At 42.0% G+C, this 115343-nt stretch carries 101 protein-coding genes and 1 pseudogene (1 of these 102 only partly in view); 70 read left to right on the top strand and 32 right to left on the bottom strand.

Annotation, left to right across the window (positions count from 1 at the left end; genetic code table 11):
• From M3226_RS14065 to M3226_RS14055, 3 genes are all read right to left on the bottom strand, one after another.
• On the bottom strand, window positions 1–459 hold the 5' end (the start) of the coding sequence (locus M3226_RS14065; RefSeq protein WP_251566359.1) for a SpoIIE family protein phosphatase. The gene continues 750 nt to the left of window position 1, outside the view; the window shows 459 of its 1209 coding nt (coding positions 1–459); it begins with the start codon at window positions 457–459; its stop codon lies beyond the left edge, outside the window.
• A complete protein-coding gene (locus tag M3226_RS14060) occupies window positions 459–1307 on the bottom strand; it encodes an alpha/beta fold hydrolase (RefSeq protein WP_251566358.1) in 849 nt (282 codons plus the stop codon). Before M3226_RS14060 ends, M3226_RS14065 begins: the two co-directional genes overlap by 1 nt.
• A gap of 248 nt (window positions 1308–1555) precedes the next feature.
• Complete coding sequence (locus tag M3226_RS14055) at window positions 1556–2545, bottom strand: glycoside hydrolase family 43 protein (protein WP_251566357.1); 990 nt, start codon at window positions 2543–2545, stop codon at window positions 1556–1558.
• A gap of 194 nt (window positions 2546–2739) precedes the next feature.
• On the opposite strand from M3226_RS14055, the gene M3226_RS14050 reads away from it, so the two are divergent.
• Together M3226_RS14050 and M3226_RS14045 are read left to right on the top strand one after the other, a co-directional pair.
• Window positions 2740–3588, top strand: coding sequence for an NAD-dependent epimerase/dehydratase family protein (locus M3226_RS14050; protein WP_251566356.1), 849 nt, complete (start codon window positions 2740–2742; stop codon window positions 3586–3588).
• 46 nt (window positions 3589–3634) lie between these two features.
• The gene (locus M3226_RS14045; RefSeq protein ID WP_251566355.1) at window positions 3635–4474 is read left to right on the top strand and encodes an aldo/keto reductase; all 840 of its coding nucleotides are present in this window, start codon (window positions 3635–3637) and stop codon (window positions 4472–4474) included.
• A 128-nt stretch (window positions 4475–4602) separates the two neighbouring features.
• On the opposite strand, the gene M3226_RS14040 is transcribed toward M3226_RS14045, so the two are convergent.
• Window positions 4603–5448 (bottom strand): hypothetical protein, encoded by an 846-nt coding sequence (locus M3226_RS14040; RefSeq protein ID WP_251566354.1) that lies wholly within the window; start codon window positions 5446–5448, stop codon window positions 4603–4605.
• A 386-nt stretch (window positions 5449–5834) separates the two neighbouring features.
• A complete protein-coding gene (locus M3226_RS14035) occupies window positions 5835–7217 on the bottom strand; it encodes a L,D-transpeptidase family protein (RefSeq protein WP_251566353.1) in 1383 nt (460 codons plus the stop codon).
• Between the two features lie 487 nt (window positions 7218–7704).
• Between M3226_RS14035 and M3226_RS14030 the strand changes: the two genes are divergently transcribed.
• Entirely contained in the window at window positions 7705–9270 is a 1566-nt protein-coding gene (locus M3226_RS14030) for a flavin monoamine oxidase family protein (RefSeq protein WP_251566352.1), read from the top strand.
• Between the two features lie 74 nt (window positions 9271–9344).
• On the opposite strand, the gene M3226_RS14025 is transcribed toward M3226_RS14030, so the two are convergent.
• On the bottom strand, window positions 9345–10550 hold the full coding sequence (locus M3226_RS14025) for an MFS transporter (protein WP_251566351.1): 1206 nt from the start codon (window positions 10548–10550) through the stop codon (window positions 9345–9347).
• Window positions 10551–10910: 360 nt separating this feature from the next.
• Here M3226_RS14025 and nirB point away from each other — a divergent pair, with 360 nt between their 5' ends.
• Both nirB and nasC read left to right on the top strand, forming a co-directional pair.
• Window positions 10911–13274 (top strand): nitrite reductase large subunit NirB, encoded by a 2364-nt coding sequence (gene nirB / locus M3226_RS14020; RefSeq protein WP_251566350.1) that lies wholly within the window; start codon window positions 10911–10913, stop codon window positions 13272–13274.
• A gap of 68 nt (window positions 13275–13342) precedes the next feature.
• Window positions 13343–15493, top strand: a complete 2151-nt coding sequence (nasC, locus tag M3226_RS14015; protein ID WP_251566349.1) for an assimilatory nitrate reductase catalytic subunit NasC — start codon at window positions 13343–13345, stop codon at window positions 15491–15493.
• A gap of 59 nt (window positions 15494–15552) precedes the next feature.
• On the opposite strand, the gene M3226_RS14010 is transcribed toward nasC, so the two are convergent.
• Complete coding sequence (locus M3226_RS14010; protein WP_251566348.1) at window positions 15553–17853, bottom strand: glycoside hydrolase family 2 protein; 2301 nt, start codon at window positions 17851–17853, stop codon at window positions 15553–15555.
• Window positions 17854–18007: 154 nt separating this feature from the next.
• On the opposite strand from M3226_RS14010, the gene M3226_RS14005 reads away from it, so the two are divergent.
• The gene (locus M3226_RS14005) at window positions 18008–19225 is read left to right on the top strand and encodes an AraC family transcriptional regulator (RefSeq protein ID WP_251566347.1); all 1218 of its coding nucleotides are present in this window, start codon (window positions 18008–18010) and stop codon (window positions 19223–19225) included.
• A gap of 37 nt (window positions 19226–19262) precedes the next feature.
• Here M3226_RS14005 and nspC read toward each other — a convergent pair whose 3' ends face one another.
• The 6 genes from nspC to M3226_RS13975 all read right to left on the bottom strand — a co-directional run bounded on the left by nspC (window position 19263) and on the right by M3226_RS13975 (window position 26336).
• Window positions 19263–20390: a carboxynorspermidine decarboxylase gene (nspC, locus tag M3226_RS14000; protein WP_251566346.1), complete on the bottom strand. Its 1128-nt coding sequence runs from the start codon at window positions 20388–20390 to the stop codon at window positions 19263–19265.
• A gap of 1 nt (window position 20391) precedes the next feature.
• Window positions 20392–21630 carry a saccharopine dehydrogenase family protein gene (locus M3226_RS13995; RefSeq protein WP_251566345.1) on the bottom strand — a complete coding sequence of 413 codons (1239 nt, stop codon included), beginning with the start codon at window positions 21628–21630 and terminating at the stop codon, window positions 20392–20394.
• Window positions 21631–22194: 564 nt separating this feature from the next.
• Window positions 22195–22923: a GntR family transcriptional regulator gene (locus M3226_RS13990; RefSeq protein WP_251566344.1), complete on the bottom strand. Its 729-nt coding sequence runs from the start codon at window positions 22921–22923 to the stop codon at window positions 22195–22197.
• A gap of 66 nt (window positions 22924–22989) precedes the next feature.
• A complete protein-coding gene (frlD, locus tag M3226_RS13985; RefSeq protein WP_251566343.1) occupies window positions 22990–23775 on the bottom strand; it encodes a fructoselysine 6-kinase in 786 nt (261 codons plus the stop codon).
• Between the two features lie 66 nt (window positions 23776–23841).
• A complete protein-coding gene (locus tag M3226_RS13980) occupies window positions 23842–24855 on the bottom strand; it encodes an SIS domain-containing protein (RefSeq protein WP_251566342.1) in 1014 nt (337 codons plus the stop codon).
• Window positions 24856–24992: 137 nt separating this feature from the next.
• Complete coding sequence (locus M3226_RS13975) at window positions 24993–26336, bottom strand: amino acid permease (RefSeq protein WP_251566341.1); 1344 nt, start codon at window positions 26334–26336, stop codon at window positions 24993–24995.
• Between the two features lie 524 nt (window positions 26337–26860).
• Between M3226_RS13975 and M3226_RS13970 the strand changes: the two genes are divergently transcribed.
• Entirely contained in the window at window positions 26861–27418 is a 558-nt protein-coding gene (locus M3226_RS13970; protein WP_251566340.1) for a hypothetical protein, read from the top strand.
• 47 nt (window positions 27419–27465) lie between these two features.
• Here the strand turns inward: M3226_RS13970 and rluF are convergent, their stop codons facing one another.
• Entirely contained in the window at window positions 27466–28173 is a 708-nt protein-coding gene (rluF, locus tag M3226_RS13965; RefSeq protein ID WP_251566339.1) for a 23S rRNA pseudouridine(2604) synthase RluF, read from the bottom strand.
• A gap of 1021 nt (window positions 28174–29194) precedes the next feature.
• On the opposite strand from rluF, the gene M3226_RS32240 reads away from it, so the two are divergent.
• From M3226_RS32240 to M3226_RS13955, 3 genes are all read left to right on the top strand, one after another.
• On the top strand, window positions 29195–29329 hold the full coding sequence (locus tag M3226_RS32240; protein ID WP_285857848.1) for a hypothetical protein: 135 nt from the start codon (window positions 29195–29197) through the stop codon (window positions 29327–29329).
• A gap of 682 nt (window positions 29330–30011) precedes the next feature.
• The gene (locus tag M3226_RS13960) at window positions 30012–31169 is read left to right on the top strand and encodes a ParM/StbA family protein (protein ID WP_251566338.1); all 1158 of its coding nucleotides are present in this window, start codon (window positions 30012–30014) and stop codon (window positions 31167–31169) included.
• Window positions 31170–31180: 11 nt separating this feature from the next.
• Window positions 31181–31789 (top strand): hypothetical protein, encoded by a 609-nt coding sequence (locus tag M3226_RS13955; protein WP_251566337.1) that lies wholly within the window; start codon window positions 31181–31183, stop codon window positions 31787–31789.
• Between the two features lie 48 nt (window positions 31790–31837).
• Here M3226_RS13955 and M3226_RS13950 read toward each other — a convergent pair whose 3' ends face one another.
• Window positions 31838–31963: a DUF4023 domain-containing protein gene (locus tag M3226_RS13950; RefSeq protein WP_251566336.1), complete on the bottom strand. Its 126-nt coding sequence runs from the start codon at window positions 31961–31963 to the stop codon at window positions 31838–31840.
• 170 nt (window positions 31964–32133) lie between these two features.
• Between M3226_RS13950 and M3226_RS13945 the strand changes: the two genes are divergently transcribed.
• Window positions 32134–33084, top strand: coding sequence for an aminoglycoside phosphotransferase family protein (locus tag M3226_RS13945; protein ID WP_251566335.1), 951 nt, complete (start codon window positions 32134–32136; stop codon window positions 33082–33084).
• Window positions 33085–33113: 29 nt separating this feature from the next.
• Here the strand turns inward: M3226_RS13945 and pepT are convergent, their stop codons facing one another.
• Both pepT and M3226_RS13935 read right to left on the bottom strand, forming a co-directional pair.
• Window positions 33114–34346 (bottom strand): peptidase T, encoded by a 1233-nt coding sequence (pepT, locus tag M3226_RS13940; RefSeq protein ID WP_251566334.1) that lies wholly within the window; start codon window positions 34344–34346, stop codon window positions 33114–33116.
• A gap of 341 nt (window positions 34347–34687) precedes the next feature.
• Window positions 34688–35689, bottom strand: coding sequence for a nuclease-related domain-containing protein (locus tag M3226_RS13935; RefSeq protein ID WP_251566333.1), 1002 nt, complete (start codon window positions 35687–35689; stop codon window positions 34688–34690).
• 157 nt (window positions 35690–35846) lie between these two features.
• Here M3226_RS13935 and M3226_RS13930 point away from each other — a divergent pair, with 157 nt between their 5' ends.
• Window positions 35847–36485, top strand: a complete 639-nt coding sequence (locus tag M3226_RS13930; RefSeq protein ID WP_251566332.1) for a TetR/AcrR family transcriptional regulator — start codon at window positions 35847–35849, stop codon at window positions 36483–36485.
• Window positions 36482–37279, top strand: coding sequence for an ABC transporter permease subunit (locus M3226_RS13925; protein ID WP_251566331.1), 798 nt, complete (start codon window positions 36482–36484; stop codon window positions 37277–37279). Before M3226_RS13930 ends, M3226_RS13925 begins: the two co-directional genes overlap by 4 nt.
• Before the next feature lie 28 nt (window positions 37280–37307).
• Here the strand turns inward: M3226_RS13925 and M3226_RS13920 are convergent, their stop codons facing one another.
• Entirely contained in the window at window positions 37308–38003 is a 696-nt protein-coding gene (locus tag M3226_RS13920) for a hypothetical protein (protein WP_251566329.1), read from the bottom strand.
• A 277-nt stretch (window positions 38004–38280) separates the two neighbouring features.
• Here M3226_RS13920 and M3226_RS13915 point away from each other — a divergent pair, with 277 nt between their 5' ends.
• The 11 genes from M3226_RS13915 (at window position 38281) to M3226_RS13865 (ending at window position 52182) form a co-directional block, all read left to right on the top strand.
• Window positions 38281–39027, top strand: a complete 747-nt coding sequence (locus tag M3226_RS13915) for a gluconate 2-dehydrogenase subunit 3 family protein (protein ID WP_251566327.1) — start codon at window positions 38281–38283, stop codon at window positions 39025–39027.
• Between the two features lie 84 nt (window positions 39028–39111).
• Window positions 39112–40827 carry a GMC family oxidoreductase gene (locus M3226_RS13910; RefSeq protein ID WP_251566325.1) on the top strand — a complete coding sequence of 572 codons (1716 nt, stop codon included), beginning with the start codon at window positions 39112–39114 and terminating at the stop codon, window positions 40825–40827.
• Window positions 40828–40899: 72 nt separating this feature from the next.
• Complete coding sequence (locus M3226_RS13905; RefSeq protein WP_251566323.1) at window positions 40900–41250, top strand: ASCH domain-containing protein; 351 nt, start codon at window positions 40900–40902, stop codon at window positions 41248–41250.
• A gap of 291 nt (window positions 41251–41541) precedes the next feature.
• On the top strand, window positions 41542–43275 hold the full coding sequence (locus M3226_RS13900) for an ABC transporter ATP-binding protein (RefSeq protein ID WP_251566322.1): 1734 nt from the start codon (window positions 41542–41544) through the stop codon (window positions 43273–43275).
• A complete protein-coding gene (locus M3226_RS13895; RefSeq protein WP_251566320.1) occupies window positions 43275–45122 on the top strand; it encodes an ABC transporter ATP-binding protein in 1848 nt (615 codons plus the stop codon). Before M3226_RS13900 ends, M3226_RS13895 begins: the two co-directional genes overlap by 1 nt.
• 681 nt (window positions 45123–45803) lie before the next feature.
• Complete coding sequence (locus M3226_RS13890; protein WP_251566318.1) at window positions 45804–47009, top strand: MFS transporter; 1206 nt, start codon at window positions 45804–45806, stop codon at window positions 47007–47009.
• Window positions 47010–47318: 309 nt separating this feature from the next.
• Window positions 47319–48491: an ABC transporter substrate-binding protein gene (locus M3226_RS13885; RefSeq protein ID WP_251566316.1), complete on the top strand. Its 1173-nt coding sequence runs from the start codon at window positions 47319–47321 to the stop codon at window positions 48489–48491.
• A 368-nt stretch (window positions 48492–48859) separates the two neighbouring features.
• On the top strand, window positions 48860–49738 hold the full coding sequence (locus M3226_RS13880; protein ID WP_251566314.1) for a branched-chain amino acid ABC transporter permease: 879 nt from the start codon (window positions 48860–48862) through the stop codon (window positions 49736–49738).
• 15 nt (window positions 49739–49753) lie between these two features.
• Window positions 49754–50707, top strand: a complete 954-nt coding sequence (locus M3226_RS13875) for a branched-chain amino acid ABC transporter permease (protein WP_098527689.1) — start codon at window positions 49754–49756, stop codon at window positions 50705–50707.
• A complete protein-coding gene (locus M3226_RS13870) occupies window positions 50704–51474 on the top strand; it encodes an ABC transporter ATP-binding protein (RefSeq protein WP_251566312.1) in 771 nt (256 codons plus the stop codon). The genes M3226_RS13875 and M3226_RS13870 overlap by 4 nt, the downstream gene beginning before the upstream one ends.
• Window positions 51475–52182, top strand: a complete 708-nt coding sequence (locus M3226_RS13865) for an ABC transporter ATP-binding protein (protein WP_251566310.1) — start codon at window positions 51475–51477, stop codon at window positions 52180–52182. It begins immediately after the preceding gene.
• 53 nt (window positions 52183–52235) lie between these two features.
• Here the strand turns inward: M3226_RS13865 and M3226_RS13860 are convergent, their stop codons facing one another.
• Complete coding sequence (locus tag M3226_RS13860) at window positions 52236–53588, bottom strand: TIGR04190 family B12-binding domain/radical SAM domain protein (protein WP_251566308.1); 1353 nt, start codon at window positions 53586–53588, stop codon at window positions 52236–52238.
• The gene (locus tag M3226_RS13855; RefSeq protein ID WP_251566306.1) at window positions 53585–54040 is read right to left on the bottom strand and encodes a cobalamin-dependent protein; all 456 of its coding nucleotides are present in this window, start codon (window positions 54038–54040) and stop codon (window positions 53585–53587) included. Before M3226_RS13855 ends, M3226_RS13860 begins: the two co-directional genes overlap by 4 nt.
• A gap of 291 nt (window positions 54041–54331) precedes the next feature.
• On the opposite strand from M3226_RS13855, the gene ybaK reads away from it, so the two are divergent.
• Entirely contained in the window at window positions 54332–54808 is a 477-nt protein-coding gene (ybaK, locus tag M3226_RS13850) for a Cys-tRNA(Pro) deacylase (protein ID WP_251566303.1), read from the top strand.
• Between the two features lie 206 nt (window positions 54809–55014).
• Window positions 55015–56118: a PRK06851 family protein gene (locus M3226_RS13845; protein WP_251566301.1), complete on the top strand. Its 1104-nt coding sequence runs from the start codon at window positions 55015–55017 to the stop codon at window positions 56116–56118.
• A 30-nt stretch (window positions 56119–56148) separates the two neighbouring features.
• Here M3226_RS13845 and M3226_RS13840 read toward each other — a convergent pair whose 3' ends face one another.
• Window positions 56149–56304 carry a hypothetical protein gene (locus tag M3226_RS13840; RefSeq protein WP_176541052.1) on the bottom strand — a complete coding sequence of 52 codons (156 nt, stop codon included), beginning with the start codon at window positions 56302–56304 and terminating at the stop codon, window positions 56149–56151.
• Between the two features lie 95 nt (window positions 56305–56399).
• Here M3226_RS13840 and M3226_RS13835 point away from each other — a divergent pair, with 95 nt between their 5' ends.
• Window positions 56400–57101: a DNA alkylation repair protein gene (locus M3226_RS13835; protein WP_251566299.1), complete on the top strand. Its 702-nt coding sequence runs from the start codon at window positions 56400–56402 to the stop codon at window positions 57099–57101.
• Window positions 57102–57180: 79 nt separating this feature from the next.
• Window positions 57181–58035, top strand: coding sequence for a Cof-type HAD-IIB family hydrolase (locus M3226_RS13830; RefSeq protein ID WP_251566297.1), 855 nt, complete (start codon window positions 57181–57183; stop codon window positions 58033–58035).
• 253 nt (window positions 58036–58288) lie between these two features.
• Here the strand turns inward: M3226_RS13830 and bshB2 are convergent, their stop codons facing one another.
• The 3 genes from bshB2 to pdxK form a co-directional block, all read right to left on the bottom strand.
• Entirely contained in the window at window positions 58289–58954 is a 666-nt protein-coding gene (gene bshB2, locus M3226_RS13825) for a bacillithiol biosynthesis deacetylase BshB2 (protein WP_251566295.1), read from the bottom strand.
• 35 nt (window positions 58955–58989) lie between these two features.
• Entirely contained in the window at window positions 58990–59343 is a 354-nt protein-coding gene (locus M3226_RS13820) for a YojF family protein (RefSeq protein ID WP_374110601.1), read from the bottom strand.
• A gap of 280 nt (window positions 59344–59623) precedes the next feature.
• Window positions 59624–60457 carry a pyridoxine/pyridoxal/pyridoxamine kinase gene (gene pdxK, locus M3226_RS13815; RefSeq protein WP_251566291.1) on the bottom strand — a complete coding sequence of 278 codons (834 nt, stop codon included), beginning with the start codon at window positions 60455–60457 and terminating at the stop codon, window positions 59624–59626.
• Between the two features lie 463 nt (window positions 60458–60920).
• On the opposite strand from pdxK, the gene fdhD reads away from it, so the two are divergent.
• From fdhD to M3226_RS13750, 13 genes are all read left to right on the top strand, one after another.
• A complete protein-coding gene (gene fdhD / locus M3226_RS13810; protein WP_251566289.1) occupies window positions 60921–61697 on the top strand; it encodes a formate dehydrogenase accessory sulfurtransferase FdhD in 777 nt (258 codons plus the stop codon).
• 130 nt (window positions 61698–61827) lie between these two features.
• Window positions 61828–64803 carry a formate dehydrogenase-N subunit alpha gene (gene fdnG / locus M3226_RS13805; RefSeq protein ID WP_251566413.1) on the top strand — a complete coding sequence of 992 codons (2976 nt, stop codon included), beginning with the start codon at window positions 61828–61830 and terminating at the stop codon, window positions 64801–64803.
• Window positions 64804–64806: 3 nt separating this feature from the next.
• Entirely contained in the window at window positions 64807–65631 is an 825-nt protein-coding gene (locus M3226_RS13800) for a 4Fe-4S dicluster domain-containing protein (protein WP_251566287.1), read from the top strand.
• Entirely contained in the window at window positions 65624–66337 is a 714-nt protein-coding gene (locus M3226_RS13795; RefSeq protein WP_251566285.1) for a formate dehydrogenase subunit gamma, read from the top strand. The genes M3226_RS13800 and M3226_RS13795 overlap by 8 nt, the downstream gene beginning before the upstream one ends.
• A gap of 388 nt (window positions 66338–66725) precedes the next feature.
• Window positions 66726–67535 (top strand): formate dehydrogenase accessory protein FdhE, encoded by an 810-nt coding sequence (locus M3226_RS13790; RefSeq protein WP_251566283.1) that lies wholly within the window; start codon window positions 66726–66728, stop codon window positions 67533–67535.
• An 11-nt stretch (window positions 67536–67546) separates the two neighbouring features.
• On the top strand, window positions 67547–68155 hold the full coding sequence (mobA, locus tag M3226_RS13785) for a molybdenum cofactor guanylyltransferase (RefSeq protein ID WP_251566281.1): 609 nt from the start codon (window positions 67547–67549) through the stop codon (window positions 68153–68155).
• 27 nt (window positions 68156–68182) lie between these two features.
• Window positions 68183–69415 carry a molybdopterin molybdotransferase MoeA gene (locus M3226_RS13780; protein ID WP_251566279.1) on the top strand — a complete coding sequence of 411 codons (1233 nt, stop codon included), beginning with the start codon at window positions 68183–68185 and terminating at the stop codon, window positions 69413–69415.
• Between the two features lie 13 nt (window positions 69416–69428).
• The gene (locus tag M3226_RS13775) at window positions 69429–71366 is read left to right on the top strand and encodes a molybdopterin biosynthesis protein (protein ID WP_251566277.1); all 1938 of its coding nucleotides are present in this window, start codon (window positions 69429–69431) and stop codon (window positions 71364–71366) included.
• Window positions 71363–71830 (top strand): molybdenum cofactor biosynthesis protein MoaE, encoded by a 468-nt coding sequence (locus M3226_RS13770; RefSeq protein WP_251566275.1) that lies wholly within the window; start codon window positions 71363–71365, stop codon window positions 71828–71830. The genes M3226_RS13775 and M3226_RS13770 overlap by 4 nt, the downstream gene beginning before the upstream one ends.
• A complete protein-coding gene (gene moaD, locus M3226_RS13765) occupies window positions 71823–72056 on the top strand; it encodes a molybdopterin converting factor subunit 1 (protein ID WP_251566273.1) in 234 nt (77 codons plus the stop codon). Before M3226_RS13770 ends, moaD begins: the two co-directional genes overlap by 8 nt.
• Before the next feature lie 232 nt (window positions 72057–72288).
• Window positions 72289–73308 (top strand): thiazole biosynthesis adenylyltransferase ThiF, encoded by a 1020-nt coding sequence (locus tag M3226_RS13760; RefSeq protein WP_251566272.1) that lies wholly within the window; start codon window positions 72289–72291, stop codon window positions 73306–73308.
• Between the two features lie 308 nt (window positions 73309–73616).
• Entirely contained in the window at window positions 73617–73925 is a 309-nt protein-coding gene (locus M3226_RS13755) for a YwdI family protein (RefSeq protein ID WP_251566270.1), read from the top strand.
• 17 nt (window positions 73926–73942) lie between these two features.
• Window positions 73943–74314: a DUF423 domain-containing protein gene (locus M3226_RS13750; protein WP_251566268.1), complete on the top strand. Its 372-nt coding sequence runs from the start codon at window positions 73943–73945 to the stop codon at window positions 74312–74314.
• Window positions 74315–74485: 171 nt separating this feature from the next.
• Here M3226_RS13750 and gerQ read toward each other — a convergent pair whose 3' ends face one another.
• Both gerQ and hemQ read right to left on the bottom strand, forming a co-directional pair.
• Entirely contained in the window at window positions 74486–74959 is a 474-nt protein-coding gene (gene gerQ, locus M3226_RS13745) for a spore coat protein GerQ (protein ID WP_251566266.1), read from the bottom strand.
• A 329-nt stretch (window positions 74960–75288) separates the two neighbouring features.
• The gene (gene hemQ, locus M3226_RS13740) at window positions 75289–76032 is read right to left on the bottom strand and encodes a hydrogen peroxide-dependent heme synthase (RefSeq protein WP_251566264.1); all 744 of its coding nucleotides are present in this window, start codon (window positions 76030–76032) and stop codon (window positions 75289–75291) included.
• A 259-nt stretch (window positions 76033–76291) separates the two neighbouring features.
• On the opposite strand from hemQ, the gene pta reads away from it, so the two are divergent.
• Together pta and M3226_RS13730 are read left to right on the top strand one after the other, a co-directional pair.
• A complete protein-coding gene (pta, locus tag M3226_RS13735; RefSeq protein ID WP_251566262.1) occupies window positions 76292–77263 on the top strand; it encodes a phosphate acetyltransferase in 972 nt (323 codons plus the stop codon).
• A 133-nt stretch (window positions 77264–77396) separates the two neighbouring features.
• Window positions 77397–78242: a lipoate--protein ligase family protein gene (locus M3226_RS13730; protein WP_251566260.1), complete on the top strand. Its 846-nt coding sequence runs from the start codon at window positions 77397–77399 to the stop codon at window positions 78240–78242.
• A gap of 123 nt (window positions 78243–78365) precedes the next feature.
• On the opposite strand, the gene M3226_RS13725 is transcribed toward M3226_RS13730, so the two are convergent.
• Complete coding sequence (locus tag M3226_RS13725) at window positions 78366–79154, bottom strand: RsfA family transcriptional regulator (protein WP_251566258.1); 789 nt, start codon at window positions 79152–79154, stop codon at window positions 78366–78368.
• A gap of 324 nt (window positions 79155–79478) precedes the next feature.
• Here M3226_RS13725 and M3226_RS13720 point away from each other — a divergent pair, with 324 nt between their 5' ends.
• The 3 genes from M3226_RS13720 to M3226_RS13710 all read left to right on the top strand — a co-directional run bounded on the left by M3226_RS13720 (window position 79479) and on the right by M3226_RS13710 (window position 81897).
• Window positions 79479–79700 (top strand): DUF1450 domain-containing protein, encoded by a 222-nt coding sequence (locus tag M3226_RS13720; RefSeq protein ID WP_007087472.1) that lies wholly within the window; start codon window positions 79479–79481, stop codon window positions 79698–79700.
• A 293-nt stretch (window positions 79701–79993) separates the two neighbouring features.
• Window positions 79994–81289, top strand: a complete 1296-nt coding sequence (locus M3226_RS13715; RefSeq protein ID WP_251566256.1) for an HD domain-containing protein — start codon at window positions 79994–79996, stop codon at window positions 81287–81289.
• A 104-nt stretch (window positions 81290–81393) separates the two neighbouring features.
• Window positions 81394–81897: a YwgA family protein gene (locus tag M3226_RS13710; RefSeq protein ID WP_251566412.1), complete on the top strand. Its 504-nt coding sequence runs from the start codon at window positions 81394–81396 to the stop codon at window positions 81895–81897.
• Window positions 81898–82041: 144 nt separating this feature from the next.
• Here the strand turns inward: M3226_RS13710 and M3226_RS13705 are convergent, their stop codons facing one another.
• Window positions 82042–82227: a 2-hydroxymuconate tautomerase gene (locus M3226_RS13705; RefSeq protein ID WP_251566254.1), complete on the bottom strand. Its 186-nt coding sequence runs from the start codon at window positions 82225–82227 to the stop codon at window positions 82042–82044.
• A 194-nt stretch (window positions 82228–82421) separates the two neighbouring features.
• Between M3226_RS13705 and M3226_RS13700 the strand changes: the two genes are divergently transcribed.
• Both M3226_RS13700 and M3226_RS13695 read left to right on the top strand, forming a co-directional pair.
• Entirely contained in the window at window positions 82422–83075 is a 654-nt protein-coding gene (locus M3226_RS13700) for a site-2 protease family protein (RefSeq protein WP_251566252.1), read from the top strand.
• 15 nt (window positions 83076–83090) lie between these two features.
• The gene (locus tag M3226_RS13695) at window positions 83091–83603 is read left to right on the top strand and encodes a YwhD family protein (RefSeq protein ID WP_251566249.1); all 513 of its coding nucleotides are present in this window, start codon (window positions 83091–83093) and stop codon (window positions 83601–83603) included.
• 205 nt (window positions 83604–83808) lie between these two features.
• On the opposite strand, the gene M3226_RS13690 is transcribed toward M3226_RS13695, so the two are convergent.
• Entirely contained in the window at window positions 83809–85875 is a 2067-nt protein-coding gene (locus tag M3226_RS13690) for a transglycosylase domain-containing protein (RefSeq protein WP_251566247.1), read from the bottom strand.
• Window positions 85876–86475: 600 nt separating this feature from the next.
• On the opposite strand from M3226_RS13690, the gene speE reads away from it, so the two are divergent.
• The 6 genes from speE (at window position 86476) to M3226_RS13660 (ending at window position 92305) form a co-directional block, all read left to right on the top strand.
• Entirely contained in the window at window positions 86476–87303 is an 828-nt protein-coding gene (gene speE, locus M3226_RS13685) for a spermidine synthase (RefSeq protein ID WP_251566245.1), read from the top strand.
• Between the two features lie 67 nt (window positions 87304–87370).
• Window positions 87371–88243, top strand: a complete 873-nt coding sequence (speB, locus tag M3226_RS13680) for an agmatinase (protein ID WP_251566242.1) — start codon at window positions 87371–87373, stop codon at window positions 88241–88243.
• A 237-nt stretch (window positions 88244–88480) separates the two neighbouring features.
• A complete protein-coding gene (locus M3226_RS13675; protein WP_308211944.1) occupies window positions 88481–88915 on the top strand; it encodes a DUF1934 domain-containing protein in 435 nt (144 codons plus the stop codon).
• The gene (gene argS / locus M3226_RS13670) at window positions 88912–90582 is read left to right on the top strand and encodes an arginine--tRNA ligase (RefSeq protein ID WP_251566239.1); all 1671 of its coding nucleotides are present in this window, start codon (window positions 88912–88914) and stop codon (window positions 90580–90582) included. The genes M3226_RS13675 and argS overlap by 4 nt, the downstream gene beginning before the upstream one ends.
• A 138-nt stretch (window positions 90583–90720) precedes the next feature.
• Complete coding sequence (locus M3226_RS13665) at window positions 90721–91908, top strand: hypothetical protein (protein WP_251566237.1); 1188 nt, start codon at window positions 90721–90723, stop codon at window positions 91906–91908.
• Window positions 91909–92125: 217 nt separating this feature from the next.
• Window positions 92126–92305, top strand: coding sequence for an H-type small acid-soluble spore protein (locus M3226_RS13660; RefSeq protein ID WP_251566235.1), 180 nt, complete (start codon window positions 92126–92128; stop codon window positions 92303–92305).
• 31 nt (window positions 92306–92336) lie between these two features.
• Here the strand turns inward: M3226_RS13660 and uvsE are convergent, their stop codons facing one another.
• Together uvsE and cls are read right to left on the bottom strand one after the other, a co-directional pair.
• Complete coding sequence (gene uvsE, locus M3226_RS13655) at window positions 92337–93296, bottom strand: UV DNA damage repair endonuclease UvsE (RefSeq protein WP_251566233.1); 960 nt, start codon at window positions 93294–93296, stop codon at window positions 92337–92339.
• A 12-nt stretch (window positions 93297–93308) separates the two neighbouring features.
• The gene (gene cls / locus M3226_RS13650; RefSeq protein WP_251566231.1) at window positions 93309–94511 is read right to left on the bottom strand and encodes a cardiolipin synthase; all 1203 of its coding nucleotides are present in this window, start codon (window positions 94509–94511) and stop codon (window positions 93309–93311) included.
• A 186-nt stretch (window positions 94512–94697) separates the two neighbouring features.
• Between cls and M3226_RS13645 the strand changes: the two genes are divergently transcribed.
• From M3226_RS13645 to M3226_RS13600, 10 genes are all read left to right on the top strand, one after another.
• Complete coding sequence (locus M3226_RS13645) at window positions 94698–96806, top strand: heterodisulfide reductase-related iron-sulfur binding cluster (RefSeq protein WP_251566229.1); 2109 nt, start codon at window positions 94698–94700, stop codon at window positions 96804–96806.
• A 257-nt stretch (window positions 96807–97063) separates the two neighbouring features.
• Window positions 97064–98251: an acetyl-CoA C-acetyltransferase gene (locus M3226_RS13640; protein WP_251566226.1), complete on the top strand. Its 1188-nt coding sequence runs from the start codon at window positions 97064–97066 to the stop codon at window positions 98249–98251.
• A gap of 237 nt (window positions 98252–98488) precedes the next feature.
• Window positions 98489–99340 (top strand): 3-hydroxybutyryl-CoA dehydrogenase, encoded by an 852-nt coding sequence (locus tag M3226_RS13635; RefSeq protein ID WP_251566225.1) that lies wholly within the window; start codon window positions 98489–98491, stop codon window positions 99338–99340.
• A gap of 146 nt (window positions 99341–99486) precedes the next feature.
• Complete coding sequence (locus tag M3226_RS13630) at window positions 99487–100617, top strand: acyl-CoA dehydrogenase (RefSeq protein WP_251566223.1); 1131 nt, start codon at window positions 99487–99489, stop codon at window positions 100615–100617.
• A 164-nt stretch (window positions 100618–100781) separates the two neighbouring features.
• Window positions 100782–101921 (top strand): acyl-CoA dehydrogenase, encoded by a 1140-nt coding sequence (locus M3226_RS13625; protein WP_251566221.1) that lies wholly within the window; start codon window positions 100782–100784, stop codon window positions 101919–101921.
• Window positions 101922–101936: 15 nt separating this feature from the next.
• Entirely contained in the window at window positions 101937–102593 is a 657-nt protein-coding gene (locus M3226_RS13620) for a TetR/AcrR family transcriptional regulator (protein WP_251566218.1), read from the top strand.
• A 49-nt stretch (window positions 102594–102642) separates the two neighbouring features.
• A complete protein-coding gene (icmF, locus tag M3226_RS13615) occupies window positions 102643–105891 on the top strand; it encodes a fused isobutyryl-CoA mutase/GTPase IcmF (RefSeq protein ID WP_251566216.1) in 3249 nt (1082 codons plus the stop codon).
• 229 nt (window positions 105892–106120) lie between these two features.
• Complete coding sequence (locus tag M3226_RS13610; RefSeq protein ID WP_251566214.1) at window positions 106121–106294, top strand: hypothetical protein; 174 nt, start codon at window positions 106121–106123, stop codon at window positions 106292–106294.
• A gap of 228 nt (window positions 106295–106522) precedes the next feature.
• Window positions 106523–107122, top strand: a complete 600-nt coding sequence (gene rpoE, locus M3226_RS13605) for a DNA-directed RNA polymerase subunit delta (protein WP_251566411.1) — start codon at window positions 106523–106525, stop codon at window positions 107120–107122.
• 329 nt (window positions 107123–107451) lie between these two features.
• Window positions 107452–109047 (top strand): CTP synthase, encoded by a 1596-nt coding sequence (locus M3226_RS13600; protein WP_251566212.1) that lies wholly within the window; start codon window positions 107452–107454, stop codon window positions 109045–109047.
• 206 nt (window positions 109048–109253) lie between these two features.
• Here M3226_RS13600 and M3226_RS13595 read toward each other — a convergent pair whose 3' ends face one another.
• Window positions 109254–109787 carry a DUF2529 domain-containing protein gene (locus M3226_RS13595; protein ID WP_251566210.1) on the bottom strand — a complete coding sequence of 178 codons (534 nt, stop codon included), beginning with the start codon at window positions 109785–109787 and terminating at the stop codon, window positions 109254–109256.
• A gap of 170 nt (window positions 109788–109957) precedes the next feature.
• On the opposite strand from M3226_RS13595, the gene M3226_RS13590 reads away from it, so the two are divergent.
• The 6 genes and pseudogenes from M3226_RS13590 (at window position 109958) to rpmE (ending at window position 115285) form a co-directional block, all read left to right on the top strand.
• Window positions 109958–110329: a response regulator gene (locus M3226_RS13590; RefSeq protein WP_098527748.1), complete on the top strand. Its 372-nt coding sequence runs from the start codon at window positions 109958–109960 to the stop codon at window positions 110327–110329.
• 225 nt (window positions 110330–110554) lie between these two features.
• A complete protein-coding gene (locus M3226_RS13585; RefSeq protein WP_251566208.1) occupies window positions 110555–111409 on the top strand; it encodes a class II fructose-bisphosphate aldolase in 855 nt (284 codons plus the stop codon).
• A 113-nt stretch (window positions 111410–111522) separates the two neighbouring features.
• Window positions 111523–111668, top strand: a pseudogene (locus M3226_RS13580) (fructose-6-phosphate aldolase); the annotation flags it as partial.
• A 327-nt stretch (window positions 111669–111995) separates the two neighbouring features.
• A complete protein-coding gene (locus M3226_RS13575; protein ID WP_251566206.1) occupies window positions 111996–113282 on the top strand; it encodes a UDP-N-acetylglucosamine 1-carboxyvinyltransferase in 1287 nt (428 codons plus the stop codon).
• Window positions 113283–113600: 318 nt separating this feature from the next.
• Entirely contained in the window at window positions 113601–114866 is a 1266-nt protein-coding gene (gene rho / locus M3226_RS13570; protein WP_251566203.1) for a transcription termination factor Rho, read from the top strand.
• 203 nt (window positions 114867–115069) lie between these two features.
• Window positions 115070–115285 (top strand): 50S ribosomal protein L31, encoded by a 216-nt coding sequence (rpmE, locus tag M3226_RS13565; protein WP_144566047.1) that lies wholly within the window; start codon window positions 115070–115072, stop codon window positions 115283–115285.
• Window positions 115286–115343 lie beyond the last annotated feature (58 nt).

Raw genomic sequence — 115343 nt, 5'->3', positions numbered from 1 at the left:
TTTTTCCTTTTGAATTTTGAGCTTTTTAAGGGTAGTCTCTAATTCCGCATTCACTTTATGCTTTGCTTTTAAGGCTTCTTCAGTTTCCTTTTTTGCAAAAAGCAATTCATTTTCATATTCGTTTCTTTTGCGCATCGGGATAAGAATACATTCAAATTTAGTGGTTTCATTTACTCTTCTAGAGAGAGCATTGACGAGTACGGGAATCTCTTCTCCCTTACTGGACTCTAGTGAAATATACATTTCCTCCACCCGATGTTCAAGTTTTAAAAGCGGAAAAAAATAGAATTGAAAGAACAGACGAGCAGGGACAGTAAGGACAGCATTGACATGCTGCCCTGTTAATGAATCTTGGGGGTAATCTAGTATCTTAAGCAATGTTTGATTAATGGATAATATCAGTCCATCTTCTGACAGTGTCAGAAATCCACATGGTGCATGATTCAATTGTTCATCCATTAAATATGATCTCCTCTGCCCGCTAAGCTGACATCTATTTTTGATGAGATACTTAGGTATTGGCGGATTAAGCGGACCGTCTCCTCGGGATGGCTCATATGCGGGCAATGTCCCGTTGCATCCATATATTTCAACATACTATTAGGAAGATGCTGGTGAATATACTCTCCCACCGCTAAAGGAGCAATAATATCATTTGAACATTGTAAAATAAGCGATGGTACCGTTACTTTTATTAAGTCACTGCGATTGTCTGCAAAAAAAGCAGCCTCGGCAAATTGACGTGCGATAATAGGGTCAGTGGAACAAAAACGTTCTTCCAATTGGTGTTTAACCTCTGGCCGCTCTGGATTATTTGTCACTGTTGAGGCAAAGACATTTGCCCAGCCTATGTAATTTTTGTCCATCATATCAATCAAACCTAAAAGCTCCTCTTTTTCAAAGCCTCCATAATAATGCGGAGGATCATTTAGGTAGCATGGAGAAGGACCGATCATAACAAGATGAGAGAAGTACTCAGGATGACTCAATGATGCTAGCATACCAATCATACTTCCAACAGAGTGTCCAACAAATACAATGTCTTTTAAATCTAAGGCTGAACAAACATCCAATACATCTTGTGCATAGCCAGTAAGACTGCTATATCTTTTCGAGTCATAAGCATGTATGTCTGAATTGCCCAAACCTACATAATCAAATAAAATGATTTGGTAATCTTTTTTCAATGCTTCGGCAACCGACTTCCAAACCGTTTGGTCACAACCAAAGCCGGGAGCAAAAATAATAGATTGTTTACCATGGCCTTTTACTTTTACATTATTCCGAAATAAAATATTCTGATCCATCCTGATGCTCCTCTCTAGCATTATCTTATATATATCATACCACTTACCTTCCTAAAAATGGGGTTTTCTCCTGTAGTACTAAGGGCCCCACTTTATTAGTTTGTTATTTGAACTATTGGTCCTATGTGGTATTTTTAGTTTAAACATTAAACAAAGTCACCGGTGTGCCAAATGCGAAAGGCCAACTCCAAGGAGTTGGCCTTTTTTTACTTACGCTTATGACAATGTTTAAAGGAATACCTGATCTATCATTTTGATCCCTTATAGGGGTCTATCGTTTGGATGGTACCATCCTCGTTATAATTTAATTGAGTATATTTAACGCAGCGCTTGTGGTCGACGCCATCGGATAAAGAGCAATCATGATAAAATAAATACCATTTATCCTTAAATTGAACAATCGAATGATGGGTGGTCCATCCTATTACAGGGGTAAGAATAGTTCCTTTGTAAACAAATGGTCCCTGAGGATTTTTACTCATGGCATATGCAATTGTATGCGTGGTACCAGTAGAATAAGAAAGATAGTAAATTCCCTTGTATTTATGGACCCATGGGCCTTCAAAGTATCTTCTTGACTCATCACCAGCTAGGATTGGATTTCCCTCTTCATCCACAATCAAAATTTCCTGAGGTTTGGATTTAAAGGTAAGCATATCTTCACTTAATTCCGCTGCCATTGGTCCTAAAGCAGGTTCTAAATCGGCCGGACCTTCCCCATCAGGAAGAAAAGCGCCTGTCCGCCATTTCTCTAATTGCCCTCCCCAAAGTCCGCCAAAATACATATAGGCCTTATCATCATCATCTACTAAAACGGCCGGGTCAATGCTAAAGCTACCGGGAATGTAATCTTTTTCTGGTGTGAAAGGACCGGCAGGTTTTGAACTTGTAGCGACCCCAATTCTGAAAATATCATTTGTATCCTTAGCAGGGAAAAATAAATAATATTTATTGTTTTTATATGCTGCATCTGGTGCCCACATCTGTTTCTTTGCCCATAGGACATCCTTAACATGAAGCGCCTCCCCGTGGTCCACACAAGGAGATTCAAAATCATCTATCGATAGGACATGGTAATCTTCCATTGAATAGTGTTCCCCTTCGTGAGTCGAAGGTTCATCATGATCAAGGTCATGAGAAGGATAAATATAAATTTTACCTTCAAATACATGGGCGGAAGGGTCGGCTGTATACATATGTTCCACTAATGGTGTATTGGGTTTTACGATTTTTTCCACTTGTTGATCTCCTTACTAGTTAAGATTTTAATATATTTTAGTAATGTATAAAAATAGGTAGCGTTTTATATAGAACAATAAAGTTAAGACATTTTACTTGAAAATCTCCTGTTATATACTATACTTAGTTTATGCGATAAACAAAGAATTGTCAATAACAGTATGCGAAGCCAATCATAACTGGAGGAGTAGACATGAAAAAAGTAGTCATAACAGGTGGAAGTGGACTTCTGGGAGCGGATGTCATAAAAGAATTCTTGAACCATGGGTATGATACTGTGAATGCAGATATAAAGTATCCCAAACAAGCACTTTGTCGGACAGTTATTACCGATTTGACCAATCTAGGTGAGGTATATGGGGTATTGGCTGGCGCTGATGCAGTTGTACATCTTGCAGCGATTCCTGTTGCTTACTCACACCCAAATGAAGTGACCTTTGAAAATAATGTCATGTCCACTTATAACATTTTAGAAGCGGCAGGGAATTTAGGAATCAAAAAGGCTGTCATTTCTTCAAGTGAATCGTCATATGGCATTTGTTTTTCTAAACAAAATTTACAGCCCCAATATGTACCAATCGATGAGGAGCATCCACAATTGCCGGAAGAAAGCTATGGGTTGTCCAAAATCGTTAATGAGAAGACCGCGGATATGATTCACCGAAGAACAGGTATGCAGGTAGTTTCGTTTCGATTAGGAAATGTTATTTCTCCAGAGATGTATAATAATTTCCCTGGTTTTATTCACGACCCGGAACAACGTAAAACCATTCTTTGGAGCTATATTGATACGAGAGACGCTGCGACCGCTTACCGGTTAGCTATCGAGACAGACGGACTTGGTTCTGTTGCTCTAAATATTGGCGCCGATGAAACAAGTATGGATATGGAAAGCACACAACTCATGGAAATTTGCTATCCGGATGTAAAGGATTTCCGCAAAGACTTATCAGGCTTCGCACCATTATTAAACAATGAAAAGGCAAAAAGGCTGTTGAATTGGCAGCCTGTCCATAAGTGGAGAGATTACGTAAAGCTTTAAATCTAAATTTCTTAAAAATTAATCGTTTATGAAGGAGAGGGAGTCTATGATTTCTAGTCTAAAAAGTACCACGACATTACATAATGGTGTGAAAATGCCATGGGTTGGCTTAGGTGTGTTTCTAGTAAAAGACGGAGAAGAAGTTGTAAATTCAGTTAAGACGGCTCTTGAAGCTGGCTATCGAAGCATCGATACTGCAGCTGTTTATAAAAATGAAGAAGGTGTAGGCAAGGCGATTGCTGAATCAAACATCCCCCGTGAAGAGCTATTTATCACCACGAAGCTTTGGAATGCCGATCAAGGATATGAAGAGACATTAAAAGCATTTGATGTAAGTATGGAAAAATTAGGTTTGGATTATTTAGACCTTTATCTCATTCACTGGCCTCTTCCATCTCATGGTAAATACGTAGAGACCTGGAGAGCACTTGAGAAACTCTATAAGGCTGGCCGTGTTCGAGCGATTGGAGTAAGTAATTTTAAGGTCCATCACCTTGAAGATATAATGGCAAACTGTGAAATCAAACCAATGGTCAATCAAGTAGAATATCATCCACGGTTTAATCAAAGGGAATTGCATGATTTTTGTAAAAAGAATCAAATCCAGCTTGAAGCCTGGTCTCCATTAATGCAAGGGGGTCTCCTAGATGAACCGGTATTAGTTGAGATTGCTAATAAGTACAATAAATCGACTGCTCAAGTGATTATCCGCTGGGATATTCAAACGGGGGTTGTGACGATCCCAAAGTCTGTTAAGCCTCACCGAATTGCTGAAAATGCGGATGTCTTTGATTTTGAGCTTTCACAAGAAGATATGGATAAAATTAATGCCCTTAATCAGGATAAGCGTATGTTCGCTGACCCAGATGAATTTAGTAGAGTGTAGAAATTTGTAGAAATCATCAAGAGGCTTGTCCATAGGGATAAGCCTCTTTTAGTTAGGCTATTTTCGTCTATGCCAGGGGATACTTGTTTTTCCTTGTCATCGATGGATTACAATGGTGGGATGTAAAATTACGGTACATAGGTAGGATAAAAGGTCCGGATGCTGCTGCCATCGGGGCTCATGTATAATTCAAGCTTATATTTTGTCCCATTAATGACAATGGCTTCAGGAACATCCACACCAGCTAGAGCCCGGACGGTACCTAATGCCAAAAGGCCCTCAGCACTGATCCCGACAAAAAATGCGGACCTTTTTTTAAGTATTTTAATAAATCGTTTTTTTCCATAATCGTAGGCCTTTAAATGATAACCTACAGTAATAACATGGGGTGTGGGAGACATTTCTGTTTGATTCATGCTGGTCAGATCAATTTGGTCCCGATGATGTTTGTTTAGTTTTGCATTGTCTTCAAGCCAGTATTTATACCAAAAATGATGGCCTGTAAGTCTCCTCCCTTTTTGCTCTCCAATAAAAACATGCTCGAAACCTGATAAATCGCGGCTACTTTCCCAATTAAATTGCCGGAACCATAAATTATATAAATAGGTATACCATTGGGACTCGTCATATTTTATGTTTAGCCTTTCCTCAATGAAGTTCTTAGCCATCTTGACAGGAAGAGAATTCATGGCCATTCCTAAAAATTCTTCGACCTCCTTTGACTCGTTCAGTGTGTTTTTTTCTTTATCTACTTGATTTAATGTATAGTTATCAAACAGATTTTCAATCAATTGATAACTGCTTCTTTTTCGGTCAGGTATATGTACTTCCTTAAAAATACGATGTCCAGGATTACAAATTTCCTTATCAACGGCAACGTACCCTTCTGACCGATCCCCATTTTCGGCCGTGAAAATGGGCTGAATTCCGCTGCCTTTCATATCTGCATCCCAAATCGCGTTATAAATATTCATATCAGCTCCTCCTAAGCGTGGAACATGATTTCCTTATATTTTAGTTTGTACAAAAGGCTCTTTTCGTAAAGTCTGTTTCGATCACTTTTTCATGCATTGATTTAGGCTGGGGAATGTCTGTCTAATAAAGTTTTCCCTAAATCCTAGTATTCTCTAGCAAACATTAACGTTTATAGTTTAAAGAAGAGGCAGGAAATCTTCATAACGATTTCCTGCCTCTTCTTTGTTTGGCACAAGGCTAAATTTACTTTTCGTACAAGTTTTTAAACCCGTAATCATGTTGTATCGGGGCATCTTTTCGTAAGTTCCTTTAAGTATATAGGGGGAAAATACTGATTCAGCAGCTTTTATTAGTATCAATAGCAACAATGCCTACGAAAAGTACCTTAATAAACGACAACTGGTTCATTTTTACTAAGATGGTTATATACCGTTTTCATCACACTTGATGGTGTGTTAACGCAACCGCCCGATCCTGCGGTGAGGTAGGCGGTACTTGTCCAGTTTGTCCGCCAGCTGGCATCATGGAACCCGCAGCCGCTAAGTGTAAATGGTGCCCAATATTGGACTTTAACTGAATAATTCCCATGACCTACACTAGTTCCCTCAAGTACAGAAGGAGTTTCTTTATACATGACATACCACACTCCCGGTGGTGTATCTTCGTTCGTGTTATGCCTGCCTGTAACTACATTGGTTGTAAAAACTAATTTCCCATTTTTATAAATCCAAATACGCTGGTCTTTAATGGACACCTCAGCATAGGTGCTCCCAATCCCATCGTTGGTTGTTGCATGATAGCCAGTACCATAAGTACTCCAGCCAGATCCGTAAATAGACCCTGCCTCAAGTGATTTTTCACCTTTTTCGAAGGCTTCCTTTACCCTATTTGATTCTTTAGTAACATTAATAGCCCAGCCGTAAGATTCACCTTTTACTGACACGACTGACCCTGAGTGGGTTTTAAATTTGAAATCTTTATTTAATGTGGATTGAGCTTCATTAATATCATTAATTTTGTTTTTAATTTCTTCTGAGTTAATTGTAACCTTCAGATCTTTGGTCACCGTTGCGTTTTGAATTAGATCACTGCCTTGTAAAGAATAAACCTTATCTTGAACTTTATAATCAACGGTACGTTGAACAAGTTCCTTCAGCTTATTCTCTTCTTTTTTTATAATGGGACTGTCCTCTTTGATCGGCTGTATGTATTCAGGCTTCAAAAAGATTTCACTTGTATATTCCTGTTTTTGATAATCCTTTAATAATTGAGTGATATCATATTGCTTTCCATCAACACTTTTAGAGACGGCAATTTTGCCCTGTTCTAAACGGACCTCTGCATCTTTAGGCGCCAATAAGCTTTTATTCATATAAAGGAGCTTTTCCTCTGCAAGTTTTTTCATCGTTTGACTTCGATACAGATCCACTTTTCCTGGCTGTAGGGAAAAGTTTTTTTCTTTTGAGGAAGGCCAAAAGGTCTGCTGGCTTTTTAACAATTTCTCCACACTAGCAAGGTCTTTACTTGTGAATTCCATCTTCGTATCCTTACCATTGAAAATAAGATCTTTTCCAATATAGACATCGTTTTTTAATACAGTTGATTTAAGTTTTTTTAATGCTTGTTCCGCAGTCAGGCCGCCCGCTTTTGTGTTATTGATCGTGATATGTGCATTGAAATGGTTTGACTGGTAATAGTAGACACCCGAAAATATTATCGCAATGATAATAATGAAACTGCTGACAATGATGAGTTTATTTTTACGCAAGACCTTCACCTCTAGAGGAGTTTAAGTATTTCCAATATTGAAACTATTTAAATTGAAAATCTAGTAAGCTATTAGAGCATTTATGACTATTTCGATTATACCAAGATAATACCAAAATTTCACTCTGTTGTTTCTCTTTATAGTTATAAAAGATAGATTAATAAAAGGAAAATGTATCGCAAATATGTATATCTGCTTGTTAAAAATATGAATTGGAGACTTCTGAATGGGTAAAAAGGACTTAGGGGGACCATGGTTATTATCATAGTGAAAATGCTTAGAAGGTAAAATTTATAATTTCTGTGGAATAAGGCAGCTGATCATTTGCTAACTAGGAGGAGTCAGTTTTCATCAGAAAAAGCAGAACCACCTACTGCCTATAGCAAAAAAAAATGCCATGCATATTTTATTAAAGATCGTTACTATTGTCCGATAGTAAATCGATTGAGGATGAGTATGGTCTATTTTTGTCTAAAGGGGTGGTTTCTTGACACGAACACTATTGGCAAGTACCTTGCAGAAATGTTTTGCAATAGCAAGTAATGAGCTGATAAATCAGAAAAGTTCTGGACAAGCATTACTGCAAGTAGTTAACCATGTAAAAGATTGTATGACTGCAGGAAAGGAAATCGGTCAAATAATTAACATCAACAGTTATAAGGAAAATCCTCACAGGATTGTTATTGTGGGAGCGGGCTTGGCGGGACTCACTTGTGCCTATCGTCTTAAGCAGGCAGGAATTGCATCTACAGTCTATGAAGCAGCGGGGCGGGTTGGTGGACGTTGTTGGACAAGGCGGGGTTTCTTCAAGGAGGAACAAATTGTCGAATGTGGTGGTGAGTTCATTGATACGAATCATAAGGAGATTCTCGAACTGGTAAAAGAACTAGGTTTGAAGCTTGATAATTTACCGATGGCAGAATCCGCAGGAACTGCCCCAGTTTATTTTTTCAATGGAAGTCCTTATTCCTTAGAAGATGTAACAAAGGATTTTATAAAGATTCTTCCTAAACTAAAAAGCGATTTAAAAGAAGCTGGTGAAATGACACTTTATAATAGTTACACAGAACGCGGATATGAATTGGATCATATGTCCGTTACTGATTATATTAATGAAATCGTTCCTGGGGGGATCGATTCTAAATTTGGCAAATTATTAGAAGTTGCCTATACGATTGAAAATGGAGCTGATGCCAATCAACAAAGTGCATTAAATCTACTTTATTTATTAGGATTTGCTCAGTCTGACCGCTTTCAAATTTACGGAGATTCAGATGAATGCTTTCATATAAGGGGAGGTAATGATCAACTCCCCAAACTATTAGCCCAAAATCTTAATGGACAAATTAGATTTAATTCTCAATTAATAAAGATAGAACAAAATGATCAAAATGAGATAAGACTGCATTTTCGGGAAGCTGATAAAGAATTTGAAGTTTTGGCAGATAAAGTAATTCTGACTGTACCCTTTAGGATTTTAAGGATGATAGATTGTGAGAATGCAAGATTTCGTCCATTAAAAAAAACAGCGATTGAGGAGCTGGGAATGGGAGTAAATACGAAACTTCATGTCCAATTTTCGAATCGATTCTGGAGGGGGCTTGGAAATAACGGAGAAACATTTTCCGATACAGGCTATCAGCAGACATTTGAGTCGTCTCGTGCACAGCCAGGTAGATCGGGAATCCTTGTCAACTTTACGGGTGCAGATACGGCGGAAGGTCAGATGGCCTTTACTGAGGAGGAATTAAAGGAAAGGACTAGGGATTTTTTGGACAAGTTAAAGTGTGTTTTGCCTGATAGCGAAATACACTGGAATGGCTTATCCACTGTTAATCACTGGTTGAGTAATCCATGGAGCAAAGGAGCGTATTCCTATTGGAAGGTTGGTCAATTTACAAAATTTGCTGGTATTCCGGGAGAACGGGAAGGTAATATCTTCTTTGCTGGTGAGCATACTTCGACTAAGTATCCAGGATATTTAAATGGAGCAGTTGAAACGGGAGAAAGGGCTGCAAATGAGGTAATTAGTGATTTGCTTAAATCATTCTAGTTTAGTAAAGGGACATTCTGTGTTTGAATGTCCCTTTACACTTTTAGATTAGTTGGTATAAAGAGAAAGAAAAGTTAGATTTGTCTAGAAGCTTCCTTCGATACCCAGCTTTTTTGCCAAGATAGCTTTGCGATGAGTACGACGATTAAACCAGCTAATCCAATTCCTGCATAAACCAAAAAGCCTAGTGCGTATGTTCCGGTCATTTGTTTAAGTGTACCGAGGATATTTGGTACAAAGAATCCGCCGATGCCGCCTGCTGCTCCAACAATCCCGGTGATCCTCCCTATTTCATCTTTAAATCTATGCGGGATTAACTGAAAGACGGCTCCATTTCCCATTCCTAAAAATAGCATCCCAAAGAACAATAAGGTGGTGACAAGCGCTAGGGACGGAAGCTGGCTGACACCGAACATGCATAGGGCGACCGCTATAAATAAAAAGGTCAAAAGACGAGTGCCGCCAATTTTATCGGCAATGGCACCGCCAACAGGACGGAAAAAGCTCCCAGCCGCCACACAAAGTGTTACAAAATCCCCCGCGCTAACCTTTGATAATTGATATTGGTCTACAAAAAAGATACTTAAAAAGCTTGATAACCCAACAAATCCTCCAAAGGTAACACTGTAAAGCAGGCAGAAATACAAGGTGTCCTTTTGTTTAAAAATAGTAAAATATTTCCCTGCCTTTTTTGCTGAAGGCTCTTCTGGTGCATCTTTAGCCATCAGGATATAAAGGATAAATACAATTGAGAGAGGAATAATTGCTAACCCAATTACATTATGCCAGCCAATATTTTCTGCAAGACGCGGGCCGAAAAGCGTGGCAAACAGGGTTCCACTGTTACCAGCACCTGCAATTCCCATCGCTAATCCTTGTAAATGAGGAGGATACCAGCGGCTTGCCATTGGAATGGCTGCTGCAAAGCTTGCCCCCGCTACCCCAAGAAGGATACCTATTAAATAAATTTCTGTTAATGTCTTGCCAAATAACCATCCCCAAACGAGTGGGACCAACGTGACAAGCATCCCAATAATGGCTGTTTTGCGCGGTCCAATTCGATCTGTTAAGACGCCAAGGATCAGACGGAAAAATGAACCACTAAGAATAGGAACCCCTACAATGAGTCCTTTTTGTGCGGGAGATAGACCAAAGTCCTTTGTAATAAAGACCCCAAGCGCACCTAATATCACCCAAATCATAAAACTAACATCAAAGTATAAAAATGACGCAACTAATGATGGTGCATGACCACTTTTTCTTAACTCTGCTAACTTCATACCAGTACTTTCACTCCTTTTGTGTACAGTAAATCGGTACCAACTGCTTTCGCTTTTAAATACGTATTACCAGCCGACATTTGGCTTTTTTGAAAAGATAACCTTCCCTAGTATCAGTAAGAATGAGAACAGATTCGCTTCATTTTTCATATTGGACCTCCACCTAAATTTTTTTTTTTTTTTGCATGTTGTAAGAATAGTCTGCCAAATTTTTTTTGTCATGAATGCTGTAAGGTCTTCTAACATGGAAATTTTTGTGTCAGGAAATATAACATGATTGATTTCTATTGCGTTAACTTATGAAATAATAAACGTTATTCATGGCTGTAGGATGTACTCTTACAATACTGGAGGTTTGTTATGAGGAAGCAAAAGCTAGTCTTAGTAGGCAACGGGATGGCAGGGGTACGTTGTATTGAGGAGATCGTAACTCTGAATCCTGAAGCTTTTGAAATTACTATTTTTGGCAGTGAGCCACATGTAAACTATAATCGGATTCTTTTGTCCACTGTACTGCAAGGCGATACATCGCTTGAGGATATTACCATAAATGATCGTAATTGGTATGAAGGAAAACAAATTAAACTATTTACCGGGGAAACAGTTGTAAAGATTGATACCGCAAAACAGGTTGTCATTACAGATAAAAAGCAAGAGATTTTTTATGATCGACTCATTATCGCGACTGGCTCCGTTCCCTTTCTCCCGCCGATTCCTGGTTCAGAAAAAAAAGGGGTGACGGCATTTCGAACAATTGAAGACTGCCGGGCAATCATGGAAACAGCGAGGCATTTTAAAAAAGCTGCTGTCATTGGCGGAGGGTTGTTAGGGCTCGAAGCGGCAAGGGGGCTCCTTAACCTTGGAATGGAAGTAAGTGTGGTCCATATTGGCCAATATTTATTAGATAGGCAACTAGATCAAACTGCAGCGAAAATGCTTCAAGCTGAGTTGGAGAACCAAGGAATGAAGTTTCTTTTTGAAAAACAAACACAAGAAGTGTTCGGAAGCAGCCGGGCAGAGGGGCTGATTTTTACCGACGGAACCAAGCTTGATGTAGATTTAGTGGTGATGGCAGCTGGGGTTAGGCCGAATGTTCAGTTAGCCAGGGAAAGTGGAATAGAAATAAATCGAGCCATCCTCGTGAATGATTTCTTACAAACGAACATCGAGAATATCTATGCCGTCGGTGAATGTGTTGAACATCGCGGAAGTGTTTATGGATTAGTTAAGCCGCTATATGAACAAGGACAGGTGTTAGCTAAGCATATCTGTGGCATTGAAGACCAGGGGTATAAGGGTTCCGTTCTGTCAACACAATTAAAAATTTCAGGTATAGAGCTGTTTTCTGCAGGACAGGTAGATGAGGACCCCTCGTCGAAGTCAATTAAACTATATGATGAGGTTAATCAAATCTACAAAAAGGTGATCTTTAAAGACCATAAGATCAACGGTGTGGTTCTTTTTGGAAATACCAGTGACCGAACGAAATTGCTAGATATGATGATCAAACAACAGGATGTACCGGACCTTGAAAAAGCAGCTTTACTGCAATCTTCACCCGAGGCAGGCAGATCAATGGCTTCAATGCCTCTTAGTGAAATAGTTTGTAACTGTAATGGGGTGTCAAAAGGTGCAATCTTGGAGGCTGTTCAAAAAGAAGGATTGACTACCGTCGACCAAGTAAAAAAATGCACGAAGGCATCAGGGTCCTGTGGCGGCTGTAAGCCGTTAGTCACGGAGCTGTTAGCCTATATAAAGAGCGATGCATGTAATGAGATCATTAAGAAGAAATCCATGTGCTCCTGTACCTCTCTGACAGAAGATGAAGTGGTACAAGAAATGCAGCTGCTCGGCTTAACTACCCCGCAAGAAGTAATAGAGCAGTTGAATTGGAATAGCAAGAATGGCTGCAGCACCTGTCGTCCGGCGCTTGAATATTACCTAGGAATGATCTATCCAGAGTACGAAAGCAAACTAGAGCCTCAATTCGAAGAAGAACGGTTGAATGTAATCGTCCAAGAGAATGGTTCGTACACGCTGATCCCCCAAATGTATGGCGGTGTAACCTCTGCAGAACAGTTACGTACCATTGCGAACGTTGCAGAGAAGTATGCCGTAAAAAACATTGCTATTACAAGTGAACAAAGAATTCATTTAATGGATGTAAAAAAGGATGTGCTAAGTGAGATATGTGCAGACTTAAACATGCCGTTAAGCAGCACATATGGAAATAGGGTGCAAAATGTCAAGACTTGCATTGGCGAACATGTTTGTCAGTGTAATAAACAACCATCTTTAAAGCTAGCTGTTACTCTTGAAAGGAAATTGGCATCCTTAAAAACCCCATATCGTGTAAAAATTGGTGTCTCTGCCTGTATGCATAATGGTGCAGGCTCCACAACTAAAGATATTGGAATCATTGGAACGGGATTAGGCTGGGAAATTTATGTAGGAGGCTCAAGCGGGAGAATGGTACGTGCAGGGCAATTACTGGCAGTTGTTCCCACGGAAGCTGAAGCTTGTGAAATCATTATGGGGCTGATTCAGTATTATCGTGAATCGGCAAATTACTTGGAACGAACTTGGCAATGGCTCGATCGATTAGGCTTAATTCATGTAAGAGAAGCATTGTTTGATCAAGAGCTTCGCCAGGAATTATTAGTGCGCTTGGACGAAGAACTGTCAGTAAGAAAAAGTATTTTAGTGAACAGCGATCACCAGTAAAAGTTAATGAATTACTTCGGTGAGGATAAAGGCGAATAATAAAAGTTACAGGACGAAGGTGAGGAATCTTGACGGAATTGATGCTAAAGTACTTCCGAAAAAAGCAAAAGGAAGTGCAAACGGAAAAGGTATATAATACCCAATGTCCTTATTGTAGTATGCAGTGTAAGATGCAATTAATCGAACAGGCTGTTGTTTCAAGAAAACAATATAAAACGGTTGGCAAGGATAATCCAACCACCCAGGGGCGTCTATGCGTCAAAGGCATGAATGCCTACCAGCATGCTTTTAACAAGGAACGATTAAAATATCCGATGTTAAAGGTAAATGGCGAATTTGTCCGGATCTCATGGGAACAGGCATTGGAGCGGATAAAAGCTCAATTTACTAGAATACAAGAGGAAGACGGACTTAATGCCTTAGCCGTGTATGGGAGTGCATCGATTACGAACGAAGAAGCGTATTTACTTGGTAAATTTGCGCGAGTTGCGTTAAAGACAAAGTATATCGATTATAATGGCCGGTTATGTATGTCGGCAGCTGCCTCAGCAGCGAGCCAAACCTTTGGAATGGATAGAGGATTCACAAACAGCCTGGCAGAAATTCCAAATACCCGGTGTATTATTTTAGCGGGAACCAATATCGCGGAATGTCAGCCGACGATCATGCCCTATTTTGAAAAAGCAAAGGAAAATGGTGCATTTATTATCGCCATTGATCCACGTGAAACAGCTACTACGAAACTTGCAGACTTACATTTAAAATTGAGGCCAGGGACAGATGCAGCATTAGCAAATGGGCTGTTAAAGGTCATTGTGGAAGAAAATTATAGTAATGAGGCATTTATACAGGAACGTGCTCATGGTTTTCATGAGGTTAAAGAATATTTAGCTTCAGTAGAGTTAAGGGAAATAGAAGCCATCACTGGGGTTTCCATAAACGAGATTCAAAAAGCGGCAATCAAGTTCGGTAAAGAAGAAACAGGCATGATTTTTACTGCGAGAGGAGTCGAGCAGCAAACAGATGGTTCAGCCGCTGTCCGTAACCTTCTTAACCTCCTTGTTGCTACTGGCAAGCTAGGAAAGCCGAATTGTGGCTTTGGGGCCATTACAGGGCAAGGAAACGGCCAAGGGGCAAGAGAGCATGGCCAAAAAGCTGACCAGCTTCCTGGGTATCGATCGATTGAAAACGAGGAGCATCGATCATATGTGGCAAAGGTATGGGGAGTCGAACCGGATGATTTGCCAGGAAAAGGGGTCTCCGCCTATGAAATAATGGAGAAGATTGATGAAGGAGAAATTACTGGACTATTTTTAATGTGCTCCAATCCAGTTGTCTCCAATCCAAATGCTGATTTTGTTAAGAAAGCCTTGAAAAAGTTAAAATTCCTTGTTGCGGTGGATTTATTTGTTTCGGAAACAGCTAAACTCGCAGATTTAATTTTACCAACCTCTTCTTATTTAGAGGATGAAGGAACCATGACGAATGTGGAGGGAAGGGTAACATTAAGAGAAGCGAGCTGCCCATGCCCGGGTGAGGTGAAGCATGATTGGCAAATCATAGTGGATATTGCTCGTGCTCTCGGAAAGGAGAAGTACTTTTCTTTTTCCTCTGCAGAAGAAATTTTTAATGAATTGCGATTGGCAAGCCGGGGTGGAATAGCCGATTATTATGGAATTACCTATGAGAGGCTGCGAAAGGAAGGCGGTATTCTATGGCCATGTCCTGACCTTGAACATAAAGGGACTATAAGGCTGTTCGAAACCTCTTTCGCTCACCCTGATGGCAAGGCCAAGATGGTTGTCGTTCCCAATAAACCTGTGGTTCCAAAGGAAGAAGTAGGCAGCGAGTTTCCCTTGTATCTGACGACTGGCAGAGTCATGTCACATTACTTAACGGGAGTACAGACCAGGAGAAGTCCTGCGTTGGCGGCTAGAAATATTGAATCCTATATGGAAATTCACCCTGCAACAGCGATGGATTATCAAATTGCAGACCATACCTTAGTTAAAATTGAATCACGAAGAGGAAGCATCACTGTCAGAAGCAAATACTCCGAGACGATCCGTCCAGATACCGTTTTTGTTCCATTTCATTGGGCAGATTCACAAAATGTGAATGTTCTTATCAGTGGAGAATTAGACCCTGTCTGCCGGATGCCTGGATTTAAATTAAGTGCCGTAAAGGTAAGCCCTGTAAATGATGTATTTACAAATTGATGGCAAAACAAGGGGACGGTTCCCATGCTTCTTTCGAAGCATGAGAACCGTCCCTGTGCTTATTTTTGAACTTTTGTTAACTCTTTGTTTAAGGTGTACATCATTTTTTCGGTAAATTGTTCTGGGGCCATGGAGGCGATGAAGTCGATTTGCATCCCTGCTGCCATTCCGTACATTGGATGTTCAGTAAAGTTGCCTAAGTATTTTTCTAGGATCGCCTTTGTTTCTTCATTCTCCATTAATGCCTTAAATGTATCACGTGTAGAATAGACGTCATCGGTGATTTCGATCTCTTCTACTTCGACATCTTCAATGTCTGGCATTTGGAACCAGTTTCCGACTACTCCGCCTTTATCCTCTTCCGGAGCTTCATAGCTTGGATTTGGCTCTGCTACTTTTATGAATCGAGCTGTATCCTCTAGAAGGATGCCATCTTGGTTGGAAGTGACCTTGATTTCAGTGATTCCTTCTTCTAACTCCACGTTTTCAAAAACAAACACACGATTGTCACTTGTTTTCGTTTCAATCCCTTTGCCATTTGCATAAAGAGTTAGTTCATCACAGTTAGAGTAAACTTTGATGGTGATTTGGTCATCCGCCCGTTCAATGTAGCGCTTGCTCGTGATGTGAACAAATTTCTCATCAGACCAGTTTGCTTTATACATGTAGAAGGCGTCTTTTTTAATTCTGCGGTCGTATGTGATCAACCCTTTGTTATTTCTGCCCTGTACGCCGCCTTCGTCGCGGATATTGGCTCCAAAATCAAACATATTCCAAACATACGTTGACCATAGGTATGGACGCTTTGAGAAAATTCCCCATACTTTTTCATGATAAAGAGCATGATATTCCTCTGAATAATCCTTTACCTGTGGATGATTGGTATGATATTGCAGGATTCCTTCTGCGCCATATTCGGAGATACCTAGAGACACTAACGGGTTGGTTTTATGGAAACCGTCCAGCCAATCAGCGAAATCTTCGGCTTTTCCTTGGTACCAGCCGTAATATTTATTATAGCCGACGACATCCGTCACATAATTGTATTCATCTTTATCAGGTACAAACATGACATTTGCCATGGTCGTTAACCGGGTTGGATCCTCTTTTTTCGTGAGCTCATTTAATTCATTTACAAGTCTTCTAAGCTCTGGACGTTCACCGCTGATTTGAATTTCATTTTGGATACCCCAGAACATAATTGATGGATGATTGAAATTTTGACGAATTAATTCTGTCATTTGCTGCTTGGCATTGATTCCTTCTAACTCATGTTTTGACATAACGGAGATAAATGGAATTTCGGCCCAAATGACCATTCCTTCCTGATCGCAAAGCTCATAGAAGAACTGGTCATGCTGATAGTGGGCTAAGCGGATCGATGTGGCGCCGACTTCTTTGATTAGCTCCATATCTTCTAGGTGTTCTTTTTTCGTAATTGCCCAGCCCATGTCTTTGCGGTCTTGGTGTCTAGATACACCATTCAATCGAAGCGGTTCTCCATTTAAAAAGAAACCATTTTCCGGGTCAACGTGGAAGTATCTCACTCCAAATGGGATAGTTATTTCATCGAGGGTATCGTTAAAGCTGACCAGTGAGATCTTCGTTTCATAAAGGTATGGGTTCTTTTTTCCGTTCCATAATGTAGGATTTTCAATCGTAACAGGAATCTCCACTTCTGTTGTCTCTCCTGCTGCTAGAAAAACATCCTTTGCCCCGTAAGCTACATTTTTACCATTAGCATCTAAGATATCTGCCCAGACTCTTACTTTCTTTTCTATATCCAGGTCATTTACTGCCTTAGATTTGACCGTTAAGACTGCACGCTCGTTTGAAACGTTTTCTTGAATAACATAGACACCTTTGGAACCATAATCCAGTAAATCAAAGTGAATCGAATTTGCAAAAACAAGATTTACATCACGATAAATTCCGCCGTAGAAAGTGAAATCGGCCATCTGTGGATACACATCATCGACAACGGTATTATCAACTTTGACTGAGAGTATATTCTTTTTACCAAAATCGACTACATCTGTAATGTCAAAACGGAAAATCGAGTAACCGCCACGGTGCTGTCCAAGATGGTGACCATTCACATACACATCCGTAATACTATTAGAGCCATTAAACTCAATATATACTCTATTTCCTTGTTCTAACGCATCTAATACAAATTCTCTTCGATACCAGCAGGCACCTTTATAATAATCAAATCCATTGGCACCATCAATTGCATTCCAGGTGTGAGGGACCTGAACCTCCTGCCAATTTTCTGTATTAAAGTTTACTGCTTGTGCATTCTCTTCATCTTGCCTAATAAATTTCCAATTAGAATTAATATTTAAGACTTTTCTCATTTGACTTCCTCCTAAATATCTTTTAAATCCAATTCATTATAGTATAGGTTTTGAATAGATAATCATACAAATTTGACTTTATTAGCATAAATATTGCATATTTTCTTCTGAACGGTTTTAATAGGGGAAATAGACTAGTGGAGATGAATTTAAGGTGGAAATCATTAAAAAAGGAAAGCTGCTGCATTCGATTACTTATTTGGATGTAAAGATTGTGGACCGCGAAGGGAATATCATATTTCAAAGATCACAAATTCAAACACCCCTGCTCCTTCAACCCTTCGCCAATGATGATCCAACAATGAATGAAAAATTAATGATGGCAGAGAACGATCAGTATTTTTATTACATAAATAGCATTGGGCTTGAATACTTAGCAGCAGGGATTTGGAGTAATAATCAATATAAGGGATTTGTTGTTTTGGGCCCATTTTTATCTAGTATTCCTTCCAATGAGATGATTAGTGACCTTATCTCAAAAAATAAGTTTCCAGTTAGTGAACGGAAACAGCTTCAAGATTATTATCAATCACTTTCGATTATTGGCAGTAACAAGTCTACCTATCTGGGGGATTTGCTGGTTAATATGTGTCATCATTCCTATATAGATGGTAAATTAGTGAGCACCGAAGTTCGTAAGTCAGCGGAAAAAGTTGAAAAAGTCCTTTACGAAGAAGATAAAAATTTGATTGAGGAGCGATATAAAGCGGAAAAGAAATTAATGAGGGCAATAGAAAAAGGTGATATGGAGGAAATTGGCAGGCTATCAAAGGAGGTTAAGGGGATTCTGGACTTTTTTGACCGTATTCCCGAGAGCCCCTTCCGTTCGGCAAAAAATCTACTTTTTGTCTTAAATACCTTATGCAGGATTTCGGCTGAAAAGGGCGGCCTTCAGCCCATCATTATCCACCATGTGTCGGAAAAATTTGCAATTCTTATTGAAAGAGCCCCAAATCTTCCCTACTTAAAAATATTAGCGTCCGATATGATAAATGAATATTGCGGTCTCGTTCAGAAACACTCAACCAGGGACTTCAGCATCATTGTTAGAAAGGCAGTCGATTATATCCATTCAAATCTTGAAAAAACATTAACCCTAAAAGAAATTGCAGCAAGCATTCATGTCCATCCTTCTCACTTATCTCGCAAGTTTAAACAGGATACGGGCAAAAGCATCATTGACTATGTAAATCAAAAAAGAGTCGAGGAAGCTATGCTCCATCTTCAAACCGGAACCGCTGCGGTCACAGATATCGCTTTAATCGTCGGATACAATGATTTGAATTATTTTACGAGGGTGTTTAAGAAATTCACTGGACAAACTCCTTCACAATATAAGAAAAAAGCAGAGGGACGGTTCTCTTGCTTCTAATGAAGCAAGGGAACCGTCCCTCTGCGTATACAATCTATTATGCTAATCTCATTTTAAAGTCTTGATAGCCAAATTCGCGTACAACTTCACAGTCGCCATCTGCTTTTTTAACAGCTATAGCTGGTAATGGCATGCCGTTAAATGTCGTGTTTTTAACCATTGTATAGATGGCCATATCACCAAAAACTAACCGGTCACCGCTCTTTAAAGGCTCGTTAAAGGAATAATCACCAATGATATCGCCTGTCAGGCATGTTTGTCCGCCAAGTCGATACGTATATGGCTTTTCACCTGCTTCTCCTGATCCAAAAAGAGGAGGGCGATATGGCATTTCTAAAACGTCCGGCATATGGCAGGAGGCAGATGTGTCAAGAATGGCAAGATCCATTTGGTTTTGATGTGTATCAAGCACAGTGGTAATTAGATAACCTGCGTTAAGAGCAACCGCTTCGCCCGGCTCCAGATAAACTTCTAAACCGTATTTCTCCTGCATTCTCTTAATACAAGCTTCTAATCTTGGAATGTCATAATCTTCTCTAGTAATATGATGTCCGCCGCCAAAATTAATCCATTCCATCTGCGGAAGCCATTCCCCGAACTTTTCTTCTACTGCATTTAAAGTAGTTTCTAAGTCGTCAGAGTTTTGCTGGCAAAGGGTGTGGAAATGCAGCCCTGAAACACCGTCGAGCAATTCAGGACGAAAATGCTCCGTAATTACACCAAATCTAGACCCTGGTGAACATGGATCATAGATTGCATGTCCGATTTGGGTAGAGCATTCAGGATTAATACGCAAGCCCACTTTTTTACCGGCTTCTAGCGCTTTATTTTTAAACTTTCCCAACTGTGAGAACGAATTAAAGATAATGTGATCACAAATCGAAATAATTTCATCTATTTCATCATCACGGTAGGCAGGGGCAAAGACATGATTTTCTTTGCCCATTTCTTCGTAGCCTAAACGTGCTTCAAATAAACCACTTGCTGTGGTGCCACTTAAATATTTTCCAATGAGGGGATACATTGTTGTCATAGAAAATGCCTTTTGTGCCAAAACAATCTTTGCTCCTGTACGCTGCATAACACCGTTTAGGATTTTTAGATTTCGTTCGACGAGACCTTCATCGATGACATAGCACGGTGTTGGTAATTCTTCAAACCGCATCTTATTTAACTAGCTCCGTTGCTTTTTCCACTGCAGGCTCATCATCAACTAAAACTGGATTAAAGTCCTCTACCCATGGAAGTCCCCACTTGTTTAACTCTTCCATGAATGGATCTGGATCAAATTGTTCAATATTATATACGCCGGCTTTGTTCCATTTACCAGTTAGGATCATTGCTGCACCGATCATCGCAGGAACACCTGTAGTATATGAAATGGCTTGAGAGCCCACTTCTTTATAGCACTCTTGGTGGTCACAAACATTGTAAACATAATACGTTTTGTCTTTTCCATCCTTTTTCCCTTTAAAGATACAGCCGATATTTGTTTTACCAACTGTACGAGGTCCAAGGGAAGCTGGATCTGGTAATACAGCCTTTAAGAACTGTAGAGGAATAATTTGTTTACCTTCAAATTCAATTGGCTCAATAGAAGTCATACCTACATTTTCAAGTGCTTTTAGATGTGTAAGGTAGCTTTGGCCAAATGTCATGAAGAAACGGATACGCTTAAGTCCTGGGATGTTTTCCGCAAGAGATTCAAGCTCTTCGTGGTAAAGCAAATACATATCTTTTTCGCCAACTTCAGCGAAGTCATAAACGCGCTTGATTTCCATTGGCTCAGTTTCAATCCACTCGCCATTTTCCCAGTAACGTCCGTTAGCAGAAACTTCACGAATATTGATTTCAGGGTTGAAGTTTGTTGCGAAAGGATAGCCATGATCGCCGCCGTTACAATCAAGAATGTCGATATATTCAATTTCATCAAAATAATGTTTTAATGCATAAGCGGAGAATACGCCTGTCACACCTGGGTCAAAGCCGCTGCCTAAAAGGGCGGTGATGCCGGCTTTTTCAAAACGCTCACGGTATTCCCATTGCCATTTGTATTCAAATTTTGCCGTATCTTCTGGCTCATAGTTTGCTGTATCCATATAGTGTGTCTTTGTAGCAAGACAAGCATCCATGATGGTTAAATCTTGGTATGGTAATGCTAAGTTCATGACGATATCTGGTTTGACTTCATTAATTAATGCAATTAACTCATCTACATTATCTGCATTAACCTGTGCAGTTGTAATTTTTGTTTTGCCGCCTTCAAGTTTCGCTTTTAATTCGTCACACTTTGATTTAGTACGGCTCGCGATACAAATTTCTTCAAATACATCACTGTTTTGAACACATTTATGGACTGCAACAGACGCTACGCCGCCAGCCCCGATAATTAGTGCTTTTCCCATTTTCATTTCTCCTAACCTAATAAATTTTTAAAGGCACAACTAAATTCCGTAACAACAAAAAAAGCAAGTGCAAAACGCAGGAATTAATTGCGCACAACACTTGCTTTGATATATTCAATATTAAAAGTCACAGTATATCCATGACATAAAGTCATATCTATACTCTACCAAGTCATCAGACACTCTGGCAGAAAGCTTTTTAATATTCAAAATATATCATTTTAGGATCAGAGTCTATATAGCAAATAATCACTTTTACCACTCTTATTGACCGTTTCACAAGTTGTGTGCATGTGCACTGGTTGTAAAGTAACCAACTTATAAAATTTGAGCTTTTAACTCAATCAATAAGGCAACCAAAGTTGCCAATCGGCAGTTGACCCGGCTGTCCGTATGGCCTAAACTTCCAAGGAAGTGGTCAAGGTTATCTGCTTGGAAAGATCCAGATATATTGAATATTTGCTTTCCAAAAATCATGCTACTTCATAATAGCAGTACTTAAATATTATGGCAAGAGGAAAATAAAAAAAATAAATAAAAAAGCTGGACACCAAATAAGTTATCTTATTTTGCCCGATGAACCGTAAGTTTAACCTTGTTTGTTTCACACATAAAGGTAGAGAGGTGTACAGGTTCATCAGCTGAATTAAATGAAATTTTTAAAATTTTAAAGAGATTAGCGCCAATATCGCACTCCAGCCATTTAGCGTAGTCTTTTGTGGCACCAATGACATCGATGATTTTGTCATTACTGACAATTTCGGTTTGGTAATCGTTCAAAAGAATTTTATACGTTGATTCATTTCCAACAATTTTCTTTTCAAGATCTGGGAATCGAATTAACGAGAAATGGGCAATATCATAAAAAAGAGGACGATCATTTACATACATTAGCCGCTCAAGTTCCAAAATGGGGCTTCCTTCCTCGACTTTAAGATATTCTGCTATTTCCTCGGTTGCAGGTATGACCTCACTTTTTAAAATTCGAGAATTAGGGGTCATGCCCAGTTGATGACTGAACTCTGAGAACCCGCTTACAGATATCAACTCGTTATGAAACTTTTTTGAGGTAACATAAGTTCCTCTCCGTGGAATACGTGTTAATGTACCGTCTTTTACCAACTCCTCAATTGCCTTTCGGATGGTAATCCGACTTACGTTATAAATTTCACAAAGTTCAGCTTCGGTTGGTATTTGTTCATCTGGTTTATACTTACCTTGCTGGATATCATTTTTCAACATTTGCCTTATTTGCATATAGAGAGGCTGGGGGGTAGAAGGATTTAAATTCATTACTTGCTTCATCCTTATCCATCAATAAATTATAATATCTATTATACATCGAGAGCCCAGTCCTAGTCACCATGCACCGAAATATCGAATCGTTTTTGCAGCTGTTTCCGTACCTAACTTTAAACATTCGTTAATGGTACAGCCTTTCAATATTCCATAAATAAAACCTGAAATAAAAGAGTCCCCTGCCCCCATTGTATCAACTACATTTTCTTGGGATCTTACACCAAATCGGTGAAATTGTTGGCCATCAAAGGCAAGTGAACCATGTTCGCCTAATGTTGCCACAGCAAATTTAGAGCCAAGGTTTTTAATTTCTTTTAAATACTGACGTATATAGGCATCATCTTCTGTATAGGAAAAAAAGGCATAATCGACAAACGGTGGTAAGGTTTTTACCAGTGAATCATTTAATTGGTTTGAAAAATCAAATGAGGTAAGCAGCCCCATTTCTTTAAATACAGGATAATATTGTTCCACATGTCCCCAAATTCCAGCATGTACGCATTTGTGTGTTCCGATAAAAATAATTTCCTCCGGCGTCAAGGTAAAGTCAGCCATTACACCTTCATCGTATTCTCCAAATTTGCGATCATTTCCGACTAATTCAACATAGGTAATAGCCGTTTTTCCTTCCTTTTGAGAAAGATGAGTAGTATCTACGCCCTTGTTTTGAATAGCATGAATCATATCCTTACCGTATGAATCAGCCCCAACCCAGCCAATATAGGACGATTCAGCACCTAAACCTTTTAAATAGACAGCGACATTGACGGGATTTCCTCCAGGATAGGCCTTCCCGTTTGCTTGATAAACATCCATGCAGTTATCTCCGACAGCAGCTATTTTCATTACTAAATCCCCACTTTTCCTTTTTTAAGAAGAAACGAGCACTACGAATAGTGCTCATTATCATTTTTAATATTCCATTTGGCGATAGTATCTTCTAAGTTCTAATGAATGGTTCCGTTCACGCTCAAGGTAGACACTGATTCTGCTTAAGACGGACCAATTAATGCTAACAGCAAAGTGTTTTCTAAATTCCTCGCTGATCCCTTCCATCTCAAAATCCTTTGTATCAATAATCGTTACATTCTTTGTTATATTCTCAACAAATCTTTCTACACGATCCATAAGAGGCCTTGTTTCATCTTCTCCCTTTAGTAAAATCACACTTGTATCTTCGACGACAAGTTCAAGCGTACCGTGGAAAAACTCAGCAGCATGAATGGATTTTGCATGGATCCATTGCATTTCTTCTAAAACACACATCGCATAACAATAAGTATTCCCCCACAAATTACCGGAACCCACCATCATATGATAATCTGTATCTTTATGTTTGATCGCAAATTCCTCTGCTTGTTGATCAAAAGATTTAACAGCATTCAGAATGGCACGTGGGAGTAAATTAACTTCCTTCGTAAATTGCTCATATTGAGGAAATTCATCATGGTTATACATAAATCGGAAGATAACCATGTAGAGAAGCAGATAAAAAGTATCAAAAGAATGTTTTTCTGATCCTGTAGTTATACAATAGTCGACCATTTTTGTTAATGGTGTATTCGGCTCTGCTACTAATGCAATGGTTGTGGCTCCTTTTTCTTTACAATACTCGGCAGCTGCAAGGGTTTCTTTCGTTGTTCCGGAAACAGAGGTAAAGATACAAACTGAATCTTTACTAAAATGCTTATGGTTCATAACCATAAACTCCGCTGCAATTTCTGCATGAACGTCAATCGTAGAGTTTGATTTTAGAATATACTCATAGGGATACATCATGGCAATGGTTCCGCCTGCACCGATAAGGAAAATGTTCTTGTAGCCTTTTTGGCAGATTTCATCGACAAAACCTTCAATTTCCCCTCTAAATGCAAGGCCCTCTTTTTCAACAAGCGTAAGGAATAATTCTTCATCAAATTTTAACATGGACTTGGTCCTCCTTTTATATGGTGGAAAAATCTATTTGTTATGTCTTGTATTATAATTAAATATAACAAATAATGCAATGTGTATTTAAAAAAATAGGAAGTTAGTATAGTGGATTTAACTTCCTATTAATCAAGTCATGCCACTACATCATTGCCCTCTCTACTTGCGGACCCATACCTTTTATTCCAGTAAAAGTAAACAGGAAGTCCGGTTGAAATAACAATAAATGCTGCAATCATACCTTGCCAAGGGGCCCAAGTGAAGGTTCCCCAAGCAAGCCATGAGGCACCAAGGATGGCTAAAATAGTTGTTAATTTCCACATTGGCATCCGATAGATTGGGTTATAATCATCCCGTTTACGGCATTTGTAAACCGCTGCAAAGTCCAGAATATTAATGACAAGCTGAATGAGCGTGAAGTACCCAAGTAAGGCTGTTAAATTACTCATAAATACGAGAATACAAGCATATGTGACCTGAATAATAATAGAAAAACTAGGAGTTTCATATTTAGGATGAACCTGAGCGAAACGTTGGAAAAATAGACCATCTTTCGCCATCGCATATTCCAAACGAGGCTGAAACATAATACAAGAGCTTAATGATCCGAGAATAACAATAATGGCAGTAATTGCGACAAAGGAAGAAGCCATATGAGAAAGACCTGGAATATAGCTCACTGCCTCTGAAACAGCAGCATTTGAATGGATTAATTTATCAAACGGCATTAAGCCGATGACACAAATGGCAAGCAATGTGTACAAAGCTAGTACAATGAATACCGAGCTAATGAGTGCACGCGGGAGAATTTTACCGGGATTTTTAAATTCGCCAGCCATAAAACAAATCGCCGCCATACCTGTGTAAGCCCAAGTAGTTGCGGATACGCCTCCGATTAAACTTGTTTTTATAGCTCCATGCGCAGGCACATATGAAAAATGACCAGCTTTCATATACATCAAACCTAAAACAATTACAATAATAAAAGGAATGATCTTAACAGCAGTGATAATAACTTGGAATAGTCCACCCTCTTTTACACTTCGATAATGGATGGAGGTAATGACTAAGATGATCGCAACCCCTAACAACTTACCAGCTATACCAGAAAAGAAAGGAAAAAAGGTAGCAAGGTAAGAGACAATTGCTAAAGCCATAATAGAAATAGAAGGGGGGTCTAACGCCCAGAACGTCGCCCATCCATATAGAAAGGCAAGAGGTCGCCAACCGGCTTTATTTAGATATACGTAACCGCTTCCATTTTCAGGATAAGCAGTTGATAATTCTGCTAATACCATTACCTGCGGGATTGCGATAAGGCCGCCGATAATCCAGGCTAAAATTGAAATAGAAGGAGTTCCTGCTGCTTTCACAACATCACCGGATGAGACAAAGATACCGGATCCAACAGTAGTTCCAACTGCAATCGCTAGAGCAGACCAAAAACCTAGTTTTCGTGTAAGAGTGCCATTACTCATAAAGAGTTCCTCCAAATCCAAATTATAAGAATCCTAATTCCTTAATTTTTTCAAATGATTTAATGAATGCATCTTGTGGATTTTGATAATATCGTTTCTATAATCTCTAGGGTGCAAACTCCTTGGTAATCATATTTTTGAAGACTTGCCAGATAATCTCTCCATTCTAATACACCATTTTTCTCGTGATCGACATATATGCAAGGGCTCACCAGCCCATAATTCCATATTGTTAATCCTAATCTGCTCGATGGTATTCGAAAATAATTAAATGGGAAATGTCTAAAAGTGATGTTATCCCCGCAAATCTCATTTTATCACCGCCTTTTTATTTGAAAACGTTTTAATTGTAATGTCTTGTATTATAATTAAACAATACATAATTTACAATAGTATATTTAGATATTTTTAAATTAATAGATGAACAGATTTAGTATTTTTTCTACATTAAACAACATGCTTGGAGACAACGGGTAAGTGTGCTTTAATTTTAGATAATCTGAACGAAAAGGGTGTAAGATCGGATGGAGATTAAATTAGAGTTTTTTGAAAATTTGAGAGAGCCAGATCACCTGGAGGCTGTGTGGGAAATTCTGTGTGAGAGTGATAATGAATTTTTCCCTCCGCTATCAGCAAGGGGAAGCACCTTTCAAAGTGTTCTTCAACACGAGGTGAATCATGAGGATTTGCCACATTCTTACTACGAGGAAATCATTAACCAGCCGCTCATCTTAGCTTTAAGTAAAGAGAGTGGCAAGACTGTAGGCTTTATGACCTTTAAACATAATTATAGCTGCTCAGAATTAAAGGGATTTTCTCCAAGCAATTATATTACAACGATTTGTGTAACAAAGAGTGCTAGAAACCAAAGAATTACGCGGCAATTTTATAAGATGATTCAATCAGAACAGATTCCATCCCAATTTAGAATGCCTTTTCTTTCAACGAGAACATGGTCCACAAACAGTTCGCATCTGCATATTTTGGAGACACTAGGTTTTGAAGTAAGTACGAGACTAATTGATCATCGAGGCCAAGGTATTGATACGATTTACTTTGCCAAGAAAGTCCATTACACATAAAAAGGGAGGCACTAAAACTCTAGTCTCAGTTCCTCCCTTTTGTTTATTTACCATTCTCTAGGCTGATATTGAAGATCATGGAACAATTGCTCTTTTTCCTTTTTGGTTAAATCCCGCCACTGACCAATCGGCAGGTTTCCTAAATGGATATTCATAATTCTAGTGCGCTGCAGTCTGGCGACCTCATAGCCTAAGGCAGCACACATCCTGCGGATTTGGCGGTTGAGTCCCTGGGTTAGGATAATTTGAAAGACATACTTCGAAAGCTGTGTTACTTTGCAAGGAAGTGTCTTCGTATTTAATATCTCCACTCCAGCAGCCATTTTCTTTACAAATTCAGCTGTAATGGGCTTATTCACAGTAACAATATATTCTTTTTCATGCTTATTTTCTGCTCGGAGAATCTCATTTACAATGTCCCCGTCATTTGTCAACAGTATTAGTCCTTCTGAGTCCTTATCCAAGCGGCCTATATGGAAAATCCGCATAGGGTGATTCACAAAATCAACTATATTTCCCTTGATATGCCTCTCGGTTGTACTCGTAATCCCAACAGGCTTATTTAAGGCAAGATAAACGTATTCCTTCTTTACCTTAACCGGGTTTCCATCTATTCGAACCTGGTCTCCAGGCTCAACCTGGCTGCCCATTTGAGCCACCTTGCCATTAATCGTGACCCTGCCTTCGCTAATTAACTTATCAGCCCCACGCCTAGAGCTCTTACCCGACTCACTAATAAACTTATTAATCCTCATACTAACCACAACCTTCAGTGGAATTGTCTGATTAAGAATAACCCAATTCACTTCCTCATTTCAAGCTGTTGTGGTGCCTGACACAATTACTCTTAATTCGACAGTTTATACCTGTGAAATGGAGGCATAACTTATTACACCAATTCAATCGGTATCATGGATACTGACTTGGCTATTGCTGTTGACAATCAGGACGATTCTACCGATTCAAGCGAGTTGAATATTATCATAAACAGGTATCTACCTTTCCATCTCTTAGAAAAGATACGAGGACAATTGGTATTATCTTTTTGTAAGTAAAGAAATGGCCGAAAATTCTATTCTGGATAAACACACTGGTGCATCTTACTTCCTATATCGATTTTCAGCCTGCACAAATGCCAGGGAACTAAGGAATTATGTCGAGCGCCTCGTAGGGACTGAGCAGCAAAATTTCAAGCAGGGCGATGAAGCAGGCTTTTTTTTTAAAAAAATATCTTGTTTACAATGTGGTTCACAAGTACACGTTTTGTTTACAGTGAGTCTACAAAATCGTTTACGTGTATACAAAGTTGTTTACATGTTGATTTAAAGAGATGTAAACAAGATTTGTAATTATGTTTACATAATTGTGTACATTGTTGATAAAGTTTACAAATTGTTTACTATTATAAAAAATTAAATCTATTTAAAAATTACTTATGAAGAATGTAACAATCTCATACACTTACTTTCAATCAGGTGGATGTTAGCAAAACTGTCATTATTTAAGATAAGGAAGCAGCATTGATGCGTTTGCAAAGGCCAATGGTAATCAAGTCAGTGTATGTGTGAACGAGAGTGTTAGTAATGTGAGAAAACGGATATACAAAATGGCGGGCAAGTTCTAGCAGGCAAAATATTTCTTTGATAACTCTGGTGTTATGATAACAATCTAGCTGTCTAGAGATGGGAAAAAGTACTTTTTGATTCCAATTTTGTAATGAAAACAAGGTGAGTAACTGTTAACGGTAATCGAAATTATTTTAATCCAGCAGGCGTGATGAAAATAGGATGGTGGGATTTTGGCGGAAGTAAGTATTTTTTAATTAAGGACGAAGTCATGCAATCAGGCTATTCAGAAGAAAATGGAAGAAGATGTTGTTTTGATCAGACTGGAGTAATGAAAAAGACTTGATTGAGGATAATAGTAATGGGTATTCTCTAGATCAAACAGTATCATGAATACTGACTTGGCTATTCACTAGATAATCGGGACGAATCTGCCAATTCGAGTATGTTAAATACTAACATAAATAGGTTTCTACCCTTCTATACACTAGAAAGAATAACTAGCTAGATAATAAACGACGACAATTGGTATTATCTTTTTGATAGTTAAGAAATGGCCGGAAATTCAATTCCGGATAATCACAGTGGCGCATCTTACCTTTTCCTATATACTATCGATTATAGCCTGCATGATCAAAGGATAAAGCAGGCTTTTTTGGGCTAAAAAATATTTTGTTTACAAAACTGTTTGCATGTATATGAATAAGTTTACAAATTCGCAAACTTGTAAACAAATAAGTATACAAAGAAGTTTACAAGTTTACTTTTCGTTTACATCATGTGCACAAAGTGGTTTACATGTATACAAAGTGGTTTGCATGTTGATTTGAAGCGATGTAGACGACAATTGTAAATTTGTTTACATTATTGTGTACATAGTTGGTAAAGTTTACAAATTGTTTACTTTTTTACACTTTTATTTCTTTTTAAAAATTTGCATTGAAGAATCTATCAATCTCATATAGCCTTAGTAAGTAGAGATACTTATTACATAAACTACTTGAAAAATGAAAGGAAATGATATATTTATGACAAAGTCCAGAGTTGCAGCAATTGATGTAGGAAATGACTCAATTAAGGCCATTTTCGGGGAACTAGAGTATGAATTAAATATTCCTAACATTGTTGCCCGAGATACAGAGGATCGCCCTGTAATCGGTATAGAAGAACTTGATAATAAAAATCCTTTAGATGGGATTCATGTCAAGGTCCACTCCCCTGCCCTAAAAGATAACAATGTGATATATCGTGTCGGCAATTTAGCGACTAAAACAAATAATGCCACTGAATTAGATCCAGGCAGCAGCAAATCAGAAGAAGACCAAACATTGATCATGCTTTTTACCACATTGGCCTTGGATGCAGTAAAACAAGACGCTTTTCCACGTACTAAGAATGTAATTGATGCTTCTTATACATTAGGAACAGGTCTTCCCCTTCGTGAAGTAAAAGAAGGTAAGGATGCCGGATATCGCTCAAGATTGGTTGGAAATGTTCACCAAGTTGAATTTTTGGTGACACCGAAATACCAAGGATTGAAGGTTAATATTAAATTTAACGAAGTAAAGGTTTATCCGGAAGGGTTTGCCGCTTATATTAATCTAGTAATGGACAACAATTTAAAAATTATTAACAAGGATTTAATTGATAAACGCATTTTAATTCAAGATATTGGCGGGTTATCAACTGATATTGCTGTCATTAAAAATCGAAATGTAGATGATGATAAAGCGCAGGGCTTTAACCTTGGGGTTTCGGAATCATTAGAATCCATTCGCGAGGAAATTCGAATCAAGCACGGTGTTGAGCTCGATAGCCGCCGTGACGTAGTTGAAATCATTACAAGGAAAAATGACCGCAATCATATTATGGTTAAAGGAAGCCGGACAAGTGTTCACGATATTACCGACCGTATTTTGCTTGATTTAGCCAAGAAACAATACCGTTTATTACGAAATGTTTGGCAGAAAAACTCGCAGACAGAAATCTGCTATTTTGTCGGCGGCGGATCCCATGTCTTAAAAGATTATATAAAAACTTTAAATAATAATTTAGACGGTTATAATATTGAATTCTTTGAAGATGATAAGGAAAGCATTTGGATGATGGCTAATGCTTACTATAAGCTTATCATGGATTTTGTTAGAAAAACGGAGAAGCCTAAAGAACCAGTCAAAGCTAACTAGGTGAGAAAAGTATGCAGAAAACTTCTGAAATTAAGCGAGGCCAGGCGATTTCTTTTCGTATCCCATCTGATACGCCTGACCATATCGTTAAGCATTTACAAAGGTTAAAGGAGACAGAACGAAGGAATTTCTCCAGCACCATTGCCGAGTTTGTCATACAAGGGGTAAGTCATTCTTTTTCACGTGAGAAAGAAACAGTTACCATTCCCCTTCCTAAGAAGTTAACAAAGGTTCAGCGCGATTGGTTAAAACATGAGCATTCTGAAGCAATGCTTGGCAGTATTCTCTATCAATTGATTTCTGACCCGATCCGGGCAACTTCTTTACTAGCATCATTAAATAGTAATTCCATAGATATTGACGAAGCCTTATACCTTCAGGAGGAATTACAGTCTGTTCCCTTTCCGGCTCCAGCTAGTAAGGTGGATATTCCTATTGAGGAGGAGTCTTTTGAAGAGCTCGCGGCTGGATTAGAGGACCTTGATATGGAAGATGATTTAAGTGAGTTTGACTGGGATAGTGCTAAGAAGCCCGAAATGCAGCCTGAGAAGGACAATAAGGAAGAAGAACTTGATCCTGATGACCTGCTTGGTGGTTTTTTGGCTAATATGAATAAATAATTCTTCAAGAAGAAGCCCCGGCTTATGGTAGAGACGGGGCTTTTTCGTTTAATGCTGTTTATTAGGTAATTTTTGGCTTTGGGTTCCATTGCTTTGACGTTCTTTATTGTCCTTATCTTTTTCCTGTTTTTCATGCAGTTTTTCTACAAATTCATGTGTTGAATTGTCTTCCATCTGAGCATACCTCCTTTTAAAAATGAACCATAGTTATTCTGTCCTACTCGAAGAGAAATATGTAATTAGGATAAAAGGATATAAACCCACGCACCAGTCATACATATTAGATAGGGTCTTTTTAAAAAGAGGATTGAAAAGCAGTTAATATATGAATAGGTGGTGGGCCGATGGAGCTGCCTAGTAATATTGTCCTTGATAGCGGTTCTCTTAATGATGCAGTAATTTTAAAAAGGGAAATTCTTTACAAAGGGATGAATGGACGATTTGTCGAAAGGTTTTTTCTTTCTTCCTCTAAAAGCTTTATTTTTAAACCATTAACCAACAATGATCAGTTAGGGAAAGAAGTATGGATACATCAGCATATTCTCCCGCATTTTCCTGAAATATACCCCAAGATTATTTCCTATAAAATAAGTGAACAGCCAGAACTGAATTGGATGATTGTAGAGGACCTTGGGCCACTGACCCACGATTTTAACGTTACGAGTGTTTTAGAAGTGATTAAATGGGTTGCCTGGTGGCATTCATTACCTATTGAATCTATAGGTCCTGTACCGGCCTCGGGATTGAAGCCGCAAATCGGTGAGATTATAGCGGATATTGTCAACCGCAAGGAAGAATTCTTACTTGAGTTACCCGTTTTGAAGTTGGAAAGAGAGGCAATTGAACATATCTACTCACTGCTTGAAGGGAGTAATTTTTCCCATCGACTCGTTGTGTCCCACGGAGATTTACATTTAGGCAATTTCTCGATGGTTGATGGTCAGTTGAAGATCCTGGACTGGGAGCACACCCATTTAAGTTCCCCTTATTGGGATTTGTACCATTTAATTGATATGTCACACCCGCTTTTTCCTAAACAGGTAACATCTAAGCTCCGAAAGCAATTTCTGGAGGAGTACCTGGCTCAGTTGCATTTAGAATTAGATAGTGGGTCCTTTATATGGGAGTATTATTTGTTTTCAGCTGTTTTCTCGATTTGGATGATTAGTCTGATAAAGAAAGACATTGAAGCAAAAGAGCAGAGATGGCCTGAAGAACAATTGCACAGGCAGTTGAAGGAAACCGTATTAAGCCTGCAGCAATGTTTAGTGGTGCTTAGTGGGATAAAAAGCTAACCTTTTTGGGAGGTTAGCTTTTTACTGTTTTAAGCCTTTTGTTCAGTTAATTTAATGATTTCAACAATGGTTTGGGTGGCTTTAACCATATTTTCAACGGAGATAAATTCAAATTTCCCGTGGAAGTTTTCCCCTCCAGTGAAAATATTCGGTGTCGGCAAACCCATATAGGAAAGCTGTGAGCCGTCTGTACCGCCGCGGATTGGTTTGGTGATTGGCTTAATGCCTAAGTTGACCATCGCTTCATGGGCAATGTCGACGATCTCCTTGACCGGTTCAATTTTCTCTTTCATGTTGTAGTATTGGTCATTTAATTCTAACAGGATACGGTCGGTGCCGTATTTGGCTTGCAGCTCGCCGATGATTGCCTGTACGGTCGCCTTGCGGTCATTGAATTTTTCCCGGTCATGGTCACGGATAATATAGTGAAGGTTCGTTTGCTCGACATCCCCGTTGAAGGCTAGCAAGTGGTAGAATCCTTCATATCCCTCGGTGTGCTCAGGTGCTTCTTGTGCTGGTAGTTTGCTATGTAATTCCATGCCGATTTTGATCGAGTTAATCATTTTGTCTTTTGCTGAACCCGGATGAATATTGCTCCCTTTGATCGTAATTTTTGCTGCGGCAGCGTTAAAGCTTTCGAATTCTAGCTCACCAAGCGGACCGCCATCCACGGTGTAGGCATATTTCGCATTGAAGGCCGCAACGTCGAACTTATGTGGACCTCTGCCGATTTCTTCATCCGGTGTGAACGCAACGCGGACCTTACCGTGTTTGATTTCTGGGTGCTTGATAAGGTATGCCATTGCGGTCATGATTTCAGTGACGCCCGCTTTGTTGTCCGCACCAAGCAGTGTGGTGCCGTCTGTTGTGATTAAGGTGTGCCCTCTGTATTCTGGCAGGCTTGGGAAATCTTTTGGTGACATGATGACGTTAAGGGCTTTGTTTAGGATGAGCTCGCCGCCATCATAGTTTTCGACGATTTGCGGGTTGACGTTTTTACCAGTGAAGTCGGTGGCAGTGTCCACGTGAGCTAGGAAGCCGATGGTTGGGACGTCTTTGTCGGTGTTGGCTGTCAAGGTTGCCATCACGTAGCCATTTTCATCGATGGTTACTTCTTGCATGCCGATTTGTTTTAGTTCTTCGACCAACATACGGAGCAATGTCCATTGTCCTTCTGTTGATGGGCATGTTTCGCTGTTTTCATTGGATTGTGTGTCAACTTTTACATAGGAAGTAAATCTTTCAATTAGTTCGTTTTTCAACTTTGGCTGCACTCCCTTTTTTTGAGTATGTAATCATGAATATCATATCACTTTGGGGGTGGGGTTACACATACTTTGAAGTAAGTGTGCATGTCTTTGAAAAAGTTTACTGGCGGATGGCCATAAATAAGTGGCGGAAGAATCTAAGTTAATGGCGGATAAGACAAAATAACTGGCGCCGGCTAAATTTAGTGGCGGATGAAAGCAAGTAACTGGCGGATAGCGATAAATAAGTGGCGCAAGAAGGTAAGTTAGTGGCGAATAAGAGAAAATAACTGGCGTGCAGCTAAATTTAGTGGCGGTTAACACCGAGTTACTGGAGCCACTAACCGCTCTTCAAGTCAAATCCCACTTAAAATTTTTTTATTAAGATCCATGATATAAGATCGATTTCTAAATGTCCCTTCGTACTCCCATTTCATACTTTTTAAAATGCGTTTAGCAGTATGAATATCCTCAACCCCCAAAAACTCCCTACCCTCCCTATTCGTAATATTCCTCTTATAAATCAAAAACCACTCCCGTAATGCCCGCTCATGTGCTAGATTATCCATAGCCTTACAGAAAGGACAAACCCATGTGCGTGGCAATTTAACCATTCCTAACCGGCCGCACACAACGCACCTCACCCCACTTTGAAAATCACTAAAAGGAAGTTTATAAGACTCACAAATTGGTTTGGGAATAAAAGGCTGGTGACTCTTCAACAATTCATCGGATAGCCATTGAAATGCAGGAGCATCCAACTTCCTTTCTTGCCGTGGGATACTATTAATAAACGAGGAAATCATGTTGGGGAACAATAGTTTTGTGTTAGCAGGGGGAACAGCGACAATTTGCTTTGGATAAGCCAAAACAATGGCGCCATAAATGGGCAGCTTAAGGCCATGATAATTTAGCCAATCAACAATTAAATTACAATTACGTTTTAGTTGAACGACCGGACTCTCAAACCCGTCCTTATGCCCATCCTCACGGGTCCTAATTAACTGTGGAGGATTATCTTTAAACTCCAGACACCCGCCAATATTTTTAACCTCCAACACTACCCCAAACCAAGGGTTCAACGTAAACGTATCCATTTGAAAGCTTTCATAAGAAGAAGGGGACAAATCGTGGAAAATATGATGGTCAAATGAAAAGGAGACTTTACGGAGAACATCAGCAACCCGGTCTTCCCCGCCAATTCCTGCTTCAACCGAAGCCTGTTTACCTGCCAAAACAGGCAGAATGGAATGGCCTGCAGGAAGCCGGCCTTGAGCGGATACCAACCCTTCTAACTTCAATGACGGATCACGACTTTTAATACAAATAACAAACACCTCCCTAAAATCTACCTGCATCGTAACACATCCTAAAAACCTAAACTATATCCCACGACATTAATTTCATATTTTTGTAAAAAATATAGGTTGTCACCCCATAGACCAGAGTAGTCAACTTGATTATAATGACTCCATTGACTGATGTGGTCAACAAACTAAAAGGAGGGCTGCACCAGTGTTCGCAAAATTTCTCAACTTAGATACGGACAAACAAGATCGAATCATAAATGCTGCCATAAAGGAATTCGCCCAGAAAGGATATGATAAGGCCTCGACCAATGAAATCGTAAAAGAAGCCGAGATCTCAAAGGGAAAACTTTTCCATTATTTTAAAAACAAAAGGCAAATGTTCTTATTCTTATTTGACCATTGCATCCAAATCATTACCGCTGACTTCTACAAAAAGGTCGACCTTACCGAGACTGATTTTTTCAAACGAATACGAAAGGCAGTCTTAATTAAAATGGATCTCCTTGCGAAATACCCCGACATCTTTAAATTCATTGAGGAAGCCTATATGGATGATGCCGTGGAAATCAAAGCGGAAATAGAGAAAAAGGTGAAAGAACTAAATGAAATTAACATCGGGAGGATATACGAGGGTATCGATTTAAGCAAATTCAGAGACGATATCGATATTCAAAAAATCTTAAAAATTATCACCTGGACATTTGAAAAATTAAGTGAAGAACAGCTTAACAAAGCTAAGCTAACGCCGAATCACGAAATCGACTATCCAGCCATCCAGCTTGAAGCGGAAAAATATTTTGAGACGTTAACAGAGGTTTTTTATAAAGGGGGGATTGGATTATGAATATATTTTTAAAAGAATTAAAGTCTCATCGTAAATCGCTCATCTTTTGGAGCATTGGTGTGTTCCTGATGGTGTTATCGGGGATGAATAAATATGCAAATTTATATTCATCTGAACAATCAATGAATGATGTAATGAAAGATATGCCCAAATCGCTGCAGGTGATTATGGGGGTCGGAAGTTTGGACTTGTCAAAGGCAAGCGGTTATTATGGCATGCTGTTTGTCTACTTGCTGTTGATGGCGACGATTCACGCGGCGATGCTTGGGGCCGGAATTATTGCGAAGGAGGAGCGCGACAAAACATCAGAGTTTTTATTTGTTAAGCCCGTTTCGAGAACAGCAGTGATTACGGCCAAATTAGGGGCTTCTTTGTTTAACATTGTAGTGTTCAATTTAGTCACACTCCTTTCGTCGTTGGCTCTAGTGGCAAAATACAGCAAGGGTGAAGACGTTAATTGGGATATAACTATTTTGATGGCGGGAATGTTGATCTTGCAGGTGCTATTTATGGTGATGGGCAGTGCGATTTCGGCTTTAAAAAGGAAATCGAAGAAGGCTGCTTCCTTGTCAGCTGGCGTGATGCTATTGACTTTTATCTTGTCAGTTGCGATTGATTTGAATGAGGGTATTAAAAACTTGAAGTATTTGAGCCCGTTTAAATATTTTGAAGCAAAAAATGTGATGTATGGCGGCGGGGTTGAGCCAGTTCTTGTAGTTCTTTCCTTCTTCTTAATTGTCACGTTTACAAGTGTAACCTATATTTTTTATAAAATAAGAGATTTAAATATATAAAGACCGGGGATATCCTCCGGTCTTTTGCTTATTTCTCGCGGGCCATTTTAATCAGTGTATTTATATCGCCTGCAAGCTTTGTATAGTTGGTCTGACCAGCTTTAATATTAGCTTTTATTCCATCAATTAACGGCATGGCTTTTGCATCGGTAATCGTTAAGATTTGAACCTGGCCGTCAAAGGCCTTTGTCATTAGTTCTTTGGCTTTATCTAAGTTATCATCGGTATTCAGTTTTGACATGTCTATCCCATCGAGATTCCCTTTTCCAGAGGAACCTGAAGTGTTGGTTAACACTTTTTGCTGCATTTCATCGTACTTTGTTGAAGTGGTTTCAGCCTGGGCTCTTGCTAGGATAACAGTGTCGTCAAGGACAAATACTTTAATCCCCGGAATCCCTGCCCCGGAGAGTCTTGATTCTAGATGGGAAGAAATTCCCCCATCATGCAGGCTTGAGCTGCCAATTAAGCTGTAAACATTAGTTCCTAATCCGTTTGAGGTTTGCCTGTTGACATTGGTGGTTCTTTTTTTATCCCGATCCACACTTGGAATGACATTGGGATTATCGGTTGACCTATGGACATGCCCATTTCCTTTCGTATTAAGTGAATTGTCATGCCGGTTTGCGGCATCTACCTGATGTTCCCCTTGTTGCGCGGAGCATCCAGTTAGTACGAGAAACGCAATAATAATAGGTCCACAACAAATATTCCAGATTCTTTTCATTTTTGTGCCCTCCTTTTTAAAGGTAACTATTGTATAAATAGTCTTTGACAATTGTCTAGCTGCAGCGCCTAGGGGCTCGAAGGTCTACAGACAATCCGTCAAAAAGGCTCGTCTTATGCCTGTCACCCCTGACCAAGCCGCTTGTCGCTTTTCTTATCATTTTCTCCTTTCCTTTTATAAGTATGAATGGTTTATTTTGGAACATAATAATGGCAAAGCAAGGATATTCCTGTAATTTATGGTTGGCTGTCAAAACAAAAATCTGGAGGTGTACACCATGGTTGAAGAAAATAAAGAAAATCCAGAATCAGTCTCTAGAAGGAATTTTATTCGAAATGCAGGTTTTACAGTTGGTGGATTAGCTGTTGGTGGAATCATCGGCAGTCTTATTCCTCGAAAACAAAAGGAAACGACGGATACGAAAAATACTCAGACAAAAACAGAAGACTTTAATCAAGCGCTCATGTATTTTACACCTGAACAATTCAAAGTAATTGAGGCAGCAACAGAACGGATTTTTCCGGAGGATGATAATGGTCCAGGTGCGAAGGCACTAGGTGTTGCCTATTTTATTGACCATCAATTGGCAGGATATTGGGGCTTTAATGGCCGGGAATATATGCAGGCACCATTTTATCCAGGTGAGAAAGTGCAGGGGTATCAAGGCCGGCTAAAGCGCAGGGAAATTTTTGATATTGCGATCCGGGAAATGCAAAACCACAGTATGGCCGTCTATAAAAAGGATTTCACTGAACTAAATGGTGATGAACAAGATGCGATCCTCAAAGACTTTGAGGAGGATAAAGTGAATGTGACAACGATATCACCAAGCGGTTTCTTCCAAATGCTGCGAAGTGTCACATTAGAGGGTGCTTATAGCGATCCATTATATGGAGGAAATTTAAATATGGATGGCTGGAAGATGAAGAATTACCCAGGCAGCCAGATGGCTTATTCAGATATTATCGATAAGGATTTTAAGAAGATAGCACCGCAAAGTCTGAAGAGCCATATGAATCACTAAAAAGCTAAAATTGCCTAGGGGCTGCAGCTAGCCACTTGAACTGCTAAGAATTGATAATATTTTTATAAAAAAGAAGGTGGAAGTATGGCGAGAAAGCTGCCAAAAGTCGATGTTGTAATTGTAGGTGTTGGTTGGGCAGGAGGAATTATTGCCAAAGAACTGACCAAAAAAGGATTAAAGGTTGTAGGATTGGAAAGAGGTAAAGAGCGAAAAACGGAAGATTACTTTATGGTCCATGATGAATTGCGCTATGCCCTCCGCTATGAGCTCATGCAGGACCTATCAAGAGAAACAATAACGTTCAGAGGCAATGAAAAAATTCGCGCCCTGCCGATGCGGCAATATGGTTCGTTTTTACTTGGTGACGGATTGGGCGGATCCGGAGTCCACTGGAATGGGCAAACGTTTCGCTTTTTGCCTTATGACTTTGAAATCTATAGTAAAACGGTTGAACGGTATGGGAAAAAGAAAATACCCGCCGACATGAATCTTCAAGATTGGGGGATTACATACGATCAATTGGAGCCTTATTACGACCGATTTGAAAAAACTGCAGGCATTTCGGGAGAAGAAAATCCACTCGCAGGAAAACGATCGGATAAATATCCGACCCCGCCAATGAAAAAGACACCTGCCATTCAGTTGTTTGAAAAGGCAGCGAAAAATATGAAGCTCCATCCATATATGATGCCATCTGCGAACCTATCAGAGTCCTATAAAAATCCGGACGGGATCCAAAGAGCGGCTTGTCAATATTGCGGTTTTTGTGAGCGATTTGGATGTGAATATGGTGCAAAGGCAGATCCAGTTGTGACGGTCATCCCAGTTGCCAACAAGACAGGGAACTTTGAAATAAGAACTCATTCCAATGTGAGACGGATCTTAAAAACAGGTGACAAAGTAACCGGTGTTTTATACACAGATGTGACGACTGGTGAAGAAATTGAGCAGCCAGCTGATATTGTGGTGATGACTAGCTATGTATTTAATAACATTCGCCTCCTATTAATGTCTGGAATCGGGAAACCATATGACCCGAATACAGGAACGGGTGTGATTGGAAAAAATTATGCCTACCAAGTTATTAAAGGGAATGCCATAGGCTTTTTTGATAATAAAGAATTTAGTACCTTTGCAGGTGCAGGGTCACTAGGAATGGTTTGTGACGATTACAATGGTGACAATTTTGACCATAGTAATGTGAATTTCATCCATGGGGGGATGATTTCATTAGCTCAAACCGGTTTAAGACCGATTCAAAACAATCCTGTTCCAGGAGGAAAGCCAACCTGGGGTAAGGAATTCAAGGCCAATTCCGTTAAGTATGCCAACCGCTTTTTATCGGTTACTTCTCAAGGTTCTTCTATGCCATTTAAGCGTCACTTTCTCGACCTTGATCCAACTTATAAAGATGCCTTTGGCGATCCGCTTATTCGGATTACTTTTGACTTTGAGGAGCAGGACCGGCAAATGGCTAAATTCCTTGCCGATAAATGTACCGGTATCTTAAAGGAAATGGGTGCAGATCATATTGATTCAATGAAGGATTTAGGTCCATATGATATTACCACCTATCAATCCACGCACAATACTGGCGGAGTCATCATGGGGGCAGATCCGGCGACTTCAGCAGTAAATAATTACTTACAAATGTGGGATGTTGATAACCTATTTGTCATTGGTGCCTCTGCCTTCCCGCATAATTCCGGCTATAATCCAACAGATACTGTCGGGGCCTTAGCCTACCGTGCGGCAGAAGGAATCTTGAAATACCGTGATAAAGGCGGACAGGTAGTTTAACAGTGCTCTCAGTGGATTAAACTATAAAGAAAGTGTTAATATGGTAAATAAAACAAAGGGAGAGATTCTCAAATGACAAACCAAAATGAAAACGCTGCATTACCGCCAAAAACTTGTTCGGTTGACCGCTTAGTAACAATGGAAGCTGATGTAAAAAAGGTATTGGCTGGAGAAAAAACAGCAACACGCCGGAATGGCCGCTATGCCGACCCAGGCGAAATCATGACGCTGGAAGGCCGTCAGTTCGTAGTAGAAAAGGTATATTCACAGAGCCTTGGCGAATTGACTGATGATGATGCCCGCCGCGAGGGCTTCAACAATGTGGAAGAATATAAACAATCTATTCTTTCCTACCATCCAGGAATGCCATGGCTGCCGCAAATGCGCGTATGGGTACACGAATTCAGCCCTGTACAAGATTAATAAGAAAAACGCAAGCGTCTTGGTCAGCCCCGGCAAGCACAAGACAGCCGGCCGAAACGTTGCCTTTTAACCTTTTGGACCGATTGACTTGTGACCTCGAGGGGCGAGGCGCTGGAGCTAGACAATTCTCAAAGTCAAAAACTTTTATACTCTCTTATCTAATAAGAAAAACTAAAATGGTCCATTTTCTATAAATGGGCCATTTTAGTTTTTCTATGCTTAAAAATTGTTTTATTCCGGTAATCGAAATTATAATAGCCTTATTAATGTTGCTAAGGGTTAGGTGAGGGCATGAAGTTTTTATCTAAATATGTTCAGAAATATTGGAAGTCTTTTAGTATCGCAGTACTGTTTCTCACCTTTGAGGCAATTAGTGATTTGATGCAGCCAACCATTATGGCAAAAATCATCGATGAAGGCGTTGTAAACAGGGATATTCATTATGTCCTAAAAATGGGCGGTGTCATGCTCTTAATTACGGCCGTCGGTGCTATCAGTGCCTCTTCACGCAGCATAATCGCCAGCATTGTATCACAAAACTTTGGGACAGAGCTTCGCTCCGATTTATTTAAAAAAATTCAAACACTTTCGTTTAAAAATCTCGATAAGTTTAACCGCGCTTCCTTGATTACTCGTTTAACGAACGATGTGACACAAGTACAGGTATTTGTGAATGGTCTGATGCGGGTCTTTGTTAAGTCGCCTTTGCTTGCCATAGGCGGCCTGGTGATGGCGACTAGGCTTAACTTGCACTTATCTGTTGTTCTGGCAGTCGTCGTTCCTATTGTGGCCTTATTAATTGTCCTTAATCTGCGCCTTGGATTTCCTCTTTTTTCTAAGGTCCAACAGGCCCTAGACCGAGTGAACTCAGTAATGAGGGAATACCTATCAGGGGTCCGTGTTGTCAAGGCGTTTAACCGATTTGACGTGGAGATGGGCAAGTTTTCCAATGCAAATGAACATTTTAAGGATCAGTCCGTCGCCGCAGGGCGTCTAATGGCCACCTTCAGTCCTTTGATTATGCTGACCGTGAATCTTGGCATTGTCGTTGTTCTATGGATGGGCGGCCTAGGGGTAGAATCAGGTGACATTCGGGTGGGCCATATCATTGCCTTCACCAACTACATGACGCAAATTCTATTCTCACTCATGATCATTTCGATGGTCTTTAATATGTTTGTCAGGGCCAAAGCATCTGCCGGCAGGATTAATGAAGTTTTTTTACAAGAGGATGGTTTTATAAAAGAAACAAAGCCCGTACTGCCGCCGCACGTTCAAGAAACCGGAAGAATTGATTTTGAAGATGTCACTTTTTCCTATGAAGGAACAAGTGGCGAGTCCATCTTAAAACATATTGATTTAACCATCCTTCCGGGAGAAACGGTGGGCATTATCGGCTCAACCGGTTCTGGGAAAAGTACCCTCGTCGGGTTAATCCCCCGATTTTATGATGTGACAAGCGGAACGATTAAGGTAGATGGTCAAGATATCTCCAGTATGGATCCCAAAATGCTTAGGGATAAAATTGCGATTGTCCCGCAAAAGAATATTTTATTTACAGGCACAGTGGCGGGGAATATCCGTTGGGGAAAAGAAGATGCCACGGATGAGGAGGTAAAGACCGCTGCGATGATAGCTGGTGCAGATGACTTTATTGCCGCCTCACCGGAGGGGTATGAAACGACAATTGGCCAAGGCGGTGTTAATTTTTCCGGCGGGCAGAAACAGCGGATTTCGATTGCAAGAGCACTCGTCAAGAAACCAAGTATTTTAATTCTAGATGATAGCACCAGTGCAGTAGACGTTGCCACTGAAGCGAAAATTAAGGCGGCCTTGAAAAAATACGCCAAGGGCCTAACCTGTCTGCTAATTGCCCAGCGGATTACCTCAATTATTGATGCGGATAAAATTGTCGTTTTGGATCATGGGAAACTGGTTGGGGTTGGTACCCACCGTGAACTACTAGTGGATTGTCAGGTCTATCAAGAAATCTATCAATCACAGATGGGCAAGGAGGTTTTGTAATGTCAAAAGGAAATGAACAAACTCAAGCTGCCCCTCCTCCCCTAAGACCGGGCGGCGCCCAGCGTCTCCGCGGCCCTGTGGTCAAACCGAAAAATTTTAAGGGAACATTAAAACGCTTATGGCAATATTTCGGCAATGAGCGAAAAATGCTGAGCATAATCTTTTTCTTTATTATCGTGGATGCCGTTTTGATGCTCCTTGCACCGTATTTAATTGGAAAAGCTGTCGATGCGATGAGCCTAAGATCTGGTAAGGTCGATTTCAGTTTACTAGAGATTATGATTATTGTATTGACCTGTGCATACGTCGCTGATGCGGCTCTCACCTTTTTACAGGGCTGGCTGATGGCGGGTGTGGCGCAACGGGTAGTCAAGCGTCTTCGCGAGGCGATCTTTCGGAAGCTGCAAAAGCTGCCTGTCTCGTTTTTTGATGCAAGGACCCATGGTGAACTGATGAGCCGCCTCTCCAACGATGTGGATAATATCAGTAATACCATCTCGCAGTCGACTACGCAATTAATGTCCGGCCTGATTGTCATTGCTGGTTCGTTAATTATGATGATTATTCTTAGCCCGATCTTAACGATAGCAAGTTTGATTACCGTGCCGCTTGTTTTTTTGTTAACTAAGACGATTGCTAAACGGACAAGTGTTTTATTTAAGAATCAACAGGTACAGCTGGGGAAACTAAATGGTCATATTGAGGAAACCATTTCTGGCATCGAAGTCGTAAAGGCGTTTAATCATGAAGACCAGGTGATAGAAGAGTTTGAAACGGTGAATACCAAGCTTCGTGATGTCGGCCTTAAGGCGCAAGTCTGGTCGGGTTTTTTAATGCCGATTATGAATGTCATTAATAATCTTGGTTTTGCAATTGTCGCTGTTATTGGTGGAATTTTGGCAGTGAAAAGCCTTGTGACAGTTGGTGCGATTGCGAGTTTTATCACCTATTCACGGCAATTTGTCAGACCGCTGAACGACCTTGCTAACATTTTTAATATCCTTCAGTCAGGTGTAGCGGGGGCTGAACGGGTTTTTGAGGTTATTGATGAACCAGAAGAAGTAGTCGATTGCCCTCAAGCGGTTGAATTGAAAAATCCAAGAGGGCATGTGGTCTTTGAAAATGTCAGCTTCGGCTACCGTCCGGATGTCCCAATTATAAAGAACATCAGTTTTGAAGCTCAAATTGGCAGCAGTACGGCCCTAGTAGGTCCCACAGGTGCTGGGAAAACAACCGTCGTCAATTTGCTGACGAGATTTTATGATGTCACGGAAGGCAGAATTCTCTTAGATGGGCGTGATATTCGCGATTATACTAGGGATAGTCTGCGAAGATGCTTTGGGTTTGTCCTACAGGATACGTATTTATTTTCCGGAACGATTAAGGAAAATATAAAATATGGCAAGCCTGATGCCACGGATGAAGAAGTAGAGCAGGCAGCAAAAATGGCCAATGCTGACGTATTTATTAAACGCTTGCCAAACCAATATGAAACGGTTCTGTCGGAAAATGGCGGCAATCTTAGCCAGGGCCAGCGGCAGCTGTTGGCAATTGCCCGGGTGATATTAGCAAGACCGTCACTGCTTATTTTAGATGAGGCAACCAGCAGCATTGATACTAGAACAGAGCTTCATATCCAGGAGGCCTTGCTTAAATTAATGGAGGAGCGAACTAGCTTTATCATTGCCCACCGTCTAAATACGATTCGTGATGCCGATATGATTATGGTGATCGACAATGGACAAATTATCGAAAAGGGAAGTCATGTGGAGTTAATGGATGCCAAAGGCCGGTACTATCAGATGTTTTTTAATCAATTTAAAAATGTTGATGAGGCAATTGGTTAGGGTAAAGGTTTATATTCTTCTGCAAAATGAGGGACATCGTCCGCGATATATTAGTGTCATCATATTTTAGCGAAAGTCGTCAATAAGGTCTCTTGATGACTGAGGGGCATCATATTTTAGACGGAGGGTCGTTAATAAGGTCTCTTGATGACCGAGAGGCTCCATATTTTAGACGGAGGGTCGTTAATAAGGTCTCTTGACGACTGAGAGGCTCCATATTTTAGACGGAGAGTCGTCAATAAGGTCTCTTGACGACCGAAAGGCTCCATATTTTAGACGGAGGGTCGTTAATAAGGTCTCTTGACGACTGAGAGGCTCCATATTTTAGACGGAGGGTCGTTAATAAGGTCTCTTGACGACTGAGAGGCTCCATATTTTAGACGGAGGGTCGTTAATAAGGTCTCTTGACGACCGAAAGGCTCCATATTTTAGACGGAAAGTCATCAATAAGGTCTCTTGACGACCGAGAGGCAAGATATCTTAGGTTGAAGTATCGTCAATAAGCTTGCCACATGATAACGTGAGAATGGGCTGGAGTGCATTCTCTTTTTTTATGATTATTTAATGACAGATGTCAAGACAACTGATAAAATACCTTATGTTTAATAGTATTAAGATCCATACCTAAAAAAAGGGCTTTGGGGAATAATGTAAATACATGTTGTACATAGGGGGATCATCATGAAAAATAAGAAGGAAATATCCACCCGAAGACTGCTCGGAATTGCTGGAATGGGCTGGATGTTTGACGCCATGGATGTCGGGATGCTCAGCTTTATTATTGCAGCCCTGAAGGTAGAATGGGATTTAACACCAGGTCAGATGGGCTGGATAGGAAGTGTCAATTCCATCGGGATGGCTGTTGGGGCACTTATCTTTGGATTAATGGCTGATCGAATTGGCCGGAAAAATGTTTTTATCATTACGTTACTACTATTTTCAGTAGGGAGCGGCGCATCTGCACTTACTACATCATTAGCAGCGTTTTTAGTGTTTAGGTTCTTTATTGGAGCAGGCTTGGGCGGTGAGCTTCCGGTTGCCTCTACCCTTGTTTCGGAGAGTGTTTCTGCCGAAAGCCGAGGCAGGATTGTCGTCTTGCTCGAAAGTTTTTGGGCTGGCGGCTGGTTAGTAGCAGCGGTTATATCTTACTTTATTATCCCAAGATTTGGCTGGCAGATTGCCCTGATTATTAGTGCGATTCCTGCCCTGTATGCGTTATACCTAAGAATGGGGCTTCCCGACTCACCTCGTTTTATGGCAGTAAAAGAAAAGCAGAAGACCTCTTTGCTTGAAAATTTGAAGAAATTATTCTCAAAGGAATACGGACGTCAAACGGCCATGCTTTGGATTGTTTGGTTTTGTGTCGTCTTTTCCTACTATGGAATGTTTTTATGGCTCCCAAGTGTCATGGTCATGAAAGGATTTAGCCTAATCAAGAGCTTCCAATATGTACTTATTATGACAATCGCCCAGCTGCCAGGTTATTTTACAGCGGCGTGGTTTATTGAAAAATTGGGCCGGAAATTTGTCTTAGTTGTTTATCTCATTGGGACTGCGGTAAGTGCTTATTTATTTGGGACAGCGGACACTACGGCCATGTTAATGACCGCTGGAATTCTGTTATCATTCTTTAACCTCGGTGCCTGGGGAGGATTATATGCTTACTCACCGGAACAGTATCCAACCATTATACGCGGGACCGGCACAGGCTTTGCGGCCGCAGTAGGGCGTATTGGCGGTGTCCTGGGGCCATTGTTAGTTGGGAACCTGGTTGCCCAGAAGGTTTCAATCTCAACCATCTTTATGATTTTCTGTATCTCAATTTTAATTGGGGCATTTGCTGTCTTTATTTTAGGTAAAGAAACGAAAAATAAAGAATTAGTATAATAATTACTTCTTAAGGATTCTAAAAAAGGAATCCTTTTTTTCGTTGTACCGAACATTGGAATATATTTAGAAAAAATAATAAAAATAGATTGCTTTTGTGAGGAAAAAATATTTCATAGTTACTTTATTACAATAAAGCGTTTTATAAATGAAAACGTTCTAATTTTCTTATTCTTTAAATTATTTTAAAATAACTGTATAATAGGACTAGACGAACCCCTAAATATTATGTACAATGTTTTCAGAATATTATAAAAGTGTTTGGTGAAGGCTTTGGGTCATTTTTTTGAAAAAATAGGGGGTAGTTGGATGAGGAAGAGGAAATTGGCTGGAATCTTTATGTCTTTTATGGTGGCAGCAGGTGTGATGGCAGGATGTAATTCAAGTGCAAGCAGTGATGGGGAAAAAGGCGGTACTATCAAGATTGGTGCCAACTTGGAACTATCAGGCGGAGTAGCCTCGTATGGTCAATCAGCCAAGGAAGGTATTGAATTAGCGATTGAGGAAATTAACAAAAAAGGTATTGACGGCAAAAAACTAGAATTAGTAACGGTCGACAATAAATCAGATGCAGCAGAAGCTACCAGTGGTGCGCTAAAACTGGCTACCCAAGATAAAGTTGTAGCCATGATTGGTGCAGCAACAAGTACAAACACCCTTGCCCAAGTACAGATTGCCCAAGATAATAAAATTCCACTAATTACACCAACTGCAACCAACGCTACGATTACGTTTAAAGATGGAAAATTGAATGACTTTGTTTTCCGCACCTGTTTCATTGACCCATTCCAGGGCACAGTTGCAGCCAATTTTGCAACCAATGATTTAAAGGCTAAAAGTGCAGCTGTTTTAATTGACAGTTCAAGCGATTACTCAAAAGGTCTTGCAGCTTCCTTTAAAAAAGCATTTAAAGCCAATGGCGGTAAAATTGTAGCCGAAGAGGCATATGTGGCAAAAGATACAGATTTCCATTCTACCCTGACACGGATCAAAGCCGCAAATCCAGATTACGTCTTCCTGCCTGGTTTCTATGAAGAAGTGGGTCTCATTGTCAAACAGGCCCGCGAGATTGGTCTAACTGTACCATTTATGGGCGGCGATGGCTGGGATTCTCCTAAACTAGTAGATATAGCTGGTGCTGCGTCATTAGAGAACACATATATTACTAATCACTATTCCTCAGGTGATAGTGACAAAAAGGTTCAAGACTTTGTTTCAGCATTTAAAGCAAAGTATGATGGTAAATCACCGGATGCCTTCGGTGCATTAGGGTATGATACGGTATACTTCCTTGCAGATGCGATTAAGCGCGCAGGAAGCAGCGATCCTAAGAAAATCCAAAAGGCACTTGCAGAAACAGATGGTCTTGAACTTGTATCAGGTAAGGTGAAGCTAGATAAGAATCATGACCCAATTAAAGCCGCCGTTATTCTGGAATACGTAAACGGCCAACAACAGTATAAGACAAAAGTAAACCCGTAAATTAGAAAAGCGGAAGCGCCTTGACCAGGGGCGCAAGGCTACAGACGAGCCGGCGAGAAGGTTGTTCTTTAACCTTCTTGACGGATTGGCTTAGACCGTAGAGCCCCTAGGCGCTGGAGCTAGACAATTAGAAAAGCGGAAGCGCCTTGACCAGGGCTTCGAACCTGGACAATTAGACAACTAGAAAAAACAAAAGCACCTTGAACATGTGATTATTTGACAAATTTTATAGTTTGCCAAAGGGATAGGGAGCGTTGACGTTCCCTATTCCAATTTGTATGAGATTTATAAGTTAACTAACGAACAAAACTTGTAAACTGCAATTTAGAAAAAGAAAAACAGGAGTTCATCAGAAGGAGTGTAAACAGATGGAGTTAATACAGCAGCTTGTGAATGGGATATCCTTAGGCAGTATTTATGCTTTGATTGCTTTAGGATACACTATGGTCTACGGTATTGTTAAATTAATTAATTTTGCCCATGGAGATGTCTTCATGGTAGGTGCATTTATTGGTTTTTATTGTATTACCATTCTTCATTTAGGATTTTTTCCGTCATTACTTATATCAATGGCAGTATGTGCCCTCTTTGGTGTCATCATTGAGCGGATTGCCTATAAGCCATTACGGAATGCCACTAGAATTGCGGCGCTAATTACAGCCATTGGCGTATCGCTGTTTATTGAATATGGGACGATTTACCTTCGCGGTGCACAGCCGGAAGCTTATCCAAGCAATTTAGTACCATTAAAGGACCTTGATGTTTTAGGCGTAAAAATCAGCGGTCAGTCGATCTTGATTTTAGGGACTTCCATTGTCTTAATGATTCTCTTACAATTTATTGTTCACAAAACAAAAATCGGGAAAGCGATGCGTGCCGTATCACATGATATGGATGCTGCTAGATTAATGGGAATTAACGTTAATAACACCATCTCTGCTACCTTTGCGATTGGTTCTGCCTTGGCAGGTGCAGCTGGGGTAATTTTTGGAATGTACTATACAAAAATTGAACCGTTAATGGGAATTATTCCAGGCTTAAAAGCCTTCGTTGCAGCCGTTTTAGGCGGAATCGGAATTATCCCGGGGGCAATGACCGGCGGATTATTATTAGGTGTGATTGAAGCACTCGTCAGCGCCGCAGGTTACTCATTATGGCGGGATGGCGTTGCATTTGTTGTTCTTATTTTAATTTTAATTTTCCGCCCAGCAGGATTATTTGGTAAAAATATCAGGGAAAAGGTTTAAGGGGAGGCTTCTACGATGAAAATTTTAGGGCAAGCAAAGTTTTTCTGGACATCAGTCGTTTTAGCCGTTGTTTTTGCAGTGGTCATGCAATTTCTAATTGCTGGTGGTTCCATCAACCAGTTTTATGTAAATACATTATTTTTTATCGGAATTAATATTATTCTCGCAGTTAGTCTTCATTTGATTATTGGGATTACCGGCCAGTTTTCGATTGGACATGCCGGTTTCCTTGCAGTTGGTGCCTATGCTTCAGCGATTATGACGATGAAATTAAGCATGCCGTTTCCGGTCGCTTTAATTGTCGGTGGTATAGCTGCAGCAGTAGCAGGCCTTATTATTGGGATTCCAACACTTCGTTTAAGAGGTGACTATCTTGCGATTGCAACACTTGGTTTTGGTGAAATTGTGAGAATCGTGTTTCTAAACATTGACTATGTTGGCGGAGCAAGCGGTATGACGGTCTCTCATTTAACAACATGGCCATGGTTAATCGGCTGTGTATTATTAACGATTATCGTGATTGTTAACTTCACAAATTCAACGCACGGCAGAGCTTGTATTTCAATCCGTGAAAATGAAATAGCAGCCGATGCAATGGGTATTAATACAACTTATTATAAAGTTGCTGCCTTTGCACTTGGTGCCTTTTTTGCCGGTATTGCCGGTGCTTTGTACGCTCATAACTTTTATATTATCCAGCCGACCAACTTCGGATTTTTGAAATCATTCGATATTTTAATTTTTGTTGTTCTTGGCGGCTTAGGAAGTATGTCAGGTGCGGTTATTGCGGCTATTCTTTTAACAATTATTTCAACTTACCTTCAAAGCTATCCGGAACTGCGGATGGTTATCTATAGTTTAGTATTGATCGTAATGATGCTTTACCGCCCTCAAGGTTTAATGGGCACAAAAGAAATCACCTCATTCTTTAAGGTTGGTAAATCGGCTAAAGGGAGGAATGCAGCATGACACAGTTACTTAAAGTAGAAAATGCCGGAATCCGATTTGGCGGCTTAAAGGCTGTTTCTGATGTGAATTTGGAATTAAAACAAGGAGAACTTGTCGGCTTAATTGGGCCAAATGGTGCTGGAAAAACAACGTTCTTTAATCTGTTAACAGGTGTGTATGTTCCGACAGAAGGAAGTATATCCTTAGACGGTGAAAAACTAAATGGCCTCGCGCCATTTAAAATAACAAAAAAGGGTATCAGCCGGACATTCCAAAACATTCGTTTGTTTAGTGAACTGTCTGTTCTCGATAATGTTAAAGTGGCTTATCATGCGCTTGCGAAGCATTCGATTTTAAGTTCGATCTTCCGCCTCCCTGCTCACTTTTCTGGTGAAAAGGAAATGGAAGAAAAGGCAATCGAATTTTTGAAGATCTTTAAGCTGGATAATGTATTACATGAGAAGGCAAAGAACTTACCATACGGCCAGCAGCGCCGTTTGGAAATTGCCCGGGCCTTAGCTGCGAATCCAAAGCTCCTATTGCTTGATGAACCAGCAGCGGGGATGAACCCACAGGAAACGGAAGAACTGATGAATTTAATTGCCTTAATCCGCGAAAAATTCAATCTTACCATCCTCTTAATTGAACATGATATGCTTCTAGTCATGGGAGTATGTGAACGGATTTATGTGCTCGACCATGGTCAATTGATTGCCGAAGGTACACCGGAACAAATTAGAAGTAATCCAAAAGTCATCGAAGCGTATCTAGGCGAGGAGGTTTCTTAAATGCTTAAAATCAATGATATAAATGTATATTATGGCAACATCCACGCCTTAAAGGGAGTTTCCCTGGAAATCAATCAAGGGGAAATCGTTACATTGATTGGCGCAAACGGTGCTGGTAAAAGTACACTTCTGCAAACCATTTCCGGATTATTGAAACCAAAAACTGGCGAAATCATCTTTGAAAATGAACATGTAGCAGGAAAAGTAGCTCAATCGATTGTAAAACGAGGAATCTCACATGTTCCGGAAGGCCGTCGTGTCTTTGCAAACATGTCAGTAGAGGAAAACCTTGAGCTGGGTGCTTACTTACGTAAAGATAAAAAAGGAATCAAGGAAGATTTTGAAAAGGTCTATCAGTTATTTCCACGTTTGGAGGAGCGCCGTAAGCAGTTATCGGGTACTTTATCCGGAGGGGAGCAGCAAATGCTTGCTATGGGCCGTGCCTTAATGGCAAGACCTCGGCTTTTGCTGTTGGACGAGCCTTCCATGGGTCTTGCGCCGATATTAGTAAAAACAATCTTCCAAATTATTGAGGAAATCAATAAAACGGGAACAACCATCCTTCTTGTTGAGCAAAACGCTAATATGGCTCTGTCTATTGCTGATCGTGCCTATGTTATTGAAACAGGAAAAATTGTTGCTTCCGGATCAGCGGAAGAACTGAGCCAGAGCGATCAAATTAGAGCTGCTTACTTGGGCGGCCATTAATGTTGAAGCTATACCAAAAATGGTATCGGAATAGAATCCGATACCATTTTTAATTATTTTATTTTCAGGTATTCTGTATCAAGTTTAAATTGATGGCGGCGTTTTGGGCTTAAAAAATGCCTGATTTTGTTAACATAATCCTCATATAGCTGTTCGATACCGACCATTGCAAGAGAAAAAAAGTTAGCGTAATTCTTTTGTACCTCCCATTTCAATTCATTTTTTTCGCAGATACTATATTTATTCAACTCCTCGATATCTTCCTGAATTCTGGCTAATTCAAACGCTTGCTCATCAGCAGGAAGAGAAAGTACATAGTCAATCTTCTTAATATATTCCTTTGATTTTTCAATTTTCTCCCTGAGACCATAGTAGTCCTCTTTATTAATCAAGTCGTACTCTAATTTAAAGTCATTAAGACGTTCAGCTGCTTCGTAAGTGGAGTTGACAATATCATCACGTGTCATATCTTTCGTTTCATAGCTTAACATGTGCTTCCAGGATGGCTGGGTAATCGCCTTGCGGTGGTCCTCAATGGTGTGGCAATACTTCTTATAGCCATGAACTTCTGGATGCTCGAAGGCAGGACTGGCAGGGTCAAGGAACGGCGCCAGTGGCGCTACAAAGTAAAAGATTCTCGGGTCCTTATTACAGGCCAGATGAATCGTTTCACAGAAATCGATATTTTCGACAGCACTTGTGTAGGTCTGCCCTGGGATTCCAACCATGAAGAATAGGTCAATCTTTTTACAATTATGTTTTAAAGCAAAATTAAGGGTATCAATCACCTTTTGATTAGTGCAGCTAAATTTACCATTATAGCGCCTGATTTTTTCATCGTGTGTTTCAAGGGTGATCTCAATACTATATTTTGGAACGCTGTCATTCATCATTTTAAAATATTCTTCATCAGCATATTGGAATAATTCAAACACAATTTCATTTTTTAAATGGAGTTCTTTTAGCCGGCTGAAAAACTCTTGGACATATTCCCGCCCGCCTTGACGAAGGTCATGCAGGATAAAAATAGGGGCGCGGCTGAAACGTGAAATGAATTGAATATCACTGGTAAGCTTCTTCGGAGAACGTAGTGCCAGTGAATTCCGATTACAGTTTTGGTCGTATGCCTCTCTCGACCCACCGTAAATTAAGCAGTTTTGGGTACAGCCTCTAGCCGTTAACAAGGCCGTGTTAGGATAATGAAGCCAGCCGTTGTATGGCAGCGGATCAAGGAAGTTGCGATATTTAAACACAGATCGAATGGTATAGCGATAGCCTGGAATATCAATATCATCCAAGTCTTTTGGAACATATGTGATAGGATTGTAACCATATTCTTTCCCTTTTTTCCAAGTAAAATTAGGAATATCAGCGTAATGGGTATTGTGGGCTTCGATTTTATTCATGAGTAAAGCATCAGCTTTTTGGTTGAGTCACCCCGCATAACAAAATCAATAAATGGATATTCGATTAGCTCCTTATGATAATAAGTGGCTGATAAGCCGCCAAAGATAATGGGCGTTTCAGGATGAAGGGTTTTTACAATCTTTGCGAGTTCAATACTTCCGTGTGCATGCGGCAGCCAATGAAGGTCGATTCCGAATGCCTTTGTTTTTATTTTTCGGAGCTTTGCTTCGACATCAAATTTGTCACTCATCAGCATGCGGTTCGCAATATTAATAATTTTCACCTTTAGACCATACTGTTCTAAATAATCGGCAATACTTGTCAGCCCAATCGGGTACATCTCAAATACGGGTGAGGATGGGACCACATCACTGATGGGACCGGCTAGTAACGAGTTCTTTCTAAAGTCATATACACTAGGGGGATGTAATAATACTAAATCATATTTCATCGTTTTCACCTCAGTCAATTTATGGGGGAATACTTTTTTTAAATAAATAATTTGCGCGAGTTAAAGTAAAAATGTGATTGTATTCACTGTGATATATGGCTTGGTAGCGGCACTCTGCCCTATCTCAATGCAGTTAAGGTATGATCTTAATTTTAGTTTACTATAATAGTTGCTTGATAGAGTGACAAACGGGTGACAGATTTTGGATGATTTTGTGTATGTCAAGGTTTTTCAATCCAAAATGGCAAATGATATAATGCCATTATATAAATGGTTTAAAGGATGATGGTAATGGCACAGGCAAAAACAAATGCGATGCGGATACTTGACGCGAAAAAGGTCGAGTATGAAATGCTTACATACGATCATAAAGATGGAAAAATTGATGGAATATCGGTAGCCCAAAAAATTGGAAAGGATCTTAAGGAGGTCTATAAAACCCTTGTGGCCCAGGGTGCTAGTAAAAATATTTTTGTATTTGTCATACCCGTAGCGGAGGAACTCGATCTGAAAAGGGCCGCCAAAGCGGCGGGAGAAAAAAGCATGGAGATGCTGCCCATGAAGGACATTCAAAAGTGGACAGGCTATATCCGCGGCGGCTGCTCACCGATCGGCATGAAAAAAGAGTATAGAACCTTCCTTGATGAGAGCAGCAGAGGGCTGGAATCAATGGTCGTCAGTGCGGGGAAAATTGGTGTTCAGATCGTGCTTGCACCTAATAAATTACAAGAAATCACAAAGGCTGAATTTACCCCGGTGACTAAATAAAAGTTGGACTGACAATCTTACTCAAGCATTCATGTAAGATAAATTTTTCATAGGCACTCACCTAAAAAACAAAAAAGCATAAGATAATCTGAAAAGTGAGTCACCTCCAAAAGGGTTGACTTTTAAACTTTAGGTAACCTTTGCTTGTTAGAAAACTAGTCTAATACCTCTTAAGGTAAAGGCTTGTTAAAAGGGAGTGTTGATGGGTGGCAGGAAAAATCAAAAATTATTTTGCCGGCGGTAATACTGCCAGAGGATTTTATAGTCTTTATGACTCCAACCTACAAGGATTAGAGAGATTGTTTATTTTAAAAGGCGGACCGGGAACCGGTAAATCCTCACTTATGAAGAAAATTGGCCAGGAGTGGGTTGAAAAGGGCTACAATATTGAGTTGCTTCATTGTTCTTCTGATAATAACTCGATTGATGGTGTAATCATTCCAGCTTTAAAGGTGGGTATTGTGGACGGTACAGCGCCGCATGTAATTGAGCCTAAGGCGCCCGGAGCTGTCGAGGAGTATATAAACCTTGGCGAGGCCTGGAATTCCCGGGAGCTTAACCTAAAGAAGAATGTGATTCAAAAGCTGACAAATCAAATCGCTCATTCATTTCAGAAGGCCTATGCAACGTTTAATGAAGCATTGGAGATTCATGATGAGTGGGAAAAAGTTTATATTAGCAGTATGGATTTTATAAAAGCGGACCAATTGACGAAAAAATTAATTGATTCCTTCTTCGGAAAAATAAAGTTAAATAAGACCCCGGAAGTCCGCCATCGCTTTTTAGGGGCTGCTACGCCGCAGGGAGCCGTCGATTTTGTTCCAAATCTAACCGAGGAAATACCAAAACGCTATTTTATCAAAGGGCGTCCAGGCTCTGGGAAATCTACGATGCTGAAAAAGCTCGCAGCTGCAGGTGAGGAGCGCGGCATCGATGTAGAAGTTTATCATTGCGGTTTTGACCCGCACAGCCTTGATATGGTCATTTTCAGGGAGCTGGGTGTAGCCATTTTTGACAGTACCGCGCCGCATGAATATTTCCCAAGCAGAGACGGTGATGAGATCATTGATATGTATGAGCTTTTGATTGAGCCAGGTACCGATGAGCTTTATGCTGATTTTATAAGTAACATTGCTGAAAAATATAAAAATAAGATGACAGAAGCGACCAGTTATCTGTCTAAAGCTAAATCCCTGCATGATGAGCTGGAAGAGATTTATGTAGCCGCAATGGATTTCTCAGTTGTTGAAAAAATTAAAGCGAGAATTGCTGAGGAAATAAAGGATTTGTCTGCGAGTAAGGTTCAATGAATGGATAATGCCGGGGAAATCCCCGGCATATTATTTATGCGGATTGGTCTTACTTTGCTGCCCTTTATTGCGTTTATTTCCCTTACTGTTATCACCGCTGACGAACTCTGTGCCAAATTCAGCTTCTGAGTGCCCTGCTTGCGGTGAATTTTGATTACGGCTGCCTTTATTAAATTTCTTTGTCATCTATGTATCCCCCCTATCTGCTAATAGTGTGTGAAAAGTGTGATGGGTTTATCAGTATAAAGTAAAGGGAAAATTGGGAAAAAGTAGAACTAATAATGGTGGTACGATTCGGTGAGAGGATGAATGCTGTGGTAGCAAGAATCGCGTTATTAATAAGGCTGTTTGAGGAAAATCGTAATGCAGCCAACGCTAAACCCATGCAAAATTATATGAAAGGCCATTTTCCTTTCCTGGGAATTAAATCCCCATTACGTAAGAAATTAGAAAAACAATTTTTTAAGGAAACAGGAATCTTAAAAGAGCCTTTTAATAAAGAGCTAATAGAGGAACTTTGGAATAAGCAAGAACGAGAATATCAGTATACTGCCTTAACTTATATGGAAAAATCCTTGAATAAGCTGCAAAAAAGTGACCTGCCGTTCATGGAATGGCTGATTACGACCAAATCCTGGTGGGATACCGTAGATGCTGTTGCTCCCAAACCAGTTGGAAAAATAGCAGGCGATTTTCCAGAAGTCATTGAAGAAGCAATTAACGGCTGGGCTCTTCATGAAAATATGTGGCTGCGGAGGGCGGCGATTCTTTTTCAACTGAAATATAAAGAAAAAACGAATGAAGACCTACTTTTTCGTTACATATTGGAAAATGCTGATAGTAAGGAATTTTTTATTCAAAAAGCAATTGGCTGGGCGTTGAGGGAGTTTTCAAAAACAAATCCTGCAACTGTAAAGGAATTTATTGAAGGCCATAAGTTAGCTCCCCTTAGTGTTCGCGAAGGCAGTAAGTATTTGGAGTGAGCTTTCCATGCTTTAAAGGCTGCTAATCTATGTTAGAATGGCAATACTATAGCCAGAAAAAATGGAAAAGGTGGACAACATGATTAAATGTATTGCTTCAGACATGGATGGAACATTATTAAATTCAGTTCAACAAATCAGTGAGGAAAATAAACAAGCGATCCTAAAAGCGCAGGCTGAAGGAATCGAATTTGTCGTGGCAACAGGCCGGTCTTATCAGGAGGCTTCCTATGTGTTATCACAGGCTGGCTTAACATGTCCTGTTATTTGTGTGAATGGGGCTGAGGTCCGCTCAAAGGAAGGGGAAGTTTTATCTTCTACACCGATTAGTAAACCGCTGGCGAGAGCGATTGCAGCTAAACTAAGTGACCATGATGTCTATTTTGAGGTTTATACTGATAAAGGTGCCTACACACTGGATCCGGAGAAAGCTGTTTCCATCTTGGTGGACATTGTTGTCAGCGCTAATCCTGAGATGGATCCTGAAGAAATTAGACATGCAGCGGGGGCAAGGATCCGTGATGGCTTAATTCACCAAACAGAAGACTACGAGCTTCTTTTTGCGGATGAAAATTATCAAATCTATAAGGTGCTGGCATTTTGCTTTGATCGCGGTAAACTTAAAGCAGCAGGTGAAGACCTTCATGATTTGTCGGACTTGGATATTACCTCTTCCGGCCACGAGAATCTTGAAATCACCAATAAACAGGCTCAAAAAGGTCTTGCTCTAGAGGCTTTTGCAAAAGCTAAAGGAATTGACATGGATGAGACAATGGCGATTGGAGATAACTTGAATGATGTCTCCATGTTCGAGAGGGCAGGAAGATCGGTTGCAATGGGGAATGCCAGCTATGAAATTAAAGCACTCTGTGATGTGATTACCGATACGAATGATGAACATGGTGTAGCACAGGCGATTCTTGAGGTTTTATAAGCGAATGAACGGACATTAAGGATTGAACCGTCAAAAGGTGAAGGAAACATTTAAGGAAAAGAATATATTTATAAGCTATACTTAAACAAAAAGGCCCTTCAGGTAGGGCACTGCAAAAGTCAAAAGTAAATGAAAAAAGGGTGAGTACCTACCACTGGTAGTGTCTCACCCTGTTACTATTTCTCTACATATCGTGCTTCAGTAATTAAATCTTGTGTTTTGCAGTAGCCTCAGGTTGAAGGGCTTTTTTTGATTAAAATTTATAGGTCCAGAACCGTTCGTTGTTAAGCCAAACCATAAGCTGCGGATCCTGATTTTTAAGTTTTTCCATCGTATCTTTAAACGAATGCTCTGTTTGCGAGCGGTGTGCCTGAATCGCGGCCAATTTCTTATCAGCTACTGGCGTAATATTATGAATGATGTCGGCTTCGCCAAGTTCATCGATGCAATTTTTGGAGAAGGCTACACAGTGTAAGGTTGGCCGTGCGGCTGCAGGCATTTTTTCAACCGCCCGTACGACCGCCGCACCGGTGGCATCATGGTCAGGATGAACCGAGTAACCAGGGTAGAAGGTGATAATTAATGAAGGATTTACTTCATCAATAATGTCTGCAATTCGGTTTGTTAGTTTCTCGTCATCTTCAAACTCAATCGTTTTATCACGATATCCAAGCATCCGTAAGTCTTGGATTCCTAATGCTTCCGCAGCAGCCTTTAATTCTTCTTTTCTAATTTTCGGAAGTTCTTCACGATTCGTAAACGGGGGATTTCCCATATTGCGTCCCATTTCCCCTAAGGTTAAGCAGGCATAGGTGACGGGAGTTCCGTTCTCGACATGGGTGGCAATGGTGCCGGATACCCCAAACGCCTCGTCATCCGGATGAGGGAAAACGACTAAAACATGGCGTTGTTTTTCCATAAAATCATTCTCCTTTCGGGTCTATCAGGACAAATTTATTCAAATGGTACGGCGCTAATTTCTAATGCAACGGCAAGCTTTCCGTCATAGTCATGACCGGCAAGTAATAGATGGTTTTCTTCATCAATCTCAAAATGAGTGATTCCTTCTGCATAAATCCAGCCGAGGTTTATTTTTAAACCAACCCGATAAGGTCCGCTGCCCGTAATCTTCCCTAGTTCATATCGGACAAGGGCATTGCGAATGTAAGCTCCGGCAGAAAAGAAAGATTGGTCGTTATGGGATGCATAGGCACCGTTGGTTGTTTCAAGGTGAATATAGACATCCTTATTGGCAAAACGGTTAATCGTTTCTTGAACCTGTTTAACATCAATGACTTCCAAAAATATGCTTCCTCCTTTCGCTCTTGAAAAAAATGAATAATAACTAATCAGTATTGTTGTTAATAATGTATTTATCATACTAAAATCATTTGAAAAATGCGAAAAGCGTGCTTATAAGAAAAGCGGAAGCGCCTTGAACAGGGCGACAGGCATAGACGAGCGTTCTTGACGGAGTGGCTTAGACCTAAGAGCCCCTAGGCGCTGTAGCTAGACAATTCTTAAAGACATTATTTATAATTTCCTATCATTAAAGAAAAGGCCGAACATTTCGTTCGACCTTATAATCCTAGCAGTCCTCACAATACTCTGTGACTGCTTTCTTATTGCGGTAGGCACCGTGCCAGGTTGGACCTACATATTCGTTTAAAGGGAAACCTTGCTGGATACCCGCAGAAACAAATCTCTTCGCCACATCGACGGCTTCATAGACGGAATGGCCTTTAGCGACCTCCGCTGCGACTGCCGCAGAGTTCGTACAGCCTGCACCATGGGTATAGTTTGTTTCAATCTTCTCGGATTCGTAAATCTGAAATTCTTTCCCATCAAATAGAAGGTCGATGGACTTTTCTTCTGTTTGAAGCTTGCTGCCGCCTTTAATCAACACGAACTTAGCCCCTTGATCGTGAATTTTTGCAGCTGCTTCTTTCATTTCTTCGATTGTTTTTGGTGTCTTCATTCCTGCCAGCTGACCAGCCTCAAACAGGTTTGGTGTGACCACATAGGCGCGTGGAAGAAGCAGTTCCCTCATTGCGTCAGTGGTTTCCGGATTTAACACCTCATCTTCCCCTTTACAAACCATAACAGGGTCAATGACAACATTCTTTAATTGATGTTCATCAATCTTTCGTGCTACTAGCTCGATGATTTCAACGGTACCAAGCATACCTGTTTTCATCCCGTCAATCCCAACGGAAAGAATTGTATCCAGCTGCTTTTCCAGGATATTGACATCAATCGGGAATACGTTATGATGCCAGCCCTTTGGATCCATTGTCACGATACAGGTAATCCCTGTCATTCCATAAACGCCAAGCTCCTGGAATGTTTTTAAATCCGCTTGAAGCCCGGCGCCGCCGCTTGAATCGGAACCAGCTATTGTTAGTACTTTTTTAATAGTCATTATGTAAACCTCCTTTTGAAGAATAGCTCCTTCCTTATTATAAATCAAAATAAAAAATATAACAGGAATCGACAATGCACAAACCTTTTACAGTTAATAGTTACAAAAAAATGACAAATAGACCAATAGTACTATTAGAAACCGTCCAAAGTGATAAATATTACTTTCAAAATATTGGTGTAGGTGTACGATAAGTTCGGAAAGCAAGGTAGGCTAAAATGTAACCGTTTTCTGAGATAATAGCCATATCTAACGACAGGGGTTAATTTGTTGGAAATCTGACACAAATAATCACAGTGTGGAAATGCCAGGGTTTTTTACGGGAGTCTAAATACTTTTCTTACTAATATCTACTTTCTAATAGGCAGTTACCGCTTAATGCTGTGACATAAATCGCTGAGTGACGTTGTTCCTATTTTTACAATAATAAATACGGAAATATCCTTTAGTAGGAGGGAATGGTATGAATCGTAAAGGCTGTCCCGATGAATATCCAATATCCTTACATCTAAACGGCTGCGAAATAGCTGTTTTTCAATTAACGAAATATGACCTGGAAGATTGGGCATATGGATATTTGTTTTCTGAAGGATTTATTCAGGATGCAAGCGATATTGAAGCTGTCAACATAGATGAAAACAAGGGAGCTATCTACGTTACCCTTCACTCTCATTTTGATGAAACCCAATTTTTTTCGAAAAAGAAACACTATACGGCCGGGTGTGGCAGAGGTGTCACATTCTTCTCAATGACAGATGTTAAAGGCTTTGCCAAAGTGTCCTCAGACCAAATATATGACTTAAGTTATCTATTAAAAAAGAGAAGTGAATTTGCTGGAAGATCATCTCTTTATCTAGAAACTGGGGGAATGCATGGCGCTTGTATTGTGGAGGAGGATGGCACGACCACAATCCGCGAAGATATCGGCCGCCATAATGCAGTGGATAAAATTATTGGCCATGCACTAAGAAAGGGTTTACCTCCTGAACGGTTAATTTTACTTACAACCGGAAGGGTTTCATATGAAATGCTCTCAAAGGGTGCAAAATTTGGCTTTCCTGTAATCGGCTCCCGTACGGCCGCCACTAAACAGGCTGTGCAGCTGGCGAAATTTTTAAATATAGAGGTAATCGGCTATTTAAGAGGAAAAATGGCTGTCATTTATACCTCTTCAGGAAGAGTCAAAAATGATATTACCCAAGAAATAGACTGTGAGAGAACGGTTGAAGGGGGGAATTAACAAACAGAGAAAAACTAAAGGGAGTATATAGAGAGATAAAGCGGTAAGCTGCCAGCCTAAAGGGAGAGGCGCTTTAAGCTTATAGAGGGATGCCTAATCATTTTTGGGAAGGAGAATAGTGATGGTTGAAATGAACTTAAACCGCCGGCAATTCTTAAAACTATCTGGTGCAACGGCTGCTACCCTTGCAGTAGTTGAACTAGGTTTTAATGATAAAAAAGCCTATGCAAAAACAAAAGATTTCAAGATTGCCAAAGCTACTGTAACACCAACCATTTGCTGCTTTTGTGGTGTAGGATGCGGGATACTCGTCCACACCAAAAATAATACCGTGGTGTATACGGAAGGGGATCCGGATAACCCAATTAACGAAGGTAAGCTATGCAGTAAAGGAACGACATTACGCCAAATATATACATCTGAAAAACGGCTGACAAAACCATTATATCGTGCTCCTGGGAGCAATAAGTGGGAAGAAAAAGATTGGGAATGGATGCTTGACACCATTGCCAAACGTACGAAGGAAACACGTGATGCATCATTTGTTGAGAAAGAAGCAGGCATCATCGTAAATAAAACAGAAAAGATTGCCAGCCTTGGCGGTGCGGCACTTGATAACGAAGAAACGTATTTAGTTTCAAAATTAATGAGAGGGCTTGGTGTCACCTATTTAGAGCACCAGGCACGAATATGACATAGTTCTACGGTTGCCGGTCTGGCACCTACATTTGGTCGTGGAGCAATGACAAATCACTGGAATGACCTTCAGTGGACAGATTGTGCCCTCATTATGGGAGCAAATCCAGCTGAAAATCATCCAATCAGTTTTAGATGGCTGACAAAGGCGAAGGAAAAAGGCGGAAAAATTATCAGCGTGGATCCGCGTTATACACGTACATCTGCGGTATCTGATCTCTATGCCCCGCTTCGTTCTGGAACGGATATTCCGTTTGTCGGCGGTATGATTAAATATGCTATTGAAAACAATCTCATTCATAAAGAGTATGTTGTGAAATATACGAATGCTTCCTTTATTGTGAAAGAGGGCTACGATTTTAAAGATGGTCTTTTCTCCGGTTATGATGAAGCAAAACGAGTTTACGATAAAACAAAGTGGGTGATTGAAACCACTCCTGATGGAAAACCGGTGAAGGATGAAACGTTACAGCATCCCCGTTCGGTCTTCCAATTAATGAAACAACACTATTCCCGCTACGATGTGGATACCGTAACAGCCGTAACAGGAACACCAAAAGAAGATTACATGAAGGTTTGTAAAGCCTTTTGTGAAACAGGAAAAGTGGGTAGATCAGGTACGATTCTCTACGCGATGGGGACTACTCAGCATACTGTTGGTTCTCAAAACGTCCGAATCTTTGCCATCCTGCAGCTTCTCTTAGGTAATATTGGGCTGCCAGGCGGAGGAATCAATGCAATGCGCGGCGAATCCAACGTTCAAGGTTCTACTGATTTCGGTTTACTTTGGGATAACTTAACGGGCTACCTTGCTGCGCCAAAAGCAACGGTTCCTGAACATGCTACACTTGCCGGATACTTAAAAAAAGAAACTCCGCCATCAGGCTATTGGAGCAACAAACCTAAATTTGTTGTCAGCCTATTGAAATCTTGGTATGGCACCAATGCAACGAAGGATAATGAGTTTGGGTACCACTTCCTGCCGAAGGGGAATAAGAACTACTCACATATTAACTTATTTAAGGCCATGTACAACAATGAACTTGAGGGCGCGTTCCTTTGGGGTACCAATCCTGTTGTCGGCGGACCGAACGCCGGCAAGGAAAAGGAAGCTCTTGGTAACCTCAAATGGCTGGTAGCGGTTGACCTATGGGAAACTGAAACATCAGCCTTCTGGCAAAAGGAAGCGGGCAATGACCCAGCCAAGATCAATACAGAAGTCTTCCTGCTTCCAGCCTGTTCTTCTTTTGAAAAAGAAGGAAGTATTTCAAACAGCTCCCGCTGGATGCAATACCGCTGGAAAGCGATTGAGCCAAAAGGAGAGTCGCGCCCGGACCTTGATATCGTCCATGAATTGGCTGCGAAGCTAAAAAAGCTATATGCAAACAGTCCAAAATCTGCCGACAAGCCATTCTTAGCACTTGATTGGAATTATGGCACGGGTGAAGCGCCAGATTTAGATCAAATTGCCAAAGAAATCAATGGCTACGATCTGAAAACTGGTAAATTATTAAAAACCTTTGGTGATTTAAAAGATGATGGCACAACTTCAAGCGGTAACTGGATTTATTCTGGCTTCTATCCTGAAGAGGGGAAAAATCTTTCCCAGCGCCGTGATAATAAGGATACAGGCGGCGGGAACTTCTTAAACTGGTCCTTTGCATGGCCGGCAAACCGCCGAATTCTTTACAACCGTGCCTCGGCAGATCCAAGCGGTAAGCCATGGAGTCAGGAAAAGGCAGTGATTTGGTGGGATGCTGTTCAAAAGAAATGGGTCGGAAATGATGTCCCTGACTTTAAAGCAGTGACAGCCCCAACTGATCCAGGCGGAACAGGTGCCTTCATGATGAACAAGGACGGTGTTGCCTTATTATTTGCAGCTACCCTGAATGACGGGCCATTCCCAGAACACTATGAGCCATATGAAAGCCCAGTACCAAATGCATTCTCATCAGTAGAATATAACCCTGCGATTGTTATTAATGATGGAGATTTTAACAAACGTGGCTTTAAGGTGGACTACCCGATTGTTGCAACCACCTATAGGGTCGAAGCACACTGGCAGTCAGGTTCGATGACACGTAACCAAGAATGGCTGGCAGAGATTGCACGATATATGTATGTGGAAATAAGTGAAGAATTGGCTAAAGAGAAAGGCATCGCAAATAAGGACAAAGTCATTGTTACCTCTGCGCGCGGCAAAATTGAAGCCTATGCATTGGTCACAAAGCGCTATAAGCCGTTTACGGTTAAAGGCAAAAAGGTTCATCAAATTGGAATGCCATGGAATTTTGGATACAAAGGGTATGCAACAGGAGCTACAGCGAACCGCCTGACTCCACATATTGGGGATGCCAACACGATGATTCCGGAATATAAAGCATTCCTATGTGACATAAGGAGGGCTTAGGCGATGGCTGAATACGTAAAATACGTTGACGTTACCAGATGTGACGGCTGTAAAGCCTGTATGGTTGCCTGTAAAAACTGGAATGACCTTCCGGCAGAAGTCGCCGCATTTCAAGGAAGTGCTCAATCACATCCAAAGACTAGTGCCGATACATGGAATGTTCTCCAATATGTAGAGCATGAAAACGGAAAAGGCGATTTAGAATACCTCTTCCGCCACTCATCCTGCTTCCATTGTGATACGGCTGCCTGTGAAAAGGTATGTCCTGAGAAGGCCATCAGCTACTCAAAATTTGGGTCTGTTGTAATTGACCATGATAAGTGCGTAGGCTGCGGCTATTGCGTACAAAACTGTCCATTTGAAGTCATCTCATTAAAAACTTACAAAGATAAGAACGGTAAAGAATATAAAAAATCTCAAAAGTGTACCATGTGTACCGATCGTCTTGAAGAAGGTTTGCAACCTGCCTGTGTAACAACCTGCCATACAGACGCGATGCAGTTTGGCAAAAAAGATGACATGCTTGCCATAGCACAAAAACGCTTAAGTGAAGTAAAAGACCGTTTTCCAAATGCAAATATCTATAATCCGCAGGGTGTCGGCGGCACGCATACGATCTATTTATTAGCTGAAAAACCAAGTGTATATGGCCTTCCGGAAAACCCTAAGGTTCCAGCCTCTGCGGTTGTTTGGAAAGACTATGCACAGCCAGTCGGCAAGATGATGCTAGGTGCAACAACCATGGCGATTGTCGGTGCATTTATTACGAATACCATTATCAGTAAAAAAACACAAGGTCATGAAGACGGAGGTGAGGGCCATGAGTAATAATCAGAAGCATCCAAAAGCAAATGAACAAATTCGCCGCTTTCCAAAGGCATTTGTTTGGGCACATGCCATTAATGGAATTGCCTTCTTTGCCCTATACGTCACGGCCCTGCCAATGTATACCGAATTCTTTGACTGGCTGTATCCCGTTTTTGGCGGTCCAGCCATGGCACGGCTATTGCACCGAATTTTCGCTGTAGCGTTCATAACGCCTACCTTCATCTTGTTAATTTTTAGTCCGAAGTTCCTTTTTCTTTGGATGAAAGAATTAGCCACATGGAAAAAGCGGGATCTTGAATTTTTCGGTAATTTCGTTAAAGAGTTATTTGGCTTTAAGTTTGGGCATGTAAGACAAACATTCTTCAATGCAGGTGAAAAAATTAACTCGATTCTGCAAATTTTCTGTGCTATTTTAGTCATTGTTTCAGGCTTCACGATGTGGTTTCCGGAATATTTCCCGAGAGCACTTGTTCAATGGGGTTACGTCCTTCATAACATTGGCTTTGGATTAGGAATTGCGGTTATTGTCGGACATATTTACCTGTCTGTTGTTCACAAACACTCTAGACCAGGTTATTCGGGTGTTGTAACAGGTAAGGTTCCGGCTTGGTGGGCAAAAGGACATTATGAGGATTGGTATGATGAAGAAGTGAAAAAGGGCAACTTCCCAAACTTGGATGATCCTAAGCATAAACGGGGTGCTTAATAGCCAAAAAGCGGAAGCGCCTGGACTAGAGGCTGTAGGCTTCGAGCCTCTAGGCGCTGCAGCTAGAAAGTAAAACTAAGTATAAAAGTAAAAAAAGAATGGCTGTCGGATAAAAGGCAGGCATTTCTTAATAAGAGGTGTTGTTTATGGAGCAGTACCAAGTTGAAGAAGCATTTCCTTATTGAGTATTTTTATGAGGACATAGGCAAGCCGAATAGGGATGAAACGTGTCCACATGAAGGGCTCATGAGGACAAAAGTAAGCCGAAAAAGGCGCAGCATGTCCACATGGAGCGTTCATGAGGACAAAAGTAAGCCCATAAAGATAAAGCATGTCCCCATGAAACATTGATGAAACCAGATAAATGAATATAAGAGGTGTGCAAACGATGATTAAGTCCGTTGTTTCAAATGAATACCAGGAACTGCAAAAGGAAATTATCATACTTCAGGAGCAGTGGAAGCTTCAAATAGCATCGAAATCCTTCAAAATCAACTTTGATCAAGCGGAAATAGAAGCAGGGGCTCCTATTGTTGAATTAGCGGAACTTGAGTTGGATATGCCACGATACAAACGGTGGATAAGCGAATTAATAGATTTAATGATTAGCTTTAAACCTGAAATAGAGTCAGAATTATTAAAAATCCCCAGTCTGTTAACGGAGGAAACGTTAATTGATTGGTTTGGAGAGGCCTTTTTTGTGAACTATACTTATTTTAAGCGCTTCGCCGAAGAACATGAAATCTTAGAATCAATCCCTCAATTCCTTGCTGAGGTTGCTCTTCGTCCCTTTTTACAAGTAATCTCAGAAAAGGCTCAGCCAGAAGTTGAACAAATGAATTTAAGTGAATATTGTCCTGTATGTTTTGAACCAGTGAGGCTGGCGACACTTGATGAGGAAGGAAAGAAGGTTATTCAATGCCCGCGCTGCCATGCCCACTGGCATGCGAAAAGCTTAGAGTGCTCGCATTGCGGTAATGAAGATCATACAACCATTCACTTTTTATCAATAGAGGGCGAATCTGCTATGCAAATCCAGGTTTGCGAACAATGTAAATGCTATATTAAAATTATAGATACAAAACAATTTATAACAAAGCCTTCAGTTGCCTTATTAGATCTTTTATCGATTCACCTTGACTTTGTTGCTCAAGATAATGGATATTCTCCGGTGAGGGAGAAAAAAGTGATTCATTGAGAGGAGAATGTATGAAAGCTGCAGCCATTATTCTAGCAGGCGGGAAATCCAGCCGGATGGGCACCAACAAAGCCCTGCTGAAAATAAATGAAAAAACGAATATTGAAAGAATAGCAGATAGGCTAAAACTTCTTTTTGATGATATAATTCTAGTAACGAATGATTCTGAACAATATGAATTTTTAGGTGTACGAATGATCACGGATCAATACCCTGGCATGGGGCCGCTCGCCGGAGTACACGCAGGCCTTATGGCGTCAGACTACGATGTTAATTTTATTGTGGCTTGTGATATGCCGTTTGTGTCTGGAGAGCTGGCCGAAGCCCTGGTTAACAATGCCTTGCACTATGATGCGGTCATACCTGTGGTTAATGGCAAACAGCATCCGTTATTTGCTGTTTTTAAAAAGCAAGCAGCCGCAGTTGTGGAGGAACGGATTAAAGCAGGTCAGCTGCGGATGAAGCATTTACTTGACCATTTGAACGTTCTGTACCTAACCGAAAAGGAATTAGAAACTTATAGTCATATCGAGTTAACTAAAGTCTTTTTTAATATGAACGATCCAGAGGAATATATAGAGGCGAAAAAGTGGGCTGAGTCTGATTTTACAAACATGTAGGACTACTTAAGGGGGAGTAAGGGAACCATGCAATTTTTCAAAGTCAAAACAGTTGAAGAGACATTTAACTTGATAGATGAAAAAATTCCGGCAATTGAGCAAACAGAGATTAGAGAGCTCTCTCGTGCCCTTCATTATATTTTAGCGAGTCCGGTGACTGCCAAGGAAAATGTGCCGAGTTTTGACCGCTCGACTGTCGATGGCTACGCCGTCCGTGCGAAAGATACGTATGGTTCCTCAGAATCCATGCCCGGCTTTTTAACCGTTATGGGTGAGGTGAAAATGGGCGAGGTCCCAACTGTTGAAGTAACCCAAGGAACTGCCGTTTATGTGCCGACCGGAGGCATGCTCCCAAAGGGTTGTGACAGCGTTATCATGATTGAACACTGTGAGGATGTCGATACGCTCCTCAACACGTACAAGCAGATTGCACCTGGTGAAAACGTAATTCGGGCGGGTGAAGATATTCGAGAAGGGGAGATCCTTCTGGGCCGCGGTACAAAGCTTAGGCCGCAGGAATTGGGCGCTCTTGCCTCTTTAGGTATCACCCACGTGACGGTCTTTAGGAAACTAAAGGTCGGGTATCTGTCTTCCGGTGATGAAATTGTCCCTTACCAAACAGAAACATTGCGAGAGGGGCAAATTCGCGATATTAACTATCTAACGATCGCAGGGCTAGTCCAGGAGTGGAATGTAGAGGTTGTATACGGCGGGATTGTCCGTGACGATTTTGACGAGTTTCGAGAGCGTGCCCAATCCCTTTATGAGGAGGTCGATTGTTTAATCCTTTCGGGGGGCAGTTCGGTCGGAGCGAAGGATTATACAACAGATGTCATTCAATCGTTGGGTGATCCGGGAGTTTTCGTCCACGGAATCAGCATTAAGCCGGGAAAACCTACAATTCTGGCATTGGCAAATGGAAAGCCTGTCATTGGCCTGCCTGGACATCCAGCCAGCGCGATGATTATTTTTAAATTGTTCGGTGAACAGGTCCTCCGCAAGCTAAAAGGAGAAAAGTGCGATCGTAAACCGGAGCGGATTTTTGCAAAAATAACCAAGAATATCCCATCCTCCATGGGCCGGGCCGATTATATCCGCGCCCGTCTGTTTGAAAATGAGGGCGAATGGTGGGCTGAGCCGATTATCGGAAAATCCGGCTTGATTACCACATTGGTAAAAAGCGATGGTCTCGTCGAGATTAGTTCAGAAAAAGAAGGAGTTTCACAGGGTGAATGGGTTCCTGTGATTCCATCAAGGTAAGGGGATTTAGTCAATGGAACAAAAACAATATCAACGCAAAATTTATTTAGAAGATAAACCCCGCGCGGAAGCAAGAGAAGAGATTCTTGCAGCTTTTCTAGAGACCCCTGAAATGGAAATGATTCTAGCGGTTGATGCTCTAGGTCGTGTGACCGCCGAACCAATTTTTGCACATGTATCCATGCCGCACTACCATGCCTCCGCAATGGATGGGATTGCTGTTATCGCAGAAAGCACCTACCAGGCACACGAACAAAATCCTCAATACCTTAAGATAGGTGAACAATTTTGTTTTGTCGATACGGGCAACGCCATTCCTTCACCGTTTAATGCGGTGATTATGATTGAGCATGTTCATATCGTTGACGAAGAAACAATTGAAATTATTGAACCGGCCACCCCTTGGCAGCATATCCGCCCGATTGGCGAGGATATTGTGCAGGAAGAGATGCTATTTCCGCAAGGCCATTTGTTAAGACCCGCTGATTTAGGCGTGTTATTGGCGGCACAGCAGCTGACGGTACCGGTTGTTAAGAAACCGGTTGTCACGATTATTCCAACGGGGAATGAATTGGTTGAGGCCCATACTGAACTAGCAACTGGGAAAATTATCGAGTTTAACGGCACTGTTTTTTCCGGATTTGTGAAGGATTGGGGCGGTGAACCGCGCCTCCATAGCATCGTTAAGGACGAGCCTGAAAATATTAAGGAAGTCCTTTTGAAAGCTTCGGAAACCTCGGATATCATTGTCATTAATGCCGGATCTTCGGCAGGACGAAAGGATTTTACCGTCCACATCATTGCTGAAATTGGCGAAGTATTTACCCACGGGGTCGCCGCACGGCCTGGCAAACCCGTTATTTTAGGAAAAATAAACGGCAAAGTCGTTGTCGGTGTTCCGGGCTATCCGGTGTCAGCTTATTTGGCGCTCGAATGGTTTGTCCAGCCTTTAATCTGTAAGTATTTAGGTATTCCTGTTCCTAAGCGGCAAACGGTAATGGTCAAGCTTGGCCGCCGTATCGTTTCATCGATGGGGGCAGAGGATTTTGTCCGAATGAATATCGGCTATGTGAATGGACAATTTGTAGCCAACCCGCTCACCCGAGCAGCAGGGGTCACCATGTCCTATGTCAGAGCAGACGCCCTGTTAATTGTTCCGCCTAATATCAGCGGTTATGAACAGGGAGATACCGCTGAGGCCGAATTATTACGACCGCTTGAAGAAATCAAGAAGGCAATAGTGTTCAGCGGCAGCCATGACCTAACCATCGATCTGTTATCATCTCAGCTGAAGCGCGAACGGACAGAGATGAAAATTGTCTCCTCCCATGTCGGCAGTATGGCTGGCATCATGGCGATTCGAAAAGGTGAGGCCCACGTAGCGGGGATTCATTTGCTAGACCCAAGTACAAAACAGTACAATATATCTTATGTAAATAAATTTTTGGCAGGTCAAGATGTTGTTTTATATCCTTTTTTAAAAAGGAAGCAGGGCTGGATTCTGCCAAAGGGAAATCCGCTGGGAATTGAATCCGTCACAGACTTAGTTCGGGCTGACGCCAACTTTGTAAACCGGCAAAAAGGAGCTGGCACCCGCATCTTGTTTGATTTACTTTTAGATGAGGCAGGCCTTACGGCTGAGGAGATTACTGGCTATGAGCGCGAGATGTTTTCGCATTTAGCCGTGGCGGCGGAAGTGAAGGGTGATGTGTCTGTTGCAGGACTAGGAATTTATCCAGCAGCAAAGGCGATGGGGTTAGATTTTATACCTGTTGCCGATGAAGAATATGATTTAGTGATGAAACTCGAGTTTTTTGAAAGTGACAGCGGCCGGCAGCTTATTAAGATTATCCAATCACCTGCTTTTAAAGAACAGGTCGAGAAGATTGGCGGCTACCAAGTGGTGGAGAACGCCGTACCCAAGCGTTTAACAGAAGAGGTGAAAGAATGAAGCTGTATGAAATCTCAAAGGAACCGATTGATATTCAAACGGTGATTGATAAAGTAATCCAACGTGAAGCGGGTGCGATTACTACTTTTATTGGGACCGTCCGGGAACTAACGAAGGGCAAGAAAACCTTGTTTTTGATCTATGAGGCATATGAAGCGATGGCTGTTAAGAAGCTGGAGCAGATTGGCCGGGAAATAGAGGAACGCTGGGAAGGATGTAAGGTAGCGATTACGCACCGTGTCGGCCGTTTAGATATTACCGATGTGGCGGTCGTGATTGCCGTTTCAACGCCGCACCGCGCTGATGCTTATGAAGCTAACCGCTATGCAATTGAACGGATTAAAGAAATCGTCCCAATCTGGAAGAAGGAACATTGGGAAGATGGCGAAGAGTGGATGGGTAATCAACTTGAAACGGTTGCATATCCGAGCGGTAAACCGGAGGCGGGTGATTTAGATGAATAAGGTCTTGTTTTTTGCGCATTTGCGTGATGTTGTTGGTGAAGAGTTTTTGACCCTAGAGGCAGCTGGCAAAACGGTTGCTGAATTGAAGGCAGAATTAGCTGCTAAATATGATTTGCCGCGGATGGACACCGTGATGACTGCTATTAATGAGGAGTTTGCCTCAAATGATGAGGTGATTCGTGAAGGCGATGAGGTTGCTTTTATTCCACCGGTAAGCGGCGGTTGATGTAAAGCCAGCTCAACTAAAATGAAACTCGCCAAGTAGGCGAGTTTTTCTTAAGAGATAAGAAAGTATAAATTTTGACTTCGAGAATTGTCCAGCTCCAGGCGCCATCGGCTCGAGGACACAAGCCAATCCGTCCAAAAGGTTAAAGAACAACCTTTCGGCCGGCTCGTCTTGTGCTTGTCGCCGATAGGCGGGCGCCTTGCGCTTTTCTTATCGATTGGGGGGGGATTTTATGAACGAGCGCTATTCACGGCAAGTCCTTTTTTCTGGAATCGGAAAAGAAGGGCAAACAAAGATTAGTCAAAAGCATGTCCTCATCATTGGGGCAGGGGCCTTAGGCTCCGGGAGCGCCGAGGTGTTGACACGGGCTGGAGTCGGAAAAATAACCATCGTTGACAGAGATTATGTGGAAGAGAGCAACCTTCAGCGCCAGCAACTATATACCGAAGAGGATGTAGCGGAAAAACTACCAAAAGCGGCTGCAGCGGAGAAACGGCTCCGGGCAATTAACTCAGATGTAGAGATACAGGCAATAATCGGCGATGCTACCCCAGAGCTGCTGGAAGAATTGGTTGCTGGTATTAATTTAATGATTGATGCGACTGATAACTTTGAAACCCGGATGGTTATGAATGATGTTTCCCAGAAATACAATATTCCGTGGATTTATGGTGCCTGCGTCGGCAGCTTTGGGATGAGTTTTTCGATTATCCCCGGGAAAACTCCATGTTTGAATTGTTTACTGCGGACTATCCCGCTTCAGGGAATGACTTGCGATACGGGAGGAATTATTTCCCCCGCTGTGCAAATGGTCATCGCCCACCAAACCGCTGAGGCTTTGAAGATACTGGTGGAGGACTGGGAAGCAGTCAGGGCCACCTTTGTCAGCTTTGATTTGTGGCGCAATCAATACACAAGCCTAAAAATGTCTAAGGCTAAATTTCCCGGCTGCTTGTCGTGCGGCGAGGAGCGGTCCTATCCTTATTTGGACCAAGAAAACATGACAAAGACCTCCGTCCTGTGCGGCCGCGATACCGTCCAGATCCGGCCGTCTAGTTATGGAGATGTTTCGCTCGAGAAGCTTGCGGGACAGCTAAGTCAGTTAGGCTACCAAGTTAAAGGCAATCCATACTTGATATCGGTTGAAATGGGCGCAGAACGGATGGTTATTTTTCAAGATGGCCGCGCGCTCATCCATGGAACAAAGGATTTGCTCCACGCCAAGTCAATCTATCAAAGAATATTAGGTTAAATGGGTGCCCGGACCAGGAATGGTCCGGGTTTTAAAGTGATTTGACGGGGAATCCTACAAAAATAAGGTTGGATTCTACAAAAGTAAGCGTAATTCTACGAAAGGCGCTAGTGATTCTACGAAACCCTCAACTTATTCTACAAAATATGGTATTTGGTTTCCAATTGCTCTCTATGGGGGGATATTCAATCTAAAATATCGACATGTTTCACGTGAAACATGTCGAGTAATTGATGAGGTCTATTTTTTCGTAAAATAGCCGATAATCATGTAGAATAAAAATGAGATTGAACTTAGAGGTGTCCCACATGAATATATCTGTTGAGAAATTACTGGCCAAAATAGAAGAGGAATTAAGTTTAGCCAAAACTAGCGCAAAGGAAGAAAACTTGCGGGAAAAGATTTACTCTATTAAAATATTATGCGAACTCATACTAGATGAAAAACAGGTGAGTACGAAGCCTGCTGCAGTAACGGCACAGCCGGTAATCACACGGCAGGTTTATCAACAGCCATTAATGAATCAACAAGTGTTTCAGCAAGGCTCATCCTTACAGCAGCCTAAAAAGATCGAAATGGATGATGAGGCAAATGGAGATTCACTATTTGATTTTTAAGATGGGGGAATTTTGATATGAAAGCATTTATTATTGTTGGGGCCATTAACGCCTTTTTGGCGGTGGCGCTCGGAGCGTTCGGTGCACATGGTCTAAAGGATAGACTCGATGCCCATTATTTAGAAATTTGGAAAACGGGTGTAACCTATCAAATGTTTCATGCCACGGGGATTCTTATTATTGGTCTGCTTCTTGGAAAAGTGGCAACGAGCTCCCTTTTTAATTGGTCCGGGTGGTTAATGCTCGTGGGGATTATTTTCTTCAGCGGCAGCTTGTATCTTTTAAGCTTAACAAAGGTTGGCGTTTTAGGTGCGATTACACCAATTGGCGGGGTTTGCTTTTTGGCGGCATGGGTATTAATGATCGTTGGAGCAGTTAAAAACTTTTAATAAGAAAAGGCATTGGGGAAGGTCCCAATGCCTTTTCTTTTCTGATTGTCTAGCTCCAGCGCCTAAGGGCTTGGGGTCATAAGCCAATCCATCAAGAAGGCCAAAGAGCAGCCTTCTCGCCGGCTCGTCTGTAGCTTTGCGCCCCAGTTCAAGGTGCTTCTGCTTTTCTTTTTACCTTGGAGGATAAGTGCCTAATGATGGGCCGCCGCCAAATGGATACTCATACTCGATTTCTTCGGAGAAGGTAATATAATCTACCGCAACCATCGGTATGAGATAGCGCGTGCCGACTTGCGGATCGCTTAAGATTACGTGGTCACGACCGGCTGCTTCAATGATTCCTTTAAACTCTTTGGCATTCCATTGGTTGTTTCCTTCAAAAGTTGCAAATACACTAACTAATTTTCCTTTGTTCAAGCGGAGAATGTTTTCGATGTATGACTGCTCAATTGGCAGCATGCCAGGTGCAGTTGCAGCGCCTTGGGGCGGTGTTTGTGGCACACTTCCGGCCCCAGCCGGCGGAAATTGTGGAAAACCTTGTTGACCAGGCATAAAACCTTGCCCGCCCGCAATTGGCTGAGCGCCTTGCTGGCCGGCCGCCCCTGTATAAGGCTGGAATCCTTGTGGATTGTAATATTGGTTCATCTTTTTCCCTCCTATAAAACTCATTCAATAGTATTGTGGATAGACGAATGACCTAACAATTGTATTCATACTCCTTTGAACCCAAAATCGTGACAGTTTTTTTGGCTCTTTTCTCACCTCTTTTTGATGAGACTTTCGGAGCTTAAATCTTGAGACTCGCTGTTTAAATAGTATGAGAAAAAGGATTGAATTATGACTGATTGAATGGCTGTTTAAAACAGAAAAAAGTTCTCGGAGCCAAAGCCTCGAGAACTTTTTAAAATAGATATCATTGAACCTCGGGTACAGTCTAGCTTTAGCACCTAATCAAGGCACTGAAGCATTCTAATTTAAACGTGAAGGAATCTAGGTACACGCTCTTCCTCTAGCAGATTGCCAACGAAGAAGGCCCCAAATTCGCCATAACGGGCGCTGACTTCGTCAAAACGCATTTCGTAGACGAGCTTTTTAAATTGGAGCACGTCTTCTGCGAAGAGGGTAACGCCCCATTCGTAATCGTCGAAACCAACTGAACCGGTGATGATTTGTTTTACTTTGCCTGCATATGTACGTCCGATCATACCGTGGCTGCGCATCAAGCTGCGGCGCTCTTCCATCGGCAGCATGTACCAGTTATCATTGCCTTGACGGCGCTTGTCCATTGGGTAGAAGCAGACATGCTTGGCTTTTGGCAATGTTGGGTAAAGGCGTGCAAGGATTTGCGGGTTCTGGTATGGGTCCTCACCTGCTGGCAGATAATTACTGAGTTCAACAACGGATACATAGGAATGAGCAGGAATCGTAAACTCTGCTAATTTTGTTTTATTGAATTGGGTTTCAATTTCGTTTAGTTCCTCCATCGTTGGACGAAGAATCATCATCATAAAATCAGCCTTTTGGCCGACGATTGTATATAAAGCATGGCTGCCTTCTTTGCGTGCCTGTGTCTCGTTCCAGTTTTCAACAAGACTTAGAAACTCGTGAATGGCGGCCTCGCGCTCATCACTCGGAAGCATTTTCCATGTTGTCCAATCAACGGTGCGGAAATCATGAAGGCTATACCAGCCATCAAGCGTTTGTGCTGCTTCACTCATTATAATCACTCCTAAATAATCATTCTTCTTATTTCCAATCTTAACTATATCATAGTTTGACCAAGTGCCGCCTTAATAAAACCCTAAATGTAGAGAAGTGGATATTTTTATAAAAAAGGGTAAATAGTAAGAGCGAGAGTGCAATTTTTTGAAAACAAAAACTTTTTAATGAAACCGCTACCTGTGACGTACATTGCTTGAAATTTCACCTTGGTAAAGTATGCTAGAAGAGGTAGTTTTTCTAAGGGAGGATATTGTCGTGAGTGATTTATTTGAAGGTTTAAAACAAAAGATTTCTGGCCGCAATTTGCGGATTGTTTTTCCAGAGGGATTAGATGAGCGGATTATTCGCGCAGCCAGCCGTTTGGCTGAAGAAAATTTAATTACACCTATTTTGGTAGGCAACATTGAACAAGTGCAGGCAAAGGCAAACGAGGTTGGCGTTTCTTTGGAGTCTGCAGAAATTTATGACCCTTCTACATATGCAGGAATGGACGAGTTAGTAGCTGCATTCGTTGACCGCCGCAAAGGAAAGGCAACGGAAGAAGATGCCCGCAAAATTTTGCTGGACGAAAATTATTTTGGCACCATGCTTGTGTATTTAAATAAAGCACACGGTCTTGTCAGCGGTGCGGCTCATTCTACGGCTGATACGGTTCGCCCTGCGCTGCAAATTATTAAAACTAAAGCAGGCGTGAAGAAGACGTCTGGTGTGTTCATCATGGTTCGTGAAGATGAGAAATATGTATTTGCTGATTGTGCGATTAATATTGCTCCAGATAGCAATGATTTAGCCGAGATTGCGATTGAGAGTGCGAAAACAGCGGAAATGTTTGATATCGAGCCGCGGATTGCGATGTTAAGCTTTTCTACAAAGGGTTCTGCTAAATCGCCGGAAACTGAGCGTGTCGCGGAGGCTGTGGCAGAAGCAAAGCGCCGCGATGCATCACTTGTATTGGACGGAGAATTCCAGTTTGATGCCGCGTTTGTTCCTTCTGTTGCAAAAAGCAAGGCACCTGGTTCTGTGCTGCAGGGGGATGCCAATGTGTTTATTTTCCCAAGCCTTGAAGCAGGAAACATCGGTTATAAAATTGCACAGCGTTTAGGCGGATTTGAAGCGGTAGGTCCGATTTTACAAGGGTTAAATGAACCGGTAAACGATCTATCCCGCGGTTGTAACGAAGAAGATGTATACAAGCTTGCGTTAATTACAGCTGCACAAGGATTATAATAAAGAATGGGCTGGTCCAAGATAGGACTGGCTCTTTTTTCTAGGTTCAAAGAAGGAGTGGACTTGGCCAGGCTGTTTAAATTCCCTTTTTTTTGATAAAATAAGCCTATTAAACCATTAAGGAGTTACAAAAATGGAAGGTTTACTGCGCCAGCACGAATGGCGGATCATCGACCAGTCGGCGGTTGGGATTCATTTTCAAGCATTACAATCTTTTGGAACGGATGATACATTATGCGCGTCTGTGGGTGCAGGTGAGGCACCGGCAACGGCGCGAACGTGGGTGCACCATAATACGGTGGTATTAGGGATACAGGATACGAGATTGCCATTTTTACAGGAGGGCATTCAATTTTTGACTGCACAGGGCTATCAGCCGATTGTCCGGAATTCCGGGGGGTTAGCGGTTGTGCTTGATGAGGGGGTCCTCAATATCTCGTTAATTTTTCCAGAGGCTGCAAAAGGGATTGATATTAATCGCGGCTATGATGTCATGTGGCAGCTAATTCAGCAGATGTTTGCCGATTTTTCGGAGCCGATTGAGGCAAGGGAAATTGTTGGCTCTTATTGCCCGGGAAGTTATGACCTAAGTATCGGCGGGAAAAAGTTTGCCGGGATTTCACAGCGGCGTTTAAAACGTGGGGTAGCGGTGCAGATTTATTTGTGCGTCAATGGGAGCGGCTCAAAGCGGGCTGAAATGGTAAGGGGATTTTACGAGCTTGCCAAAAAAGAGGTGGAAACGAAATTTGATTATCCGGAAGTTGTTCCTGCGGTGATGGCCTCACTGTCGGAATTATTCGGTGTGGAATTGACGATCTCTGATGTGATGCTGCGGTTACTTAAGCAGTTAAAAACGAATAGTGATTATTTGTATGCTGGGCAGCTGAATGAGTTCGAGCTTAGTTTGTTTCCAGGGTACTATCAACGTGTCGTTGACCGAAATGAAAAAATTGCGGAGATGATGAATTTAAAGGGTTAATCTAGCGTTACTGAGGAATTTCCTTAATAAAAAGGCCGTAAATCTATTCGATAGATTTACGGCTTTCTATATTAAGTGCTGCTGCGCTTTGCCTCTTCTCCCAATAATTATCTGGAAAGATGCTTACTCGGCTACTTTTTCAAGGTTGCCATTCCGGTCCATTTTGAATTTAGTAGCGGGTCTTTCCTCTTCTTCAAATAATACAAGTTTACGGGCACGATTCATGATTTTCATCAGCGTCTCGTAATCTTCCTGAATGGTTTCGGTATTCTGCTCCAGCCCTTCGATTTTCGCGGCCATTTCCTCGTTTTGCTTTCTTAATTCAGCAATTTCTCTTTTCAATCTTTCATTCTCACTTTTTAGTGCTTCATTTTGCAGATTGGCATGATGAAAGTTTTGTAAATAAGAGATAACAGCATCAAGAGAAAGTCCTCCAGTTGGTGCAGCGGTTCGATAGCTCGGTACTGCAGAAGGAGTCGGTTTCACATAGGTTTCAGCAGCAATTTCTGTCTGCATATCTGGCATATCTGGCATATCTGACATTTCCGGCATTTCCGGCATGTTAATGGTTGTTTCCATCGGCATTTCCACATGCAGTGGTGCTAGTGTGTCTATTTCATCTGTAGCAGGAACTGGCGGATTGTAGAGCAGCTTTTTCTTGCCGCCTTGGTCTTTTCCTAACACTCTTTGTCTTTGTTTTCGCTGTTTTTTCGCTAATTGCAATGCTTTTTCATAGCGATGGCGGACGACGGCATTCCATCTGAAGCCGCAGGCGGCTGAAGTGCGGTTCAGTTTATCCCCAACCTCCTCGAACGCATTTAGCTGGGTGCTGCCTTCTCTTACATGACGAAGAACGGTTTCAGCTAAAAGTAAGTCATTTTCATCTGTCCATGCATCTTGACGAACTTTCATATTTTTCAACTCCCTAATTGAATTTACCAATTTGTCAGCTCCATTGACCGACGTTATTTTAAAGTTCTAGTCTTAGGATGGACAAGTTTTTCAGGGTTTATACCAAAATGAATACAAGGATAGTAGTTTTTTTAACTAAAAGATTCAAGGATGTTTGACAAGAGTTACTAATGATTTCAACTTGCATTGAAAAAAAAGAACCTGTAAAATGACCTATGGAGTTAGACGGTTTATAAGATAATTGTATTTAGCAAATTACTGTTGGTGTTAATTGGATAAAATAGTGAGTAGATAATAGATTGACGATAGAAAGGGGTGGATGAAATGTCCAATGAATTTCGCGTTTGCGATGATTGCCAGGCTGTGAATTTAAAGACATTAATCCCTCGTTTGAAAGAAATTGATCCGGATGCGGAAATCAAAATTGGCTGCCAATCCTATTGCGGTCCTGGCCGGAAAAAGACTTTTGCCTTCGTTAACAACCGCCCTGTTGCGGCATTAACGGAAGAGGAATTAATGGAGAAGGTAAATAAAAAGATTAAGTAAAGCTGCGGCTGAAGAATAGATCATGAATAAGATAATCACCTACGTCCCCCTAGACCACAGGTGATTTTTTCTTTTTAGTGCTAGTGCCTGACACCCTTTATCATCCGTTAATAGTAGAAATAGTGCCTGACACCATTGGTAATCTCTTTGTATTGTAAATAGTGACAGGCACCTATTGATGTCGAAAAATCCTGCGGAATTTTGTTGGTTTTTGGTATATAATAGGAATAATGATTTCACTGGCCGATTGGCGGTAAGAAAGTTAGCATTTGTTTTGAGGAAGAGGGTATTCCATGCAATATTCGGCAGAAAAGTTAATGGAAGAAAAAGTGTTTAAGGACCCCGTTCATCGCTATGTCCATGTCCGAGACCGAGTGATTTGGGATTTAATCGGAACAAAAGAATTTCAGCGTCTGCGCCGGATTAAGCAGCTCGGAACGACTTTTTTAACCTTTCACGGTGCAGAACACAGCAGATTTAACCATTCTCTCGGAGTTTATGAGATTGTCCGCCGTATGATAGATGATGTCTTTGCCGGCAGACCGGAATGGAACAATGATGAACGCTTGCTCACACTATGTGCGGCGCTTCTCCACGACCTTGGGCATGGCCCATTTTCCCACTCCTTTGAAAAAGTATTTGATTTTGACCATGAAGACCTAACCCGTGCCATCATTTTAGGAAATACAGAAGTCAATAAGGTTCTTCAAAGGGTTAGCCCTGATTTTCCGACGCAGGTTGCTGAGGTCATAGCCAAAACCTCTGCAAAAAAGCTGGTTGTCAGCATGATTTCCAGTCAGATTGATGCCGACCGGATGGATTACTTGCAGCGGGATGCCTATTTTACGGGTGTCAGCTACGGCCAATTTGATATGGAACGGATTTTACGGGTAATGCGCCCCAGAGAAGAGCAGGTTGTGATTAAAAAGAGCGGCATGCATGCGGTTGAGGACTATATTATGAGCCGCTATCAGATGTACTGGCAGGTCTACTTCCATCCTGTCTCTCGCAGTGCCGAAGTGATCTTAACGAAAATCCTACACCGCGCGAAGTTCCTATATGAGAATAACTACTCTTTTAAGCTTGAACCGATCCACTTCACATCTTTGTTCAAAGAGCAGGTTACATTGGAAGACTATTTAAAATTGGATGAATCTGTGTGTTTTTATTATTTTCAGATCTGGCAGGAAGAGCAGGATCCGATTATAAGTGATCTTTGCCACCGCTTTGTTAACCGCAATCTATTTAAGTATGCGGAATTTGACCCTGCTAAGGAATATAAAAAACTTACAGAATTAACCGTTTTATTTGAAAAAGCAGGGATTGATCCTGACTATTATTTGGTGGTTGATTCATCCTCGGACTTGCCTTATGACTTCTATCGTCCAGGCGAGGAGGAAGAACGGCTGCCGATTCATTTGTTAATGAAAAATGGGGAATTACGAGAGCTTTCCCGTGAATCAGAAATCGTCGATGCCATTTCCGGAAAGAGGAGAACGGACCATAAACTCTATTACCCGGCCGACTTCATAGAAGACGATTCCAACCAAAGTGAACTTAAAAAGCAAATACGTGCCCTATTGGAATAGAAATGGTGCCTGACACCATTAGAGATCTTAACATAGTATAAATATGAGAAATGGTGCCTGACACCGATAGAGATCTGTTTAAATGGAGTAGGAGATGACGAATGTTGTTAAAAGATCATGCGAAGCTGATGCAGGCGATTTTGGTTTCTGGTGAGATTACCGGGAGAAAAAAGCTGCAGAAGATGATATATATTGCGAAAAAGGTAGATTTCCCTTTTCATGAGCGGTTCCAGTTTCATTTTTATGGTCCCTATTCAGAGGAACTAACGACCAGAGTAGAAGAACTTTGTAATATGGGTTTTCTAAATGAGGTAAAAGAGAAGAAGGGCGGATACTATCAATATCGCTATACGCTGACAGACTCGGGGAAAGAGTTTTTAAGCTTAAATGAAGTGGAGATGCCGTGTTTAGAGGATTGTTTTAATGATATGAACGAGCAAAATGCTAGATTCCTCGAGTTAGTTTCAACGGTTTTGTATTTTGATAATCTCTCAAAAGAAGAAGTTGCCGATAAAGTGTTTACTTTAAAGGCGAGTCAGCGCTATACACTAGAAGAAATTGATGAGGCCTATCAATACATTGAAAAACTCAAAGGTAAAGTTCAATAAAATTCAAAAACCGCCGAGTTCAGGTCAAGATGAAGACCGAACCCAGGCGGTTTTTTTGGGTGGATAGAAGAAGCAATATTGTGAAAATTTCACATGGTGCCTGTCACCGCTGCTCCTATTTTTCCTAATTTCACTGTGTCTGCTTTATTTATCGCTAGCACGGACGCCGGCTACTGCGTAGTTGTTTTTGCTCATTTCTTCGATGAAGACGGTGATGTTTTCTTTTGGGGCACCGGTTGTTTCGCTGACAGCGTCAGTTACTTTTTCAACCAATGCCCGTTTTTGGTCTTCGCTGCGTCCTTCAAGCATCTTAACTGTTACATATGGCATTATTCTTTCCTCCTTTTAAATGAACTACTTGTAGTGTTCCACAAACCTACAAAAAGTGCAATATTGTGTGCACTTTTGATTTTCTTTTTACAAGCGGTATCAGTTATACTTAAAGAAATACAGAAGTAATGGTTCAAATGAAACATGGTTTAGCCATTCCTCGTAACGGTTTATAATTAGGAAGGAGAAATGAAATGGATGGATTCCACTTGGCCTACCCACTGCGGCTAATTCCCTATGTGGCGATTACCCTTATTTTTGCCTTCACGTTCCATGAATTTGCCCATGCCTATGTAGCCTATAAATTTGGCGACAATACGGCAAAAAAGCAAGGCCGCCTGACCCTAAATCCGCTTCAGCATCTAGATCCGATTGGAACAATCCTTATTTTCCTGGCGGGATTTGGCTGGGCACGTCCAGTACCGGTTAATCGTTTTTATTTTAAAAAGCCGCGTCTTGCCGGCATCCTAGTTTCAGCAGCTGGCCCACTTTCAAATCTTATCCTAGCCTCGCTCGGTTTTATGGTCGGATATAGCTTGATGCGTTTCAATGTAACGTCCTCTGCTCATTTTGATGAATTCCTAATGATTTTTATTAATTTAAACATCGTTCTGTTCATCTTCAATCTGATCCCACTTCCGCCGCTGGATGGCTACAGAATACTAGAGGACCTTGCACCTCATCATGTTCGTGCAAAAATGACACAATACGAACAGTACGGAATGCTGATTTTTTTAATTCTCGTGATTACCCCGCTCGACCAATTTACCATACAGCCTATTTTTAGCTTCGTCGTCCCAGGGGTAAGGGAAGGATTAAGCAACTTCTTCTATACACTGTTTTTTTAGGAGGTTTATTTTTCAATGGAAGAAAATAAGAAAAAACTTGGTTTTAATATTATCAAAAAAAGTGACCCGATGGATGGTCATAAAGGATTTGGAAAAGGGGCTTTGAGCCTTGATAATGTATCACCGGTGTTTATTGATATCGAGGCAGGCGAGGCCGAGATTGATATCGGCGCCATGCATGCCCGCAGTGCCGTGGAAAAAGGAATTAAATTTTTGTCCAATAAAGAAGATGTACCGAACGGCAAGCCTTATTGGCTGGTTTGGGTAACGATTGACCGCAATGAGGAAGGCCCTTATTATGCGGGTGTTACAGCTTGCTATATGACCGTTGACCGAGAAATCCGCCGCGGCTACAAATCCTTGCCGGAGCATGTCAACCGCATGGATAAATCTCTTAAGCGCCATATTATCGTCGATGTGATGGATGACCCTTCTAAAAAGGTATTGGCAGATTTCCTGCGTGCACACAATGAGGTATTATGGGAGAACTCTTCTGAGGAACTAAAGAAGGGACTCTTGGAAGAATAATTTTTTTAGAAAAATATGCAAGATTAATTCTTGAAGTTTTTTCTAAAAATAAGGTAAGATATAGTCAGTGTGAAAGCACTGTAAAACTAGGACAAGAAAAGCTCCGGAGCAATCCGGAGCTTTTCTATTTCCTCATATAAGTATAGTAAAAACTTGACTTCGAAAGACGTTAGCTCCAGTTAATTCACCGGGCCCTTCCGCTATTCTATTCCCAAGGCATTATTTTCTTATACCAAGGTACCTTTTTCTCCTCTGTATTCTTTTTGTTGCCGTGAGGAGCGTTCTTTAAGTGATCAGTGCAATATTCGGTGGGCTCGGTCCCTTTGACGAAGTACGTAAATCGGCGGACAGGGCAATCCTTTGTCGCCAGTTTTCCGTTATCCGGATCAACGTACAGCCCGATTACACCCTCTTTTGGTGCTTTAAATGCCTTAACCGGTTTCCCTTTTAGGGCATCCTCCATAAAATTGGCCCAAATTTTCTTGGCGTATGTTTTTTCGGCAACCATTTCAATGGGCTTTCCGACGTCATAGCCTGCCCAGACGGCTGTAACCAGCTGCGGAGAATAGCCAATCATCCAGCTGTCCGTTTCCGTTGAGCCGGATTTTCCTGCATACGGCCGAGTGATATTTTTGATCACCGTGCTTCCGGTTACTTTTGCATAGCCATTTAATTTCGAATCAAATATCCCCGTTAACATTTGCGTCATGACGTATGCTCTAGCCGCATTTAATACCCGCTCATGATGTTCATCTTTTTCAAAAATCACATTTCCGTTATAGTCTTCCACTTTTGTAATTAGCTCAGGATGAACTTGTTTTCCTCCGTTTGCAAGCATGCTATATGCATTGGCCATATCAATCATACGGACTCCGGAGGTACCTAAAGCAAGTGACGGCACCTCCGCCATTTTTGTAGACAAACCGAATTTTTTAGCTGTCTCAATTAGGGTGTCTTCGCCTAAAAATAAATGTGTTTTGACGGCAAATATATTGTCAGACACGGCCAGAGCTTGGGCAAGCGTGATTTCCCCATTTGCATATTTGTTATTAAAGTTATGTGGTGTGTAATCGGCCTGACCATCATCAAAATGAAACGTTGTATACTCGCTCCTCATCGTTGACGATGGGGTAAAGCCATGCTCAAGGGCAGCATAATACAACAAGGGCTTGATGGTTGAGCCGGGCTGCCTGATTGCTTGAACGGCACGGTTAAATGGACTTTTTTCATAATCCCGGCCGCCAACCATTGCTTTAATATCACCAGTTTTCGGATCCATTGCAACAAGGCCGACTTGAATTTCAGAGGAGCTGGCTACCTTTTCTTTGATTTGCCTTTCGGCTGCTTCCTGCTGCTTTATATTAAGCGTCGTGTAAACCTTTAACCCTCCTAGGGCGATCGTTCGGTCATCTAAATGAAGCTGGTTTTTGAGCGCATTCCGGACAGCATCCTGGAAATAAGGTGCCACCTTCACCTTTTGGGTAGTGTGAACACCTTCTAAATGAAGCGGTGCGGCCGCGGCAGCTTGTGCAGCCTTTTTAGAAATATAGCCGTTTTCAACCATTGTTTTTAAAATAATCGCCTGACGGGTTTTGGCTTTTCCGATGTTGGCCAGTGGTGAGTAGATCCCCGGTCCTTTCGGAATTCCTGCGAGCATGCTTGCTTCAGCAAGGGTTAATTGGGAGGCCTTTTTTCCATAATAATATTGGCTGGCTGCTTCCACCCCATAAGCGCCATTGCCGTAGTAAATGGTATTTAAATAACCTTCAAGAATATCCTTCTTGGAATAGTTCATCTCGAGGCGAATGGTATAAAACGCCTCGGTCAGCTTACGCTTCCAGGTTTTATCGTGCTCAAGAAACAGGTTCCGTGCATATTGCTGGGTGATGGTGCTCGCCCCTTGCACTTTGGCAAAGGCTCGAACATCGGCGACAACGGCTCCGGCAATTCGTTTAAAATCAAAGCCGTGATGGTGGTAAAAGTTTTTATCCTCAACGGAGACAGTGGCATTAACTAAATCCGGTGAAATATCTTTCATGTTGACCCAGTAGCGCTTTTGACCGCTGTTACTTTCACCGATCAAGGTGCCATTGTCAGCAAAAAATAACGTCGATTGCGGAACAGCAAGTGGCGGTGCCCCTAGTATTTTTGCATAGCCAAGCACGCCGGCAAAGAGGATGAGCATACAAATCATGCCTATCAAACTGATGATAATAAATGCCCGCAAATATTTGATTGTCTTTCGAAACCCTTGATCAGTCATGATTTCCATTATGTCCCTCACCTCTATTTCCATTTTTTAAAAAATTAGATAGTAATAGTATTGAAAAAATAGAGTCATTTTAAACATTCATGGAAAAATTCTTTAAATTTTACTAGACTTTTTCTTATGTTTGTAATTCAATAGTTTGGGTAGCATAAGAAAAAAGCGGAAGCGCCTTGACCAGGGGCGACAGGCATAAGACGAGCCGGCGAGAAGGCTGCTTTTTAGCCTTTTTGACGGATTGACCTAAATGTGGAGGCGACTGTTCTGGGACGAAGGTATAAGACGCACCCTGCAAGAAGGCGCTTTTTGCCTTCTTCAGGGGGTGGCTTATAACTCGAGTCCCAAGGAGCCGCAACTGGATAAGCTTATGACCCCGAGCCCCTAGGCGCTGGAGCTGGACAAAGAAAAGCAGAAGTGCCCGTTTAGCGACGTATGGATTGGACCGCGCCGACTGAGATAAAGGAAACACGAAGAGCGTAAGCGATTCGATGTTGACTTATCGTAGGGAGGTGAGGGCCAATACACTAGTCGCTGGGCGCTGGAGCTGGACAAAAAGAAAAGCAGAAGCGGCCGCTGGACTATATGCGAAATGGAAGGAAGTTGGTCATGTCAATTTGGTTTACAGAAAAGCAAACTGAAAACTTTGGGATCACCATGAAAATCAACAAAACCTTACATACAGAACAAACTGAATTTCAGAAGCTTGATATGATAGAAACCGAAGAGTGGGGCAACATGCTGTTGCTAGACGACATGGTGATGACATCAGTGCGGGACGAATTCGTTTACCATGAAATGGTTGCACACGTACCATTATTCACCCATCAAAACCCTGAGAACGTGCTCGTGGTCGGCGGCGGCGACGGGGGAGTGATCCGGGAAGTCCTAAAGCACCCAAGTGTAAAGAAAGCAACCCTAGTGGATATTGATGGAAAAGTAATCGAATACTCAAAGAAATTTCTTCCTGAAATTGCCGGCAAGCTCGATGATCCGCGTGTCGATGTTCTTGTCGATGATGGATTTATGCATATTGCAAAAAGCGACAATGAGTATGACGTGATTATGGTAGATTCAACCGAACCAGTAGGTCCTGCGGTGAACCTGTTTACAAAAGGATTCTACGCGGGGATTGCAAAGGCATTAAAGGAAGATGGTATCTTCGTGGCACAGTCGGATAATCCATGGTTTAAAGCGGATTTAATTCGAAATGTTCAACGCGATGTAAGAGAGATTTTCCCGATTACCCGTTTGTATGTGGCCAATATTCCAACGTACCCAAGTGGTCTATGGGCGTTTACGATCGGTTCAAAGAAATATGATCCGCTTGAGGTTAGCGAGGACCGCTTCTATGAAATTGAAACGAAATACTACACAAAAGAACTGCATAAGGCAGCATTTGTTTTACCAAAGTTTGTTGGGGATTTATTGAAGTAATAGAGCAGCAAACAGTCACAAAAGTCCTTTGCGATTTTTTGAAGTACATAAAAGAGAGGGATTTAGCATGCGTTTTGATGAGGCCTATTCAGGCAATGTGTTTATTAAAAGTCACCCAAATTTTGAAGATAGCCAGGTTGTATTATACGGGATGCCGATGGATTGGACGGTGAGTTACCGCCCAGGTTCACGATTTGGCCCTGCCCGTATTCGTGAAGTGTCCATTGGTCTTGAGGAATATAGTTTTTACCTTGACCGTGAGCTGGAAGAGGTAAAATATTTTGATGCAGGTGACATTCCACTTCCATTTGGTAATGCACAGCGCAGCCTTGATATGATTGAAGAATTTGTTGACCAGATTCTAGAGGCTGGCAAGTTCCCACTGGGCATGGGTGGGGAACACCTTGTATCTTGGCCAGTTATGAAGGCTGTGTATAAAAAGTATCCTGATTTAGCGATTATCCATTTTGATGCCCACACGGATCTGCGCGAGGAATACGAAGGCGAACCATTATCACATTCCACGCCAATCCGGAAAATTGCGGAACATATTGGGCCAAAAAATGTTTATTCTTTTGGAATCCGTTCCGGCATGAAGGAAGAGTTACAATGGGCGAAAGAAAATGGCATGCATATCTCTAAATTTGAAGTCCTTGAGCCACTAAAGGAAATTCTGCCTACACTAGCGGGCCGTCCGGTTTATGTGACCATCGACATCGATGTATTAGACCCTGCACACGCGCCAGGAACAGGAACCGTAGATGCAGGCGGTATCACCTCAAAAGAACTGTTGGCATCCATCCATGCAATTGCCCGTTCTGAGGTAAACGTTGTGGGCGGTGACCTAGTAGAGGTTGCACCAATCTATGATCCATCAGAACAAACAGCCAACACCGCCAGCAAACTGCTTCGCGAAATGATCCTTGGCTGGGTAAAATAAGTGGTAACAGTACAAACGGTGCCTGTCACTATTTATTGTATTTCCACAGTGTTTTGATAGTTTATGGTGCCTGACACCATTGATTTTGGTGCCTGTCCCTGTGCGGGGCGGGCATTTTTTGATTTGTTGGCTATCTAAGTTTATAATAGGAAAAGTATGCATTTATGTACTTAGGTCAATTATGATGATTAGGATAATGATTTAAAGAGGATGATAAATTCCTTTTTGATAAAGGAAGTGTTATATTTGTCAAGTTTGTCTAGTACAGAGATTCCAATGAAGATTAATGTGAAAACGACGATTCACCAGCAAGAAGGCTCGGAGACGATTGAGTTGAAGGTGTTTGGCCGCTATTTTGAGAAAGAAGGAGCTTCATTTCTTAAATATGAGGAAGTGCTAGAAGAAGGCACAGTCCGCACCATTGTCAAGGTGGCACCGGACGAAGCACTGATTTTAAGAGGCGGAGCGATCAAAATGCGTCTGCCATTCAGGTTACATAAAAAACTAAGAGGCAGCTATGAGATGCCGTTTGGGGTATTTGAAACGATGACAATGACAAGAAGACTTAGGTCTTCAAAGGGTCTGATTGATATTCTTTATGATTTCACGATGCAGGGCTCACCTGCCGGCACATACCATATGGAGATAACCTTTCAGGAGGATGAAATATGAATATAGTAGAACAGGTACAAACAAAACTAAAAGAAGAAATCAAAGCGGCAGTACTGAAGGCAGGACTAGCTTCAGAAGAACAGATCCCCGATGTGATTCTTGAGATTCCAAAGGAAAAGGCTCACGGTGATTATTCAACCAACATGGCGATGCAGCTTGCACGGGTCGCGAAAAAGGCACCTAGAATGATTGCCGAGGCATTAGTCGATAATTTTGACCGCACGAAGGCCTCGATTGAAAAAATTGAGCTGGCGGGTCCTGGATTTATTAATTTTTATATGAATAATGCTTATTTAACAGATTTAATTCCGACCGTTCTTCAAGCTGGAGACAACTACGGTGAAACGACGACTGGCAAAGGGCAAAAAGTTCAGGTTGAGTTTGTTTCAGCGAATCCAACCGGAGACCTGCACCTTGGACATGCCCGCGGTGCGGCCGTTGGCGACTCGCTTAGCAATATCCTAGCGAAGGCTGGCTACGATGTTTCCCGTGAATACTATATTAATGATGCCGGCAACCAGATTAATAATCTGGCAATATCCGTAGAAGCGCGCTATTTCCAAGCGCTTGGACTCGAGAAAGACATGCCGGAGGACGGCTATCACGGTGCTGATATTATCGGGATCGGTAAAACCTTGGCTGAAGAGTTTGGTGATAAGTATGTAAATGTTCCAGACGAGGAGCGATTCGAATTTTTCCGTGACTATGGCTTGAAGTATGAGATGGGCAAGCTGCAGAAGGATCTGGAAGATTTCCGTGTCAGCTTTGATGTGTGGTACTCTGAAACTTCCCTTTATAAAAATGGAAAAATTGATAAGGCACTTGAGGCGCTGCGTGAAAGCGGCTATATCTATGAGCAGGACGGGGCAACATGGCTTCGTTCAACTGATTTTGGCGATGATAAAGACCGTGTGCTTATTAAGCAAGACGGCTCTTATACCTATTTAACGCCTGATATTGCCTACCATAAGGACAAGCTTGAGCGCGGTTTTGAAAAATTAATCAATATTTGGGGTGCCGACCACCACGGGTATATTCCTCGGATGAAGGCGGCTATCCAGGCCTTAGGATATGACAGCGAGGCCCTTGAGGTTGAAATCATTCAATTAGTTCACCTTTATAAAAATGGTGAAAAAATGAAGATGAGTAAGCGTACCGGTAAAGCGGTAACGATGCGTGATTTGGTCGATGAGGTTGGCCTCGATGCGACACGTTATTTCTTTGCGATGCGCAGTTCGGATACCCATATGGATTTTGACTTGGATTTAGCTGTGTCCGAATCAAACGAAAATCCAGTATACTATGCTCAATATGCCCATGCACGGATATCCAGCATCCTTCGTACCGGCTTAGAGCAGGGAATCAGCGTTGATGAGGATGCTGATTTTTCGTTAATTGGTTCTGAAAAGGAAGTTGACCTATTAAAGAAAATTGGCGAGTTCCCGGCTGCTGTTGGTGAGGCCGCACTGAAGCGTGTGCCGCACCGGATTACAAATTATATCTTAGAATTAGCGTCGGCCTTCCACAGTTTCTATAATGCGGACAAGGTGCTTGATAGCGAAAATCCAGCCCGTACAAAAGCGCGCCTTGCATTGGTTAAATCGGTGCAAATAACGCTTAAAAATGCGCTTGCGCTAATTGGCGTGTCGGCTCCAGAGAAAATGTAGATTGCAAAAAGCCCCTAGTGTTAGGTAACTAATACTAGGGGCTTTTTATATGGAAAAAAATATAAATTTATGAGAATAGTGGAAGATGGTGGAGAGATACTATAACTGTTTGATTAAAACATTAATGGAGGGATTTATATGCCGCATAGAATTTATCAAGCAGTTCAGCAAGCCCATCAATCACTGCAGCAAATCCATGAAGGATTACAACAATTAACTGGTATGGGAATGCAGCAAGGCGGATCCATGCAATTTGGCGGCTTTACAGGAACAAATTCAATTATGCAGCCGGGCTTTGCCGGAACGGATGCCCAGCAGGTAAGACAAGACATTCAAAATAGCAGTAATAATGTTAGCATGGGCAATATGGGAATGGGTCAACAAGGAAGCGGCATGGGTATGATGGGTGTAGGCCAGCAAGGAGGCAGTATGCAATTTGGCGGCTTTGCCGGAGGTCCTCAATCCGTTATGCAGCCGGGCTTTGCTGGAACAGATGCTCAGCAGGTAAGGCAGGACATCCAACGTAGCAGTAATAATGTTAGCATGGGCAATGGCAATATGGGATTGGGCCAGCAAGGAGGCGGCATGCAATACGGCGGGTTGGCCGGAGGTCCCCAGTCTAATATGCAGTCAGGCTTTTTAGGAGGAGCACAATCGATTATGCAGCCAGGCTTTGCCGGAACGGATGCAGAGCAGGTAAGACAAGACATCCAAAATAGCTCTATGGGCGGAGTTGTGGGTCAACAAGGCGGTTCCCTTAATCAAGGTGGAATGAGCCAACAAGGTGGCACTATGCAAGTTGGCGGCTTCGGAGGAGGAGCACAATCGGTTATGCAGCCAGGCTTTGCTGGAACAGATGTACAGCAAGTAAGACAAGACATTCAAAATAGCAGCAATGGCCAGATCACTAGCCGCAATGCAGGCAGCATGGGGGCTAGTACGATGGGCCAACAAGGCGGTTCCTTTAATCAAGGTGGAATGAGCCAACAAGGTGGCACTATGCAAGTTGGCGGCTTCGAAGGAGGAGCACAATCGGTTATGCAGCCAGGCTTTGCTGGAACAGATGTACAGCAAGTAAGACAAGACATTCAAAATAGCAGCAATGGCCAGATCACTAGCCGCAATGCAGGCAGCATGGGGGCTAATACGATGGGCCAACAAGGTGGTTCCTTTAATCAAATGGGAATGAGCCAACAAGGAGGCAGCATGCAAGTTGGCGGCTTTGCAGGAGCCCAATCAATCATGCAGCCAGGCTTTGCTGGAACAGATGCTCAGCAGGTAAGACAGGATATTTCAAACAATTCTGGTCAGGGATATATGCAATAATCAGTAAGAAGCCCGGCTTATTTCTTCCCTAGTTGGGGGCATTAGCCGGGTTTTAATTTTTAGGCTCTGTTAAGCGACATTATAGCTTTTTATACTCTGTTGATTGGAGTGCGAAATCAACAGCCAAATTTACAGAGCCAATTTTTAAAAAGATGAATAGATTCCAAAAACCATGTAAATATTAAAGATGGAAATTGAGTAGGAGTGAACCTAGCAGATGAATGTTGGAAGAGCGAAGGAAATATTAGAATCAGCCGATATGATTAATGTCACCTATGATGGAACCCCAGTCATTATTCAACATGTCGACGAAAATACCAAAATGGCCCGTATTTATACCCGAAAAGATCCAGAGAATGAAAGAGATGTTCCCGTCCTCAATTTAATCGAAGAGTAAAAAAGAGTCTCCAAGAAAATCGGAGACTCTTTCACTTTATTTCAAGGCTTGCCCCGCTAATTCGCTTAAGGCCGCGCAATTTGCTTAAATCTTCGACTAATTTTAAGGCTGCCTGATCCTTTGCCTTAGCCTCAATCATAAAATCGATATCCCGGCCGAGTTCACGCAATAAATTCACAAACGGCATGATGAACTCCGGATCAACAAAATCAGCATGGGAGCGGAACTCCTTCTCATTTTTTGGCGAAGAAATATGGACCTTCGGAACAGCTTCGACAGTTGACCACGTCTCAAAAATCTGAGGCAGCAGCTCCTCAAGTGACACCTCACTAAGATTGGCCATATGATGATGATAATCAAACACCAACGGAATCCCCTCTTTCTTACATATCGTTAAGGTTTCTTCAGCTGTGTAAGTTTTATCATCATTTTCTAAAGTCATCACCTTTTTAATGTGTGCCGGCAAAGTGGTCAGGTTCTCATAAAACCGCGACACTGCGGCCGCCTTATCCCCATAAGCACCGCCAATATGAATATTGATGAGTGCCTGATCCACGATCCCCATCGCTTCAAACATCTGATAATGGTACGTCATATCAATTACGGCATTTTCGGTTATCGTCTTTTTGGGAGAAGTAAACAGGGTAAATTGATTCGGATGAAAGCTGACCCGCAAACGATTCTTTTTTACTAAGCCGCCAATTTCCTGCCATTCTTTTAAAAAGGGAGTAGTAAAATCCCAGCGTACCTCTGGATGTGTCGCCAAGGGGACAATCGAGCTTGAGAAACGGTACAATTCAATTTCGTGGGCTAGATTATAGTAAAGCATCCTTAATGTATGCTGAAGATTCCGCTTCGTCACCTCAAGCAATTTTTCTTTGCGCTCTGCGGCACTAAGCTGCTTGTATCTGGTAAAGGTAAGCGTATGCGCTGGGGAAGCGTCCCATAAACTAATTGCATGTGAAACATAGCCAAATCGAATTTTGAACATCGACACTCCCCCTTATAAAAAATAGCTGATAGCTCTTGCGAACGTTTCCTTCACAGACCGCCATAAATCTGGTTTATTAAGGTCCTCTAATGACAGTGGTTTAGAATCAAGGATGTCTTTTTTGACAACCTGCCTCATGCGTTTAATAAAGGCTGGATCATAAATATAGCAATTAATTTCTTTATTTAAAAATAAGCTTCTTTTATCAAAATTGGCCGTGCCAATATCACAAATCTTATCGTCAATCAGGATGGTTTTTGCATGATAAAAACCGTTTTGATATTGATAAACTAGTGCACCTTCCTTAAGGAGCTTCCGCAAAAAGCGGAAAGATGCCTCTTGGACAAGGATATGATCAGCCGTATAGGGGACAAGGAGCGTTATACCAACGCCGCGCCGCCGTGCGGCAAGTAATTCCCTGAAAATGGATGCACTTGGAATAAAGTAAGGGGTGCCGATGATAATCGATTTGTCGGCCTTTTTGATTAAATCAATAAAAATCCCTTCCAGCAGTCCGGCCTCGGTTGGGTTAAATTGATGGCGGATGCTGCCTTTAGGCAGTTTGGGATAATAACTGGAATCGGATGAAACCGTTTCGCCCGAATACTCATTCCAATCCAGCAAAAACTCACTCTGCAAAAAATTAACACTTTCACCGGTTATGATTAACTGATAATCCCGCCATGGACTAAGCTTCGGGTCTTCATCGATATATTCTTTGCCAATATTAAAGCCCCCCATAAAGCCCACTTTTCCATCAATAATCGAAATTTTCCGGTGGTTTCGGACTTGTGCGGAATAAAATAGGAAGGGCAGTTTGACTCGGTTGCTAAACGCTACAAGGACGCCTGCATCCTTTAGTTCCTTAATTTCTGTTTTCTTAATTGTAAAACTGCCAAGGCGGTCAATCAGCAAGCGGACCTCAACACCCGCCCGCGCCTTCTCTTTTAAAATAGTGAAAAACTCCCGTCCCAAGCTGTCATTCTTCACGATGTAGTATAAGATATGGATATGTTTTTGGGCCTTTTGAAGCTCGGAAAAATAACGGCGAAAAAATTCCTTTCCATGCGTAAAAATGTCTAACTCGCCATGGAGGATGCCGGTCTCGATTTTACTTGTGATCAAATGATGTTTCCTTCGTCCTAACCTAAAATCTAAGACAAGCCATATAATGATAAGAACAAGCAGTCCGCTCAAAATGAGTAAAAATTTCATCGTGAATCTTTCCCCCATTCGGTTTAGTTAGTGTCTCCATGTGCTGGAATTTCTATAAGTTGAGTAAACCTAAAAAAAACATTTGACTGAATGCTCATTCATTTTTATAATAGAGATAAGTACAATTCTGAATATTTACTATTTTCAACAAACAATTGGGGACAATCTAAGAAAGGGGCGTTTTACTTGAATGGTCTTTTATTGGTCAATCTCATTGCGTTTCTGTCTGTAACCGCTTACGCAATTAGTCTGTTTGTTTATGTAGTCAAAACGCGGATAGAATTTATTAAGCTGGGGAAGAAAGTCGAGTTTGATAACAATGTTAAAGAAAGACTGCAAAAAATCTGGATTAACGTGTTTGGCCAGAAGAAGCTATTAAAAGATAAAAAAAGTGGTGCCATCCACGTCATGTTCTTTTATGGCTTTATTTTAGTGCAATTCGGAGCGCTTGATTTTATTTGGAAAGGACTTGTGCCTGGCTCCCATCTGCCGCTTGGCCCATTATATGCTGGTTTCACCTTTTTCCAGGAAATTGTCACCTTAATGATTCTTGTTGCAGTGGTGTGGGCCTTTCACCGCCGTTATGTTGAAAAATTAGTCCGTCTAAAACGCAATTTTAAATCAGGCCTTGTTTTGTTATTTATTGGCGGGTTAATGGTGTCTGTTTTATTGGGGAATGGAATGGGCATTATTTGGCATGGAGATGATCCATCATGGACAGAACCTGTTGCGTCAATGATCTCGCTAATTTTTTCAGGAATTAATGAAACCGCCTCCATTGTTATTTTTTACATAGCATGGTGGGCGCATTTATTATTCTTGTTAACGTTCTTAGTCTATGTGCCGCAGTCCAAGCATGCACACTTAATTGCCGGTCCGGCCAACGTCTACTTTAACCGCCTTGATAAACCGGGGAAATTGAAAAAGGTTAATTTTGAGGATGAATCACAAGAAACGTTCGGTGTTGGAAAAATTGAGGACTTTACCCAGCACCAAATGATTGATTTTTATGCCTGCGTTGAATGTGGACGCTGTACCAATATGTGTCCCGCCACCGGTACAGGCAAGATGCTGTCACCAATGGATCTAATCGTCAAAATGCGTGACCACCTTACCTTTCATGGTGCGTCTGTGACCTCTAAGCAGCCATGGGTGCCGACGTTTGCCTTCGCGAATACAAAAGGAAACCAGATTGCACTTGCGGCACAAGGTCATGGTGCGCAGGAAACGGCCGCTGCCGCTCTTTACAGCCCTAGTTTGATTGGTGATGTGATTACCGAAGAGGAGATTTGGGCGTGTACAACCTGCCGCAACTGTGAGGACCAATGTCCAGTTATGAATGAACATGTTGATAAAATTATCGACCTGCGCCGTTACTTAGTTTTGACAGAAGGAAAAATGGATGCCGATGCCCAGCGTGCGATGACAAATATTGAGCGTCAAGGCAACCCATGGGGCTTAAACCGTAAAGAACGCGAAAACTGGCGGGAGGTCCGCGAAGATGTGCATATTCCAACCGTTAAGGAAATGAACAAGGCGGGCGAAGAATTTGAATACCTATTCTGGGTTGGCTCAATGGGTTCGTTTGATAACCGCAGCCAAAAGATTGCCCTATCTTTCGCTAAGCTCTTAAACGAAGCTGGCGTGAAATTTGCGATCCTCGGTAATAAAGAAAAGAATTCCGGCGATACACCGCGCCGTTTAGGAAATGAATTCTTATTCCAAGAGCTTGCGGCCAAAAATATTGAGGAGTTTCAGAAGGCTGAGGTCAAGAAAATCGTTACAATTGACCCGCATGCCTATAATATTTTTAAAAATGAATATCCTGATTTCGGCTTAGAAGCTGAGGTATTCCACCATACGGAAGTCCTTTATCAGCTTGTCCGTAATCAAAGACTCGTTCCAAAGCATGCGGTTAATGAAAAAATTACCTTCCATGATTCCTGTTACCTTGGACGTTACAACGATGTATACGATCCACCGCGGGAGATTTTAAAATCGATCCCTGGTGTGCAGCTGGTGGAAATGGAACGCAACCGTGAAAAAGGTATGTGCTGCGGTGCAGGCGGCGGTTTGATGTGGATGGAGGAAGAAACCGGCCACCGCATCAACGTCAGCCGGACGGAACAGGCCCTTGCCGTTAATCCGTCCGTGATCAGCTCGGGCTGTCCGTACTGCTTAACGATGCTGTCTGATGGAACAAAGGCAAAAGAAGTGGAAGAAAAAGTAGCAACTTATGATGTGGCTGAGTTACTTGAAAAGGCCGTTTGTGGTGAAGTCAAAGCAGCCTCTTAAAACTAACGCAGGAGTTGGGTTTTTTACAAATCAAAATTTTAAAAATTTTGTGTAAAATATTTCAACTTCTGCTCTTTTTTAGGTAAAATAGAGTTATCTTATTAAAACGCTTTCATTTTTTAAAGAAACGTAAGTGGGAACCCGTGGTTCCTTGCTTGCGTTATATTTTTCGTTCTTTACCTGAGCGAGCGTTCAGTCGAAGCAGGCTAAGGGGAATTTGGCTGTTTAGTACTAATAGGAATAAGGGGGAGATTGAAATGGGCAGAACGGTTATTTTAAGCGGTGTTCGAACACCTTTTGGAAAATTGGGGGGGAGTTTAAGCAGCTTTACGGCATCACAGCTTGGCGGCATTGCGGTGAAGGAAGCACTGCTTCGTGCAGGTGTGAAGCCGGAAGAGGTGGAGGAAGTGATTCTTGGAACGGTGTTACAAGGCGGGCAGGGTCAAATTCCGTCCCGGCAGGCAGCTGTTCACGCCGGACTGCCATGGGAAGTCAAGACGGAGACGATTAACAAGGTTTGTGCTTCCGGTATGCGCAGCGTGACGTTAGCCGATCAAATCATTCGCGCGGGCGATGAAGAGGTCATTGTTGCAGGCGGAATGGAATCGATGAGCAACGCTCCATATATTCTGCCAAAAGCAAGATGGGGCTTTCGAATGGGCGATTCAACCGTAAAAGACTTAATGGTTCATGACGGCTTGACCTGCAGCTTTACAGGCGTGCATATGGGCACTTATGGAAATGGAACGGCCGCTGAAATGGAGATTTCACGTCAGGCTCAGGATGAATGGGCGCTTCGAAGTCATCTTCGGGCGATTGCTGCGATTGAGAGCGGAAAATTAGCTGAGGAGATAGTGGCAGTTGAGGTGCCGCAGCGTAAAGGGGAGCCGGTTGTGGTTACAGTGGATGAGGGTCCGCGCAAGGATACTTCTTTGGAGCGGTTGTCCAAATTAGCACCGGTGTTCAATTCTACCGGCACGATTACAGCGGGAAATGCTCCAGGAGTGAATGACGGTGCAGCGGCTCTTGTGTTGATGAGTGAGGAGCGGGCTGCGCGAGAAGGGCGTCAGGTGGAGGCTGTTATCCTTGGCCATGCAGCGATTGCAGTCGAAGCAAAGGATTTCCCGCAGACACCGGGGTTGGTGATTAATGAGCTGTTAAGAAAAACCGGCCGGAGCTTGGATGAGATTGACTTGTTTGAAATCAATGAAGCCTTCTCGGCGGTAGCTTTAGCAAGTGCGAAGATTGCCGGCCTTGATTCGGAAAAGGTCAATGTGAATGGCGGTGCGGTCGCGCTGGGTCATCCGATTGGTGCGAGCGGGGCGCGGATTATGATTACCTTGATGCACGAATTGAAGCGCCGCGGCGGCGGTGTCGGGATTGCAGCGATTTGCTCAGGCGGCGGCCAAGGGGATGCGGTGATGATAGAGGTTCCTAAGGTATAAGGTTTTTCTAAAATGTGGGTACTGGCGGTAACTGGCGCTACGGGCTTCATTAGTGGCCGCTAAGGTTAAAATAATGGCGCTTGGCCAATTTACTGGCGGATAACATAGCATGACTGGTGAAGTAGATTTTATAGTGGCGGATAAGCTCAGGTTACTGGCGAAAACCGCCTCTTTTCTGCTGTTATTTTTAATATGGAGGCCGGGGCAAAGGTCCGGCCATAAATTGGAGGGAAAACAATGAACGTTTCAAAGGTGATGGTAATTGGCGCAGGGCAAATGGGCTCCGGTATCGCCCAGGTTTGTGCCCAGGCCGGATATAAAGTGGTATTGAATGACTTAAAAGCGGAATTCGTAGAACGAGGGCTAGGAATCATCCAGAAAAATCTCACCCGCAACGTCGACAAAGGCCGAATGACGGAAGAACAAAAGCAGGAAATAGTAGCAAGACTAACCACATCAACCGATCTCAACGACGCTAGCAGTGTTGACCTGGTCATCGAAGCGGCTGTTGAAAACATGGAAATCAAGACAAATATCTTTTCGCAGCTAGACAAAATCACTCCAGCACATACCATCCTTGCAAGCAACACCTCATCATTGCCGATCACAGAAATCGCTGCGGCCACCAACCGTCCGGAAAAGGTAATCGGCATGCACTTTATGAATCCAGTCCCAGTTATGAAACTAGTCGAAATTATCCGCGGCCTGGCAACAGCCGATGAAGTCTATCAGGTGATTGAAGATATGACCAAGACTTTGGGCAAAGTGCCGGTCGAAGTAAATGACTTCCCTGGCTTTGTTTCGAACCGCATCCTGATGCCGATGATTAACGAAGCCATTTACACGCTTTACGAGGGCGTTGCCACAAAAGAAGCCATTGATGAAGTGATGAAGCTTGGCATGAATCACCCAATGGGGCCGTTAACGTTAGCTGATTTTATCGGTTTAGATACATGTTTATACATTATGGAAACACTTCATGAAGGCTTTGGCGATGATAAATACCGTCCATGCCCGCTTTTGCGTAAATATGTGAAAGCTGGCTGGCTCGGTAAGAAATCAGGGCGCGGTTTTTACAGCTATGAATAAAATAGAAAAACGGAAGCGCCTTGAACAGGGGCGCTGGAGCTGGACAATTAAACAAAACCAGGTGGATTACGCCGCTATTACATAATCGAAGATTCCCCTGGCACAAAGCATCCGAAATATTCATCCTCAGGAAGGGGAAACATATTATGAATCTATCGTTTACAGAAGAGCAAGAAATGATGCGGAAAATGGTTCGTGATTTTGCTCAGAAGGAAATCACACCCTTTATCGAAAAAATGGAAAAAGGGGAATTTCCTCGTAAAATCCTTCGTAAGATGGGTGAACTTGGCCTGATGGGGATACCGGTTCCTGAAAAATACGGCGGAGCGGGGATGGATTTTACCTCTTACATTATTGCGATTCATGAGCTGTCAAAAGTAAGCGCTACAGTCGGAGTGATCCTGTCTGTGCATACCTCGGTATGCACAAACCCAATATTGTATTTCGGAACAGAGGAACAAAAGCAAAAGTATATACCCAAGCTAGCTTCGGGCGAATATTTGGGGGCCTTTTGTTTAACCGAGCCAAGCTCTGGGTCGGATGCGGCCAGTTTAAAAACGCGGGCGGTGAAAAAGGGTGACCATTACGTACTGAATGGCTCCAAGGTGTTTATCACAAACGGCGGTGAGGCCGATGTGTATATTGTCTTTGCCACCACGGATCTAGCCCTTGGTACAAAAGGGATTGCTGCCTTTATCGTAGAAAAAAACACCACTGGTTTTATCGTTGGTAAGGATGAGAAGAAAATGGGGCTGCACGGCTCAAAAACGGTCCAGCTAACCTTTGAGGACTTGCATGTCCCAGCGGAGAACATGCTTGGCCAAGAGGGTGAAGGTTTTAGAATAGCGATGGCAAACCTAGATGTCGGCCGGATTGGCATCGCCACCCAAGCTCTCGGAATTGCCGAAGCAGCAGTTGAAGCAGCCACCGCCTACGCGAAGGAACGCCGTCAATTTGGAAAGCCAATTGCGGTACAACAGGGGATTGCCTTTAAGCTGGCTGATATGGCGACAAGTGTGGAGGCGGCAAAGCTATTAGTCTATCGGGCGGCTGATTTGCGGAGCAGGGGTTTGAAGTGCACGTTAGAGGCGTCGATGGCGAAGTTGTTTACGACGCGGACAGCAGTAGAAGTGACAACAGAGGCCATTCAGGTCTTTGGCGGATACGGTTATACGGAGGACTATCCGGTCGAGCGCTACTTCCGCGATGCTAAGGTGACGGAGATTTATGAGGGCACGAGTGAGATTCAGCGGATTGTGATTAGTAAACATCTATGATTTAGGCGGAGAGACGCTACTATATCTAAAAATTTGTTTATATAGTCGTTTTATTTGTTAATAAATCAAAATTTGTTCATATGTCCGCACTTTTTGTTACTATATCGAAAAATTTGTTAATAAAGCCAAAGAATCAGCCCCAAATGGGGAGAGGAGGCATTAAAATGCAATTTAAGTTGTCTGAAGAGCATGAAATGATTCGTAAAATGGTTCGGGATTTTGCGCGCAACGAGGTGGCACCGACAGCAGCGGAGCGTGATGAAGAAGAACGCTTCGACCGGGAAATTTTTGACAAAATGGCGGAGCTGGGCTTAACAGGGATTCCTTGGCCAGAAGAGTATGGCGGGATTGGCAGCGATTTTCTTGCCTATTGTATCGCTGTTGAGGAGCTTTCCCGCGTTGATGCCTCAACAGGTGTGCTTTTATCCGCGCACACCTCACTTGCTGGCTGGCCAATCTATAAATTTGGCAGCGAGGAGCAAAAGCAAACCTATCTCCGTCCTATGGCAGAGGGTACAAAAATCGGTGCATACGGCCTAACAGAGCCTGGCAGTGGTTCAGATGCCGGGGGAATGAGAACAACCGCCCGACTAGAAGGCGACCACTACGTCTTAAATGGATCAAAAATTTTCATTACGAATGGCGGCGTGGCCGACATCTATGTCGTCTTTGCCTTAACCGACCCAGCCAACAAGCAAAAAGGAACGACCGCCTTCATTATCGAAAGCGATTTCCCAGGCTTTTCCGTTGGTAAAAAAGAAAAGAAATTGGGGATTCGTTCCTCACCGACAACAGAAATTATTTTTGAAGATTGTAAGGTTCCTATAAAAAACCGTCTGGGCCAAGAGGGTGAAGGCTTTAAAATCGCGATGATGACGCTTGACGGCGGCCGCAATGGCATCGCTGCCCAAGCCGTTGGTATTGCTCAAGGCGCTCTTGATGCAGCCGTTGACTATGCGCGCGAACGCCAGCAATTTGGCAAGCCGATTGTCGCTAACCAAGGTATTTCCTTTAAGCTGGCCGATATGGCTACAAATATTGAAGCGGCAAGACTATTAACCTATCAAGCGGCCTGGCTCGAGTCGAATGGCTTACCGTACGGGAAAGAGTCAGCGATGTCGAAACTCTTTGCCGGCGATACGGCGATGAAGGTGACAACCGAAGCGGTTCAAGTGTTTGGCGGTTATGGCTATACAAAAGACTATCCGGTTGAACGCTTCATGCGCGATGCGAAGATCACGCAGATTTACGAAGGTACACAGGAAATTCAACGTCTCGTGATTTCGAGAATGATAACAAAATAAAGGCGGTAACAGGGGATGGAAAAAAGAGAAGTTCAGGCCTCTGTCAAAGATGAGCGTCTTGTACAAAAAAGGCGCGATCAGATGATTAAAGGGGCGGTAGCACTTTTTAAACAAAAGGGGTTTCACCGGACAACAACGAGGGAAATCGCTAAAGCAGCCGGATTCAGCATCGGCACACTCTATGAATACATTCGGACAAAAGAGGACGTCCTTTACCTGGTTTGTGATAGCATCTATGATCATGTCAGTGAACGGCTTCAAGAAGATTTGGCTGTAGAAAAAGGGACATTGGAAAGCTTGAAGCTTGGAATCGCCGATTTTTTCCAGGTCATGGATGAAATGCAGGCAGAAGTGCTTGTCATGTATCAGGAAGTGAAGTCGCTTTCCAAGGATGCCCTGCCATATGTACTAAAAAAGGAAATGGAAATGGTCGCGATGTTTGAGGAGCTGTTGACCCGCTGTGTCGAGAACGGGGAATTGAAATTAACACAAAAACAGGTTGAACTCGTTGCCCATAATATTTTCGTTCAGGGGCAAATGTGGGGATTTCGCCGCTGGGCGTTAAGAAAGCTGTTTACGCTTGAGGAGTATATTACGATGCAGACAGAGGTCCTATTAGCAGGCATCCAGACCGGGGTCTCGGGGGCCGTAACAGTTCCGCAAAAGGGTTAATCAATGGCCAGTGCTAGTGTACGTTCATTTTTCCAAAAGGGGGAGCACAATGGGGAACTATCAGCCACGGCATCATATCCGCTTTGTGACGGCGTCGAGCCTATTTGACGGTCATGATGCTTCAATTAATATTATGAGACGGATTCTGCAGGCGAGCGGGGCGGAGGTGATTCACCTTGGCCACAATCGTTCGGTCGAGGAGGTTGTCAACGCTGCCATTCAGGAAGATGTCCAGGGGATTGCGATTTCGTCGTACCAAGGCGGGCATGTCGAGTACTTTAAATACATGTATGACTTGTTAAAGGAAAAGGGTGCGCCGCATATTCGGATTTATGGCGGCGGGGGCGGCGTCATTATCCCGCGGGAATTAGATGAGCTGCATGCCTACGGGATTGCCCGGCTGTTTTCGCCGGAGGACGGGCGGACGCTTGGACTGCAGGGGATGATTGACCTGATGATTCAGGAATGTGATTTTTCGACGCTGACTCCTGATGTCAGTGAGCAGATTGCCAAACTGCCGACAGGTGACGTTAATGTTATTGCCAAGCTGATCACCTTAGCAGAGCTTCATGTAGATAAAAGGAATGAGGCGGCGGCTACAGCTGAACAGGTGCTTGAACAGGTAAAGTCACTCGAGAAAGGGATTCCTGTTGTCGGGATCACGGGTACGGGCGGTGCAGGGAAAAGTTCGCTAACCGACGAGTTGATTCGCCGCTTTATTAATGAATTTCCTGGGAAAAAGGTGGCGATTCTTTCCGTCGACCCAACCAAACAAAAGACGGGCGGCGCGCTGTTGGGCGACCGAATCCGCATGAACGCCATTTTCTCACCGAATGTGTATATGCGCAGTCTTGCGACACGGTCTTCTAAAAGTGAATTATCGCTCGCAATTAAGGATGCGGTTGCGGTCACAAAGGCGGCGGGATTTGATCTTGTGATTGTTGAAACGAGCGGCATCGGGCAGGGGGATGCCGAAATCACTGAGGTTTGTGATGTGTCGATGTATGTGATGACGAGTGAGTTTGGCGCGCCATCACAGCTGGAAAAAATCGATATGCTCGACTTTGCTGATTTGATTGTTATCAATAAATTTGAGCGCAAGGGCTCGGAGGATGCGAAGCGTCAGGTGCAGAAGCAATACCAGCGCAACCATATGCTGTTTGAGAGAGAACTGGATGAAATGCCGGTATACGGCACCATTGCCAGTCAGTTTAATGACCCGGGGACGAATGCCTTGTTCGCGGCGCTAGTGGAAGTGATCAATGAAAAAGCAGGAACCGATTGGGTGACGTCGTTTAGCAAAGATACTGTAGTTGAAAAGCAAAATGTGATTATTCCGACGGACCGGCGTTATTATTTACGAGAGATCACCGAAACGGTACGCGGCTATCACCGCAAGGCCGAAGCTCAGGCCAATATTGCCCGGAAATTATTTCAGCTTGAGGGTGCAATGGAAGCGGTGAAGGACCAGCCGGAAGTTTTTGCTGCTTTAGAAGCAGTCAAGCAGGAAACGGAGTCGCAGTTGACGCCGGAATCCCGGAAAATTCTTGCGTCATGGGAACAGACTAAGGCAGCTTATTCGGGGGATAAATTTGTTACGCGCATTCGAGATAAAGAGATTATAACGGTGTTAAAGTCGAAAAGTTTATCAGGCCTTGATATTCCGAAGGTGGTTCTGCCTAAGTATAAAGATTACGGGGAGATTTTGCGCTGGGTGTACCGGGAGAATATCCCAGGTTCGTTCCCATATACGGCAGGGGTGTTTCCTTTTAAGCGTGAGGGAGAGGATCCAAAACGCCAGTTTGCCGGTGAAGGGACACCGGAACGGACGAACCGCCGCTTCCACTATCTATCAAAGGATGATGCGGCAAAGCGTTTAAGTACGGCATTTGATTCAGTGACACTGTACGGGGAAGATCCTGATTACCGTCCAGATATATTTGGAAAGGTCGGCGAGAGTGGGGTCAGTGTTTGTACGTTGGATGATATGAAAAAACTGTATGCCGGTTTTGATTTATGTCATCCGTCAACATCCGTTTCGATGACGATTAATGGACCGGCGCCGATTATTTTAGCAATGTTTATGAATACGGCAATTGATCAGCAGGTCCAGAAGAGGGAAGCAGAGCTTGGCAGGTGCTTGACGGTAGAGGAGTTTGCTGAGGTTCGCGCCTATACACTGCGGACGGTACGTGGGACGGTGCAGGCGGATATCTTAAAAGAAGATCAAGGACAGAATACGTGTATTTTTTCAACAGAGTTTGCGTTGCGGATGATGGGGGATATTCAGCAATATTTCATTGACCATCAAGTCCGCAATTATTATTCTGTGTCGATTAGCGGTTATCATATTGCTGAAGCGGGTGCTAATCCGATTTCACAGCTGGCGTTTACGCTTTCGAACGGCTTTACGTATGTGGAGTATTATTTGAGCCGCGGCATGAAGATTGATGATTTTGCGCCAAATCTGTCGTTCTTTTTCTCAAATGGCTTGGATCCGGAGTATACGGTGATCGGCCGGGTGGCACGGAGGATTTGGGCAACTGTGATGCGTGATAAGTATGGGGCAAATGAGCGCAGTCAAAAGCTGAAGTATCATGTTCAGACCTCAGGACGGTCGCTGCACGCCCAGGAAATCGACTTTAATGATATCCGGACGACACTGCAGGCGTTAATGGCGCTCCATGATAACTGTAATTCCCTTCATACAAATGCCTATGATGAGGCGATTACGACGCCGACTGAAGAATCCGTTCGACGGGCGATGGCGATTCAGATGATTATTACCAAGGAGCATGGGTTAACGAAAAATGAGAATCCGCTTCAAGGTTCGTTTATTGTCGAGGAGCTGACCGACTTAGTGGAAGAGGCGGTGCTTCAGGAGTTTGACCGCTTGAATGACCGCGGCGGTGTGCTCGGTTCAATGGAGACCCAGTATCAGCGCGGAAAGATTCAGGACGAATCGATGTATTATGAAATGAAGAAGCATACCGGGGAACTGCCGATTATTGGTGTCAATACGTATTTGAATCCGAATCCGCCGTCTGTGGAAGAGGTGAATAATATGGAAATAGCTAGGGCATCGAAAGAGGAGAAGGAATTGCAGATTCATAATTTGCGTGCTTTCCAAGAAGCCCATTCGAGCGAAACGGCGGCTGCTTTAAATCGTTTGAAGACTGCAGCCGTGAATCATGGTAATATTTTCGCAGAACTAATGGAAACCGTTAAAGTAGCAAGCCTCGGGCAGATCACAAGGGCGTTATACGAAGTCGGGGGACAGTATCGTCGGAATATGTAACAAGAAATGTGAAAGCGCCTTGACCTAGGCGCTGTAGCTAAATAATTTTCAAAGTTTCAACTTTGCTAGAGGTAGAAACGGTGAAGGCACCATGTGAACATGGTGCCTTTTAACTCTTGTCTACTTTTGTGGTAAAATATTTTTGCTTAATAATATTAAATTCTTCTCTTATCTTATATAATCATACTAGCATTCCAACTTTGAAGTTTTTTTACAGGCAGGTGTTCAGATGAAGAGTCGTCACATAATCGGTATTTTAATTATTTTCGCCTGGCCATTACACTATCTTTATGAACTTCAACTAGGTGCTGTATCGTTCCTGCTCCTAGCAATCTTCTTTTTATATATTTCCATTAAAGAGATGAAAAGGCTGAAGAATGAGAAATCTCAAAAGGGGGATTAATCCACCCCAGCAAAAAATCAACTGAAACTATCGGCTTGCACTAGCATAAACACCAAGAATTTGTTTATAATGAAGAATATGCAAAAATTTAGAAGTGTGGAAAGTGTAATTTCCACGCAGGAGCTTGACAGTTATCCGAATTCAACTATTTTTTTCATACATAGAATCCTAACTGTCCTGACCGACTCAAAAGCTATGAGCGTTAAATAGAGAAAGGAAGTGCCAATAGTGAGTTTAGCACAATACTCAAAAGAGGAATTGAAAGAGTTTTCCCTCATGGAAATGGCTTATGAATATTTAAAAAATAGCAAGCAGCCTATCTCCTTTCATGAATTAGTGAACGAGATTAAAGCAGCAGCTGATATATCGGATGAAGAAATTCGTTCTCGCCTGGCACAATTTTATACAGATATTAACATCGACGGCCGTTTTCTTTCATTAGGAGAAAACCGCTGGGGACTTCGCGTTTGGTATCCGGTTGATACGGCTGAAGAAGAGGTTATCACGGCTGTGAAACCGAAGAAGAAAAAGGCGAAGAAGGTTGTTGAAGAAGACGAACTTGAAGATTTCGATGAGGTTGATGATGAGGATTATGATGATCTTGACGACTTTGTCGATGATGAAGACGATCTTCTTGACGATGACGATGACGACGACGACTTAGATGATCTGGATGATGTCGATGAATTCGACGACGACGATGAAGTCCTTGCCGATGATGAGGATGAGGAATTTGAGCTTGATGAAGCCGAAGTTCTTGACGATGATCTAGATGAAGAGGACGAAGAAGAAGAACCATTTGACGAAGATGTAGATAAAGACTTGTAAGTTTGATTAAAGCAGAGACGTTTACCTTTTGGTTGGAGTAAGAAAACGGCTTGACTTTTTATTAAAGCAACGGTATTATCTTTTTTGGGCTCCTTTTAAAAGGACGAATCAATATAACTAATATGCGCTCCCCTCGCAAGCAGCGAGTAAGGAGCGCTTTTTATTTTTATGGGAAGCTTTACCGCCAGATTAAGGCGCTTGAAGCTATCTTAAAAAAACTCCCACACAAGGAGTTTTTTCGTTTTTGGAGCAATAAGGAAATAAATTTTAAAAAAATATCCTTAAACAACCTGAATAATGCACAAACTGTAATAGAGGAGGACTATTTTATGACAAAGTATATTTTTGTTACCGGTGGTGTGGTGTCATCACTTGGAAAAGGGATTACCGCAGCTTCTTTAGGGCGTTTATTGAAAAATCGAGGTTTAAATGTAACGATCCAGAAATTTGATCCGTACATTAACGTGGACCCAGGGACCATGAGCCCTTACCAGCATGGTGAAGTTTTCGTAACCGACGATGGTGCGGAAACGGATTTGGACCTTGGCCACTATGAGCGCTTTATCGACATTAATTTGAACAAGTACTCAAACGTAACAACAGGGAAAATCTATTCAACTGTCCTAAGAAAAGAGCGCCGCGGCGATTATTTAGGAGCAACCGTTCAGGTTATTCCACATATTACTAATGAGATCAAAGAGCGCTGCTTCCGGGCTGGCAAAGAAACCAATGCAGATGTCGTGATTACTGAAATTGGCGGAACGGTTGGGGATATCGAATCACTGCCATTCCTAGAGGCGATTCGTCAAATTAAAAGTGATATTGGCAGTAAAAATGTGATGTACATTCACTGTACGCTGATTCCGTACATAAAGGCAGCCGGTGAAATGAAGACGAAGCCAACCCAGCATAGCGTGAAGGAACTGCGCAGCCTTGGGATTCAGCCAAATATTATTGTCGTAAGAACAGAATACCCTGTTTCGCAGGATATGAAGGATAAACTTGCCTTGTTCTGTGATATTGATGCGAAAGCGGTCATCGAATGCCGCGATGCAGATACCCTTTATTCCATTCCACTTGCCTTACAAGATCAAAACATGGACCAAATTGTTTGCGATCACTTGGAGTTAGATACGCAGGCAGCGGAAATGACGGAGTGGACAGCACTTGTTGATCGGGTTCTAAACCTTTCGGGTAAAGTCCGTATCGGTCTTGTTGGTAAATATGTTGAACTTCAGGATGCCTACATTTCGGTTGTGGAAGCAATGAAGCATGCGGGTTACGCATTTGATACAGATGTAGACATTAAGTGGATTAATTCTGAAGATGTGACTCGTGAAAATGTGGCAGAACTTCTTAGTGATGTTGATGGTATCCTTGTGCCAGGCGGATTTGGCGACCGTGGGATTGAAGGGAAAATTGAAGCAACCCGCTATGCGCGTGAGCAGAAGAAGCCATTCCTTGGTATCTGTTTAGGTATGCAGCTGGCAACGATTGAGTATGCCCGCAATGTACTAGGGTATGCTGATGCACATTCAGCAGAATTCCTGCCTGAAACGAAACATCCGATTATTGACCTTCTTCCAGAGCAGAAGGATGTCGAAGATTTGGGCGGTACTTTACGTTTAGGCCTTTATCCTTGCCGACTTGTTGAAGGGACAAAAGCGTTTGAAGCTTATGAGGATGAAGTGGTATATGAGCGCCACCGTCACCGTTATGAGTTTAACAATTTCTATCGTCAAGAAATGGAAGCAGCCGGGTTTATCTTCTCAGGGACAAGTCCTGACGGCCGGTTAGTGGAAATTATTGAGTTGAAAGATCACCCATGGTTTGTGGCGTCACAGTTCCATCCGGAATTTGTGTCAAGACCAACGCGCCCACAGCCGTTGTTCCGTGACTTTATTAAAGCTTCTATTCAAAAATAATATTGTTTTATGGCCAGTTCCTTGTTTGCGGACTGGCTTTTATTTTGTAATAAATTGGAAAAATGGCCAATTCTGCTGGAAAATGAGCCAATGATCCGGCGAAATCAGCCATTGCTGCTCAAAAATTGGCCAATCACCTCCAAAAATCAGCCAATCCCACCAAAAAATCAGCCAATCAAAAAAATAGGACCCACCAAGGCCCTATTTTACTCTTCATATTCCGCTAAAATCTCATCAATCGTGAATTTTAGGCCGTGATAGACAAACAAAGCGGCCATCCCAGCTGGATAACCGTAGCGGTTGCCAGCCTCATCAGGAAGCAGCCCTTTTGTTAACCGCAAATCAATATGGACATCCGCTAATTGTGATACATCCTCATCAGAGGGCTCGGTCACAGTTGAAACCGCCACAAAGGGGATCATTTTTTCACGGAGCAAATGTGCAAGCACGAGCGCTGCGCGGTCATTTGAAAAACGGGAAAACAGCAGGACGCGGTCTGCATCGGTAAGGTTGTTTAAATCAGCATCCTGCTGCAACAATTTAGCACTCCGTAATGTCTCCGCACCGCTTAATGCCTCGTATTCCACCGCCTTCATTTCATGTGCACCCCAAATATAAATCGAACCGTCACCTGCTGGTGCTTGAGCAAGCAGGCGGGCACCATCCTCAAACGAAAACTCGTCTTTTTCTGCAATTTTTTTAAAAATACCCGTTAATTGGGTTGTAAACATTTTTAACATAGTAACCCTCCTTGTACGCTATCTATTATAAGCTTTTTCCCGCGTGTAACCAAAAACAACTGTAAAATAACAAATAAATGCAAAACTTTAGGCAGGATATTTATTTCCAGAGGTAGAAATATAACAAGTAAAAGAAGTCTAAATAGAAAGCTAAGGAAGAGGTGGAGTTTATGAAAGAGAAAATTTTAATTGTCGACGATCAATTTGGCATTCGCATCTTGCTAAATGAAGTGTTCCAAAAAGAAGGGTATCAAACATTTCAGGCTGCAAATGGAGTCCAAGCACTTGAGATCGTGACAAATCATCAACCCGATCTTGTCCTCTTGGATATGAAAATTCCGGGTATGGACGGTATCGAGATTTTAAAACGAATGAAAGTTATCGAGCCAGAGATTCGCGTCATCATCATGACCGCCTATGGTGAATTGGATATGATTCAAGAAGCCAAAGACCTTGGTGCTCTAACCCATTTTGCAAAACCATTTGATATTGACGATATTCGTGCGGCAGTTCGCAAACATATACCGCAAAAAACCAACTAAAAATCGAAAAAACGTAGAATTACCAATGGGTGCGCTTTCATTGTGACAGTTTCAAAAAACATGCTCGAATTATGGCATTTCCTCCTTTCTTTTGTTATGATACATATGACTTTAACAGGCTGTATATCATTTTTGATTTATACATAATCGGCAAATCGAAGGGAAAACCTTTTATGGAAGACCCTGTTTAAAATGATATTCAACCTAATATAAGGAGGAAGAGAAATGCCTTTAGTATCAATGAAAGACATGCTTAACAAGGCGAAAGCGGAAGGCTACGCTGTCGGTCAATTCAACATTAATAACTTAGAATTTACACAAGCCATTCTTCAAGCTGCTCAAGAAGAGAATTCACCTGTAATCCTTGGTGTCTCTGAAGGCGCTGGCCGTTACATCGGCGGGTTCAAAACTGTTGTGAAAATGGTAGAAGGCTTAATGGAAGATTATAAAATTACTGTACCAGTGGCAATTCACCTTGACCACGGTTCAAGCTTTGAAAAATGTAAAGAAGCCATCGACGCAGGTTTTACATCTGTCATGATTGACGCTTCACACCACCCATTTGAAGAAAACGTTGAAATTACTAAAAAGGTAGTAGAATACGCTCATTCAAAAGGTGTTTCAGTTGAAGCTGAACTAGGAACAGTTGGCGGACAAGAAGATGACGTTTCTGGAAGCATTATCTATGCTAACCCCGAAGAATGCGTTGAGCTTGTGAAACGCACAGGTATCGATTGTTTAGCTCCTGCATTAGGTTCAGTACATGGTCCTTACAAAGGTGAACCAAACCTTGGTTTCAAAGAAATGGAAGAAATCGGCAACCTTACTGGTATGCCACTAGTATTACACGGTGGTACTGGAATCCCAACAAAGGACATCCAGCGTTCAGTTTCACTTGGAACTGCAAAAATCAACGTTAACACTGAAAACCAAATTGCTTCTGCGAGAACAGTTCGTGAAGTATTAGCGGCAAAACCTAATGAATACGATCCACGTAAATACTTAGGCCCAGCTCGCGATGCTATCAAAGAAACGGTTATTGGCAAAATGCGCGAATTCGGTTCAGCAGGCAAAGCTTAAGTCCTTCTGACTTCCCTGAGCGAAACCTTTAAAAAAGAAAACCGTCCTTCCTAAGGGCGGTTTATATTTAAGGCGATTAATCAGAAAATTTAGTTAAAGTAAGAGAGGGCAAACCAACCCATGTAACAGAAGCTGCTTTTAGAGGAGCGCATATTGCAACTATTCCTTACAAATTATTAATCGCTTGTTCCACCATCCATTAACAGAAAAAGGAATCGAATGCTTCCTTAAAGACTGGAGTAACCGCACAAACGCTTAATTTTCCCATTGGAAAATTCCCTCTATTTTTCACAACAAAAACAATCACTCAAGGCTGCTGGACAAAGTCCCATAATTTTTTTTATTATAAATACATGAAAAAGGAATTTTCGTGTAAACTAATGATAGACAAGCTGTCGGAATTTGGCTTTTTGTGTTGGAAAAATATACCTACTGCCTCACTGGATACCAGTGGTCTTTTTAAATAAAGGATAAGCACGTTTGATATTTAGTCCTTAGTGCTCTTCAGAAGTGCTTGTGTTTAAAATAAAAGTCCTTTGCTGGGAGCCATTCACACATCTTTGTGGGCTTAGAAGGGAGTCAAGTAATGGAAAAACTTAAAATTGCGGGCGGTTATCCGTTAAAAGGAACAGTTCGCATAAGTGGAGCTAAAAACAGTGCCGTTGCCTTAATTCCGGCTACAATTTTAGCAGAATCACCCGTAACAATTGAAGGATTACCTCACATTTCCGATGTGGAAATCTTAAAGGATTTGCTCGAGGAAATCGGCGGAAATGTCTCGATGACTGATGAGGAAATGACGGTTGACCCTTCAACGATGATCTCGATGCCACTGCCAAACGGAAAAGTAAAAAAACTTCGTGCTTCCTATTATTTAATGGGGGCAATGCTGGGGCGGTTTAAGAAGGCGGTTATTGGCTTGCCTGGCGGCTGCTACCTCGGCCCAAGACCGATTGACCAACATATTAAAGGCTTTGAAGCACTCGGCGCTCAGATTACGAACGAACAAGGCGCGATTTATTTGCGTGCGGATGAACTGCGCGGGGCCCGGATCTATTTAGATGTAGTCAGTGTCGGGGCGACGATTAATATTATGCTGGCGGCGGTACGTGCTAAAGGACGGACCATTATCGAAAACGCGGCAAAAGAACCGGAAATTATTGACGTAGCCACATTGTTAACGAACATGGGCGCAAAAATAAAAGGAGCCGGTACGGACGTGATTCGAATTGATGGAGTAGAAACCTTGCATGGCTGCCGGCACACCATTATTCCGGACCGGATCGAAGCAGGAACCTATATGATTTTAGGAGCGGCTGCAGGTGAGGGTGTATTGGTAGATAACGTGATTCCGCAGCATCTGGAATCATTGATTGCCAAGCTCCGGGAAATGGGCGTGCGTGTCGAGACTAGCGATGATCAAGTGTATGTGGACGGCTCGGTGAATTTGAAAGCGGTTGATATCAAAACACTTGTTTACCCAGGGTTTCCTACTGATCTTCAGCAGCCAATTACGACTCTATTAACAAAAGCCTCAGGTTCTAGCGTGGTCACTGATACGATTTATGGTGCCCGTTTTAAACATATTGATGAACTTAGAAGAATGAACGCGAATATCAAGGTAGAAGGACGTTCTGCGATCATCAACGGCCCTATACAGCTGCAAGGAGCAAAAGTGAAGGCAAGCGACCTGCGAGCCGGAGCAGCCCTTGTGATTGCCGGTCTGTTAGCCGAAGGAATAACGGAAGTAACCGGTCTTGAACATATTGACCGCGGCTACAGTAATTTAGTTGAAAAACTTAATGGTCTCGGTGCCACTGTCTGGCGGGAAGCACTGACAAAAGAAGAGATGGAACACCTTAAAAACACGTAAAATAGGTTAATGGTGACAGGCACCATTAACACTATAAACACAGTGGAAGAGGCTAGATTGATTGCATCTAGTCTCTTCATTTGATTAAATAGGGTAAGAAATAATTACCAGTATTGGAATTAATAATTTTTAGTTGATTAATTTTTTGTACAGAGGGTAAAATAGTAATTGTTTTTATTATGCATATATTCTGCAATCCTATTCATTTCTTTTTCTACTTCTATTTCAATTCCTCTATTATCTAATTATTATCTAACCTAGACAATCTCTCGCTCATAAGGCGGATTTGCTGGAAAAATTTTAAAGAGTGGTGTACAAATGGATTTAACAATTTCAAGTTTAGAGAATATGAAGCTGAAGGAACTTTACGAGCTAGCACGCGAATATAAAGTAACCTACTACAGCAAATTAACGAAAAAAGAACTAATTTTTGCGATCTTAAAATCTCGCGCCGAACAACAAGGCTTTTTCTTTATGGAAGGCGTACTCGAGATCATTCAATCAGAGGGCTTTGGATTTTTACGGCCAATCAACTATTCGCCAAGCTCAGAGGATATCTACATTTCCGCTTCGCAAATCCGCCGTTTTGATCTTCGTAATGGGGACAAGGTGTCCGGTAAGGTTCGGCCTCCAAAAGAAAATGAACGTTATTATGGCTTGCTCCATGTGGAGGCGGTCAACGGGGAAGACCCGGAATCAGCGAAAGAGCGTGTTTATTTCCCCGCTTTAACACCGCTGTATCCAGATAGACAAATGAAGCTGGAAACAACGCCAAAACATCTGTCAACGAGGATTATGGATGTTGTGGCGCCGGTTGGTTTTGGACAGCGTGGTTTGATTGTGGCACCGCCAAAGGCCGGTAAAACGATGTTGATAAAGGAAATTGCTAATAGCATTACAACCAACCATCCCGATGTCGAGTTAATCGTTCTGCTAATTGACGAACGTCCGGAAGAGGTAACCGATATTGAACGTTCTGTCGCTGGGGATGTCGTCAGCTCGACGTTTGATGAGGTGCCTGAGAACCATATTAAAGTTGCTGAGCTTGTGCTTGACCGCGCGATGCGTTTAGTGGAACATAAGCGAGATGTCGTGATTCTGATGGATAGTATTACGCGTTTGGCCCGTGCCTATAACCTGGTCATCCCGCCAAGCGGCCGTACGCTTTCCGGTGGTATTGACCCGGCGGCGTTCCACCGTCCGAAGCGTTTCTTCGGGGCTGCCCGTAATATTGAAGAGGGCGGCAGCTTGACGATTCTTGCAACGGCGCTTGTCGATACCGGTTCACGGATGGATGATGTCATTTATGAAGAATTCAAAGGAACTGGTAACATGGAACTGCATCTTGACCGCGGGCTTGCGGAGCGCCGTATTTTCCCTGCGCTAGATATTCGCCGCTCTGGTACGCGTAAAGAAGAGTTGCTTATTCCGAAGGATCATTTGGATAAATTATGGGCGATTCGCAAATCGATGTCTGATTCACCAGATTTTGCCGAGCGCTTCTTGAAAAAATTACGCCAGACAAAGTCGAATGAAGAATTTTTCGCTCAATTAAGCGAGGAGTTAAAGAGTCGCCGTTCGTAGTAGATTGTGCTCGGACAAGCCGTTGTAAAGGGAAGCGTCAGGTTACTTTTTCAAAAAGAAACCAACAAATCCCAACTTGCAAAATTGGGTTACCCTTGTTATAATGGGTGCAGTGTCTTTTATGTAATTGGTGCTTGTTCGAAAAGACAAGTATTTATATAACTCTGTTTCGAATGATTCAGGGCGGAAGGAGCTGAAAAGAAATGAAAGCAGGAATTCATCCTAATTATAAAATGGTAAAGGTGACTTGTGCATGCGGTAATACGTTTGAAACTGGTTCAGTTAAAAATGAAATCCGTGTTGAAACTTGTTCTGAATGTCATCCATTCTATACTGGTCGTCAAAAATTCGCTGAAGCAGGCGGACGTGTTGATCGTTTCAACAAAAAATACGGCCTTAAGTCACAACAACAACAATAATTACTCGGGGAACAGGCAAGAGGACCTATGGCTTGCCTGTTTTTTATTGAAAAAAATT

This window comes from Neobacillus cucumis, from assembly GCF_023715505.1.
The sequence above is the reverse complement of the archived record's forward strand: the minus strand, read 5'-3'. Positions and strand labels throughout refer to the sequence as shown.

Coding starts and splice junctions, on each gene's coding strand:
- M3226_RS14060 (WP_251566358.1), bottom strand. CDS start 1,307: ATGGATCAGAATATTTTATTTCGGAATAATGTAAAAGTAAAAGGCCAT.
- M3226_RS14050 (WP_251566356.1), top strand. CDS start 2,740: ATGAAAAAAGTAGTCATAACAGGTGGAAGTGGACTTCTGGGAGCGGAT.
- M3226_RS14045 (WP_251566355.1), top strand. CDS start 3,635: ATGATTTCTAGTCTAAAAAGTACCACGACATTACATAATGGTGTGAAA.
- M3226_RS14040 (WP_251566354.1), bottom strand. CDS start 5,448: ATGAATATTTATAACGCGATTTGGGATGCAGATATGAAAGGCAGCGGA.
- M3226_RS14025 (WP_251566351.1), bottom strand. CDS start 10,550: ATGAAGTTAGCAGAGTTAAGAAAAAGTGGTCATGCACCATCATTAGTT.
- nirB (WP_251566350.1), top strand. CDS start 10,911: ATGAGGAAGCAAAAGCTAGTCTTAGTAGGCAACGGGATGGCAGGGGTA.
- M3226_RS14010 (WP_251566348.1), bottom strand. CDS start 17,853: ATGAGAAAAGTCTTAAATATTAATTCTAATTGGAAATTTATTAGGCAA.
- nspC (WP_251566346.1), bottom strand. CDS start 20,390: ATGCGGTTTGAAGAATTACCAACACCGTGCTATGTCATCGATGAAGGT.
- M3226_RS13995 (WP_251566345.1), bottom strand. CDS start 21,630: ATGGGAAAAGCACTAATTATCGGGGCTGGCGGCGTAGCGTCTGTTGCA.
- M3226_RS13990 (WP_251566344.1), bottom strand. CDS start 22,923: ATGAATTTAAATCCTTCTACCCCCCAGCCTCTCTATATGCAAATAAGG.
- frlD (WP_251566343.1), bottom strand. CDS start 23,775: ATGAAAATAGCTGCTGTCGGAGATAACTGCATGGATGTTTATCAAGCA.
- M3226_RS13980 (WP_251566342.1), bottom strand. CDS start 24,855: ATGTTAAAATTTGATGAAGAATTATTCCTTACGCTTGTTGAAAAAGAG.
- M3226_RS13975 (WP_251566341.1), bottom strand. CDS start 26,336: ATGAGTAATGGCACTCTTACACGAAAACTAGGTTTTTGGTCTGCTCTA.
- M3226_RS13970 (WP_251566340.1), top strand. CDS start 26,861: ATGGAGATTAAATTAGAGTTTTTTGAAAATTTGAGAGAGCCAGATCAC.
- rluF (WP_251566339.1), bottom strand. CDS start 28,173: ATGAGGATTAATAAGTTTATTAGTGAGTCGGGTAAGAGCTCTAGGCGT.
- M3226_RS32240 (WP_285857848.1), top strand. CDS start 29,195: ATGAAAATAGGATGGTGGGATTTTGGCGGAAGTAAGTATTTTTTAATT.
- M3226_RS13960 (WP_251566338.1), top strand. CDS start 30,012: ATGACAAAGTCCAGAGTTGCAGCAATTGATGTAGGAAATGACTCAATT.
- M3226_RS13955 (WP_251566337.1), top strand. CDS start 31,181: ATGCAGAAAACTTCTGAAATTAAGCGAGGCCAGGCGATTTCTTTTCGT.
- M3226_RS13950 (WP_251566336.1), bottom strand. CDS start 31,963: ATGGAAGACAATTCAACACATGAATTTGTAGAAAAACTGCATGAAAAA.
- M3226_RS13945 (WP_251566335.1), top strand. CDS start 32,134: ATGGAGCTGCCTAGTAATATTGTCCTTGATAGCGGTTCTCTTAATGAT.
- M3226_RS13935 (WP_251566333.1), bottom strand. CDS start 35,689: ATGCAGGTAGATTTTAGGGAGGTGTTTGTTATTTGTATTAAAAGTCGT.
- M3226_RS13925 (WP_251566331.1), top strand. CDS start 36,482: ATGAATATATTTTTAAAAGAATTAAAGTCTCATCGTAAATCGCTCATC.
- M3226_RS13920 (WP_251566329.1), bottom strand. CDS start 38,003: ATGAAAAGAATCTGGAATATTTGTTGTGGACCTATTATTATTGCGTTT.
- M3226_RS13915 (WP_251566327.1), top strand. CDS start 38,281: ATGGTTGAAGAAAATAAAGAAAATCCAGAATCAGTCTCTAGAAGGAAT.
- M3226_RS13910 (WP_251566325.1), top strand. CDS start 39,112: ATGGCGAGAAAGCTGCCAAAAGTCGATGTTGTAATTGTAGGTGTTGGT.
- M3226_RS13905 (WP_251566323.1), top strand. CDS start 40,900: ATGACAAACCAAAATGAAAACGCTGCATTACCGCCAAAAACTTGTTCG.
- M3226_RS13900 (WP_251566322.1), top strand. CDS start 41,542: ATGAAGTTTTTATCTAAATATGTTCAGAAATATTGGAAGTCTTTTAGT.
- M3226_RS13895 (WP_251566320.1), top strand. CDS start 43,275: ATGTCAAAAGGAAATGAACAAACTCAAGCTGCCCCTCCTCCCCTAAGA.
- M3226_RS13890 (WP_251566318.1), top strand. CDS start 45,804: ATGAAAAATAAGAAGGAAATATCCACCCGAAGACTGCTCGGAATTGCT.
- M3226_RS13885 (WP_251566316.1), top strand. CDS start 47,319: ATGAGGAAGAGGAAATTGGCTGGAATCTTTATGTCTTTTATGGTGGCA.
- M3226_RS13880 (WP_251566314.1), top strand. CDS start 48,860: ATGGAGTTAATACAGCAGCTTGTGAATGGGATATCCTTAGGCAGTATT.
- M3226_RS13875 (WP_098527689.1), top strand. CDS start 49,754: ATGAAAATTTTAGGGCAAGCAAAGTTTTTCTGGACATCAGTCGTTTTA.
- M3226_RS13870 (WP_251566312.1), top strand. CDS start 50,704: ATGACACAGTTACTTAAAGTAGAAAATGCCGGAATCCGATTTGGCGGC.
- M3226_RS13865 (WP_251566310.1), top strand. CDS start 51,475: ATGCTTAAAATCAATGATATAAATGTATATTATGGCAACATCCACGCC.
- M3226_RS13860 (WP_251566308.1), bottom strand. CDS start 53,588: ATGAATAAAATCGAAGCCCACAATACCCATTACGCTGATATTCCTAAT.
- M3226_RS13855 (WP_251566306.1), bottom strand. CDS start 54,040: ATGAAATATGATTTAGTATTATTACATCCCCCTAGTGTATATGACTTT.
- ybaK (WP_251566303.1), top strand. CDS start 54,332: ATGGCACAGGCAAAAACAAATGCGATGCGGATACTTGACGCGAAAAAG.
- M3226_RS13840 (WP_176541052.1), bottom strand. CDS start 56,304: ATGACAAAGAAATTTAATAAAGGCAGCCGTAATCAAAATTCACCGCAA.
- M3226_RS13835 (WP_251566299.1), top strand. CDS start 56,400: ATGGTGGTACGATTCGGTGAGAGGATGAATGCTGTGGTAGCAAGAATC.
- M3226_RS13830 (WP_251566297.1), top strand. CDS start 57,181: ATGATTAAATGTATTGCTTCAGACATGGATGGAACATTATTAAATTCA.
- bshB2 (WP_251566295.1), bottom strand. CDS start 58,954: ATGGAAAAACAACGCCATGTTTTAGTCGTTTTCCCTCATCCGGATGAC.
- pdxK (WP_251566291.1), bottom strand. CDS start 60,457: ATGACTATTAAAAAAGTACTAACAATAGCTGGTTCCGATTCAAGCGGC.
- fdhD (WP_251566289.1), top strand. CDS start 60,921: ATGAATCGTAAAGGCTGTCCCGATGAATATCCAATATCCTTACATCTA.
- M3226_RS13800 (WP_251566287.1), top strand. CDS start 64,807: ATGGCTGAATACGTAAAATACGTTGACGTTACCAGATGTGACGGCTGT.
- M3226_RS13795 (WP_251566285.1), top strand. CDS start 65,624: ATGAGTAATAATCAGAAGCATCCAAAAGCAAATGAACAAATTCGCCGC.
- M3226_RS13790 (WP_251566283.1), top strand. CDS start 66,726: ATGATTAAGTCCGTTGTTTCAAATGAATACCAGGAACTGCAAAAGGAA.
- mobA (WP_251566281.1), top strand. CDS start 67,547: ATGAAAGCTGCAGCCATTATTCTAGCAGGCGGGAAATCCAGCCGGATG.
- M3226_RS13780 (WP_251566279.1), top strand. CDS start 68,183: ATGCAATTTTTCAAAGTCAAAACAGTTGAAGAGACATTTAACTTGATA.
- M3226_RS13775 (WP_251566277.1), top strand. CDS start 69,429: ATGGAACAAAAACAATATCAACGCAAAATTTATTTAGAAGATAAACCC.
- M3226_RS13770 (WP_251566275.1), top strand. CDS start 71,363: ATGAAGCTGTATGAAATCTCAAAGGAACCGATTGATATTCAAACGGTG.
- moaD (WP_251566273.1), top strand. CDS start 71,823: ATGAATAAGGTCTTGTTTTTTGCGCATTTGCGTGATGTTGTTGGTGAA.
- M3226_RS13760 (WP_251566272.1), top strand. CDS start 72,289: ATGAACGAGCGCTATTCACGGCAAGTCCTTTTTTCTGGAATCGGAAAA.
- M3226_RS13755 (WP_251566270.1), top strand. CDS start 73,617: ATGAATATATCTGTTGAGAAATTACTGGCCAAAATAGAAGAGGAATTA.
- M3226_RS13750 (WP_251566268.1), top strand. CDS start 73,943: ATGAAAGCATTTATTATTGTTGGGGCCATTAACGCCTTTTTGGCGGTG.
- gerQ (WP_251566266.1), bottom strand. CDS start 74,959: ATGAACCAATATTACAATCCACAAGGATTCCAGCCTTATACAGGGGCG.
- hemQ (WP_251566264.1), bottom strand. CDS start 76,032: ATGAGTGAAGCAGCACAAACGCTTGATGGCTGGTATAGCCTTCATGAT.
- M3226_RS13730 (WP_251566260.1), top strand. CDS start 77,397: ATGGAAGGTTTACTGCGCCAGCACGAATGGCGGATCATCGACCAGTCG.
- M3226_RS13725 (WP_251566258.1), bottom strand. CDS start 79,154: ATGAAAGTTCGTCAAGATGCATGGACAGATGAAAATGACTTACTTTTA.
- M3226_RS13720 (WP_007087472.1), top strand. CDS start 79,479: ATGTCCAATGAATTTCGCGTTTGCGATGATTGCCAGGCTGTGAATTTA.
- M3226_RS13715 (WP_251566256.1), top strand. CDS start 79,994: ATGCAATATTCGGCAGAAAAGTTAATGGAAGAAAAAGTGTTTAAGGAC.
- M3226_RS13705 (WP_251566254.1), bottom strand. CDS start 82,227: ATGCCATATGTAACAGTTAAGATGCTTGAAGGACGCAGCGAAGACCAA.
- M3226_RS13700 (WP_251566252.1), top strand. CDS start 82,422: ATGGATGGATTCCACTTGGCCTACCCACTGCGGCTAATTCCCTATGTG.
- M3226_RS13695 (WP_251566249.1), top strand. CDS start 83,091: ATGGAAGAAAATAAGAAAAAACTTGGTTTTAATATTATCAAAAAAAGT.
- M3226_RS13690 (WP_251566247.1), bottom strand. CDS start 85,875: ATGGAAATCATGACTGATCAAGGGTTTCGAAAGACAATCAAATATTTG.
- speE (WP_251566245.1), top strand. CDS start 86,476: ATGTCAATTTGGTTTACAGAAAAGCAAACTGAAAACTTTGGGATCACC.
- speB (WP_251566242.1), top strand. CDS start 87,371: ATGCGTTTTGATGAGGCCTATTCAGGCAATGTGTTTATTAAAAGTCAC.
- argS (WP_251566239.1), top strand. CDS start 88,912: ATGAATATAGTAGAACAGGTACAAACAAAACTAAAAGAAGAAATCAAA.
- M3226_RS13665 (WP_251566237.1), top strand. CDS start 90,721: ATGCCGCATAGAATTTATCAAGCAGTTCAGCAAGCCCATCAATCACTG.
- M3226_RS13660 (WP_251566235.1), top strand. CDS start 92,126: ATGAATGTTGGAAGAGCGAAGGAAATATTAGAATCAGCCGATATGATT.
- uvsE (WP_251566233.1), bottom strand. CDS start 93,296: ATGTTCAAAATTCGATTTGGCTATGTTTCACATGCAATTAGTTTATGG.
- cls (WP_251566231.1), bottom strand. CDS start 94,511: ATGAAATTTTTACTCATTTTGAGCGGACTGCTTGTTCTTATCATTATA.
- M3226_RS13640 (WP_251566226.1), top strand. CDS start 97,064: ATGGGCAGAACGGTTATTTTAAGCGGTGTTCGAACACCTTTTGGAAAA.
- M3226_RS13635 (WP_251566225.1), top strand. CDS start 98,489: ATGAACGTTTCAAAGGTGATGGTAATTGGCGCAGGGCAAATGGGCTCC.
- M3226_RS13630 (WP_251566223.1), top strand. CDS start 99,487: ATGAATCTATCGTTTACAGAAGAGCAAGAAATGATGCGGAAAATGGTT.
- M3226_RS13625 (WP_251566221.1), top strand. CDS start 100,782: ATGCAATTTAAGTTGTCTGAAGAGCATGAAATGATTCGTAAAATGGTT.
- M3226_RS13620 (WP_251566218.1), top strand. CDS start 101,937: ATGGAAAAAAGAGAAGTTCAGGCCTCTGTCAAAGATGAGCGTCTTGTA.
- icmF (WP_251566216.1), top strand. CDS start 102,643: ATGGGGAACTATCAGCCACGGCATCATATCCGCTTTGTGACGGCGTCG.
- M3226_RS13610 (WP_251566214.1), top strand. CDS start 106,121: ATGAAGAGTCGTCACATAATCGGTATTTTAATTATTTTCGCCTGGCCA.
- M3226_RS13600 (WP_251566212.1), top strand. CDS start 107,452: ATGACAAAGTATATTTTTGTTACCGGTGGTGTGGTGTCATCACTTGGA.
- M3226_RS13595 (WP_251566210.1), bottom strand. CDS start 109,787: ATGTTAAAAATGTTTACAACCCAATTAACGGGTATTTTTAAAAAAATT.
- M3226_RS13590 (WP_098527748.1), top strand. CDS start 109,958: ATGAAAGAGAAAATTTTAATTGTCGACGATCAATTTGGCATTCGCATC.
- M3226_RS13585 (WP_251566208.1), top strand. CDS start 110,555: ATGCCTTTAGTATCAATGAAAGACATGCTTAACAAGGCGAAAGCGGAA.
- M3226_RS13575 (WP_251566206.1), top strand. CDS start 111,996: ATGGAAAAACTTAAAATTGCGGGCGGTTATCCGTTAAAAGGAACAGTT.
- rho (WP_251566203.1), top strand. CDS start 113,601: ATGGATTTAACAATTTCAAGTTTAGAGAATATGAAGCTGAAGGAACTT.
- rpmE (WP_144566047.1), top strand. CDS start 115,070: ATGAAAGCAGGAATTCATCCTAATTATAAAATGGTAAAGGTGACTTGT.